The organism is Amorphus coralli DSM 19760, from assembly GCF_000374525.1.
GTDB classification, from domain to species: domain Bacteria; phylum Pseudomonadota; class Alphaproteobacteria; order Rhizobiales; family Amorphaceae; genus Amorphus; species Amorphus coralli.
Genome location: NZ_KB894571.1, coordinates 673,046 through 785,556, shown reverse-complemented (window position 1 = coordinate 785,556; position 112,511 = coordinate 673,046). Strand labels below are relative to the sequence as shown.

106 protein-coding genes and 1 tRNA gene (1 of these 107 cut by a window edge) are annotated in these 112,511 nt (G+C 67.6%); 53 read left to right on the top strand and 54 right to left on the bottom strand.

The window, feature by feature from the left end:
* Positions 1–21: 21 nt before the first annotated feature.
* Positions 22–798 (top strand): vWA domain-containing protein, encoded by a 777-nt coding sequence (locus C507_RS0107810; protein ID WP_018699120.1) that lies wholly within the window; start codon positions 22–24, stop codon positions 796–798.
* 1 nt (position 799) lies between these two features.
* On the top strand, positions 800–1,513 hold the full coding sequence (locus C507_RS23430) for a DnaJ domain-containing protein (RefSeq protein ID WP_018699119.1): 714 nt from the start codon (positions 800–802) through the stop codon (positions 1,511–1,513).
* Between the two features lie 119 nt (positions 1,514–1,632).
* Here the strand turns inward: C507_RS23430 and C507_RS0107800 are convergent, their stop codons facing one another.
* A complete protein-coding gene (locus C507_RS0107800) occupies positions 1,633–2,991 on the bottom strand; it encodes a D-alanyl-D-alanine carboxypeptidase (RefSeq protein ID WP_018699118.1) in 1,359 nt (452 codons plus the stop codon).
* A 304-nt stretch (positions 2,992–3,295) separates the two neighbouring features.
* Between C507_RS0107800 and C507_RS0107795 the strand changes: the two genes are divergently transcribed.
* The 5 genes from C507_RS0107795 to C507_RS0107775 all read left to right on the top strand — a co-directional run bounded on the left by C507_RS0107795 (position 3,296) and on the right by C507_RS0107775 (position 8,139).
* Positions 3,296–3,631, top strand: coding sequence for a phasin family protein (locus C507_RS0107795; RefSeq protein WP_018699117.1), 336 nt, complete (start codon positions 3,296–3,298; stop codon positions 3,629–3,631).
* 421 nt (positions 3,632–4,052) lie between these two features.
* Complete coding sequence (clpS, locus tag C507_RS0107790) at positions 4,053–4,403, top strand: ATP-dependent Clp protease adapter ClpS (RefSeq protein WP_018699116.1); 351 nt, start codon at positions 4,053–4,055, stop codon at positions 4,401–4,403.
* 9 nt (positions 4,404–4,412) lie between these two features.
* Complete coding sequence (clpA, locus tag C507_RS0107785) at positions 4,413–6,887, top strand: ATP-dependent Clp protease ATP-binding subunit ClpA (protein WP_018699115.1); 2,475 nt, start codon at positions 4,413–4,415, stop codon at positions 6,885–6,887.
* A 173-nt stretch (positions 6,888–7,060) separates the two neighbouring features.
* Positions 7,061–7,789 (top strand): AzlC family ABC transporter permease, encoded by a 729-nt coding sequence (locus tag C507_RS0107780; protein WP_018699114.1) that lies wholly within the window; start codon positions 7,061–7,063, stop codon positions 7,787–7,789.
* A complete protein-coding gene (locus C507_RS0107775) occupies positions 7,786–8,139 on the top strand; it encodes an AzlD domain-containing protein (RefSeq protein WP_018699113.1) in 354 nt (117 codons plus the stop codon). The genes C507_RS0107780 and C507_RS0107775 overlap by 4 nt, the downstream gene beginning before the upstream one ends.
* An 18-nt stretch (positions 8,140–8,157) precedes the next feature.
* Here the strand turns inward: C507_RS0107775 and C507_RS0107770 are convergent, their stop codons facing one another.
* The 4 genes from C507_RS0107770 to C507_RS0107755 form a co-directional block, all read right to left on the bottom strand.
* Entirely contained in the window at positions 8,158–8,586 is a 429-nt protein-coding gene (locus tag C507_RS0107770; protein ID WP_018699112.1) for an HIT family protein, read from the bottom strand.
* Between the two features lie 91 nt (positions 8,587–8,677).
* Positions 8,678–9,907, bottom strand: coding sequence for a GNAT family N-acetyltransferase (locus C507_RS0107765; RefSeq protein ID WP_018699111.1), 1,230 nt, complete (start codon positions 9,905–9,907; stop codon positions 8,678–8,680).
* A 102-nt stretch (positions 9,908–10,009) separates the two neighbouring features.
* Complete coding sequence (locus C507_RS0107760) at positions 10,010–10,762, bottom strand: glycerophosphodiester phosphodiesterase family protein (protein ID WP_018699110.1); 753 nt, start codon at positions 10,760–10,762, stop codon at positions 10,010–10,012.
* Between the two features lie 20 nt (positions 10,763–10,782).
* Entirely contained in the window at positions 10,783–11,247 is a 465-nt protein-coding gene (locus C507_RS0107755) for a RidA family protein (protein WP_018699109.1), read from the bottom strand.
* Positions 11,248–11,492: 245 nt separating this feature from the next.
* Here C507_RS0107755 and C507_RS0107750 point away from each other — a divergent pair, with 245 nt between their 5' ends.
* On the top strand, positions 11,493–12,374 hold the full coding sequence (locus C507_RS0107750; RefSeq protein ID WP_169508955.1) for a cell envelope integrity EipB family protein: 882 nt from the start codon (positions 11,493–11,495) through the stop codon (positions 12,372–12,374).
* Positions 12,375–12,376: 2 nt separating this feature from the next.
* On the opposite strand, the gene C507_RS0107745 is transcribed toward C507_RS0107750, so the two are convergent.
* Positions 12,377–13,672, bottom strand: a complete 1,296-nt coding sequence (locus C507_RS0107745) for a DNA polymerase IV (protein ID WP_018699107.1) — start codon at positions 13,670–13,672, stop codon at positions 12,377–12,379.
* 169 nt (positions 13,673–13,841) lie between these two features.
* Here C507_RS0107745 and C507_RS0107740 point away from each other — a divergent pair, with 169 nt between their 5' ends.
* Positions 13,842–14,213, top strand: coding sequence for a response regulator (locus C507_RS0107740; protein WP_026318932.1), 372 nt, complete (start codon positions 13,842–13,844; stop codon positions 14,211–14,213).
* A 159-nt stretch (positions 14,214–14,372) separates the two neighbouring features.
* Here the strand turns inward: C507_RS0107740 and rpmG are convergent, their stop codons facing one another.
* The 6 genes from rpmG to topA form a co-directional block, all read right to left on the bottom strand.
* Entirely contained in the window at positions 14,373–14,540 is a 168-nt protein-coding gene (rpmG, locus tag C507_RS0107735; protein WP_018699105.1) for a 50S ribosomal protein L33, read from the bottom strand.
* A 200-nt stretch (positions 14,541–14,740) separates the two neighbouring features.
* Positions 14,741–15,910 (bottom strand): MFS transporter, encoded by a 1,170-nt coding sequence (locus tag C507_RS0107730; RefSeq protein ID WP_018699104.1) that lies wholly within the window; start codon positions 15,908–15,910, stop codon positions 14,741–14,743.
* Positions 15,911–15,913: 3 nt separating this feature from the next.
* The gene (locus tag C507_RS0107725) at positions 15,914–16,648 is read right to left on the bottom strand and encodes an NUDIX hydrolase (protein WP_018699103.1); all 735 of its coding nucleotides are present in this window, start codon (positions 16,646–16,648) and stop codon (positions 15,914–15,916) included.
* Entirely contained in the window at positions 16,645–17,103 is a 459-nt protein-coding gene (locus C507_RS20735) for a DUF983 domain-containing protein (RefSeq protein ID WP_018699102.1), read from the bottom strand. Before C507_RS20735 ends, C507_RS0107725 begins: the two co-directional genes overlap by 4 nt.
* Positions 17,100–19,403 (bottom strand): ribonuclease R, encoded by a 2,304-nt coding sequence (rnr, locus tag C507_RS0107715; RefSeq protein WP_018699101.1) that lies wholly within the window; start codon positions 19,401–19,403, stop codon positions 17,100–17,102. Before rnr ends, C507_RS20735 begins: the two co-directional genes overlap by 4 nt.
* A gap of 31 nt (positions 19,404–19,434) precedes the next feature.
* Positions 19,435–22,086, bottom strand: coding sequence for a type I DNA topoisomerase (gene topA, locus C507_RS0107710; protein WP_018699100.1), 2,652 nt, complete (start codon positions 22,084–22,086; stop codon positions 19,435–19,437).
* Between the two features lie 289 nt (positions 22,087–22,375).
* On the opposite strand from topA, the gene C507_RS20730 reads away from it, so the two are divergent.
* From C507_RS20730 to C507_RS0107690, 3 genes are all read left to right on the top strand, one after another.
* On the top strand, positions 22,376–22,588 hold the full coding sequence (locus C507_RS20730; RefSeq protein WP_018699099.1) for a hypothetical protein: 213 nt from the start codon (positions 22,376–22,378) through the stop codon (positions 22,586–22,588).
* Positions 22,589–22,768: 180 nt separating this feature from the next.
* Positions 22,769–23,122, top strand: a complete 354-nt coding sequence (locus tag C507_RS20725) for a DUF883 family protein (protein ID WP_018699098.1) — start codon at positions 22,769–22,771, stop codon at positions 23,120–23,122.
* Positions 23,119–23,607 (top strand): hypothetical protein, encoded by a 489-nt coding sequence (locus C507_RS0107690; protein WP_018699097.1) that lies wholly within the window; start codon positions 23,119–23,121, stop codon positions 23,605–23,607. The genes C507_RS20725 and C507_RS0107690 overlap by 4 nt, the downstream gene beginning before the upstream one ends.
* 72 nt (positions 23,608–23,679) lie before the next feature.
* Here the strand turns inward: C507_RS0107690 and pbpC are convergent, their stop codons facing one another.
* Both pbpC and C507_RS20720 read right to left on the bottom strand, forming a co-directional pair.
* Positions 23,680–25,812, bottom strand: coding sequence for a penicillin-binding protein 1C (pbpC, locus tag C507_RS0107685; protein WP_018699096.1), 2,133 nt, complete (start codon positions 25,810–25,812; stop codon positions 23,680–23,682).
* 13 nt (positions 25,813–25,825) lie between these two features.
* Positions 25,826–31,276 carry an alpha-2-macroglobulin family protein gene (locus C507_RS20720; protein ID WP_018699095.1) on the bottom strand — a complete coding sequence of 1,817 codons (5,451 nt, stop codon included), beginning with the start codon at positions 31,274–31,276 and terminating at the stop codon, positions 25,826–25,828.
* A gap of 185 nt (positions 31,277–31,461) precedes the next feature.
* On the opposite strand from C507_RS20720, the gene C507_RS0107675 reads away from it, so the two are divergent.
* Complete coding sequence (locus C507_RS0107675) at positions 31,462–32,304, top strand: ion channel (RefSeq protein ID WP_018699094.1); 843 nt, start codon at positions 31,462–31,464, stop codon at positions 32,302–32,304.
* A gap of 63 nt (positions 32,305–32,367) precedes the next feature.
* On the opposite strand, the gene C507_RS0107670 is transcribed toward C507_RS0107675, so the two are convergent.
* Complete coding sequence (locus C507_RS0107670; RefSeq protein WP_018699093.1) at positions 32,368–32,595, bottom strand: hypothetical protein; 228 nt, start codon at positions 32,593–32,595, stop codon at positions 32,368–32,370.
* A 126-nt stretch (positions 32,596–32,721) separates the two neighbouring features.
* Positions 32,722–33,384 carry a thiol:disulfide interchange protein TlpA gene (gene tlpA, locus C507_RS0107665; protein ID WP_018699092.1) on the bottom strand — a complete coding sequence of 221 codons (663 nt, stop codon included), beginning with the start codon at positions 33,382–33,384 and terminating at the stop codon, positions 32,722–32,724.
* 60 nt (positions 33,385–33,444) lie between these two features.
* Here tlpA and argH point away from each other — a divergent pair, with 60 nt between their 5' ends.
* The 8 genes from argH (at position 33,445) to C507_RS0107625 (ending at position 42,788) form a co-directional block, all read left to right on the top strand.
* Complete coding sequence (argH, locus tag C507_RS0107660; protein ID WP_026318930.1) at positions 33,445–34,854, top strand: argininosuccinate lyase; 1,410 nt, start codon at positions 33,445–33,447, stop codon at positions 34,852–34,854.
* Positions 34,855–34,920: 66 nt separating this feature from the next.
* Positions 34,921–35,109 (top strand): lipoprotein, encoded by a 189-nt coding sequence (locus tag C507_RS23040; protein ID WP_156829192.1) that lies wholly within the window; start codon positions 34,921–34,923, stop codon positions 35,107–35,109.
* Between the two features lie 52 nt (positions 35,110–35,161).
* The gene (gene lysA / locus C507_RS0107650) at positions 35,162–36,430 is read left to right on the top strand and encodes a diaminopimelate decarboxylase (protein WP_018699089.1); all 1,269 of its coding nucleotides are present in this window, start codon (positions 35,162–35,164) and stop codon (positions 36,428–36,430) included.
* Positions 36,431–36,628: 198 nt separating this feature from the next.
* Positions 36,629–39,208: a TIGR02302 family protein gene (locus C507_RS0107645; protein ID WP_018699088.1), complete on the top strand. Its 2,580-nt coding sequence runs from the start codon at positions 36,629–36,631 to the stop codon at positions 39,206–39,208.
* 216 nt (positions 39,209–39,424) lie between these two features.
* Entirely contained in the window at positions 39,425–40,084 is a 660-nt protein-coding gene (ftsE, locus tag C507_RS0107640; RefSeq protein ID WP_018699087.1) for a cell division ATP-binding protein FtsE, read from the top strand.
* Between the two features lie 4 nt (positions 40,085–40,088).
* A complete protein-coding gene (locus C507_RS0107635; protein WP_018699086.1) occupies positions 40,089–41,096 on the top strand; it encodes a cell division protein FtsX in 1,008 nt (335 codons plus the stop codon).
* A 77-nt stretch (positions 41,097–41,173) separates the two neighbouring features.
* Complete coding sequence (locus C507_RS0107630) at positions 41,174–41,890, top strand: YdcF family protein (protein WP_018699085.1); 717 nt, start codon at positions 41,174–41,176, stop codon at positions 41,888–41,890.
* Positions 41,891–42,026: 136 nt separating this feature from the next.
* A complete protein-coding gene (locus C507_RS0107625; RefSeq protein ID WP_018699084.1) occupies positions 42,027–42,788 on the top strand; it encodes a lysophospholipid acyltransferase family protein in 762 nt (253 codons plus the stop codon).
* 9 nt (positions 42,789–42,797) lie between these two features.
* Here the strand turns inward: C507_RS0107625 and C507_RS0107620 are convergent, their stop codons facing one another.
* Entirely contained in the window at positions 42,798–43,331 is a 534-nt protein-coding gene (locus tag C507_RS0107620; protein WP_018699083.1) for a gamma-glutamylcyclotransferase, read from the bottom strand.
* A 308-nt stretch (positions 43,332–43,639) separates the two neighbouring features.
* Between C507_RS0107620 and C507_RS0107615 the strand changes: the two genes are divergently transcribed.
* The gene (locus C507_RS0107615) at positions 43,640–44,695 is read left to right on the top strand and encodes a DUF2125 domain-containing protein (RefSeq protein ID WP_018699082.1); all 1,056 of its coding nucleotides are present in this window, start codon (positions 43,640–43,642) and stop codon (positions 44,693–44,695) included.
* Between the two features lie 69 nt (positions 44,696–44,764).
* Here C507_RS0107615 and C507_RS0107610 read toward each other — a convergent pair whose 3' ends face one another.
* Genes C507_RS0107610 through C507_RS22315 form a run of 3 tightly spaced genes read right to left on the bottom strand, consistent with a single transcriptional unit; the run spans position 44,765 to position 47,629 of the window.
* Positions 44,765–45,688, bottom strand: a complete 924-nt coding sequence (locus C507_RS0107610; protein ID WP_018699081.1) for a prephenate/arogenate dehydrogenase family protein — start codon at positions 45,686–45,688, stop codon at positions 44,765–44,767.
* On the bottom strand, positions 45,681–46,814 hold the full coding sequence (hisC, locus tag C507_RS0107605) for a histidinol-phosphate transaminase (RefSeq protein WP_018699080.1): 1,134 nt from the start codon (positions 46,812–46,814) through the stop codon (positions 45,681–45,683). The genes C507_RS0107610 and hisC overlap by 8 nt, the downstream gene beginning before the upstream one ends.
* On the bottom strand, positions 46,811–47,629 hold the full coding sequence (locus C507_RS22315) for a chorismate mutase (RefSeq protein ID WP_018699079.1): 819 nt from the start codon (positions 47,627–47,629) through the stop codon (positions 46,811–46,813). The genes hisC and C507_RS22315 overlap by 4 nt, the downstream gene beginning before the upstream one ends.
* A 201-nt stretch (positions 47,630–47,830) precedes the next feature.
* Here C507_RS22315 and metX point away from each other — a divergent pair, with 201 nt between their 5' ends.
* Both metX and metW read left to right on the top strand, forming a co-directional pair.
* Positions 47,831–49,036: a homoserine O-acetyltransferase MetX gene (gene metX, locus C507_RS0107595; RefSeq protein ID WP_018699078.1), complete on the top strand. Its 1,206-nt coding sequence runs from the start codon at positions 47,831–47,833 to the stop codon at positions 49,034–49,036.
* Complete coding sequence (gene metW / locus C507_RS0107590; RefSeq protein ID WP_018699077.1) at positions 49,033–49,653, top strand: methionine biosynthesis protein MetW; 621 nt, start codon at positions 49,033–49,035, stop codon at positions 49,651–49,653. Before metX ends, metW begins: the two co-directional genes overlap by 4 nt.
* On the opposite strand, the gene C507_RS0107585 is transcribed toward metW, so the two are convergent.
* Positions 49,589–50,401, bottom strand: coding sequence for a class I SAM-dependent methyltransferase (locus C507_RS0107585; RefSeq protein ID WP_018699076.1), 813 nt, complete (start codon positions 50,399–50,401; stop codon positions 49,589–49,591). The two genes, metW and C507_RS0107585, sit on opposite strands and share 65 nt — an antisense overlap.
* A gap of 100 nt (positions 50,402–50,501) precedes the next feature.
* Between C507_RS0107585 and gloB the strand changes: the two genes are divergently transcribed.
* The 3 genes from gloB to C507_RS0107570 all read left to right on the top strand — a co-directional run bounded on the left by gloB (position 50,502) and on the right by C507_RS0107570 (position 52,895).
* On the top strand, positions 50,502–51,275 hold the full coding sequence (gene gloB / locus C507_RS0107580) for a hydroxyacylglutathione hydrolase (protein ID WP_018699075.1): 774 nt from the start codon (positions 50,502–50,504) through the stop codon (positions 51,273–51,275).
* Between the two features lie 34 nt (positions 51,276–51,309).
* Complete coding sequence (locus tag C507_RS0107575) at positions 51,310–51,747, top strand: cupin domain-containing protein (protein WP_018699074.1); 438 nt, start codon at positions 51,310–51,312, stop codon at positions 51,745–51,747.
* A gap of 179 nt (positions 51,748–51,926) precedes the next feature.
* A complete protein-coding gene (locus C507_RS0107570; protein WP_026318927.1) occupies positions 51,927–52,895 on the top strand; it encodes a calcium/sodium antiporter in 969 nt (322 codons plus the stop codon).
* A gap of 37 nt (positions 52,896–52,932) precedes the next feature.
* Here C507_RS0107570 and C507_RS0107565 read toward each other — a convergent pair whose 3' ends face one another.
* Together C507_RS0107565 and secA are read right to left on the bottom strand one after the other, a co-directional pair.
* On the bottom strand, positions 52,933–54,702 hold the full coding sequence (locus C507_RS0107565; RefSeq protein ID WP_018699072.1) for an SLC13 family permease: 1,770 nt from the start codon (positions 54,700–54,702) through the stop codon (positions 52,933–52,935).
* A 204-nt stretch (positions 54,703–54,906) separates the two neighbouring features.
* Entirely contained in the window at positions 54,907–57,711 is a 2,805-nt protein-coding gene (secA, locus tag C507_RS0107560; protein WP_018699071.1) for a preprotein translocase subunit SecA, read from the bottom strand.
* A gap of 254 nt (positions 57,712–57,965) precedes the next feature.
* Between secA and C507_RS0107550 the strand changes: the two genes are divergently transcribed.
* From C507_RS0107550 to egtD, 10 genes are all read left to right on the top strand, one after another.
* Positions 57,966–58,829: a peptidylprolyl isomerase gene (locus C507_RS0107550; RefSeq protein ID WP_018699069.1), complete on the top strand. Its 864-nt coding sequence runs from the start codon at positions 57,966–57,968 to the stop codon at positions 58,827–58,829.
* Between the two features lie 17 nt (positions 58,830–58,846).
* Positions 58,847–60,079: a bifunctional glutamate N-acetyltransferase/amino-acid acetyltransferase ArgJ gene (gene argJ / locus C507_RS0107545; protein WP_018699068.1), complete on the top strand. Its 1,233-nt coding sequence runs from the start codon at positions 58,847–58,849 to the stop codon at positions 60,077–60,079.
* A 6-nt stretch (positions 60,080–60,085) separates the two neighbouring features.
* Positions 60,086–60,511: a (deoxy)nucleoside triphosphate pyrophosphohydrolase gene (locus tag C507_RS0107540; RefSeq protein ID WP_018699067.1), complete on the top strand. Its 426-nt coding sequence runs from the start codon at positions 60,086–60,088 to the stop codon at positions 60,509–60,511.
* A gap of 195 nt (positions 60,512–60,706) precedes the next feature.
* Positions 60,707–61,066, top strand: a complete 360-nt coding sequence (locus tag C507_RS20710; RefSeq protein ID WP_018699066.1) for a hypothetical protein — start codon at positions 60,707–60,709, stop codon at positions 61,064–61,066.
* Positions 61,067–61,231: 165 nt separating this feature from the next.
* A complete protein-coding gene (locus C507_RS0107530) occupies positions 61,232–61,750 on the top strand; it encodes a prolyl-tRNA synthetase associated domain-containing protein (protein WP_018699065.1) in 519 nt (172 codons plus the stop codon).
* Between the two features lie 193 nt (positions 61,751–61,943).
* Positions 61,944–62,894, top strand: coding sequence for a thioredoxin (gene trxA, locus C507_RS0107525; RefSeq protein WP_018699064.1), 951 nt, complete (start codon positions 61,944–61,946; stop codon positions 62,892–62,894).
* 63 nt (positions 62,895–62,957) lie between these two features.
* A complete protein-coding gene (locus C507_RS0107520; protein ID WP_018699063.1) occupies positions 62,958–63,638 on the top strand; it encodes an LON peptidase substrate-binding domain-containing protein in 681 nt (226 codons plus the stop codon).
* A gap of 40 nt (positions 63,639–63,678) precedes the next feature.
* Complete coding sequence (locus C507_RS0107515) at positions 63,679–63,867, top strand: Trm112 family protein (protein WP_018699062.1); 189 nt, start codon at positions 63,679–63,681, stop codon at positions 63,865–63,867.
* Between the two features lie 124 nt (positions 63,868–63,991).
* Complete coding sequence (gene egtB / locus C507_RS0107510; RefSeq protein WP_245559657.1) at positions 63,992–65,278, top strand: ergothioneine biosynthesis protein EgtB; 1,287 nt, start codon at positions 63,992–63,994, stop codon at positions 65,276–65,278.
* Positions 65,279–65,364: 86 nt separating this feature from the next.
* The gene (gene egtD, locus C507_RS20705) at positions 65,365–66,336 is read left to right on the top strand and encodes an L-histidine N(alpha)-methyltransferase (RefSeq protein WP_018699060.1); all 972 of its coding nucleotides are present in this window, start codon (positions 65,365–65,367) and stop codon (positions 66,334–66,336) included.
* Between the two features lie 195 nt (positions 66,337–66,531).
* Here the strand turns inward: egtD and folD are convergent, their stop codons facing one another.
* The 4 genes from folD to pheT form a co-directional block, all read right to left on the bottom strand.
* Complete coding sequence (gene folD, locus C507_RS0107500; protein WP_018699059.1) at positions 66,532–67,431, bottom strand: bifunctional methylenetetrahydrofolate dehydrogenase/methenyltetrahydrofolate cyclohydrolase FolD; 900 nt, start codon at positions 67,429–67,431, stop codon at positions 66,532–66,534.
* 123 nt (positions 67,432–67,554) lie between these two features.
* A complete protein-coding gene (locus tag C507_RS0107495; protein ID WP_018699058.1) occupies positions 67,555–67,875 on the bottom strand; it encodes a DUF167 family protein in 321 nt (106 codons plus the stop codon).
* A 22-nt stretch (positions 67,876–67,897) separates the two neighbouring features.
* Positions 67,898–68,188, bottom strand: coding sequence for a YggT family protein (locus tag C507_RS0107490; protein ID WP_018699057.1), 291 nt, complete (start codon positions 68,186–68,188; stop codon positions 67,898–67,900).
* Positions 68,189–68,325: 137 nt separating this feature from the next.
* Positions 68,326–70,740, bottom strand: coding sequence for a phenylalanine--tRNA ligase subunit beta (gene pheT / locus C507_RS0107485; RefSeq protein ID WP_018699056.1), 2,415 nt, complete (start codon positions 70,738–70,740; stop codon positions 68,326–68,328).
* Positions 70,741–70,965: 225 nt separating this feature from the next.
* On the opposite strand from pheT, the gene C507_RS0107480 reads away from it, so the two are divergent.
* Both C507_RS0107480 and C507_RS0107475 read left to right on the top strand, forming a co-directional pair.
* Complete coding sequence (locus tag C507_RS0107480; RefSeq protein WP_018699055.1) at positions 70,966–71,745, top strand: sulfite exporter TauE/SafE family protein; 780 nt, start codon at positions 70,966–70,968, stop codon at positions 71,743–71,745.
* A gap of 166 nt (positions 71,746–71,911) precedes the next feature.
* Entirely contained in the window at positions 71,912–72,682 is a 771-nt protein-coding gene (locus C507_RS0107475) for a sulfite exporter TauE/SafE family protein (RefSeq protein WP_018699054.1), read from the top strand.
* Positions 72,683–72,688: 6 nt separating this feature from the next.
* Here C507_RS0107475 and C507_RS0107470 read toward each other — a convergent pair whose 3' ends face one another.
* On the bottom strand, positions 72,689–73,522 hold the full coding sequence (locus C507_RS0107470) for a DUF3108 domain-containing protein (protein ID WP_018699053.1): 834 nt from the start codon (positions 73,520–73,522) through the stop codon (positions 72,689–72,691).
* A 159-nt stretch (positions 73,523–73,681) separates the two neighbouring features.
* Between C507_RS0107470 and C507_RS0107465 the strand changes: the two genes are divergently transcribed.
* Positions 73,682–74,302, top strand: coding sequence for a glutathione S-transferase family protein (locus C507_RS0107465; protein ID WP_018699052.1), 621 nt, complete (start codon positions 73,682–73,684; stop codon positions 74,300–74,302).
* Positions 74,188–75,711 carry an MFS transporter gene (locus C507_RS0107460; RefSeq protein ID WP_210162103.1) on the top strand — a complete coding sequence of 508 codons (1,524 nt, stop codon included), beginning with the start codon at positions 74,188–74,190 and terminating at the stop codon, positions 75,709–75,711. Before C507_RS0107465 ends, C507_RS0107460 begins: the two co-directional genes overlap by 115 nt.
* 12 nt (positions 75,712–75,723) lie before the next feature.
* Here the strand turns inward: C507_RS0107460 and C507_RS0107455 are convergent, their stop codons facing one another.
* A complete protein-coding gene (locus C507_RS0107455; RefSeq protein ID WP_018699050.1) occupies positions 75,724–76,533 on the bottom strand; it encodes a DUF1206 domain-containing protein in 810 nt (269 codons plus the stop codon).
* Between the two features lie 275 nt (positions 76,534–76,808).
* On the opposite strand from C507_RS0107455, the gene C507_RS0107450 reads away from it, so the two are divergent.
* On the top strand, positions 76,809–77,534 hold the full coding sequence (locus C507_RS0107450; RefSeq protein WP_026318925.1) for a carbonic anhydrase: 726 nt from the start codon (positions 76,809–76,811) through the stop codon (positions 77,532–77,534).
* Between the two features lie 80 nt (positions 77,535–77,614).
* On the opposite strand, the gene C507_RS0107445 is transcribed toward C507_RS0107450, so the two are convergent.
* The 3 genes from C507_RS0107445 to C507_RS0107435 all read right to left on the bottom strand — a co-directional run bounded on the left by C507_RS0107445 (position 77,615) and on the right by C507_RS0107435 (position 79,523).
* Positions 77,615–78,319 carry a glutathione S-transferase family protein gene (locus tag C507_RS0107445; RefSeq protein WP_018699048.1) on the bottom strand — a complete coding sequence of 235 codons (705 nt, stop codon included), beginning with the start codon at positions 78,317–78,319 and terminating at the stop codon, positions 77,615–77,617.
* Positions 78,320–78,386: 67 nt separating this feature from the next.
* Entirely contained in the window at positions 78,387–78,950 is a 564-nt protein-coding gene (locus C507_RS0107440; RefSeq protein WP_018699047.1) for a GNAT family N-acetyltransferase, read from the bottom strand.
* Between the two features lie 3 nt (positions 78,951–78,953).
* Entirely contained in the window at positions 78,954–79,523 is a 570-nt protein-coding gene (locus C507_RS0107435) for a helix-turn-helix domain-containing protein (RefSeq protein WP_018699046.1), read from the bottom strand.
* A gap of 128 nt (positions 79,524–79,651) precedes the next feature.
* Here C507_RS0107435 and C507_RS0107430 point away from each other — a divergent pair, with 128 nt between their 5' ends.
* A complete protein-coding gene (locus C507_RS0107430) occupies positions 79,652–80,770 on the top strand; it encodes a linear amide C-N hydrolase (RefSeq protein WP_018699045.1) in 1,119 nt (372 codons plus the stop codon).
* A 211-nt stretch (positions 80,771–80,981) separates the two neighbouring features.
* Positions 80,982–81,917, top strand: coding sequence for a GGDEF domain-containing protein (locus tag C507_RS0107425; protein ID WP_018699044.1), 936 nt, complete (start codon positions 80,982–80,984; stop codon positions 81,915–81,917).
* Positions 81,918–81,928: 11 nt separating this feature from the next.
* On the opposite strand, the gene C507_RS0107420 is transcribed toward C507_RS0107425, so the two are convergent.
* On the bottom strand, positions 81,929–83,152 hold the full coding sequence (locus C507_RS0107420) for a PQQ-dependent sugar dehydrogenase (protein ID WP_018699043.1): 1,224 nt from the start codon (positions 83,150–83,152) through the stop codon (positions 81,929–81,931).
* A gap of 139 nt (positions 83,153–83,291) precedes the next feature.
* Positions 83,292–84,137 (bottom strand): EamA family transporter, encoded by an 846-nt coding sequence (locus tag C507_RS0107415; RefSeq protein ID WP_018699042.1) that lies wholly within the window; start codon positions 84,135–84,137, stop codon positions 83,292–83,294.
* 241 nt (positions 84,138–84,378) lie between these two features.
* Here C507_RS0107415 and C507_RS20700 point away from each other — a divergent pair, with 241 nt between their 5' ends.
* A complete protein-coding gene (locus C507_RS20700) occupies positions 84,379–84,621 on the top strand; it encodes a hypothetical protein (RefSeq protein ID WP_018699041.1) in 243 nt (80 codons plus the stop codon).
* Positions 84,622–84,651: 30 nt separating this feature from the next.
* Here C507_RS20700 and fhuB read toward each other — a convergent pair whose 3' ends face one another.
* The 4 genes from fhuB to C507_RS0107390 are packed head-to-tail and all read right to left on the bottom strand — an operon-like array spanning position 84,652 to position 90,420.
* Complete coding sequence (gene fhuB, locus C507_RS0107405) at positions 84,652–86,625, bottom strand: Fe(3+)-hydroxamate ABC transporter permease FhuB (protein WP_018699040.1); 1,974 nt, start codon at positions 86,623–86,625, stop codon at positions 84,652–84,654.
* The gene (locus tag C507_RS0107400) at positions 86,622–87,518 is read right to left on the bottom strand and encodes an ABC transporter substrate-binding protein (RefSeq protein WP_018699039.1); all 897 of its coding nucleotides are present in this window, start codon (positions 87,516–87,518) and stop codon (positions 86,622–86,624) included. The genes fhuB and C507_RS0107400 overlap by 4 nt, the downstream gene beginning before the upstream one ends.
* Before the next feature lie 17 nt (positions 87,519–87,535).
* Entirely contained in the window at positions 87,536–88,330 is a 795-nt protein-coding gene (locus C507_RS0107395) for an ABC transporter ATP-binding protein (RefSeq protein ID WP_018699038.1), read from the bottom strand.
* Positions 88,331–88,332: 2 nt separating this feature from the next.
* Positions 88,333–90,420, bottom strand: coding sequence for a TonB-dependent siderophore receptor (locus tag C507_RS0107390; RefSeq protein ID WP_018699037.1), 2,088 nt, complete (start codon positions 90,418–90,420; stop codon positions 88,333–88,335).
* A gap of 702 nt (positions 90,421–91,122) precedes the next feature.
* On the opposite strand from C507_RS0107390, the gene C507_RS0107385 reads away from it, so the two are divergent.
* The 3 genes from C507_RS0107385 (at position 91,123) to C507_RS0107375 (ending at position 93,393) form a co-directional block, all read left to right on the top strand.
* Positions 91,123–92,049: a CsgG/HfaB family protein gene (locus tag C507_RS0107385; RefSeq protein ID WP_210162102.1), complete on the top strand. Its 927-nt coding sequence runs from the start codon at positions 91,123–91,125 to the stop codon at positions 92,047–92,049.
* Complete coding sequence (locus C507_RS0107380; RefSeq protein WP_018699035.1) at positions 92,039–92,770, top strand: hypothetical protein; 732 nt, start codon at positions 92,039–92,041, stop codon at positions 92,768–92,770. Before C507_RS0107385 ends, C507_RS0107380 begins: the two co-directional genes overlap by 11 nt.
* Before the next feature lie 191 nt (positions 92,771–92,961).
* On the top strand, positions 92,962–93,393 hold the full coding sequence (locus tag C507_RS0107375; RefSeq protein WP_018699034.1) for a hypothetical protein: 432 nt from the start codon (positions 92,962–92,964) through the stop codon (positions 93,391–93,393).
* Positions 93,394–93,550: 157 nt separating this feature from the next.
* Here the strand turns inward: C507_RS0107375 and C507_RS0107370 are convergent.
* Both C507_RS0107370 and cpdR read right to left on the bottom strand, forming a co-directional pair.
* A tRNA-Val gene (locus C507_RS0107370) sits at positions 93,551–93,625 on the bottom strand.
* Between the two features lie 223 nt (positions 93,626–93,848).
* Positions 93,849–94,208: a cell cycle two-component system response regulator CpdR gene (gene cpdR / locus C507_RS0107365; protein ID WP_018699033.1), complete on the bottom strand. Its 360-nt coding sequence runs from the start codon at positions 94,206–94,208 to the stop codon at positions 93,849–93,851.
* 41 nt (positions 94,209–94,249) lie between these two features.
* On the opposite strand from cpdR, the gene C507_RS0107360 reads away from it, so the two are divergent.
* Positions 94,250–95,371, top strand: a complete 1,122-nt coding sequence (locus tag C507_RS0107360; RefSeq protein ID WP_342662893.1) for an N-formylglutamate amidohydrolase — start codon at positions 94,250–94,252, stop codon at positions 95,369–95,371.
* A 331-nt stretch (positions 95,372–95,702) separates the two neighbouring features.
* Positions 95,703–96,497 (top strand): inositol monophosphatase family protein, encoded by a 795-nt coding sequence (locus C507_RS0107355; RefSeq protein ID WP_210162101.1) that lies wholly within the window; start codon positions 95,703–95,705, stop codon positions 96,495–96,497.
* 52 nt (positions 96,498–96,549) lie between these two features.
* Here C507_RS0107355 and C507_RS0107350 read toward each other — a convergent pair whose 3' ends face one another.
* Genes C507_RS0107350 through C507_RS0107335 form a run of 4 tightly spaced genes read right to left on the bottom strand, consistent with a single transcriptional unit; the run spans position 96,550 to position 99,002 of the window.
* Complete coding sequence (locus C507_RS0107350; protein ID WP_018699030.1) at positions 96,550–97,020, bottom strand: DUF1178 family protein; 471 nt, start codon at positions 97,018–97,020, stop codon at positions 96,550–96,552.
* On the bottom strand, positions 97,017–97,889 hold the full coding sequence (locus C507_RS0107345) for a carbon-nitrogen hydrolase family protein (RefSeq protein WP_018699029.1): 873 nt from the start codon (positions 97,887–97,889) through the stop codon (positions 97,017–97,019). Before C507_RS0107345 ends, C507_RS0107350 begins: the two co-directional genes overlap by 4 nt.
* Positions 97,889–98,152, bottom strand: coding sequence for a glutaredoxin 3 (gene grxC / locus C507_RS0107340; protein ID WP_018699028.1), 264 nt, complete (start codon positions 98,150–98,152; stop codon positions 97,889–97,891). Before grxC ends, C507_RS0107345 begins: the two co-directional genes overlap by 1 nt.
* Before the next feature lie 31 nt (positions 98,153–98,183).
* Positions 98,184–99,002: a ComF family protein gene (locus C507_RS0107335; RefSeq protein WP_018699027.1), complete on the bottom strand. Its 819-nt coding sequence runs from the start codon at positions 99,000–99,002 to the stop codon at positions 98,184–98,186.
* Between the two features lie 74 nt (positions 99,003–99,076).
* Here C507_RS0107335 and C507_RS0107330 point away from each other — a divergent pair, with 74 nt between their 5' ends.
* A complete protein-coding gene (locus tag C507_RS0107330) occupies positions 99,077–100,000 on the top strand; it encodes a methyltransferase domain-containing protein (protein ID WP_018699026.1) in 924 nt (307 codons plus the stop codon).
* Positions 100,001–100,075: 75 nt separating this feature from the next.
* Here C507_RS0107330 and rpe read toward each other — a convergent pair whose 3' ends face one another.
* From rpe to C507_RS20680, 10 genes are all read right to left on the bottom strand, one after another.
* On the bottom strand, positions 100,076–100,762 hold the full coding sequence (gene rpe, locus C507_RS0107325) for a ribulose-phosphate 3-epimerase (RefSeq protein ID WP_018699025.1): 687 nt from the start codon (positions 100,760–100,762) through the stop codon (positions 100,076–100,078).
* 123 nt (positions 100,763–100,885) lie between these two features.
* A complete protein-coding gene (locus C507_RS20695) occupies positions 100,886–101,515 on the bottom strand; it encodes a TetR/AcrR family transcriptional regulator (protein WP_018699024.1) in 630 nt (209 codons plus the stop codon).
* Between the two features lie 132 nt (positions 101,516–101,647).
* Positions 101,648–101,887, bottom strand: a complete 240-nt coding sequence (locus C507_RS20690; protein WP_018699023.1) for a DUF6356 family protein — start codon at positions 101,885–101,887, stop codon at positions 101,648–101,650.
* A gap of 180 nt (positions 101,888–102,067) precedes the next feature.
* Positions 102,068–103,303 carry a benzoate/H(+) symporter BenE family transporter gene (locus C507_RS20685; protein WP_018699022.1) on the bottom strand — a complete coding sequence of 412 codons (1,236 nt, stop codon included), beginning with the start codon at positions 103,301–103,303 and terminating at the stop codon, positions 102,068–102,070.
* Positions 103,304–103,387: 84 nt separating this feature from the next.
* The gene (locus tag C507_RS0107305; RefSeq protein ID WP_018699021.1) at positions 103,388–105,316 is read right to left on the bottom strand and encodes a TRAP transporter permease; all 1,929 of its coding nucleotides are present in this window, start codon (positions 105,314–105,316) and stop codon (positions 103,388–103,390) included.
* Between the two features lie 225 nt (positions 105,317–105,541).
* A complete protein-coding gene (locus C507_RS0107300; protein WP_169508954.1) occupies positions 105,542–106,537 on the bottom strand; it encodes a TAXI family TRAP transporter solute-binding subunit in 996 nt (331 codons plus the stop codon).
* A 225-nt stretch (positions 106,538–106,762) separates the two neighbouring features.
* Positions 106,763–107,185 (bottom strand): PaaI family thioesterase, encoded by a 423-nt coding sequence (locus tag C507_RS0107295; protein WP_018699019.1) that lies wholly within the window; start codon positions 107,183–107,185, stop codon positions 106,763–106,765.
* A gap of 36 nt (positions 107,186–107,221) precedes the next feature.
* Positions 107,222–108,712 carry a class I adenylate-forming enzyme family protein gene (locus C507_RS0107290; protein WP_018699018.1) on the bottom strand — a complete coding sequence of 497 codons (1,491 nt, stop codon included), beginning with the start codon at positions 108,710–108,712 and terminating at the stop codon, positions 107,222–107,224.
* On the bottom strand, positions 108,709–109,716 hold the full coding sequence (locus C507_RS0107285) for a quinone oxidoreductase family protein (protein ID WP_018699017.1): 1,008 nt from the start codon (positions 109,714–109,716) through the stop codon (positions 108,709–108,711). Before C507_RS0107285 ends, C507_RS0107290 begins: the two co-directional genes overlap by 4 nt.
* Positions 109,717–109,731: 15 nt before the next feature.
* Positions 109,732–110,214, bottom strand: coding sequence for a MarR family winged helix-turn-helix transcriptional regulator (locus C507_RS20680; protein ID WP_018699016.1), 483 nt, complete (start codon positions 110,212–110,214; stop codon positions 109,732–109,734).
* Positions 110,215–110,443: 229 nt separating this feature from the next.
* On the opposite strand from C507_RS20680, the gene C507_RS0107275 reads away from it, so the two are divergent.
* Together C507_RS0107275 and C507_RS22310 are read left to right on the top strand one after the other, a co-directional pair.
* A complete protein-coding gene (locus C507_RS0107275) occupies positions 110,444–112,126 on the top strand; it encodes a thiamine pyrophosphate-binding protein (protein ID WP_018699015.1) in 1,683 nt (560 codons plus the stop codon).
* Positions 112,126–112,511, top strand: partial view of a VOC family protein gene (locus C507_RS22310; protein ID WP_018699014.1) — the beginning only. Its footprint extends 556 nt past the window's final position; the window shows 386 of its 942 coding nt (coding positions 1–386); the start codon lies at positions 112,126–112,128; its stop codon lies off the right edge, out of view. Before C507_RS0107275 ends, C507_RS22310 begins: the two co-directional genes overlap by 1 nt.

Genomic DNA, 112,511 nt, shown 5'->3' with positions numbered 1-112,511 from the left:
GGGCTTTCCGATCCGGTCCGGATGCGCCATCTAAAGGGCGTGAGCAAAGACCAGCGACCGACCCGAACCAGCACCAATCGCCCAGCCGCTCCGGCCACCGGGGAGGGCCAGCCGCCGGCTGCGCGCTCCAGCCGCGCCGAGATCGATGCCTTCGTCTCGCGGGCCCGGACGGCGGCGCCGGCCACGGACGGTCGGCGTGGGCGCCTGATGTTCGCGCTCGATGCGACCATGAGCCGCCAGCCGACCTGGGATTCCGCCTGCCGGATCCAGGCGGAAATGTTCGACGAGGCCGGACGGATCGGCGGGCTAGACATCCAGCTCGTCTATTTTCGCGGCTTCGACGAGTGCCGTGCCTCGCGTTGGGTCTCCGAGGCCTCCCGTCTGCGTGACCTGATGACCGGAATTCAGTGCCGGGGCGGCCTGACGCAGATCCGAAAGGTTCTCCGGAGGGCCATCGACGAGACGCGCAAGGAAAAGGTCCAGGCCGTCGTCTACGTGGGCGACGCGATGGAAGAGAACATCGACGAACTCTGCGCCCGGGCAGGCGAGCTCGGCCTGCTCAAGGTCCCGGTCTTCTTGTTCCAGGAGGGAGACAACCCGGAGGCCTCTCGCGCCTTCGCGGAGATCGCCCGGCTGACGGGTGGTGCGCACCTGACCCTGCGCGGCAACGCGGCGGACGAGCTCGGTCGGTTGCTGAGGGCCGTGGCTGTCTACGCCGCCGGCGGCCGCAAGGCGCTTGCCGACATGAGCGCGCGCGGCGAAGAGGGGGCCCGCCTGCTGATCGGAAAGCTCGGCTGATATGATCTGGTTGCTGCTCGGTCTGCTGGCGCTTGCGGCCATCGTGATCGCAAGCCGCAGCTTCACCAACGCCGATCCGGCGGCGCTTGCGCACCGGTTGCGGGTCGCGGGCGGCGTGGTGCTGCTGCTGATTGCCGCCGGTCTCGGCGTGCGTGGCCTCTGGCCGCTGGCCGGCCCGCTCGGGTTTTTCAGCCTCTCTCTGCTGGGCCTCGGCTCGATGCCTGGCCTCGGCCGGGGCGCGCGTGGCGCAAGCCGTTCGGCGGGGCAGGCTTCCGAGGTCACCACCGACTGGCTCCACCTGAAGCTCGATCACGACAGCGGGGCGATTGCGGGGGAGGTGCGGGCCGGGCGCCTTGCCGGCCGGTCGCTGGACAGCCTCTCGGAAGCGGAGCTGTCGGAGCTTTTGAACGAGGTGGCTGCCGACCCCGACAGTGTCGTCCTAGTCGAAGCTTATCTCGACCGCCGGTCGCCCGGTTGGCGTGAAGACGTCCACGAGGACGCGGGTGCGCGGCAGGGCGGTGCGGCGGCTACGGGTCCCCTGAGCGAAGAAGAGGCCTACGAGGTCCTTGGTCTTCAGCCAGGCGCCAGCGAAGGGGAGATCAGGGCTGCGCACCGGCGCCTCATGAAGGGGCTCCATCCGGACCGGGGCGGCAGTACGTTCCTTGCGTCGAAGATCAACGAAGCCAAAGAGCGGCTTCTGCGCGGGCACAACTGACACGTTACTCATCCCCTCGGTGTCCCCCAGTTCACGGTGCGCCGCCGGTCTCGCGGTCGCAGGGTTCGTCGTTCGAGACCTTCCGGATCCGGCCGGCGCCCGAGGCGCCCGGCTGGGTCTCATGAGGCCGGGTTCAAGGCCCAGCACGACATCTTGTGCCGCTTCAGCTGGGTGCAGGCCGCCCAGGCCTCCGACTTCGAGGAGAAGCCGGTGAAGCGGGCGCGGTAGAGGGTCGTGCCGTTGACGTCGACCCTCTCGGTGTAGAGTTGGCGATCGGCGAGAACGGACGCGTTCTTGCGCTGGGCGTCGAGCAGCAGGGAGCGGGCGCCGCTCTCGCTCTCGGTGGCGGCGATCTGGACGTGCCAGCCGCTCGGAATGGCTCCGTTGGGCTCCGGCGCGCCGGCGGTCTCAACCACCGCGGCCGGTGTCTCTTCCACCAGAGCGAGGGCACGAGGCGCGGTGCCCGAGGCGGCGACGTCCACTGCGTCCACGGGATCTTCCGTGTCGCCCTGGGCCGTCACCTCGGCGTTCACCGATGCGGCATAGGCGGCGATGAGCTCCGGCGTCAGCCGCTGCGGTTCGGGTTCGGTCGCACGCTGCGCAACGCCATTGGCGCTGGCCAGCACAACCGGCATTTGCGGCCTCGAAGTGGGAACCGGCACGTTGCGGGCTAGCATCGCCGCGCCACCCTGGGTGGCCTTCGGGATGTACTTCTCGATGAGGCCGGTCATGTACTCGTTGCGGGTCCGGCCGGTGCGGCCGCCCATGACCACCGCCACGATGTAGCGGCCGTCGCGCTTCACCGAGGAAAGCAGATTGAAGCCCGATGCGTTGATGAAGCCGGTCTTGATGCCGTCGACGCCGTCCACACTTCCCAGAAGCCGGTTGTGGTTGCGATAGGCGGTGCCGCGGTAGGTGAAGGAGCGGGTCGAGAAGTAGCTGTAGTAGACCGGGAAATCGCGCTGGACCGCCATGCCGAGCACGGCCTGGTCGCGCGCCGTGGTGGTGTTGTGCGGGCTGTGCGGCAGGCCGTGGGCGTTGTGATACGTCGTCTTCGACATGCCGAGACGGCGGGCCGTCTGGGTCATGCGCTTGGCGAACGCCTTCTCGCTGCCGCTGATCTTTTCGCCGACAGCGGTGGCCACGTCGTTTGCGGACTTGGTCACCATGGCGCGGATGGCATCGCGCACACGGATCGTCTGGCCGGGCTTGAACCCGATCTTCGAGGGCGCCTCTGCGGCAGCGTTTGCCGAAACCGGGATCGGGCTGTCCAGCGTCAGGCGGCCGGCGCGCAGCTCCTCGAACAGGATGTAGAGCGTCATGACCTTGGTCAGCGACGCCGGATAGCGCGTTTCGTTCGCGTGGCTTGAATGCAGGACCTTGCCGGAGGCGCCGTCGACGACAATGGCGGCGAACTTGGGATTGGCGTGGCCCGGATGGATCGACAAAACCAGGCTGGCTACCGCCACGAGAACCATTGCTGCCAGCCGGGCGGTCCATACTGCCCGTCGCGCGTTTGCCGAAACTCGCCCGCTGTGCATCGAAACACCTTTACTGAGTACGCGTGATGCCACCTCGCCCAGCGCCCCTTCTCTGACGGGGTTGCCGGTGCGATGACAAGGCACCCTATGGGGAGACGGTTATCGGGGCGTAAACGCGCGGCCCGCGTTCACGGGAATGTTGCAATGCAACAGAAATCTTGACGTGCCTTGTGCGGCGCGAGAAGGTGGTTGCGAACGCTCCCGAGCGTCCATCCTCCCCAGATCAGACAGCAGGTGACCCATGATCAACGGCTTCGAGCAGATCCAGAAGATGAACCAGGATGGTTTCGAGACCGCGATGAAGTCGTTCGGGACCGTGCAGAACGGCTTCCAGGCGATCGCGTCCGAAATGGCCGATTATTCCAAGCGCAGCATCGAGGAAGGCTCCGCCGCGCTGGAGAAGATGATGGGCGCGCCGAGTGTCGACCAGGCCGTGGAGACCCAGATGTCCTTCGTGAAATCGTCCTACGAAGGCATGATGCAGGAAATGGGCAAGCTCGGCGAGCTCTACTCCGGCCTCGCTCAAGACCTGTACAAGGTCAATGGTGATATCGTCGCGAAGGCGACCGCCAAATAAGGCGGGAGCGACCGGTCGCGACACGCGGCTGTCTGAAGGAATTCCAGGAAGGCCCGGTGCGTCTGCGCCGGGCCTTCTTGTTTTTCGGAGGATATGTGCTCTCCGGAAGACGGCCGCATTGCACCGTCGAGCGAGCGGCTTACAATGTTGCCAACGGCCTCCTACATCACGTGATGAAAGGCACTGCGAAGGAGCCGCAACGGACCAGCCCTTCCGGCGTTGTCTCCAGGCCGGACCGGTCCCCGATGCGGCGAATCTCCACCGGAGCGATGCCGAGCCCGACGCCTGGGCACGCTCCCGACAATGTGACTTCTGACGGACCTTCGTCGAACCCACATTCGAGTGGGGCGGGGATCCCGAAAACGGACGAGCCGACTGTTTGCTGGACCGAATTTCCGACTGTCGCCACGGACCGACCGCCATGCGGACCAGCCCGATTGTGATGGCAGCCTCTGACAACGACGATGGCGACGACCGGTCCGGGACCGTCGTCGTTACGCGCACGCGCCCAAAGACGAAGCGCCCGAGCCTGTACCGCGTTCTGCTCCTCAACGACGATTACACGCCGATGGAGTTCGTGGTTCACGTGCTCGAGCGTTTTTTCCAGAAGACGCGCGACGAGGCGACGCACATCATGCTCCACGTCCATCACCACGGCGTAGGGGAGTGTGGCGTCTACACGTATGAGGTCGCCGAGACCAAGGTGACCCAGGTCATGGATTTCGCGCGCAAGCACCAGCATCCTTTGCAGTGCGTCATGGAGAAGAAGTGAGGAACCCTCGTGCCATCATTCTCCCGTAGCCTCGAAAAAGCGCTGCATCAGGCGCTCTCCTATGCCAACGAACGGCATCAGGAATACGCCACGCTCGAGCACCTGCTGCTCGCCCTGGTGGACGATCAGGATGCCGCGGCCGTCATGCGCGCCTGCAACGTCGACCTTGAGAAGCTCAGGCGCGACCTTGTGGAGTATGTCGATACCGAACTCGACAACCTCGTCACCGATACCGGCGAGGACTCCAAGCCCACCGCCGGTTTCCAGCGCGTGATCCAGCGTGCGGTGATCCACGTCCAGTCCTCAGGGCGCGACGAGGTCACCGGCGCCAACGTGCTGGTGGCGATCTTCGCCGAGCGCGAGAGCCATGCCGCGTACTTCCTGCAGGAGCAGGACATGACGCGCTACGACGCGGTGAACTACATCTCGCACGGCATTGCCAAGCGGGCCGGCATGTCGGAGCCCCGGTCCTCGCGCGGGTCCGACGAGGACCAGGCCACCGTGGAGGGCGGCGAGCGCGCCAAGCGCAAGACCGACGCGCTGGAGGCCTATTGCGTCAATCTCAACGAGAAGGCCGGCAAGGGTAAGATCGACCCGCTGATCGGCCGGGCCAGCGAGATCCGGCGCACCATCCAGGTTCTCTGCCGCCGCCAGAAGAACAACCCGCTCCTGGTGGGCGATCCCGGTGTCGGCAAGACGGCCATCGCGGAAGGCCTTGCCAAGCGCATCGTCGACGAGGACGTGCCGGAGGTGCTGTCCGATGCCACCATCTTCGCGCTCGACATGGGCGCGCTGCTGGCCGGCACCCGCTACAGGGGCGACTTCGAGGAGCGCCTGAAGCAGGTCGTGAAGGAGATCGAGGAGTATCCCGGCGCGATCATGTTCATCGACGAGATCCACACGGTGATCGGCGCCGGCGCCACGTCCGGCGGTGCGATGGATGCGTCGAATCTCCTGAAGCCGGCGCTGGCCTCCGGGTCGATCCGCTGCATCGGGTCGACCACCTACAAGGAGTATCGCCAGTTCTTCGAGAAGGACCGGGCGCTCGTCCGACGTTTCCAGAAGATCGACGTCAGCGAGCCGTCGGTGCCAGACACGGTGGAGATCCTCAAGGGCCTGAAGCCCTATTTCGAGGACTATCATTCGATCCGCTTCACCAACGATGCCATCAAGGCGGCGGTGGAGCTGTCGGCGCGCTACATCAACGACCGCAAGCTGCCGGACAAGGCGATCGACGTGATCGACGAGACCGGTGCGTCGCAGATGCTGCTGCCGGAAGGGCGCCGCCGTAAGACCGTCGGGGTCAAGGAGATCGAGGCGACCATCGCGACAATGGCTCGCATCCCGCCAAAGTCCGTCTCCAAGGACGACGCCGAAACGCTCAGGAATCTCGACGAGAACCTGAAGCGGGTCGTCTATGGCCAGAACGAAGCGATCGACAAGCTGTCCTCGGCGATCAAGCTGGCCCGGGCGGGTCTGCGCGAGCCGAACAAGCCGATCGGCAACTACCTCTTCTCCGGTCCGACTGGCGTCGGCAAGACCGAGGTGGCCCGTCAGCTGTCGTCGACCCTTGGCGTGGAGCTTCTGCGCTTCGACATGTCGGAGTACATGGAGCGGCATACCGTTTCGCGCCTGATCGGCGCGCCTCCCGGCTATGTCGGCTTCGATCAGGGTGGCCTGCTGACGGACGGTGTCGACCAGCATCCGCACTGCGTGCTGCTTCTCGACGAGATCGAGAAGGCGCATCCGGACCTGTTCAACATCCTTCTGCAGGTGATGGATCACGGCAAGCTGACCGACCACAACGGCAAGCAGATCGACTTCCGCAACGTCATCCTGATCATGACGACCAATGCGGGTGCGGCCGACATGGCCAAGCCGCCGATCGGCTTCAACCGGTCAAAGCGCGAGGGCGACGATGCGGAGGCGATCAACCGGCTGTTCACGCCGGAATTCCGCAACCGGCTGGACGCGATCATCCCGTTCGCCAGCCTGCCGACCGAGGTCATCCACCAGGTCGTGACGAAGTTCGTCATCGAATTGGAGGCTCAGCTCGCCGATCGGAACGTGACTTTCGAGCTGTCGGACGCGGCCGTCGCCTGGTTGGCCGAAGAGGGATACGACGAGCGCATGGGCGCCCGGCCGCTCTCGCGCGTCATTCAGGAACACATCAAGCGGCCGCTGGCCGATGAGGTCCTGTTCGGCAAGCTGATGAAGGGCGGAACCGTCAAGGTCGACGTGGCCGTGACCGACGGCAAGAAAGAGCTGACGCTGGAGGCGATCGCCGATGAGACGGCGAAGGCCAAGCCGCCGGCGAAGCCCAAGAAGAAAGCCGCCGCGCCGAAGAAGGGCAGGGGCTCCGGCGGATCGGGCTCGGGTGGGACCGGCGCCGGCCGCACGGGGTCCGGTGGCACCGGGTCGGGTGGCGGCTCCGCCAAGCGCTCCAAGGGGAGTCTCGTTCCTAAGGTGCCGCTGACCCAGTAAGGGCATCGGGTGCGCTGCCGCCGATCCCCATCGACAGGATGGAAACGCCGGTCCGCGAGGGCCGGCGTTTCTTCGTTGCGCCGGCCGATGGCTGCCATGTCAGATGGCTGTAGGGTAAAGCGGCCAACTGTGATAGCGGCTGAAGCACACCACTTCAGTCTGAGAGCACACCGGTGACCGACACCGATCCCGCTGCCGAAACCTCCCTGCGCTGGTTCCTGAAGGGCGTCACCAAGCTTGTCTCCGTGCCGGCTGCGGTCCTGGTCACGGCCCAGATCGGCTTCGTGGCGCTGGCGCGCGACATCGGGTTCAGCCTGCCGGAAATCCTGGTGATCACGCTCTCGGTCTGGGCGTTGCCGGGCCAGGTGGTCTATGTCGGTGCGCTTGCATCGGGGTCCGGCTGGATCGCGACGATGCTGGCGGTCTCGCTGTCGTCCATGCGCTTTCTGCCGATGCTGATGTCGTGGGTGCCCGTGGTGCGGGGCGAACGCTCTACCCGGCTCAAGCTTCTCGGCCTGTCGCACTTCGTGGCGGTGACGTCGTGGGTCTTCACCATGTCCGAAATGCCGTCCACGCCGCGCCAGGTGAGGCTGGCTTATTTTGCCGGCTTCGCACTGGCGCTGGTGGTGGCGAACCTGGTCGCCATCACAGTTGCCTATCAGCTCGTCGGCCATGTCCCCGCCTGGGTGTCCGCCGCGCTTCTGATGCTCACCCCGCTCTACTTTCTGCTGGCACTCGGCGGTGCCGGAAAGGTGATCGACGACTATGTCGCCATGGGGATGGGGCTGCTCCTTGGGCCGGCGCTCTATGCTGCCGGCATCGGGCTTGATCTGCTGTGGACCGGCATCATCGGCGGCACCGTGGCCTATGCCGTGGGGCGGGTGCGGAGACGGAGTACATGATCCCGGCGGAAGACCTCAGTCTGGCCGCGCTTGGCCCCTACCTGACGATCCTTCTGGTCGCCGCGGTCCCAACTCACGTCTGGCGCTGGCTCGGCGTCCTGTTCGCTGGCCGTCTGTCGGAAGACAGCGAAATCTTCCGATGGATCAAGTCGGTGGCGACGGCTCTGGTGTCTGGCCTGATCGCGCAGCTGATCTTCTTTCCAAAAGGGGCGCTGGCGGACGTGCCGCTCAGCTTCCGCCTGGCGTCCGTCCTGCTCGGCATCGCTGCCTATCTTGCGAGCCGGCGCAACCTCGCCGCCGGAATCGTGGCGGCCGAGGCGGCGCTGGTGGCGGCCTGGTTCGTTGGGTGATTTGCTAGAGCCGCCGCCTCAGCCCAGCGCCGCGATGAGCTTCTCCGCCTGGTCCTTCAAGATCTCCTGGTCGGCCATGTCGCCGGTGTGCGGGCGGAGAGCCACGCCCTCATAGCGCGGCAGAATGTGGACATGGGTGTGGAACACCACCTGGCCGCCGGCGCCCTCGCAGAAGTGCTGAACGGTCACGCCGTCCGCCGCGAACGCCTGCTTGGCGGCGCGCGCCAGCTTCTGGGTCGTCGTCATCACGGCGGCGAGGTCGTCGGCGCCGATGTCGAGAATGTTGCGCGAGGGCGCCTTGGGGATCACCAGGCAGTGACCGTCGGAGCGCGGCATGATGTCCATGAAGGCGAACGTCTTGTCGTCCTCGTAGACCTTCATCGCCGGCAGCTCGCCGCGCAGGATCTTCGCGAAAACGTTCTGGTCGTCGTAGGGCTCGGTGCTCATGGCGGCTCCCATCGTCATCGGTTGCGGCACACCATAGGCACAGGCGCGCCGCGCCGGAAGGGTTATCCGGGTTCCGCTTGTGGCTGCCGATTCAGGCGGGGTCGCCACGCCGGTAGGGCGCGTGCTCCGAAAGGATGACGCGATCCTGGTCCACGGCCTGGCGCTCATGCTCCAAATAGTCGGCGATGGCCCGGCGCAGGCCAGGATGCAGGATGTAGTGAGCCGAGCGGGTGACGTGCGGCTCGTATCCCCGCGCCAGCTTGTGCTCCCCCTGGGCGCCGGCCTCCACGCGGGTCAGCCCGTGCGACAGGGCGAAGTCGATGGCCTGATAGTAGCAGATCTCGAAATGGAGGAAGGGGTGGTCCTCGGTGCAGCCCCAGTAGCGGCCGAACAGGGTATCGGAGCCGATCAGGTTCAGGGCGCCCGCTATCGGCTCGCCGTCGCGCCGCGCCAGCACCAGGGCGACCCGGTCGGCCATGCGCTCGCCCAGCGCCGAGAAGAAGGCACGGTTCAGATAGGGCCGGCCCCATTTGCGAGCGCCGGTGTCCATGTAGAAGCCGTAGAATGCGTCCCAGTGGTCCTCGCCGAGGGCGTCGCCGGTGACCCACTCGATCTTGAGGCCGGCCGCCAGCGCGTCACGCCGTTCGCGGCGGATCTGCTTGCGCTTGCGCGACGACAGAGCCGCCAGGAAGCCCTCGAAATCGCCGTAACCCCTGTCCTCCCAGTGGAACTGCACGTCGGTGCGCGGCAGGTAGCCTCGTCCCGCCAGTACCTCCCACTCATCCTCGCGCAGAAAGGTGACGTGGACCGACGAGGCCTCGGCCTGGTGAGCAAACGCGACAAGGCCCTCGGCCAGGTGCTGGCGCAGGTCCGCTGCGTCCTGCCCGGGCCGGACCAGGAGACGCGGTCCCGTCGCCGGCGTGAACGGCACGGAGACCTGGAGTTTGGGATAGTAGTGGCCGCCGGCGCGCTCGAAGGCGTCGGCCCAGCCGTGATCGAAGACGTACTCGCCCTGGGAATGGGTCTTCAGGTAGGCCGGTGCGGCGGCGACAAGCGTGTCGTCGGCGGAACGGATCAGCAGCGGTCGTGCATACCAGCCCGCCTCCGGCCCGACGCAGCCGGTCTCCTCCAGGGCGCAGAGAAAATCGTGATCGACGAACGGGTCGTAGGGATGAGGCGGCGTGCCGTCGGCCAGCAGGCCGCCGTCCTCGCGGCGCCAGCCAGGGTTGGCGAGCCGGTTCCAGTCGTCGGCGTCAACCGCCGAAACGCCTTCGACAGCCTGCAGGACGAGGGCGGACGGATCGGTCGGCTCGGCGGACATGTGCGGGCTCGATACTCGGCTACGGACGGCGGACGGATCGGCTGAAAGACGCTTCGGGAGACCCCTTAGGGTAGGGGCTCGCCGCCGAGGCTCAAGGCCTGGTCAGGCCCGAAAGCCCTCGAAGATGATCTGGTCGGTGCAGCGCGCGGCCTTCTCGCGCTCGGCTCCGGTTCGCACCGTCCACGTCAGAAGCGGCAGCTTGAAGGCATGCCGGAGCACGCTCGTCGCCGCATTGGGCAGGTCGTGGATGTTGTAGGCGACGAAATCGGGGCGGGTGCGCGGCGCGTGGAGGAGGTGCGTCAGCGCAAATCGCTCCATCACCGACAGGTGCGCGAAAGCGCGCGAATTTGCGCAGTCTTGCGCGACGATGCCGTGCGCGCGGTCCGGTGACAGGCGCCGGCAGGCGCTGACCAGTTCCGGGTCGAACGACATCAGCGCGATCGGCCCTGCATAGGCCGCGATCACTTCGGCGGTGCGGCGGGCGAGCAGGGGCTCGCGCTCGCGCCGCCAGTCGGTTTTCAGTTCCAGGAAGAGCGGCGTGCGGCCGGCCGTGACGCGAAGCAGCTCGGCCAGCGTCGGGATGGGCTCGCCGGTGCCGCGCAGGGTGACGGCGCCGAGTGCGTCGGCCGTACGGGCCCGCACCGGCCCCTCCGCATCGGTCATCCGGTCGAGGGTATCGTCGTGGAACACCATCGGCACGCCATCGGCCGACAGCTGCAGGTCGACCTCGACGGCATAGCCGCCATCAAGGGCCGCCTCGACCGACGACAGCGCGTTCTCTGCTGCCCCGGTGTGCGCACCGTGGAGCCCGCGGTGCGCGACCGGCTGCTCCGTCAGCCAGGGGGCTGCGGCCATGACGATGCCTCCCCGTGGGCTCAAGCGAGCTCGAAGATCGCCTCGACCTCGACCGCGACGCCGAAGGGCAGCGAGGCGACGCCGACGGCCGAGCGCGAGTGCTTGCCCTTGTCGCCCATCGCTTCCACGAAGAAGTCGGAGGCGCCGTTGATCACCTTCGGCTGGTCGGTGAAGTCCGGGGTGGAGTTCACGAAGCCGACCAGCTTGACCAGCCGGGCGATGGTCTCCAGGTCGCCCACGGCGGCCTTCGCCTGGGCGAGGATGTTGATGGCGCACAGTTTCGCGGCGGCCTGGGCTTCCGCCACCCCGTAGTCGGCGCCGACCTTGGCGATGTGCTCGAGGCCGCCTGGGCCCATCGGCACCTGGCCGGAGATGAACAAGAGCGACCCGGTCTTCACGAACGGCACATAGTTGGCGGCGGGAACGGACGGCGTCGGCAGGGTGATGCCGAGGCCGGCGAGACGGCTTTCGATCGTGTCGGTCATGGAAGGTCCCCTCGGGTGCGCATGAGCATGTCGTCCCTTCATGTCGGATGGACGGCCGCGCGGCAAGAGCATCGAATCGCATGGCCGGTTGCCCGGATCGGGGCTATCCTTGGGCCCGGCGAGAGGTTTCTCCGGTCCGGTGCGCCATTGCTTCCTTCCGACGCGGCGATCATCGGCCGATCGGGCTTGCATCCCGCAGGCGAGACCGTCCACTCTGCCGCCTTGCCGCCCGTTGGGCGGGCCCCATGACCGGTTTCGCGAGGACCATCGCCATGCGCCTTCTGGCTGCCGCACTGGCATCCGCCCTGCTCGTCCTGCCCACGACGTCCGCCGTGAAGGCTTCCGACGAGACGCTGGACCGCACCGAAGTCGCGAAGGGCCTTCTGGCGCACCGCGCAGTCTACGACATCGCCCTGGAGACTGCCGCGTCCTCGTCCAACGTGCAGTCGGTGTCCGGCCGGCTCGTGTTCGAGGTCACCGGCTCCGTCTGCGAGGGGTTCACGGTGAACAGCCGCTTCGTGACCGAGATCGACGACCAGGATGGCGGGCGCCGCGTCACCGACCTGCGCTCCAGCACCTATGAGAGCGCGGACGCCGACAGCTTCGAGTTCCTCAGCCGCACATTTGCCGACCAGCGGCTTCAGCAGGAGGCCAAGGGCTCCGCAGAGCGGACCGCCGACGGCCTTTCGGTGGAGCTGTCGATGCCCGAGGAGGCGAAGGTCCGCTTCGACAAGGACGTGCTGTTTCCCACCGAGCACCTGGTCAGCCTGATCGCGGCGGCCGAGGAGGACAGGCGCATCGTCGAGGCCGATCTCTACGATGGCTCGGAGGATGGACGGAAGGTCTACACCACCACGGCCATCATCGGCGCGGTCTCCGAGGACCCGGTCGGCGAAGACGACGGCCTGCTCGCCAAGAGCATCGGCACCGACCGTCACTGGCCCGTGAACCTGTCCTATTTCGACCTGTCGAAGGGCGAGACGGGCGAGCTCACGCCGGTCTACACGCTGCGCTTCATGCTGTTCGAAAACGGTGTCAGCCGGGCACTGACACTGGACTACGGCAACTTCTCGCTGACCGGCACGCTCGCGGAGCTCGACCGCCTGCCGCGCTCGACCTGCAAATAGTCCTACTTCGCAGGCTTGCGCCGCTCGCCACCCTCCGGTCTGAAGGTGAGGCCCAGTTCAACGGAGCGGTCGCCGAACTTGCCGCGCAGTCGGTCGACGGCCAGCTCCGCCTGGGCGCGCTTCGCCCTTTCGGGCTCCAGAAGGTCGGCCGGATCGGCGTTGCGCGCGGTTTCCAGCTCCGAGACGCCGATGCCGATCAGACGGAAGGCACGACCGTCGATCTCGCGGGCGAGCAGGTCGGCGCCGGTCCGGTAGATCCGGTCGGCGAGCCGCGTTGCGTCGGGCAACTGACGCGACCGCGTCGTCAGCTTGAACTCCCGGGTCTTGAGCTTCAGGGTGATTGTCCGGCCGGCGATCTCCTGCGCCTTGAGCCGCTTGGACACCTTCTCCGACAGACGTCGCAGGATCGGCAGGAGCGTGGCGGCGTCGCGGATGTCGCTTTCGAAGGTCGTCTCGGCACTGACGCTCTTGCGGCCATCCGAGGGATCCACCCGCCGGGCATCGATGCCGTTGGCGAGGCGTCCCAGGCGCTGGCCCTGGGCCCCGAGCCGACGCATCAGCGTTTCCTCCGACGCCTGCTGCAGGTCGCGCACCAGCCGGAACCCGGCTTCCCGCAGCGTCCTTTCCTGGGCCGGGCCCACGCCGGGAAGCTTGGAGACCGGCTCGTCGGCCAGGCGTTCGACGGCCTCCTCCTGGTCGATGACGACGAAGCCGCGTGGCTTGTCGAAGTCGGAGGCGTACTTGGCCAGAAAGCGGTTGGCCGACAGCCCGACGGAGACGGTGATGCCGATCTCGCGCTCCACGCGGCTGGCAAAGCGAGCCAGCGTCACGGCCGGAGGCGCACCGTGCAGACGCTCGGTGCCGGAGAGGTCGAGAAAGGCCTCGTCGATGGAGATCGGCTGCACCAGCGGCGTCAGCTCCTCCATCAACGAGCGGATCTGTCGCGCGACTGCCGCATATTTGGCCATGTCCGGCCGGATCACGACGGCGTCCGGACAGGCTTCCAGCGCCTTGAACATCGGCATGGCCGATCGGACGCCGGAAATGCGGGCGATGTAGCAGGCGGTGGAGACCACGCCCCGCCGGCCGCCGCCGATGATCACGGGCTTGTCGGCCAGCGACGGGTCGTCGCGCTTCTCCACCGAGGCATAGAAGGCGTCGCAGTCCACGTGCGCGATGGCGAGCGCCTCCAGCGAGCGGTGCACGACGATGCGCGGACTGCCGCAGGCGGGGCAGCGCGCGCGGGCGGCGGCCGCGTCGGCAAAGCTCCTGTGGCAGTCGCGGCAGAGACCCGGCATGCGGGCGCGCTCCGTGCTATCGGTTGCTGGAGAGGGTGTCGGACGGTCGCCGTCGGCCATCCGGTTCACATCCGCGGTGCGGAGACTATCATGCGCCGGTTCGCGGTCGATTCGAAGATCGGATCAGTCCGGCCGCATGGCCGCCACCGCCGCGTCCTTCGGGGGTAGAATGGCGAAACGGGTTCTGATCGTGGAAGACAACGAGCTCAACATGAAGCTCTTCCATGATCTTCTGGAAGCGTCGGGCTACGAGGTCGTGGAAAGCCGCAACGGCACCACGGCGATCGCGCTCGCCCGGTCCGAGCGCCCGGATCTCATCATCATGGATATCCAGCTGCCGGAGGTCTCGGGCCTCGACGTCACCCGCCAGATCAAGCAGGACGACGAACTCAAGGCGATTCCCGTCATCGCCGTGACGGCCTTCGCCATGAAGGGGGACGAGGAGCGCATCCGCCAGGGCGGCTGCGAGGCCTATCTGTCCAAGCCGATCTCGGTGGACAAGTTCCTGGAGACCGTCCGCACGTTCATCGGGGCGGACTGAGCAGGGACGGAGACCCGGCGTCGCCAAGGGCCGATGCGGCGTGGCCGGCACATGCGTGCGTACGGTCGCGACAATCCGGTCGAACGCCCGCGTTCAAACGCAAAAAGCGCCGGACGGCCAGGCCGTTCGGCGCCTCAGGCTCCGCGATGGAACGCGGATTTATTTGATCTTCGACTCGCGGAATTCGACGTGCTTCTTGGCCACCGGGTCGTACTTCCGCTTGACCATCTTCTCGGTCATGGTGCGGGAGTTCTTCTTGGTGACGTAGAAGAAGCCGGTGTCGGCGGTCGACACGAGGCGGATCTTGATGGTCGTGGCCTTGGCCATGTCGGCAGTCCCTGGCGCTTGAGAACTCTGACGGGCGGCAAGCCGGCTGGTGGCCGATGCCGCTCTTCACGCGGATCGATCGAGGCTTCGGTTGCCGTCGGCTCCGCAAGTCTCGGAAATTCGTGAAGCGCGAAACCTAGTCACCGCGCCGCCAAAGTCAAGCGCGGATCGCGCGGAAGCAGGACAGGGCGCTGCCGGCATCAGGTGCCACGCGCCTGGACGAGCCGGACGCCGGCCAGCATCGCGTAGGCCGCGAAGAAGAAGGCGACGGCAAAGGCGAAGCCCTGCGGCGGCCACAGATCGAGGCTCAGCCCGATCAGCGCCGGGCCCACAAGCATGCCGGCGGCGTACATCATGACGAAGGCGGAGTTGGCCGCGGCAAGGTCGGAGCCGGTGAACCGCGCCCCCAGGTGGGTGAGGCCGACGGTATAGAGCCCGCCGGTGACCCCACCCCAGACGAACAGAAGCGCGAACATCACCGCGAGATTGTCTACCGCCAGCGGCATGGCCAGCGCGCCGGCCACCCCGACAAGAGCGCAGATGAGCAGCAGGCGCCGCCGCTCGACCCTGTCGGCCAGGAGTCCGATCGGGATCTGGGTGACGACGTTGCCGAGCGCCACCGCGGAGACCAGCAGCGCGGCAGTCCGCTCCGGGTAGCCCAGTTCCAGCCCGTAGAGGGGCAGCAGCGCGAGACCACCCGATTCGACCGCGCCGAAGGCCATTACGGCGAAGATCGCGGCGGGCGCGATGCGCAGGAAGGTGAGCACGTTGGTCTTCGGACGGGTCAGTCCGCCCGGCGCCTGTCCGCGCGCCAGCGCCATCGGGATCAGCCCGACGCAGAAAATGGCCGTGCCGATCAGGAACGGCGCGACACCCTCCGATCCGACAAGGCCGAGAATCGCGGGTCCTGCGGCAAGGCCGAGCGAGAGAACGGTCGCGTAGATGCCGATGGCCAGGCCACGCCGGCCGTGCGGGGCGAGAGCGTTGATCCAGAATTCGCCGACCGCAAAGGCAACGGTTGCCGCCGCGTAGAAGGCAAAGCGCAGCGGAAACCAGAGCCAGAAGTCGGCGACCAGGTAGAAGAGGGGAAAGAGCGCCGCCATGGCGGCCAGCGCCGCCAGCGCGAGGCGCGCGGTGCCCGTCACGCTCACCAGACGTGGGACGGCGAGCGGCACCAGAAGCGAGGCGATGCCGCCGACGGCGGAGTTGATGCCGATCATCGCCGGCGAGATGCCGCGATCTTCAAGCACCAGCGACAGGAGCGGCATGCCCAGGCTGATGGAGAGGCCGACGGCGGTCATGGAGGCTATGGCCGCGGCAATGGCGCGCCATGAGCCGGGTTCCGCCGTGTCCGCCGCCCCCGTCTCCACGGCCTACACCGTCTCGCGTACGAAGCCGCGTCCGCGCCAGTGATAGAAGGAGACCGGCCCGGCCTCCCTCAGGTCGGGATCCGCGTCGAGCCGGATCAGGAGCTCGTCGATGACGGTCTTGGTCACGGTCGGCATGTCGAGATGCGCGACGTCGCGCAGCGGCACCCATTGCACCTCTTCCAGCTCGCCCGAGGGACCGGTGCCCTCCGGCAGCCGGTCGGCAATGTGCTGGGCGGAGATCGCGAAGAAGCGGGTGTCGAAGCGGCGCGGCCGGCGCGGCGGCGTGATGGCGCGGGCGACGAGGCGGAAGGGCGCGAGGTCCGGCAGCAGCGAGCGCTCGGCGAAGGCCGCCCAGTCGGCGCCGACGAGCTTTTTCGCACTCTGCGCGCCGATGAACAGCCCGACTTCCTCGTAGGTCTCGCGCACCGCCGTGACGGCGAGCGCGCGGGCCCGGGCCGCGGTCTTCGGCGCACGCATCCGGGCCATGACCCGCTGCCGGGTCGTCTCGTCGTAGTCGGAGGCGATGGGCACGCGGGAATCGGTGGGGTCGACGCGACCGCCGGGGAAGACGAACTTGCCCGGCATGAACACGTGGCCCTGATGGCGCTTGCCCATCAGGACGTGAACGTCCTTGCCCTGGCGGTCGAGGATGAGGAGCGTTGCCGCATCCTTCGGCCGCCGGTTTTCGTGGTGCATCACGCGCTCCGCCTCGGTCAGGCGGCGGGCGAAATCCGTCACTGACGGGCCTCGAGCGCCGGGTCCGGCACGGGGCCTTCCGGCGGGGCGTTCGGGTCGAAGCCGTGCATGTAGAGCGCCCACTGGTAGGCCACGAGGGCGCCCTTGATGGGCCTCAGGAGGGCCAGGCTGGAAATCAGCGTCAGCGGCCCCCAGAGCAGCCCGTGCACCCAGAACGGCGGATGAAAGGCCACCTCGACGGAGAGCACCAGGCTGACGATGACGTGGCCCACGATCACGATGGTGAAATAGGGCGGGGCATCGTCGGCGCGGTGGTGATGCAGCGCCTCGCCGCAGGCCGGGCAATGGTCGCGGACGGTCAGGTAGCCCTCGAACAGGGAGCCGATGCCGCACGCCGGGCACTTGGCCTTCGCGCCGCGCAAGACGGCGGGCCAGATCGGGCGGGCGGGCAGATCCTCGGTGACCGTACCGTAGGACGTGGGCGTCGACTGGGTCATGATGCGCGAGCCTTTCGTCGTCCCTTGCCGGCTGTCTGCTTCTTGCCGGATGCCGGCTTCTTGCGGGGCGGCGCGCCCTTTTTCGGCGGACGGGACTTTCCACCTTGATACCGGCCTTCGCCGAGAAGCTCAAACCGAAGAGCGCCCGCAATCGGGGCTGCTTCGACCAGTCGCACCTCGACCCGGTCGCCGAGCCGGTAGCGGACCCGGGTGCGGCTGCCCACCAGCGAGCGGGCGCTCTCGTCGAAATGGAAGTAGTCCGCGCCGATGGTCGAGATCGGAATGAATCCGTCGGCGCCGCTGTCGTCGAGTGCGACGAAGAGCCCCGCCCGGGTCACGCCGACGATGCGGCCGTTGAAGGTCGCGCCAACGTGATCGACCAGCCAGTGGGCGATCAGCCGGTCGACGGTCTCGCGCTCGGCCGCCATGGCGCGGCGCTCGGCCGCGGAGAGTTCCCCGCCCAGCTCCTGCAGGCGTCCCATGTCCTCGTCGGCGAGCCCGTCGGACCCGAGCCGACCGGCACGGATCAGCGCGCGGTGGACCACCAGATCGGCGTAGCGCCGGATCGGCGAGGTGAAGTGGGCGTAGCGGCGCAGGTTCAGACCGAAATGGCCGATATTCTGGGGCGTATACTCGGCCTGCGCCTGGCTGCGCAGCACCACTTCGTTGACCAGGTGATCGTTCTCGGTGCCGGCGACCTTGCGCAGGATGCCGTTGAACTGGGCCGGGCGCAGGTTGCCCACCTTCGGGAACTTCATGTCCACGGTGGTCAGGAAGTCGCGCAGCGCGGCGAGCTTCTCCTGGCTGGGGCTGTCGTGCACCCGGTAGAGGATGTCCAGATCGGCCTTCTGGCAGGTCTCCGCCGCGCAGACGTTGGCCTGGATCATGAACTCCTCGATGAGTTTGTGCGCATCGAGCCGGTCCGGCGTGATCACCCGGTCGACGGTGCCGTCAGGCTTGAGGAGGATCTTGCGTTCCGGCAGGTCGAGATCGAGGGGCTCGCGGGCGTCACGGCCTTTCATCAGGCAGGCATAGCCGTCCCACAGCGGCCTGAGCACGGTGTCGAGCAGGGGGCCGCTCTTGTCGCTGGGATGGCCGTCGATGGCGGCCTGCGCCTCCTGGTAGGAGAGCTTCGCCGCCGAGCGCATCATCACCCGGTGGAAGGAGTGGCTCTTCTTGCGTCCGGTCCTGTCGAAGACCATCCGCACCGCCATGGCGGGCCGGTCCTCGCCCTCGCGCAGCGAGCACAGGTCGGTGGACAGCTGCTCCGGCAACATCGGCACGACGAAGTCGGGGAAGTAGACCGAGTTGCCGCGCTTCTCCGCCTCGATGTCGATGGGCGAGCCGGCGCGCACATAGTGGGCGACGTCGGCGATGGCGACGGTGGCGATGAAGCCGCCCTCGTTGTCGGGGTCGGTGTCCGGCTCCGCGTGGACCGCGTCGTCGTGGTCCTTGGCGTCGGCGGGGTCGATGGTGACGAGCGGCAGTTCGCGCCAGTCTTCCCGCCCGTCGAGCGAGGTCACCGGCTGCGCCTTGTCGGCGGCCTTGAGCACCGCCTTGGGGAACTCGTGCGGGATGCCGTGGGCGTAGATGGCGATCATGGAGATCGCGCGTTCAGACTCCATGGAGCCGATGCGCGAGACCACCTTGGCCTTCGCCGGTCCGTAGCGGCCGGTGCGCTTGACCTCGACCTCGACCAGCTCGCCGTCCTGGGCGTCGCCCATGTCATCGGGCTCAAGCGTCAGCTCGCGCTGCTTCTTGTCGATGGGCGCCAGACGGCCGCCGCGGCCGGTGTCGTAGAGGACGCCGAGGATGCGCGCCGGCTTCTTCTCGATGACCTTGATGATGCGCGCGGTCTGCTGCGCGTCGTCGTCGGAGGCCTCGCTGATCCGGGCGAGCACGCGGTCGCCGACGCCCGGGGCGGGCCCTGGCCGGCCCCGGCCGCGCCCGCGGCGGTCCGTCTGCACGATCACCTTGGGTGCGGCGCCATGCTCGGCCTCGTCCCACTCGGTCGGCTCGCCGATGAGCTCGCCGTCGCTGGAGGTGCCGGACAGGTAGAGGACGGTGACGTTCGGCAGGACGCCCGGACGGTCGAGGCGCTTGCCGCGCCGCTCCACCAGGCCGGTGTCGGAGAGCTCGCGCAGCAGCTTCTTCAGGCCGATGCGCTGGTCTCCGGTGATGTTGAAGGCCCGCGCGATTTCGCGCTTGCCGGTTGCGCCGGGATTCTCGGCGATGAATTTGAGGATTGCCTCGCGTGAGGGGAGATCGTTTGTCGTTTTCTTTGTCTTCTGTCGGGCCACCTGGGCCTCGTCGTTAGCTTGATGTCATGGGTCAGTCCGTTGCCTTGCTGGCCGCGGACTTGCCCGCACCCTTGGCGGCACGGGTCTTCGTTGAAGTGGTGGCTTTCTTCGCCGTTGTCGAGGTCTTGGCTTTCGCCTTCGTCGTCGACCGGCTTTTCGTCGCCTTCTTCGGGGCTCCGGCCTTGGCCTCCAGGAGCGCGACGGCCTCCTCCATGGTGAGCGCCTGCGGATCGCTTCCCTTCGGCAGGGTCGCATTGACCTTGCCGTGGTTCACGTAGGGGCCGTACTTGCCGTCCTTCACGCTCACCGGACCGCCGGCGGTCGGGTGCTCACCGAGCGCCTTGAGCTCGGCGGCGGCGGACCGGCCCTTGCCGCGCTTCTCGCGCTTTTCCGCGATCAGCGTCACGGCCCGGTTCAGGCCGACGGAGAACACCTCCTCGACATTCTCCAGGTTGGCATAGGTGCCTTCCAGGTGAACGAACGGGCCATAGCGGCCGATGCCGGCGGTGATCATCTTGCCGCTTTCGGGATCGGCGCCAACATCGCGCGGCAGAGACAGGAGCTTCAGCGCCCCTTCGAGATCGATGGTCTGGGCGCTCCAGCCGCGCGGAATGGTGGCGCGCTTGGGCTTTTCTCCCTCGGCGGCTTCGCCAAGCTGGATATAGGGGCCGAACCGGCCGGTGCGGACGGTAACCTGCAGGCCGCTCTCCGGGTCGATGCCCAGCACCTTCGGCCCTTCCGCCTCGGCCTCGGCCTCGTCGTTGGACTGGTTGAGCTGACGGGTGAACCGGCACTCGGGATAGTTGGAGCAGCCGATGAAGGCGCCGAACTTGCCGAGCTTCAGCGACAAACGGCCGCTTTCGCAGGTCGGACAGGCGCGCGGATCACCACCGTCGGCGCGCTTGGGGAAGATGTGGTCACCAAGGATCTCGTTGAGCGCCTCCAGGACGTCAGAGACGCGCAGCTCCTTGGTGCCCTCCACGTGGGTAGAGAAGTCCTTCCAGAATTCCCGCAGCACGTCCTGCCAGGCCAGATCGCCGTTGGAGATCTTGTCGAGCTTCTCCTCCAGGCTGGCCGTGAAGTCGAACTCCACGTAGCGGTCGAAGAAGGATTCCAGGAAGGCGGTGACAAGCCGGCCCTTGTCCTCGGGAACGAGGCGGCGCTTGTCGATCTCCACGTAACCGCGGTCGCGCAGCACGGCCATGGTGCTCGCGTAGGTCGACGGCCGGCCGATGCCGAGCTCCTCCATCTTCTTGATGAGGGTCGCCTCGGTGTAGCGCGGCGGCGGCTCGGTGAAGTGCTGGCTGGTCTCGATGGCGGTCTTCTTCGGCGTCTCGCCGCTCTCGATGGGCGGCAGGCGCGAGCCGTTCTCGTCCTCCTCGTCGTCCTTGCCCTCCTGGTAGAGGGTCAGGAAACCGTCGAACTTGATGACCTGGCCGGTGGCGCGCAGGTCGGCCTTGCGGCCGCCGCCCGTGGCCTCGATCTCGACGGTGGTCCGCTCCAGCTCGGCCGATTCCATCTGGCTGGCCACTGCGCGCTTCCAGATCAATTCGTAGAGACGGGCCTGATCGTCGTCGAGCAGACGGCGCAGGTCCTTGGGATGGCGCGAGACTTCGGTGGGACGGATCGCTTCGTGCGCTTCCTGGGCGTTCTTCGCCTTGGTGGCGTAGTTGCGCTGCTTTTCCGGAACGTAGCGCTTGCCGAAGGCGGACTCGATCTCGCGACGAATGCCCTGGATGCCCTCCTGGCTCATCTGGACGGCGTCGGTCCGCATGTAGGTGATCAGACCGACGGTGTCGCCGCCGAGATCGATGCCCTCATAGAGCCGCTGGGCGATCTGCATGGTGCGGGCGGAGGAGAAGCCGAGCTTGCGCGAGGCCTCCTGCTGCAGCGTGGAGGTGGTGAAGGGCGGCTGCGGGTTGCGGCGCGCCGGCTTCGCCTCGACCGATTTCACCCTGTAGGCGGCGTCGTCGAGGAAGGCGCGGATCGCGGTTGCCTCGGCTTCCGTGCCGATGGAAAGCCTCTCGAGACGCTTGCCATCGACGCCCGTCAGGCGGGCATCGAACGGCTCGCCGGCCGCGGTAAGCATCTTCGCCACGATCGTCCAGTATTCCTGGGAAACAAAGCGCTCGATCTCCGCCTCGCGATCGCAGACGAGGCGCAGCGCCACCGACTGCACGCGGCCGGCGGAGCGGGCGCCGGGCAGCTTGCGCCACAGGACCGGCGAGAGCGTGAAGCCGACCAGATAGTCGAGCGCTCGACGCGCCAGGTAGGCATCCACCAGCGGCGTGTCGATGGCGCGCGGATTGCGCATCGCCTCGGTAACGGCCTGTTTGGTGATGGCGTTGAAGACCACGCGCTCGATGCGCTGGTCCTTGAGGACCTTCTTGTCCCGCAGCGCCTGCATCACGTGCCACGAGATGGCTTCGCCTTCGCGATCCGGGTCAGTAGCGAGGATCAGCGCGTCGGCCCCCTTCACCGCCTTGGCGATCTCGTTGATCCGCTTCTGCGCCTTGGCGTCCACCGCCCAGGACATGGCGAAATCCTCGTCCGGCCGCACCGATCCGTCCTTAGCAGGAAGGTCGCGGACGTGACCGTACGAGGCGAGGACATGGTAATCCGAGCCGAGATATTTGTTGATCGTCTTCGCCTTGGCCGGCGACTCCACGACAACGACGTGCATCGATACCTTCGCGATCTTTTACAAAGTGCGTGCAGCTGGAAAAGCAGGGAAACCGCCGAGCGGCGCAACCCCCGCGCCGGTCGACCCGGGCGGGACCTGGAAGCCGACCGAGCGGCGGACAATCCGGAATCCGAGGCGACCTGTCAAATAGGCTGCATTCCGCCACCCGCTACCCCGGAATTCCCGTAGAGCAACTAATGAGAGTATCTTCACGCGATAATGCACGTCATGATATAGGTCGGACCGAGGCTCCGTCGAAGGCCGGAGACCGAGCAGGAGGGCCGCACTCATGGCGCGTACCATGCCGGACGATAAAGGCGCTGACAGCTCCGGGGTCACCCCGGACGATGCGGCACGCTACATCGAGGGCCTGAGCGCCGAACTCTCAATGATGGCGCACCGCAACGGCTTCGCCTTTCTCGCCTATCTTCTCGACGTGGCACGGGAGGAGGCCGCCGCGCGGGCCCTCGAGGCCGACGCCAACCGCGCCCGGCAATCCTGAGCGGGCCGACGCCGACCTTAACCCTGTAGGGCGAAACAGCTTTGCCACCCGAACGGGTTTCGTCACCATCCGGTCGTCGCAGCATGCCATCCTCGGTGGGAACTTCTGGCTGCGGCGGCCGTTTTCTGGGCGAGTGGCTGGGGTCCTCAGCCGTATCCAGGATGAGCGACGGAGACGAACATGTCCGAGACGGAAGCGAAGATGGCCGACGAGCGCGCCAAGGTCGCGAGCGATCGCGCCGGCAAGAAGACCGATGACGTCCAGCGCGATCTGGAAGCCCTTCGGGCGGATATCGCCAGCCTGAGCGAGACGGTGAAGACGCTGGTCGGCGAAGAGGCCGGTGCGTTCCGCGAGCGTCTCGAGGCCCGTGCCGACCAGATGGCGCGCCAGGGCCGCGAGTATCGCGATGCCGCCTACAGCGAGATGAAGTCCTACGAAGCGGAGGCCGAGGCGGCGATCCACCGCAACCCGTTCACCGCCGTGCTCGTGGCTCTCGGCTTCGGCCTGTTCCTCGGCTTCCTCAGCCGCCGATGATCTCGACCATCATCACCGAGCTGACGGCAGGCGTCCGCCTCAACGCGGAGCTGACCGTGCGCCGGATGGTGCGCATGGTCGTCATGTCGTTGGCGGCGCTCATGGCGCTTTTGGGCATGGTCATCTACCTGGCCAACGCCCTGCATCGCGTCATCGCCGAACGCGCCGATCCGATCATCGCGGATCTGTCGCTCGCCGGCGCCTTTCTGGTCCTGCTGCTCATCATCGTGATGGTGCTCAACCGGCCACGCAGGAGGGTGGTCGTTCGGCCCCCTTTAGATGAGCCGTCGGCGGCGCGCGCGTCGTCGGCGGGAAAGCAGCCGGCCGGAGCGTCGGCAGGCCTGTCGCACAATCCCGATGACTTCGATGACGACGACGACGGCGGCGCGATGCTCGATGGCGTCTGGCCGCCGAAAAAGTCTGTCGTCTTCGGTGCAATGGCGGCTGCGGTCGCGATCGGATTCGGCATCGGGCGAAAGAGCTGAACGGCGTGTCCGGGCGGCAAAGGGAGACGGGAAAGGCGGCGTAAGCCGCCTTTTTTGCATCCGCTGCCTGGCCTACTCCACCGTAACGGTAACCGAATCCGATCCCCCGGCCGGGTCGAGAACGGTGATGCGGACATCGCCAAGGCGGGCGATGTCGATCTGCGCCCCGCGTCGATGCGCCGGCACGGCTATTGGCCGTCCGTCGACCAACCAGACCAGTCTTTCGGCCGGTCCCTCGACCTTTACCGCCAGCTTTTGTCGTGAACCGTCCGGTCCGGACAGGGCGACGGTTGCACCGTCCGGCGGGTAGGCGATGGTCAGGCCCGGCCGCGCGGGATCCCGGCCCGGCATACGCGGATCGCGGAAGCGCCGCAGCGGGCGCGGCAGGGTGCCGGTGTCGGCAACGAGCGTCCCCTCGGGTGGCGCGGCCAGAGGCCGGCGGACCGGAGAGACCCGCGCAAACGCATCGAAGAGGAGGGGCGCTGCCGCGGTCCGGCCCGTCAGACCCGGCACCGGCGCGGCATCCGGCCGGCCGACCCAAACGGCCACCACGGTCTTTCCGTCGAACCCGACCGCCCACGCATCCCGGTAGCCGTAGGACGTGCCGGTCTTGTAGGCGATCTCACCGCCGCGAGCGTTCTCCGGCGGGGGCGTGCCACGCAGCACGTCGGCCACCAGCCACGCCGCGCGCCGGTCGAGCAGACGCTCACCGGTCCCGGCGGCCGGGTCGGACGTTTCGTCCATCGCCACCGCGCGCAGTGCGATCGGCTGGCCGCCGCGGGCGAGCGCGGTGTAGAGGCCGGCAAGATCCTCCAGCGTCAGCCCCAGCCCGCCCAGGCCGATGGCGAGCGACGGCGCCTCGATGCGTGGCAGCCGGATCGTGGCGCCGGCCCCCTTGAGGCGCACCGCCAGCCGGTTGGGTCCGATGGCGTCGAGGACGGCGACGGCCGGCACGTTCAGCGAGGCTTCCAGCGCCTCGCGGATGGTGACCGTGCCGTGAAAGGTGTCGTCGAAATTTTCCGGCCTGTAGTCGCCGAAGCGGATCGGCCGGTCCTCGATCAGCGTCTCCGGGTGGGCGATGCCACCCTCGAAGGCGAGCCCGTAGATGAAGGGCTTGAGCGTCGAGCCGGGGGATCGCACGGCCCGGGTCATGTCGATATGGCCCTGGCGGTTCGTGGAGAGGAAATCGGCGGAGCCCACGGTGGCGCGGATCTCGCCGCTCTCCATGTCGGCCACCAGGATTGCCGCGGAGAGGTAAGGGCCGAGCGTTGCGGTCCACTCACCGGCCAGCGTTTCCAGCTCGCGCTGCAGGCGCGCATCGAGCGTGGTTTGGTGAATGGCGACATCGGGTTCGGTGGTCACCAGCCGGCGGGCAAGGTGCGGGGCGTGCATCGGCACCGGGCGGCGCGCGGTGGGCACCCTTTCGCGCTTCGCCTCCTCCGCTTCGTGCCGGGTGATGGCGCCCGCTTCCGCAACCCGGTCGAGGACGCGGTCGCGGGCCGCCCGGGCCCGCTCCGGATGCCGGTCGGGACGCCGGCTTTCCGGCGCCTGGGGCAGGGCCACGAGCAGCGCCGCCTGACCCAACGTCAGGCGCGCCGGTTCGCGCCCGAAATAGGCGAGGCTCGCCGCGCGTACCCCCTCCAGGTTGCCTCCAAACGGGGCAAGCGCCAGGTAGCGGTCAAGGATCTCGTCCTTGGAGAGCCGGCGTTCCAGCTGCACCGCATGCGCCATTTCCACCAGCTTGCGGTCGAGGGTGCGCTCGTGGCGGTCGTCGAGAAGGCGGGCCGTCTGCATGGTCAGCGTCGAGCCGCCGGACACGATCTGGCCCGTGGTAAGAAACTGGCCGGCAGCGCGGATCATCGCCCACGGGTCGACGCCGACATGGTCGTGGAAGCGCTTGTCCTCGTAGGCGAGCAAGAGCTCCAGATAGCGCGGGTCGACATCGTCGCTGGTGACCGGAAGCCGCCAGCGCCCGGCCGGCGTGGTGAACGGACGCAGCAGCGTTCCGGCGCGGTCGACCACCATCACCGAGGAGCGGCCGGACGGCTCCAGCGTCGGCGGGTGGCGGCGGTCCAGCTCCCAGAGCGTCGCGGCGCTCCCGACGGCGATGACGACGACAAGCGCGCCGGCGCCCAGCGCCAGCCGCAGCCAGGAGAAGCGGCGCGGCCGGCCTCCCTTGTCACTCGTGGCCGATCCTCCCGTCACCGTAGGTCGCCTTTCACCGCACAGGGCGAACGGTGACGGAGGCGGGCGCGCCACGGGCGAAACGGCCTGCGCGGTACATGTCCTCCACCTGGGGGGCCGGGTGCGCGAAGGTGCCGGGCGAGACGGCGCGCACCATGTAGGCGACGATCATCGGGTCGCCGCCGTTGCCGGAGCGGCTGAAGGCCGCGACGAACCGGTCGTCGCGGAAGCCGGTATAGGCGGGGGTCTGCTCCGCCTGCAGCCACGGGAAGGCGGCAAGATCGGCGCTGGTCACCAGCGACGGGTTCTCGATCTCGAAACCGGCCGGAAGCAGGTCGGAGATCAGCAACTCGGCCGGCAGGTCTTCCGCTTCCGTGGCGGTGAGCACCACCACCAGCCGCGCGTTCTGCGCCACCTGGCGCGGATCCACCTGCTCGCCGTCGAGGCTGTAGTAGGCGCGCTCGATGGCAAGGCCGCTGGCTGCGGCCGGAAGGGGCAGGCGCGGCGTGCCGGACACGGTGATGGCCACCTCGGCCGTGACCTCGCCCCGGTTCGTCACGGTCAGCGGGTCGCGCTGCAGCGACGGCACGGAAACGGCGCGGTAGAGGGCGCCGCCGTGCGGCAGGCCGTCGACGGAGAGGTCGAGGCCGCTCTCACTGTCGCCGAGCGCGTGGGCGGCCATCAGCTGCCACGCCATCTCCTGGGTGGTGAGGACGTTGCCGTGGGCCTCGTTGGCCACCGTCACGGCACGGGCGAAGGCGGGGACCTCGCCGGCGTCGACGGCGGATTCGGCAACCAGTGTCAGCCCGGCGGCGGCGTCGCGCAGCGGCGAGCCATAGTCGCGCCGTCCGGGGATGTCGTCTGCACCCGATGGTGGCAGGGCACCGGCGGCGGAGGCAAACGCCCGCTCCGCCCGTTGCCGGTCGCCGGAGAAGGCGACGGCGGCGCCGATCTGGGCGCGGGCGAGCGGCGTGCCGAAGTCGTCGAGCCGTTCGTCGATGAAGTAGCGCAGATCGCCGATGGAGGCGCGGCCGTTGCGGGCGAGCACGTAGAGGCCGTAGGCGACGTCGGCGCCTTCGCCGCTCTGGAAGTCCGAGCTGTAGGAAAGCGTGTTCTGGATCGTGTCGAGCGCCATCGAAAGCGGCAGCGCCGGGACCGTGTAGCCCGCCTCCTTGGCCCGCGTCAGGAAGTCGGTGACGTAGGCGTTCAGCCACAGGTCGCCGCCCACCGGTGCCCAGAGACCGAAGGCGCCGGAGGAATCCTGCAGGGCGAGCACTTGCCGGATGGCCTTGTCGACCCGCTCGCGGATGGCGGGATCGGAGGCAATCCCCACCTCCGATGCCACCTCGGCGAGGTAGAGCAGCGGCATGGCCCGGCTGGTGGTCTGTTCCACGCAGCCATAGGGGTAGGTATCCAGCGCCATCAGGATGCCGGGCACGTCGATGGGCGCGCCGGTGGTGACGGAAAGCGTCACCTGGGCATCGTCCGGAAGCAGCGAGGCGGCCATCTCCGGACCCACCGACAGCTGCTGTCCGGGCGCAAGCGCCTGCAGGCGGCGCTCGCGGAGCGGCGGCGCGGCGGGCCGCACCGGAAGGGTGAAGGTCTGCTCGAAGGCGGAGCCGTCCGGGCCGTGCAGGGTCGCGGTGATGGTGCCGGTGCCCGGCGCGTCGGCGGACAGGCCGACCTCAATCGTGGCCGTCTCCTCCGCGTCGAGCGTGAGCGAGGCGCTGCGCTGGTCGAGCACCACCGGACCGGTAGGGGCCAGGGACAGCGCGTAGTCGCCCGCCGGCCCGTCGACATTGTCGAGGTCGAAGCGGATGCGGGTGGCGTCGCCCGGCGCCAGGAAGCGCGGCAAGCTGCCGCTGACCACCACCGGGTCGCGGACCACGAGATCGGCGGCGGCGTCGCCGACCTTCTCGTTCGTCCATGCGATGGCCATCACCTTGAGCGTGCCGTTGAAGGCGGGGATGTCGAAGGCGATCTCGGCGCGCCCGTTCTGTCCGACCGTGACCAGCCCGGAGAAGAGCGACACGGGCGTCTGGGTGGGCGGAGCGGCGGCCAGCGATGTCGGGCCGGCGCCGCCGCCGGAACGGATGCGGCCGCGCACGGCGCCGAGCGAATCGATCAGGTCGCCGTAGAGGTCGCGCATGGCCACGCCCAGCTGGCGCTGGCCGAGATACCATTCTGCCGGGGCGGGCGGCTCGTAGCCGGTCAGGTTGAGGATGCCCACGTCCACCGCCGCAACGGTCAGATAGGCCTGTTCGCCTTCGCCGATGCCGGCGATGGAGACCGGCACGACGGTGGTCTGGCGCGGCTCGGCGACATCGGGCAGCTCGAAGGACACGTCGAGCGTGCGCGCTTCCCGGTCGAGCGACAGCCAGTCGAGGCCGATCGCCCGCGCCGGCATGCGGCCGGCCTCCACGTCCATCGGCCGGAACAGCGTCGCCGTGACGTAGGCGCCCGGCCCCCAGGCCGCGTCGACGGCAAGGTCGATCGAGGTGCCTTCCGCCGGCACGTCGACGGTCTGGGTGTGAAGCAGCCGGTCGGCGACCACGGAGATGACCGCAGTGCCGGCGAAGCGCGGATCGAGCCGCACCCTGGCCGTGTCGCCGGGCGCGTAGTCGGCCCGATCGAGACCCACTTCCAGGACGTCCGGCGTGTCGGCCTGGGCCGACAGGCTGACCCAGCCGGCGGAGAAGCCGACGCTGGTCGCGGTCGCCGCGCTGTCGGGGTCAGTCACCTCCAGCCGGTAGGTCCCCCAGTCCACCGCGGCGGAGATCCGGGCGGTTTCCTGGGTGGCGAAATCGACCGTGCCGCTGGCAACCCGCTCGGTGGAGACGATCGGCTCGTAGCTCCAGGCGGAGCCGTCCCGGTACCACTGGTAGCGGCGGTTGACCTTCAGGAGTTCCCAGCTGGCGCCGGCAAGATCCGTACGGGCGCCGTCCGTATCGATGGCGATGGCCTCGAAGCTCACCGTGGCGCCTTCGCTCACCTGGCCGCCGGAGAAGCCGGGACGGATGCCGATCATCGGGGCGGACGGGGCCACGGCGTGCGTCAGGCTTTCCTCCACGGCGCGACCGGAGGGCTCGCGCACCCGCACCGTCACCTCCGCCTCGAGCGGACGCGTTGTGGCCGGCACGGAGGGCATCGGGGCGGAGATGGTGGCCGTTCCGTCCGGGCCGGTGCGGGGGAGTTCCACCAGCGGTGCACGCTCGGGAGTGAAGGGATCGTCTTCCAGCCCGAACCTGAAGCCCTCGAAGCCGGGAACCGCGCTCGCGGGGCGCACCAGCGTCTCGCCTTCGAGCGCGAGACCAGCGGCCGGCGCGCCGTAGAGGTAGCGGGCGTCCACGTCGATGGCGAGCGTGCCGCCAAGCTCCACGAACCCGTCGGCTGCTTCCAGCGAGACCTCGATGCGCTCGGGAACGAAGTCCTCCACCAGGAAGGTGGCGCCGCCGATGGCCGGGGCCTTCGGATCGACATGGGCGGCAATCCGCCAGGTGCCGGTCATCGCCGTCGACAGGAGGTCGATGTCGGTGGTGAAGCCGCCGGCGTGGTCGCCGGTCAGGACGATGCGGCGCTCCTCCACGCCGTCGGGCCGGGTCACGATCAGCGTCAGCGGCACACCAGTGGTGGCCACGGCGCGGTCGGAGCGCAGAAGGGCGGTGACATGGACCGTCTCGCCGCCGCGATAGATGCCGCGCTCGGGAGTGACGAAGGCATCGAGCGGGCCGGGAGCCGGGCGACCCGTGTCGCCCCGGTCGGTGAGTTCAAAGCCGGCCGCCGTCATGTCGAGGAAGGCGTAGTCGCCGTCCTCGGTTTCGGCCACGAGAAGGGCCGGCGTCATGCCGTCCCCGGCCTGGGGCACGGTGCGGCTGGCCAGGAAGACGTGGCCTTCATCGTCTGTCCGGGCGCTTGCGAGTACCTGATCGTTGCGGGCGATGAGGCGCACCTCGACCCCAGACAGTGCCTCGGCGGAGGCAACAGAACGCACGAAGGCGTCGACCCCCTCGCTGCCGGACATGGCCGCGAGGCCGAGATCGGAAACGATGAACCACTGGGTCGCCAGCTGGCCCCAGCTGGTCGTGTCCTCGATCGGCTTGGCGGTCATCACGTAGACGCCGGGCTCCAGGGCATCGATCGCGTCGGCGACCGGGAAGGCCGTGGTGATCTCCTCGTTGAGGGCCATCTCCACGTCCATGGCGCCTGACCAGATCCGCGCGCCGGTGTTGTCGGCGATGCGCTCGACCTCCCAGGAGGAGAGCTGGCGCTTGAAGTCGCCGTCGCGCACGGTGCCGGCAAGGCCGCGGTCGCCGATCCTCAGGATCTCGATGTCGAGTTCGCGGGTGTTGACGGTGGTGACAGGGATGCCGACGGCGCCGGACTTCGGCAGCACGTAGGCACCACCGGCAAAGCGCGCGGTCGGCGACTGGTCGCGGACGTAGATGGAGAAGGGAGCGGACGCCTCCAGGCTTTCGCCCACCGTCGAGGGAAGGCCGGAGCGGATCGTCACGTGGTAACGCTCGCCGTGCTTCAGCCCGTCGACGCACAGCTGCTTGCCGTCGACGGAGACGATGGGATCGCGGATTTCCTCCACGCCGACATAGTTCGCGATGTCGGCGGGCGCGCCCTGCAGGGTCTCGGAGACCTGCACGCACATGCGCGGGCTCGCCGTATCGGAATCCACCGAGTAGTCGAGGATGCGAAAGCCGTGTTCGGACCTGAGGGCGGCCAGACGATCCTGGTCGCCGGGCGTCTCGACGATGGCGAGGCTCGTCCGCATCGCCTCGATCGCCGGCCGCCACAGCGACTGGCGTTCCAGCGCCCGGGAAAGCACGTCGAGGGCAGCCGCCTGCTGGGCCGGCGAGGTGGCACGCGTCAGGCCAAGATAGGCGGAGGCGGCTGCCTCCTGCGGCAGGAGTTGCTGGCGGCGCCAATCGTCGGTCTGGATGGTCAGCAGGCCGCGCGCTTCTTCCGTCCAGCCGCTGGCGTCCCCGTCGGTCAGCCGGCGGGCATAGTTCGGGTCGAAGCGGCCGATTGTCTGGCCGGTCCGCATGGCCGCGAGGGCCTGGGCGCGCAGCCGGGTGGCGTCGCGCACGGTGTCTTCAGGCAGGAAGGACAGGTCGGGGAGCGGCAGCGGGTCCGCCGCGATCACCTGACCGCGGTCGACCGCGTGGATCTCGCCAGAGATGGCGCCGACATAGCGCTCGCGCGGACCGACCCCTGACTTCAGGAAGCACCATTGGGCGCGCTCATTGTAGGTGAAGGCCTGGCACTGGCGGTCGGCGATGCAGGCGGATTCGCAGACGGCGAGCGGGATTTCCTTGAGGGTCTGGTAGTCGAAGCCGGGCAGGTCGGTGTCGCGGTAGGTGACGATCTCGCGATCTTGCGCGGCCGCCGGGGTTGGGCCGACAAGCGCCCCGCCGCATACCAGCACTCCCGCCGCGAGCGCCGCTGTCACCGACAGGCGAAAACCGAGCCAACCCATTCGTCCCACTCCCCATTCTGCCGCGGACGGCGATGGACGTTCCCTCGTCCACCGATCTTACACCCGGTGGCGCCAGATTTCATGAACGCAGCGGGTGGGGGGAAGGGGCGGGACAGCCCCCGCGGGTGCAGGCCGCTTCAAAACGCGCTATGGGCGGGGGCACGAGCAGGAGGCAAAGGCACCGCGTGAGCGACGAGACATCCACGGCCGACAAGGCGGACGCGCCAGAAGCGGCGGAGACCGAAGACCAGGAGCCCCTGGGCGGGCTGCGGACGCGTTTGCGGGCGCTCTACTACGGCGATTCGCATGCCGCGCAGCGCTTTCGCGTCGGCCTCCTGGTGCTCGACCTGGTGCTGATCGCCTACTTCCTGGTGACGGCCACGCTGGAGCTCGGGCCGGTCTGGCATACGGCCGACTACATCATCGGCACCTTCCTGGTCGCCGATCTGATCGCCCGCGCGATGATCGCCAACCGGCCGCTGCGCTTTCTCTACACGTTCACGGCGATTGCCGACCTGATCGTCATCGCCAGCCTGTTCGCCAGCGCCTTCATCGACAATCTCGGCTTCCTGCGCGTCATCCGGATGCTGCGGCTGCTGCGCTCCTATCACGTGGTGAAGGACCTGCGCCGCTACTCCAAATGGTTCCTGCGCAACGAGGAAGTCATCCAGTCGGCGGTGAACCTGTGCGTGTTCATCTTCGTCGTGACGGCCGTGGTGTTCGTGCTGGAGGACGATCGCAACCCGCAGATCCACACCTATTTCGACGCGCTCTATTTCACCGTCACGACCCTCACCACGACCGGCTACGGCGACATCGTGCTCACCGATACGATCGGCCGTGTGCTGGCGGTGATCATCATGGCGTTCGGGGTGGGGCTGTTCCTGCGCCTGGTCCAGACGATCTTCCGTCCGGCCAAGGTGGTCCACGCATGCCCGGAATGCGGGCTCAACCGTCACGATCCGGATGCGGTCCACTGCAAGCACTGCGGCGAGACGCTCAACATTCCGACCGAAGGCGAATGGTAGGAGAGGGAAGGCGGCCGGGCGTCAGCCTCGCGCGGCCGCTCTCCTCCGCTTCTGCGCGCAGCGCTACTTGACCGGCGGCTCGTGGTCGTTCGGGCCGATGGCCTTGACGCACTGGTAGACCTGGAATCCGTCCTCGTACCGCTTCAGGTCGTCAGCCTCGAGCTTGGACGGGACGGCGGAGGCGATGGCGGCCTCGCAGGCCTCCTTGGTGTCGAACGATCCGGCCTGGGTGACGACCCATGCGCTCGGCGCGGCGAACATCTGCACGACCAGTGCGGTGACAACCCACATCGCAATCTCTCCCTCGACGTCACGCCGGCCGGAACGGCCCGAACCGGATCGCGGCGGAGACTAGAACAAATGCGGCGGAGAACAAATGCGCCGGACGGTCGCTTTCGGCCAGGGGCCGGCGATGGATCAGGTGGCCTGATCGAGCGCCGTGCGCACCAGCCGCACGGCCTCCGGGGCGTCCCATTCCGCCGGCCCGCTGAGGATGCCGGCGGCACACCCCTCGCCATCGACCAGCATCGTCGTGGGCATGCCGTGGGCGAGGCCCTGCTGCTTGAGCGAGGCGAACATCGTCATGGTCGGCTCGATGTAGAAGGCGAGATTGGTGAGCCCGGTCTCGGCGTAGAAGGCCTCGGCGCGGCCGTCGTCCTGGGTGTCCACGGACACGGCGACAACCTGAAAGTCCTCGCCGCCGAGCTTCGCCTCCAGCGCGTCGAGCGACGGCATTTCCGCCCGGCATGGCGGACACCAGGTGGCCCAGAGATTGAAGAGCACCGTGCGGCCTTCAAAATCCGCCATGGTGACTTCATTGCCGTCGCCGTCGCGGAAGGCGAGAGCGGACAGATCGACGGGCTCCTGCAGCGGCCGGAAGCCCGCAACGGTGCCCGTCGCGGCCTCTTCGATCGGTCCGGCAAGCGCGGCGGCCGCCGCGCATTGTCCGCCGCTGCCGTTGCCAGCAAAGCCGCCGGTCACGTATACCGCGCCAGCCCCCACGGCGCCGACGACAACGGCGGCAGCGGCTATCGCCGCGATGCGGCGGGAGCGGGGAGGCTGTCGGGACGGCTCTGACATGGGTTCGGGGTGTCCTTGGCGGTCGGTGATCACAGGCGCGTCGACGAAGGCAGTGCGGACATGAGCAATCGGATGTGGGGCGGTCGGTTCGAAAGCGGCCCCGACGCCATCATGGAGGAGATCAACGCCTCGATCGCCTTCGACAAGGCGCTCTTCGCGCAGGATCTCGCAGGTTCGCGGGCCCACTGCCGGATGCTCGTGGCGCAGTCCATCATCGGCAAGGAAGATGGAGAGGCGATCCTCGAAGGTCTAGATGCCATCGAGGCCGAGATCCGCGACGAATCGTTCACCTTTTCGCGCGCACTCGAAGACATCCACATGAACATCGAGGCCCGGCTGGCCGAGATGATCGGCCCCGCCGCCGGCCGGCTGCACACCGCGCGCTCGCGTAACGACCAGGTGGCCACGGACTTCAGGCTCTGGGTGCGCGACGCCATCGACACCATCGATGCCGCGCTTGCCGACCTGCAGCTGGCCTTTCTCGACAAGGCGGAGGAGCATGCCGCCACCATCATGCCGGGCTTCACCCACCTGCAGACCGCGCAGCCGGTGACCTTCGGCCATCACCTGATGGCCTACGTGGAGATGATCGGGCGCGACCGCGGGCGTTTCGCCGATGCGCGCGAGCGCCTCAACGAGAGCCCGCTGGGGGCGGCGGCCCTTGCCGGTACGGCCTTCCCCATCGACCGTTTCGCCACGGCCGAGGCGCTGGGCTTCGCCCGCCCGACGGCGAATTCGCTCGATTCCGTCTCCGACCGCGACTTCGCACTGGAATCGTTGGCGGCTGCCTCGATCTGCGCGCTGCACCTGTCGCGCCTGGCCGAGGAGATCGTGGTCTGGTGCTCGGCCCCGTTCTCGTTCGTGCAGCTTTCCGACAAGTTCACCACCGGCTCGTCGATCATGCCGCAGAAGCGCAACCCGGACGCCGCCGAACTGGTGCGCGCCAAGGTCGGTCGCATTCTCGGCGCGCTGACGACGCTGGCCACCGTGATGAAGGGGCTGCCGCTGGCCTATTCCAAGGACATGCAGGAGGACAAGGAGCCGGTCTTCGACGCGCTCCCGACCCTGTCGCTCTGCGTGGCGGCCATGACCGGCATGATGCGCGACCTGGTGCCCAACGAGAAAGCCATGCGCCGGGCCGCGGGCCAGGGCTATTCCACCGCAACCGATCTTGCCGACTGGCTGGTGCGCGAGGGTGGGCTGCCGTTCCGCGAGGCGCATCACGTGACGGGGCGCGTCGTAGCGCTGGCATCGGACAGCGGCCGCGCCCTCGACCAACTGACGGTGGAGGAGATGAAGGCCATCGACGACCGCATCGACGAGCGGGTGAAGGGCGTGCTCTCCGTTGCCAAGTCGGTGGCCAGCCGCACCAGCTACGGCGGCACGGCGCCGAAGAACGTGCGCAATCAGGTCAAGCGCTGGCGGCGACGCCTTGACCAGAAGCCCCGCTCCGGCCGATCAAGGGGCTGAGTTTTCGACGGAACGAGCGGGCGGCCGGCGCGCGACGCGTGCGCCGGGTCAGCGGGGAGATCGATCGTGGTTGGAGCGGATCGGCGCGTTGTTGTGATTGGGGCCGTGGCGATGGGCCTGGTGCTCGGCCTGTCGGCGTGCGGCCGGAAAGCGGGGCCGTACGCGCCGCCGCCGCCGGAGCCCGGCACCCAGGCCGAACCGGAGCTCGGTCCGGACGGAAGCCGCAAGTTCATCCTCGATCCGCTGGTTCAGTAGCCGGCTGATCTGCCGGCCCTGCCGCGTCCGGTCCTGATTTTCGGAGCCCCCGGTGCACCATTTCGACTATCGCAACGGCGTGATGCACGCCGAGGACGTTCCGCTGCCGGCGATTGCCGAGCAGGTGGGGACACCCTTCTACGTCTACTCCACCGCCACGCTGACCCGGCACATGACCGTCTTCACCGAGGCGATGGACGGGCTGCCGGCGCTGGTCTGCTACGCCATGAAGGCGAACTCCAACCAGGCCGTGCTGGCGACGCTCGCCCGGCTCGGAGCCGGCATGGACGTCGTGTCGGAGGGCGAGCTGCGCCGGGCGCTGGCGGCGGGCGTGCCGGGCAATCGGATCGTCTTCTCCGGCGTCGGCAAGACCGACCGCGAGATCGCGGCGGCGCTGGATGCCGGCATTCTCTGCTTCAATGCCGAATCGGAACCGGAGCTGGAGCGGATCTCGGCGATCGCCATGGAAAAGGGCCTCGTCGCTCCGGTATCGCTGCGCATCAATCCGGACGTCGATCCGAAGACCCACAGAAAGATCGCCACCGGCCACCGCGAGACCAAGTTCGGCATTCCCTTCGACAAGGCGCGCGAGGCCTATGCCCGGGCGGCGAAGCTGCCGGGCCTGAAGATCACCGGTGTCGATGCCCACATCGGCTCGCAGATTACCAGCCTGGAGCCCTTCGACCAGGCCTTCGACGTGCTCGGCACGCTGGTCGACCAGCTCCGCGAGGACGGGCACGAAATTTTCCACGTCGATCTCGGCGGCGGCCTGGGCGTGCCCTATGACAATTCGGTCGAGGCCCCGCCGCGTCCCGAGGCCTACGCCGACATCATCCGCAAGCACGGCAACCGCTTCGGCTGCACCATCGTGCTGGAGCCGGGCCGGATGATCGCCGGCAACGCGGGCGTCCTCGTCACCAGCGTCATCTACCGCAAGCACGGCGAGGAGAAGGATTTCCTCATCGTCGACGCGGCGATGAATGACCTGATCCGTCCAACCCTCTACGACGCGTTCCACGACATCCGCCCGGTGGATGAGGCGGTGGCGCTGCGCCCGAAGGTCAGGACCGATGTGGTGGGCCAGGTCTGCGAGACGGGAGACTATCTCGCGCTCGACCGCGATCTGCCGGCAGCGGAGCGCGGCGATCTCCTCGCGGTGATGACCGCCGGCGCCTACGGCGCGGTGCAGGCGGGCACCTACAACACGCGGCTCCTTGTGCCGGAGGTACTGGTCAACGGCGACGCCTTCCACGTGGTGCGCCGCCGGCCGGCTTACGAAGATTTGATCGGTCTCGACAGCCTGCCGGACTGGCTCGCCTGAGCGCGCGTACTCTCCGGCAAATGCCCGAACCGTCTGTCCTGGGACGCCTTTTCGGCGGCGCCATTGCGAGCGCCCTGCCTTCAAATCGCCCGGCGGGACGGGTCTTCTGGCTGATGCGCCATAAATGACCTCATGGCACGGGGCATGCTAGCCTCGCGTCATGACCCGGCATTTCCCGGCCTGCGTCCTGGAGTGCGAATGACCGATCCCTACGGTTCAGAAGACCCGATCCCGACGAGCGAGACCGAGCCCGCAGCGGACCCGGTGGCTGAGCGTGTCGACCGGCTGGTGCGCCGGGCGCGGCTGTCGCTTCTCTGGGAAAAGCTGTGGCCGGCGCTGGCGCTGCCGCTCGGGGTCATCGCCCTGTTCCTCGCGCTGTCGTGGCTCGGTCTCTGGCTGACGGCGCCTGCCTGGCTGCGGCTCGGGGCGCTGGTTGTCTTCGGGGCCGGGCTCCTGGCCGCCCTGGTCCCGCTTGCTCGCCTGAAGGTTCCAAGCCGTCGCGAGGCGGTGCACCGGCTCGAACGCCAGTCGGGGGTGCCTCACCGCCCGCTCACCGCCTTCGAGGACGGTCCGGCGGTGGAGACCGGCGATCCCGGCACCCAGGCCCTGTGGGTCGCGCATCGCGCCCGCATGGTGGCGGCGCTGGAGCGGGTTTCCGCGAAGCTTCCCTCGCCGCGGCTCTACCGGCGGGACCCGTACGCGCTGCGGGCGGTGGTGGGTATCCTCCTCTTTCTCGGCATCGCGGCGGGCAGCGGCGAGTACTGGTCGCGCATCAAGGCGGCTTTCGTGGTTCCGCCGGCCGCGACGACCGAGCCGACCCTGCGCCTCGACGCCTGGGTCTCCCCGCCCGCCTACACCGGCCGCGCGCCGCTGTTCCTGACCGGCGCCGCACGCCCCCAGGCCGGGGCGATTTCCGTCCCGGTGGGCAGCGAACTGGTGCTTCGCGTCCAGGGCGCAGCGGACGTCACCGTCGGCATGGTGTCCGGCGATACCGTCACCGAGGTCGCGACCGCTCCCGTCGGCGAGGTCGCCGATTCCGAGGCCGCGCCAGACGGGCCGCGCGAGGCGAAGGTCGTCCTGGAGGAAACCGCGCGCATCGAGGTGAAGAGCGAGGGAACCGTCATCGAGAGCTGGCCCTTCGCCGTCGTTGCCGATACGCCGCCAACGATCCGGTTCACCGGCGATCCGACCGCGACCGCGCGGGGCGCGCTGGAGCTGCACTACGAGACCGCCGACGATTACGGTGTCGGCGAGGCCCGCGCCGAGTTCAGCCTCGTCGAGCCGCCGTCGGCCGTGTCGTCCACTGCCGACCCGCGCCCCCTGATCGAGGCCCTGGGCTTCGCGCTGGCCCTGCCGTCGCGCCGCGATGGTGCCGGGGCGGCGCGCACCACCAAGGATCTTTCCGGCCATCCCTGGGCCGGGGCCGAGGTCGAGGCGACGCTCGTGGCCGTCGACGAGATCGGCCAGGAGGCCAGAAGCGAGCCGAAGCGATTCGTTCTGCCCGCGCGGACTTTCTACCAGCCGGTCGCCCGGGCGATGATCGAGCAGCGGCGCATCCTCGCCTACGACGCCAACGCGCAGCCTGTCGTCATTGATGCCATCTCCTCGCTGATGCTGTTCCCGCAGGCGATCTTCGTTTCCGACGGTCACTATCTGGCGGTGGATTCCGTCTATCGCGAATTGGTGGCGGCGGAAGCCGACGAGGAGCTCAAGGAGGTTCTCGACGCGCTCTGGAACGTCGCGGTTATGATCGAGGACGGCGAGCTGTCTGACGCGGAACGGGCGCTGAAGGCTGCCCAGGAGGCGCTGCGTCAGGCGATCCAGAACGGCGCGTCCGACGAGGAGATCGCCCGGCTCACCCAGGAGCTGCGCCAGGCAATGAATCGCTACATGCGGGAGCTGGCCCAGCAGGCCATGCGCAACCCGCAGCAGGGCCAGCAGATGGATCCGAACGCGCAGATGCTGTCGCAGCGCGATCTCGACCAGATGCTGTCGCAGATCGAGGAACTGGCAAAGTCCGGTGCACGGGAGCAGGCGGAACAGCTGCTCTCCGAGATGCAGCGGATGATGGAGAACCTCCAGGCCGGTCAGCAGCAGATGATGCCCCAGGGCGGCATGGGCGAGATGGAGCAGATGCTCGATCAGCTGGGCAAAATGATCCAGCGCCAGCAGGAGCTGATGAACGAGACACACCGGCTCGACCGGCAGCGCCGCAACGGCGGTCAGCCCGGCCAGCGCCAGCCCGGCGAGAACGGTCAGCAGGACGGGCAGGGCATGAGCCCGCAGGAGCTTGCCGAGCAACTCCGCCAGTTGCAGGAAAGCCAGGGACAGCTTGGTCAGAGCCTGCAGGAGCTGATGGACCAACTCATGGACCAAGGCCTGCAGCCCAACGGTCAGCTCGGCGAAGCCGGCGACGCCATGGGCCGCGCGGAAAACCAGCTTGGCCAGTCCCGTCCCGGCGATGCGGTCGGTGACCAGGGCGAGGCGCTCGACCGGTTGCGCGAGGGCGCCCAGTCGCTGGCCCAGCAGATGGCCGGAGACGGCAATCAGCCCGGCGGAAATCAGCCTGGCCAGACGGCGCAGGGCCAGGAGCGCGACCCCCTCGGCCGGTTCCGCCGCAACCAGGGCTCCGACATGACCAGCCGGGTCCAGATCCCCGACGAGATCGACGTTCAGCGCGCCCGCCGGATCCTGGAAGAGCTGCGCAACCGGCTCAGCGACCCGCAGCGGCCGATGATCGAGCTCGATTATCTGGAGCGCCTCCTTCCCGGAAACTGACAGGCATCGCCGGTGGCCCGGCTGCTGCGCCAGGCCCGTCGGGCAGCCTGCCGCCTGTCACCTTGATTTGAAGGGCCGGCGTCCACAGGATTGGAAGGCTGGCGCCGGCGCTGATTCGCCCCGGTGCCGCCATGCCGACGCCGGGGCTGGACGAAGGATGCCTTTCGTGTTTCCGCTTCGTCGACCGCCTGCCCGGGAACCGCTCCAGGAGCCGATGTGATCCGCTTCGAGAATGTCGGACTGCGCTACGGGGTCGGGCCGGAAGTCCTCAAGGACGTCAGCTTTCACATTCCGCCGCGGTCCTTCCAGTTCCTCACCGGGCCGTCCGGCGCAGGCAAGACCTCGCTGATCCGGCTGATGTTCCTGTCGCTGAAGCCGACACGCGGCTTCATGAGCGCCTTCGGCAAGGACGTGACCCGCATCTCGCCCTCGGAGATGCCGGCGCTGCGGCGGCGCATCGGCGTCGTGTTTCAGGACTTCCGGCTGCTCGACCACCTGACCACCTTCGAGAACGTCGCCCTGCCGTTGCGCGTGGCCGGCAAGGAAGAGAGCGACTACCGCACGGACGTGGTCGAACTCCTGCGCTGGGTGGGGCTGGGCCACCGCATGCACGCCTTTCCGCCCGTGCTCTCCGGCGGCGAGAAGCAACGCGCCGCCATTGCCCGCGCCCTGATCACCCAGCCGGAAATGCTGCTTGCCGACGAGCCCACCGGCAACGTCGATCCGCCCCTCGCCCGGCGCCTGCTGCGGCTGTTCCTGGAGCTCAACAGGCTCGGCACCTCCGTCGTCATCGCCACCCATGATATCGGCCTGATGGACCAGGTCGACGCTCGCCGGCTGATCCTGTTCGAGGGACGGCTGGAGATCTCAGAGTAGGGCGATGGTGCGCTTCTTCCGCCGCAAGCCCGCCGATGACGAGGACGACGTGTTCGCGGGAGCGGATGCCCGCGGCCGCGGCGACGAGCCCGGTCAGATCGGCTTCGACAGCTCCTCCGGGCCGAGCCCGATCGTGCCGTCGCGATCGGTGGCCGGCCGGGCGCTGGTCTTCGTCGTGGCGATCATGACGTTCCTGTCCTGCCTGACGGTGGGCGCGGTGACCATCGTGTCGGCCGCCGCCGGCGACTGGCAGTCGGACATCGCACGCGAGATCACCATCCAGATCAGGCCGGTGGACGGGCAGGACATGCTGGCGCGGCTGGACGCGGCCGTGCGCGTCGCCGAGGCCCAGCGTGGCGTGGAAAACGCCCGCGCGCTGTCGGTGGCCGACACCAACGCGCTTCTGGAGCCGTGGCTGGGTTCCGATCTCGAACTCGACGAGCTGCCGGTGCCGAGGCTCGTCGTCGTCACGCTTGGGGATCCGGCACTGCTCGATGTAGACGCCCTGCGCGCCACGCTGGCCGCCGAGGTGCCGGGCGCGAGCCTCGACGACCATTCGACCTGGTCCGGCCAGCTGGCGTCGGTCGCCCGCAGCGTGGTCGTCGGCGGGTTCGGCATCGTCGGGCTGATGCTCCTGGCGTTGGCCCTGACCATCGTCTTCGCCACGCGCGCCGCCATCTCCTCCAATCTCCAGGTGATCGAGGTGCTGCACTTCGTCGGCGCGGAAAACGGTTTCGTGGCACGGGAATTCCAGAAGCACTTCCTGCTCAAGGGGCTGGTCGGCGGCCTGTCCGGCGGCGTTGCCGCCGTTCTGGTCTTCGTGGTGATCGAAGTGTTCGCGGGCGGTTTTCGCAGCTCGGCCACCGTTGTGCAGGCCCAGACATTGCTCGGCCCGCTGACCATCGGCCTGCCTGGCTATATCGCCGCACTCGCCATCGTATTCGCCGTGGCAATCCTCACCGCGTTGACCTCGCGGGTGGCCGTCCATCGGCATTTGACCCGTCTCGACTGACCCGTACCGGTTCACAACAGCCATGTGCGCGGAAGAATTGCCTTTTCTCGGCCGCATTCGGCGATAATCTCTAGTTCATGACGGACTGGATGCTGGACGACGTCACACACGCGGAAGCGCAATCTGGAAAGCGGGCCCAAGCGGCGCGCCGAACCCGTGCGCTCGCCTTGCCGCGTCTGGCGCTCTTCACGGCCGGGGTTCTGGGAGCCTTCGTCGTGGCCGGCTTTCTCTGGTTTGCCGATCAGGTGTCGGCGGCCAAGCAGCCGCTCGATCCCCACGGCGACGGGATCGTGGTGTTGACGGGCGGTGCGCAGCGCATCAACGGCGCCATCGCGCTGCTGGAGGAGGGCAGGGCCACCCGGCTTCTGATCACCGGGGTGAACCCGGCCACCACCGAAGACCAGATCGCGCGGGCCATCTCCGTCCGTCACGACATCTTCGACTGCTGCGTCGACATCGACCGCGAGGCACTCGACACGATCGAGAATGCCCGGCAGACGAAGAACTGGGCCCTGCCGCGCGGCTTCGACAGCCTGATCGTCGTCACCAGCGCCTATCACATGCCGCGCACTCTCGCGGAGCTGCGCCGGGAACTGCCCGACAGCACCCTGATCCCTTTCCCGGTGGTTCACGAGGACCTGGAGCTGAATCACTGGTATCGCGACCGTGAGGCCATGCGGGTGATGGTGCGCGAATACGCCAAGTTCGCCCTGGCCCGTCTCCGCCTCAGCCTGGAGGCCAGTGAGCCGACCCGGCAGCTCATGCGGATGGCCTCTCTTCGCCGCGATCTCTGAGGCGCCGGCTGGCTCGGTGTTGCGGCAATTGCCGTTGCGGCTTCCCTTCCCGACCTGCATCCGTCATGGGTAGTTCCCGTTCCCGCCGCCGGTGGTTTTCGTCGACCGGCTTTCAACGCCCGTGGACCCAGCCTCGATGGTTCTTGCCCGTTCGATCCTGTTCCAGATCGCGTTCTTCCTGAATGTCGCGCTGATCACGCTTGTCTTCCTGCCGCTGTTCGTCCTGCCGCGGAAAGCCGGCATCTGGCCGATGAAGCTGTGGGCCCGGATCAATCTGGTGCTGCTCAGGGTGATCTGCGGGACAAGGATGGAGGTGAGAGGACGTGAGAACATCCCGACCGAAGGCGCGCTGATCGCCGCCAAGCACCAGGCGGCGTGGGAGACCTTCGCGCTGATGCCGCTGCTGCCGGATCCAGCCTACATCCTGAAGAAGGAGCTGTTCCTGCTGCCGCTCTTCGGCTGGTACGCGCGCAAGTTCCAGATGATCGGCATCGACCGCAGCGCCGGCACCAAGGCACTCGCCGATATCGGCGTGAAGGGGCAGGCCGCCATTGACGAGGGCCGACAGGTCATCATCTTTCCCGAGGGCACGCGCACGCTGCCGGGTGCGGAGCCGGCCTACAAGAACGGCACGGCCCACCTCTATCACCGGCTGGAGCGGCCGGTCGTGCCGGTGGCGCTCAATTCCGGACTGTTCTGGCCGCGCGGGACGATCAAGCGCTATCCAGGCACCATCGTGGTGGAGTTCCTTCCCGCCATCCCGCCGGGACTGGGGCTGAAGGCGTTTCGCAACCGGCTGGTGGACGAGATCGAGACGGCGTCGGACCGGCTTTATGTCGAAGGCTGCCGCGAGCGCGGAGTCGAGCCTGTTCAGCGCGCCGGGCAGACGTTGGCCTGAGAACGGCGATCAGGCTTTGCTCGCCAGTTGCTCCGACAGCCAGTGCAGCATGGCATCGCGCATGCCGATCTCATCGAGATGCGCCACCGTTGCGTGGATGTAGTCCGGGTTCGGGCCGGAGCGGCCCTCGGCGTCCCGGACGATCTCCAGCAGAGTTTCGCGCGGCAGCAGGCCCGCATATTGCTGGTGGTTCCGGTCAACGACATAGGTCAGCGCATCCACCTCCCGGTCGCTTCCGTCCTCCAGGCGGACCCGCAGCGTCTTTTCCAGATAGACGGCGGTAACCTGCTCGCGCTCCCGCAGATAGGCAATCGTCGCCTCGCGGTCCTCCGCCGCCACCCGGAACACCCGGCCGAGGCAGGAGCCGCCGCGGTCCAGCCCGAGAACGAGACCCGGCCGCTCCTGCGTGCCGCGGTGCACCCAGGAATAGACGCAGAGCCGGCGATGCCGCCCCTTCAGGCGCGCATGGGCGGCCTCCGTAAAAGGAAATCCCGGCCGCCACATGAGCGACCCGTACCCGAATACCCACAAGTCGTCGTTCATCGCGATCAGCCGATCGGCTCCGTGAAAGGGTCTGGTCTGACGGGTGCCTGCCTATCACCATTGCGTTGAAAGGGAACCGTCAATCGGGGCATGGACGTTGGCGGTCGGGGCTGTCTCCGGTTCCGGCGCGCCGCGGCAAAAGGGCGCTCAACGCCGTCTAGACGCCCGCGGGACCGAGCCTGCTGACATGGGGGCGGGGCTGCGCCACTGTGTCGTCCCGTCGGCGCCTTGTGGCTCTGCTATCGATTTCCATCCCGCGTCCGGCCATCCTCCGCCGGGCCGTGGCGCGTTCGCAAAGGAGTCTGCTTGTGGCGAAAGACGACCAGACAGCCGCGAAAACCGCACCGCCGCGCACAAGGCGGCGCTTCCTGCTGCTCGGCATTGCCGTGGTGGCGGTGGTGATGGCCTGGTCGGTCTTCTGGTTCATCGCGGCCGCCTATGCGGAGCGAACCTTCGACAAGGTGGTGGACGATGCGGTCGCCGACGGAGTGGCGCTGGACTGCGTCAACCGCCGCATCGAGGGCTTTCCCTTCCGCATCGAACTGCATTGCGCTGAGGGCACCAGCCTGACGCTGCCGGACGCCAAGGTGACCCTGTCCGGCCTTTCGGCCGTCGCGCTGATCTACAATCCCCGGCACGTCATTGCCGGCTTCGGCTCGCCCGCCGTCATCAGCAACACCGATTTCCCCGAGACGCAGGTGGAATGGGAGCGCGCCCGGGCGAGCGTGGCCTATTCCGGGGCCGGGCTCGAGCGCTTCTCGCTGTCCATCGACAACCCAGCCGTGGCGCCGGAGGGCCTGCCGCCAGTGACGGCGACGCTGGCGGAGATGCACCTGCGGACCGATCCGAAGACCGGCGATGCGGTCGACGTGGCACTCAGGCTCGACGGGGCGGAAGCAGTTCCCGGCCAGCCGGCGGTGGACTTCCGCACGGTTGCCGTCGTGCGCAACGCGCCGCTGCTGGTGGCCGCGCTGCAGGGCGTTCCGATGCTGGGACAGGCCGCCGTCGCGGGGCTTCCGATCGACCTTACCCAGCTGTCGCTGGCAGCTGGCGGCACGAAGCTGTCGGCGGCGGGCGACCTCACCGTGCGCCCCGACGGAGCACTCGACGGTGCCGTCGACCTGGCGGTGACGACAGGGGAGGACGGGCTGCCCTATCTCGATGTCTTCCTGCCGCCGGACCAGGCGGACGCACTACGGGGCATCGTGCAGTCGGTGCTGAACTTCGGCAGGAAGACCCAGCTCGACGGCGAGCCGGCCCGCGCCTTCCCGCTGTCCATCTCGTCGGGTCGCGTGTCGGCCGGCCTGTTCCCGATCGGACGCATTCCGCCGATCCCGCTTGGACCGGGCCTTGGGATGCCGTGAGCGGCGCCGGCCGGCTTTAAAGACGCGGTTCCGGATGGCGAACCGGTTGTCGGCTCGCCCAGAAGAGCTCTAGCCCTTCGAGACGCGGCGCCCGAAATCCGGTGCGTCGGTTTCCTGGCCGGCGTCGATGATGCCGCGGCGAATGGCCCGGGTGCGGCTGAAGGTGGAATGGAGCATGTCGCCCTCGCCCCAGCGGATGGCCCGCTGCAGCGCAGCGAGGTCCTCCGAGAAGCGTCCGAGCGCCTCCAGCACCGCCTCGCGATTGTGCAGGAACACGTCGCGCCACATGGTCGGGTCCGATGCCGCCAGGCGGGTGAAGTCGCGGAAGCCGCCGGCGGAGAACTTGATCACCTCCGACTGGGTGACCTCTTCCAGATCGTCCGCCGTGCCGACGATGTTGTAGGCGATCAGGTGCGGCAGGTGGCTGGTGATGGCGAGCACCAGGTCATGGTGCTCGGCCGTCATCGTTTCCACGTCGGAGCCGAGCAGGCGCCAGAACTCCGCCACCTGGTCGAGGGCGCGCAGGTCCGTCTGCTCGGTCGGCGTGAGGATGCACCACCGGTTCTCGAACAGATCCGCGAAGCCAGCCGACGGTCCGGAATTCTCGGTGCCGGCGACGGGATGGGCAGGCACCAGGCACTCGGGATGCGGCAGCCGCGGCAGCATCTGCTTCACGACGCTGGCCTTCACCGAGCCGGTGTCGGTGATCAGCGTGTCGGACGTCAGCGCCGGTGCGATGGCATCGGCGATCGATCCGGCAGCGCCAACCGGCACGCAGGACACCACCAGCGCCGCGCCGGCCGCGGCTTCCGCCGGGTCGGTGGTGTAGCCGTCTCCGAGGCCGAGTTCTTCGGCTTCGGCAAGTGCCGCCTCGCTGTGATCGGCAATGGCAATGTGGCGCGCGACACCATCCGCCCGAACCTTGCGGGCGATCGACGAGCCGAGCAGACCGATGCCGACGATGGCGATCCGGTCGAAGAGCGGCTCAGACATCTGCCGTCTGCCCCGCCGCCCGGGCCATGAACTCCGTCAGCGCGGCAACGGTGGCCTTGTTGGCGGCTTCGGTGCCGATGGACATGCGCAGCGCATTGGGCAGGCCGTAGGGCTCCAGGCGGCGCAGCACGATACCCTCGTCGAGCAGGTACCGGTCGGCGGCCTCCGCGCTGACGCCCGGACGCTCCGGGAAGTTCAGGAGCAGGAAGTTGCCCTGGCTTGGCGTGACGTCGATGCCGAGCGCGGTGAATGCCTCCGTCAGCCACGGCAGCCAGGTGGCGTTGTGGTCGACGGCGGCTTCCATGAAGGCCCGGTCGCGGATTGCGGCGGCCGCAGCGGCGAGCCCCGGCGCGTTGACGTTGAACGGGCCGCGAATGCGGTTCAGGGCATCGACGATGTGGTCGGGCGCGTAGAGCCAGCCGACACGCAGCGCGGCGAGGCCGTGGATCTTGGAGAAGGTGCGCGTCATCACGACGTTCTCGCTGGCACCCACCAGCTCGATGCCGGCCTCGTAGTCGTTGCGGCGGACATATTCCGCATAGGCCGCGTCGAGCACGAGCAGGACGTGCGGCGGGAGCGCCGCGTGCAGGCGCCGGACCTCCGACTGCGGCAGGTAGGTGCCGGTCGGGTTGTTCGGGTTGGCCAGGAAGACCACCCGGGTGCGCTCCGTCACAGCCGCCAGGATGCGGTCGACGTCGGCGGTCTTGTCGGTCTCGGGCACCACCACCGGCACGCCGCCGGAGGCGAGGGTCACGATCCGGTAGACCAGGAACCCGTGCTCGGTGAAGATCGCCTCGTCGCCGGGGCCGATATAGGCGTGGGCGATCATCCCGAGGAGATCGTCGGAGCCGTTGCCGCAGACGATGCGGTTCGGATTAAGGCCCAACGTTTCGGCCAGGGCCTCGCGCAGCGCGGTCGCCGCACCGTCCGGATAGAGCTCGAGCGACGACGCAACAGCCGAATAGGCTTCGATCGCCTTCGGGCTGGCGCCGAGGGGCGTCTCGTTGGAGGAGAGCTTGTGATACTCGCGGACCTGCGCGCCCTTCGACTTGCCGGGCACGTAGGCGTGGATCGCCATCACGCCGGGACGGGGGACGGGACGGGAAGCGAGTGTGCCCTCACTCATGACGTGGGCTCCTTCTGGGTCGTCTGACTGACGAATGCGGCGGTCCCGACCAGCGCCGGATCGTACTGACCGACCGGGTCGAGCGACGGCGAGCCGATGAGGCCAGCCGCCTGCAGGGATTGGATGAGGGCCTCGGGAGGCGCAGCCGAGGCGATCAGGGCGTGGGTGGTCCCGCCATCGATGGCGCTGGCCAGGCCTTCCACGCCGTCCAGGATCGGAAGCGTGGCGTTGCCCTGCACGGTCAGCGAGTAGACGGTCACGGCGCCGCCTGCCGGGCCGACCTTGGCGCCCGCGATCAGCAGCACGTCGTGCGCTTCACCCTCGGGTGCCGCGAACCGGGCCACCACGTGGGCGCCGTCGGACGACAGCGCCTGCCACCATGCGCCCGGCTGTGACAGCGAAACCAGGGCAAGGTCGCCGCCGTGGTCAGCCAGCCCCTTTAGGGCAGCGGCGCCGTCGGCGGCATCGACGAGAGCCGGGGCAAACCCGAACCAGAAGCGGGCGAGGTCGCGCATCGCTCCGGAGGCGCCGGAGAGGCCCGCGACATGGACGCGGAAGGGGCGCTGGAGATCGCAGAAGGCGGAAATCACCGAGCGCCAGACATGGGTGACGATTGTCGGCGGCAGCAGGCCCTCGTGGGCGTCGAGCCTGCGCGTCAGCACGGCGCCTTCACGCGCCGGCTGGATCACGATCGCCGAGGGGGATGGCCCCTTCGCCGCGACGATGTCCGAGACGGTCCGCGCCCGTTCCATGAGAAGGGCGTGCATTTCGGCATCGATCTGGTCGATGCGGTTCCTGAGCGAGTCGAGCGTCACCGGGGCTGGATCCGATGACCCCCGGGAGGCCGAGTGTGACATGAGGAACACCACGAAGGGCGCGCGTCGACGGTGCCGCGCGCGAGCCGACATCCTTAGAAGAGCAGCGGAACGAAATCAAAGAAAACATTGACACCCGGGGAGGCCATTTCCTAGCTACCCGCGCCCTCCGCGGTACCGAACCACCTGTCGGGAACCGGAATGACCCATCTTCCAGACCACGACGACGCCGTGGCATCCGCCCGGCTCCGAGAGGTCGATTCGCCATCCAGCCCGGTCGAGTATTTCGGGCCGGACCAGCCGCTTGCCCTCGACGCCGGCAGTGCGCTTGCCCCTTGGCAGATCGCCTATACGACCCACGGAACGCTGAACGCGGATCGCTCGAACGCTGTCCTCGTCTGCCATGCTCTGACCGGCGACCAGTATGCGGCGTCGACCCATCCCATCACCGGCAAGCGCGGCTGGTGGAGCATGATGGTCGGGCCCGGCCGGCCCATCGACACCGATCGCTTCTTCGTCATCTGCGCCAACGTCATCGGCGGCTGCGCGGGCACGACCGGCCCGGCATCGGTCGATCCCGACACCGGCAAGCGCTATGGGCTGAGGCTGCCGCTCGTGACGATCGCCGACATGGTGCGCGCCCAGGCCATGCTGATCGACCGGCTCGGCATCGACATGCTGTTCGCCGTCGTCGGCGGGTCCATGGGTGGCATGCAGGTGCTGGAGTGGGCGGCGAGCTATCCCGACCGGGTGTTTGCGGCGTTGCCGATCGCCGCCGGCGCACGGCATTCCTCGCAGAACATCGCCTTCCATGAAGTGGGTCGCCAAGCGATCATGGCCGATCCGGCCTGGCAGGGGGGGCGCTATCTGGAGGGTGGGGCGATCCCCAAGAAGGGGCTGTCGGTGGCGCGGATGGCCGCGCACATCACCTACGTCTCCGAGCCGGCGCTGCACTCCAAGTTCGGCCGCAACCTGCAGGATCGCGAGGCCATCACCTATGGCTTCGACGCGGACTTCCAGATCGAGAGCTACCTGCGTCACCAGGGATCGACCTTCGTCGACCGGTTCGACGCCAACTCCTATCTCTACGTCACCCGGGCGATGGATTATTTCGACATGGCGGCCGATCACGGCGGTCTGCTGGCCAATGCCTTCCGCCGCTCGCCGACCCGGTTCTGCGTGATCTCCTTCACCAGCGACTGGCTGTTCCCGACCAAGGAAAGCCGGGCTGTCGTGCACGCGCTGAACGCCGCCGGCGCCAACGTCTCCTTCGTGGAGATCGAGAGCGACCGCGGCCACGATTCCTTCCTGCTGGACGAGCCCGAGCTGTTCCGGGTGACCCGCGGCTTCCTCACCGGTGCCGCCTCCGTGCGGGGCATCGATCCGCCCGCCCCGGTTCCGGCATGAACGACGTGGCGCTGAAGCGCGGCCGCTTCGACCTCGATGTCGTCGCCGACCTGGTGGAACCCGGCTCGCGGGTCCTCGATGTCGGCTGTGGCGACGGCGGGCTGATGGAACTCCTGTCCACCCGAAAGGGCGTCGATGCGCGCGGCATCGAGCTGTCCCAGACGGGGGTGAACGAGTGCGTGGCGCGGGGCCTGTCGGTGATCCAGGGGGACGCCGATGCCGATCTGTCCGGCTATCTCGACGATTCCTTCGACTACGTGATCCTCAGCCAGACGCTGCAGGCGACCCATGATCCGAAGACCGTGCTGCAGAATCTTCTGCGGATCGGCTCCCGGGCGATCATCTCCTTCCCGAATTTCGGCCACTGGCGGATGCGCCGCCAGCTCCTGCTGGAGGGTCGAATGCCGATCACGCCGCACCTGCCGGAGCCGTGGTACGCCACGCCGAACATCCACTTCTGCACGATCCGGGACTTCGTGACCCTGTGCGAGGAGCTGGACGCGACGGTCATCGAGGCGATGGCGCTGAACGGGACGGGCGGGCGGATCCCGATCAACGCGCCGTGGTGGTTCTGGAACCTGTTCGGCGAGCAGGCGGTGTTTCTCCTGCGCCGCTAGTTTCGGAAACGCGGAGCGATGCGCGGGCGCTGGGGGCGGGAGCAAGTCCCGGCACGAATGCGGGCACCCGGCGCTTGCGGCCGGAGACGATGGGCTGGGCCATCCGCTTCTCCGCCTCAATTAGCACGACGCCGGCAAGCTTCGGCCAGAAGCGTCCGCCCATCCGCTCCCAGCCCCGCGCCGAGCCCAGGACCGACCGGGTCGTGGAGGGCGGAACGAACAGGGCGTTCTCCACCCGGCCGGTGGCGAACGAGAGCTCTTCCATCTGCCGGGTGATCTGGCTTCGGCTGAAGGGCTGGCCGACGCCGAACGGTGTCGTTTCGATGCGCGACCACAGACCGGTCCGGTTGGCGACCACCACCAGGGCCCGGCCACCGGGGGGCAGCACGCGCCAGACGTCCCGCAGGAGCGTCTTCGGCTGGGTGGTGTTCTCCAGCGCGTGGACGACAAGGACGCGTTCGACGCTCGCGTCCGGCAGCGGCAGGCTGTCGTCGACGACCAGTGCGGTGGTGGAGGGGCCTTCCGGCGGCCAGCAGAACACGCCGTGCTGGGCGGGCATGAAGGCCATCACCCGCTCCGCCTCACCTTTGAACGGACGCAGGAACGGCGTGGCGTGGCCGAGGCCCACAAGCCGCTGTCCGGTCACGTCGGGCCAGATCTCGCGGATCTGCGCGGACAGGATCTGCCGTACGATCCGGCCGCGCGGCGAGAGATAGAAATTTCGGATCTCCACCGCGTCGAGATGCATCGAGATGCTGCTCCTCGGGATACCGGGCTTCGCAATTTCCCGACCCTGACATTAAGTCGGGATGATAGGACAGTTTCGCAACGAATAGCGGGAGACAGACATGGCCAACGCCGACATTCGCCTCATTCCGTGCCGTTCGGACAACTACGCCGTTCTGCTCCACGATCCTGACGGCGGAACGACGGTGCTCGTCGACGCCCCGGAGGCGGCGCCGATCGCCGCGGTTCTGGACGAGACCGGCTGGTCGCTGAGCCACATCCTCATCACCCACCACCATCCCGACCATGTCGAGGGCATCGCCGAACTGAAGGCGCGCGACGGCGCCACCGTCATCGGTCCGCACAACGAGGCGAGCCGGATCGACGGGCTCGACGAGCTCCTGAGCGATGGCGACAGCGCCACCATCGGAGCGTGGGGCGTGCGCGCCATCGAAACGCCGGGCCACACCTCGGGCCCGCTGTCCTACTGGTTCCCCGACCTCGGTGTGGCCTTCACCGGAGATACGCTGTTCGCCCTGGGCTGCGGCCGCCTCTTCGAGGGCGATGCCGCAACCATGTGGGCCTCGCTCGCAACCCTGCGCCAGGTGCTGCCGGACGACACGCGCATCTACTGCGGCCACGAATACACCCAGAAGAACGCCGAGTTCGCCACCAGCGTCGATCCCGACAACCGGGTGCTCGCCGATCGCCGCTCCGCGGTCGAGGCGGCGCGCTCGCGCGGAGAGCCGACGGTGCCGTCGACCATGGCGGAGGAAAAAGCCACCAACCCGTTCCTGCGTGCCGACGATCCGGCGCTTGCCGCGCAGATTGGCCTGGACGGCGAGCCGCCGGAAGCGGTGTTCAAGGAACTGCGTGCGCGCCGCGACACGTTCTGAGGGGCCTGCAGGCGCGTATGCAAAGGGGAACAAGATGCCAGACCTGACGGCGGACGAGATCGTCCGCATGCTCGACATGAAACCGCACCCGGAAGGCGGCTTCTTCTGCGAGACCTACCGCGACCCAAACGGCCACGAGGGACGGGCGCACTCTACGGCCATCTATTATCTGCTGGCGGCGGGCGACCTGTCCGCCTGGCACCGGGTGGATGCAACAGAGGTCTGGCACTGGTACGCGGGTGCGCCGCTGGCGCTCACCATCTCCGAGAATGGCCACGATGCCGCCAGCCACCGGCTCGGCCAGAATCTGGCAGCGGGTGAGCGGCCCCAGGTGGTGGTGCCGCCGCACGCCTGGCAGACGGCGGAATCGCTTGGACACTGGACGCTCATCGGCTGCACCGTCGCGCCGGGCTTTCTCTTCGAGAGCTTCGAAATGGCGCCGCCGGACTGGAAGCCGGTCCCGCGCGGCTGATTGCGGCCCGGCCCGGGTCGTGCGCCGGAAAAGCATGCGTTCGCACCTTTCATATCGGGCCCGGCGATCCAATTTAAGAGAGCGTTCGCCGGCTCGCGAGACAGCTCCCTGGAACCTTCGCGGTCCCGGGGCGCTTTTTGTGCGCCTTCACCGCCTGCCTCAAACCGTTCCGGATCTGCATGCTTTTCCTTGAAATCGCGATCGGCGTTGTCGGCCTTCTCGCCGGCGGCGAACTCCTGGTCAGGGGAGCCTCGCGACTGGCCGTCAAACTCGGCATGTCGCCCCTGGTCGTGGGCGTTACGATCGTTGGTTTCGGAACCTCGGTGCCAGAGCTCGTGACCTGTCTGGAGGCGGCGTGGCGCGGCGCGCCGGGCATTGCCATCGGCAACATCGTCGGCTCCAACATCGCGAACATTCTGCTGATCCTCGGTGTCGCGGCGGCGATCCGGCCGTTCGTCTGTTCGCGGGCGGCGGTGGTGCGCGATGGCGGCCTGGTGATTGGCACCGCCATTCTCTTCACGCTCTTCGCCATGACCGGCGAACTCGAGCGATGGATGGGCGGCCTCTTCGTGACGGGCCTGGTGGTCTATCTCGCCTGGCTTTATCGCAGCGAACGCGCCGGTGCGTGCGAGCACGTCGACGCCGGCGGGGCCATGGCCATCGGCGACGAAGACGAGGCAACCCAGAATGGCGGCCGTTCGCTGCGCGATATCGGCCTCGTGGTGGTCGGCATCGGTCTGGTCATCGGCGGCGCCAACTTCCTGGTCGACGGATCCGTCGAGCTGGCCCGCATGTTCGATATCTCGGAGGACGTGATCGGCCTGTCTCTGGTGGCGCTCGGCACCTCGCTGCCGGAGCTTGCGACCTCGATGATCGCCGCCTTCCGCAAGCACTCCGAGATCGCGCTCGGCAATGTGCTCGGCTCCAACGTCTACAACGTGCTCGGCATCGGCGGCATCACCGCCCTGGTTCACCCGATCCCCGTCTCCCAGGACATGTTGCGGGTGGACTTTCCGATCATGGTGGCAGTGTCCGTCGCTATGGTGCTGATGGCGCGCAGCCGCGGCCGCCTGTCCCGGACGGAGGGCTTCCTGCTCCTCGGCGCCTACGTGGTCTATATCGGGATGCTCTATCGCGGCGTGGCCTGACGCGGCGGCCTCCTGCCTGCCGGTTGGCCGGTCCGGGCTACAGCGGCCAGACGAGGAGGATCATCGGCACGCCGACGGCGATGATGAGGATCTCCAGCGGCAGCCCCATGCGCCAGTAGTCGCCGAACGAGTAGCCGCCGGGGCCCAGCACGAGCGTGTTGTTCTTGTGTCCGATGGGCGTGAGGAAGGCGCAGGACGCGGCCACGGCCACCGCCATCAGAAAGGGATCGGGAGACACGCCGAGCTGGGCGGCGATCTCGTAGCCGGTCGGCGCGGCGACCACCGCCGTCGCCGTGTTGTTGAGCACGTCGGAGAGCGTCATCGTCACCAGCATGACGACGGTAAGGATCACCGCGGCCGGTAGCCCCGCCGTGCCGGCGACGATCCAGTCCGCGATGAGCGCCGTCCCGCCGGCCTCCTCCAGTGCCGCCCCGAGCGGGATCATGGAACCCAGCAGGACCACCACGGGCCATTCGATGTGATCGTAGACCTCGCGGATCGGCACGATGTCGAGCGCCACGTAGAGCGCGGCCACGGCGGCCAGCGCGATGGCAAGGTCGATGATACCGACGCTCGCGGCGCCGACCGCCACGGCGAACAGGCCCGCGGCGAGCCAGGCCCGGTGGCCCTGCGTCACGTTCAGGCCCCGGGCGGCCAGCGGCAGGGCGCCCAGCCAGGCGATGACGTCGTCCATGCGCTCCGCCGGTCCGTAGAGAAGCAGGATGTCGCCGGCGCGCAGTGTCAGGCCCGGAACGCGTCCATTGATGCGCTTGCCCTGCCGGGAAACGCCCAGCAGGCTGACGCCATGATGGCGCAAGAGCCCGATCTGCTTCACCGAGCGCCCGTCGATCCGGCTCTCGCGGGTGACGACGGCCTCGGTGAGTGTCATGTCGCTGCCGCCAAGTTCTTCGATCTGGCTTGAGCCGACCACCGACAACTCGTACTCGCTGCGCACCCGGTCGAGGGCGGAGGGGGCGCCTTCCACCAGGATGAGATCGCCCTCCCGCAGTTCGGCCGCCAGCGCCCGTCCGGGCAGGTGCTTGCCGCCGCGCACGAGGCCGAGAATCTCGACATCCATTTCGCGGGTCTTGGAGCGCAGGTCCTGCACCCGGCGTCCGATCGACTTGGAGCCTTCCGGGACCTCCAGCTCGGCCACGTAGTCCTTCACTGCGGCGAGGGCGTCGGGAAGCGCTCCCTCGCGCTGCGGAACCAGCCGCCAGCCGATCGTCGCGATGAAGGCCAGCCCGGCCAGGGCGCAGGCCAGCCCCACCGGGGCGAAGTCGAACATTGAGAAGGGGGCGCCCTCCACCTGGCCGCGATACTGCGCCACGATGATGTTCGGCGGCGTGCCGATCATGGTGACGAGCCCGCCGAGGATGGTGGCGAAGGAGAGTGCCATCAGCGTGGCGCCCACCGGGCGTCCGGCGCGTTTCGCCGCCTCGATGTCGACCGGCATGAGGAGAGCGAGCGCTGCGACGTTGTTGATGAAGGCGGACAGCGCGGCGCCGATGCCGCCGATGGTAACGACATGCCGGGGGATGCTCTCGCCGGTCCTGCGGACCGCGCGGGCCAGAACGCCGATGGCGCCCGCGTTGACGAGCCCGCGGGAAACCACCAGCACCAGCGCCACGATCAGGGTCGCGGGATGTCCGAAGCCGGTAAACGCGAGATCGTTGGGAACGGCGCCGATGATGACGCCGATGATCAGCGCCGCGAAGGCCACCAGATCGTAGCGGAATCTGCCCCAGATCAGGAAGGCGAAGACGACGGCGAACAGGCCGAAGAGCGCAATCTGCTGGTAGGTCATCGGCTTCGGCGGCCCCCTCGGGATGGATCGGGTCGCGGTCGGACCGTCTTGGGATCAGAGCGCCGGACGCAAGCCCTCGTCAACGCGCAACCCCGGGTCTAAAGGCAAGGCCGCCGGATCCTGCCGGCGCGATGCGCTGCGGTGGCGTGCGGCATGCCCCGTGGGCGCGTTGCCGCGTCCACGCGAGCGATGCTGTCCGCCGCCTCAGCCGAACTGGCCGTGGCAGTGCTTGTATTTCTTGCCGGAGCCGCACGGGCAAAGTTCGTTGCGGCCAACCTTGCCCCAGGTCTTCGGATCGTTGGGATCGCGCGCCGGGGCCGCGGATGCCGAGCCGGCGGGCCGTGTGGCAGTGGCCGTGCCGCCGGCGTAGGCAAGCTCGGCGTCGGCCATTTCCATCTCGTCTTCCCCGGTGGTGGGGTTTTCGTGATGGGCGTGCATTTCCGGCAGGTCGGCGTCGGTGGGCGGCGGCGGCGCCTGCTGCAACTCGATGCGCGAGAGCTGCGCCGTGGTCATCTCGCGAAGCGTCGCGAGCATGCCCTCGAACAGGGAGAAGGCCTCGGTCTTGTATTCCTGCAGCGGATCGCGCTGGGCGTACCCGCGGAAACCGACCACCGACCGCAAATGGTCGAGGGTGGCAAGGTGCTCGCGCCAGAGATGGTCGAGGATCTGCAGGATTACCGACTTCTCGACCTGGCGCCAGAGTTCCGGACCGTACTTCGCGACCTTGCGGGCCGCAGCCTCGTCGGCAGCGGCGGTCAGGCGCTCCTTCACCTCCTCGTCGGCGATACCCTCTTCCTTTGCCCATTCGTCGACGGGCAGGTCGAGGTTGAGGGTAGTGCGGACCGCTTCCTTCAGGCCGGCCGTGTCCCACTGTTCGGGATAGGCCTTCTCCGGAATGTGCTTGGCAACGAGGCCCTCGACCACGTCGTAGCGCATGTCCGTGACGGTCTCCTGGACCGTGTCGCCGGACATCAGTTCCAGCCGCTGTTCGAACACGACCTTGCGCTGGTCGTTCATGACGTCGTCGTATTTGAGGACGTTCTTGCGCTGGTCGAAGTTGCGGGCCTCGACCTTCGACTGCGCCTTTTCCAGCGCCCGGTTGATCCAGGGGTGGACGATCGCCTCACCCTCCTGGAGGCCCAGCCGCTGCAGCATGCCGTCCATCCGGTCGGATCCGAAGATCCGCATCAGGTCGTCCTGGAGCGACAGGTAGAAGCGGGAGTGGCCCGGATCGCCCTGGCGGCCCGACCGGCCACGCAGCTGGTTGTCGATGCGCCGGCTTTCATGGCGTTCGGTGCCGACCACGTAGAGACCGCCGGCGGCGAGGGCGCGTTCCTTGAGCTTCACCACGTCGGCGCGGATCTGCTCCTCGCGCGCCGTCCGCTCCGGGCCCTCCGGCATATCGGCCAGCTCCTGCTCGATCCGGAGATCGGCATTGCCGCCGAGCTGGATGTCGGTGCCTCGGCCAGCCATGTTCGTCGCGATCGTCACCGCGCCGGGAATGCCAGCCTGGGCGATGATGTGGGCTTCCTGCTCGTGGTAGCGGGCGTTGAGCACCTGGAAGACCTTGGCCGCGGTCTTGCGGTTCGGGTCGTAGAGGGCGGAGAAGTCGCGCTGGCGGTAGCCGGCCTTCTTCAGATTCTCAGCGAGCAGCTCCGACTTCTCGATGGAGGTCGTGCCGACGAGGATCGGCTGGCCGCGCTCGTGGCAGTCGTCGATCAGAGCGACGATGGCCGCGTATTTCTCGGCCGCCGTGCGATAGACCTCGTCGTCGTCGTCGATACGCGAAACCGGCAGGTTGGTCGGGATTTCGACCACCTCGAGCCGGTAGATGTCCATGAACTCTTCCGCCTCGGTCGACGCCGTGCCTGTCATGCCGGCCAGCTTGTCGTACATGCGGAAATAGTTCTGGAAGGTGATCGACGCGATCGTCTGGTTTTCCGGCTGGATCGCGACCTTTTCCTTCGCCTCCAGCGCCTGGTGAAGTCCGTCGCCGTAGCGGCGGCCGGGCATCATGCGGCCGGTGAATTCGTCGATGATGACGACTTCGCCGTCCTTGACGATGTAATCCCGGTCGCGCTGGAACAGCTTGTGGGCGCGCAGCGACTGCTGGAGGTGGTGGACGATGGAGACGTTCTCGACGTCGTAGAGCGACTCGCCCTTCAGATGCCCCGCCTCGCCGAGGATCTGCTCCAGCCGCTCGTTGCCGGCCTCGGTAAAGGATGCCGAGCGCATCTTCTCGTCGAGCTCGTAGTCCTCCTCGTCCAGTTGCGGGACGAACATGTCCATCGCGGTGTAGAACTCGGAGCGGTCCTCCAGCGGGCCGGAGATGATCAGCGGCGTGCGCGCCTCGTCGATCAGGATGGAGTCCACCTCGTCGACGATCGCGAAGGCATGACCGCGCTGGGTCATGGTCGCCGCCTCGTATTTGAGGTTGTCGCGCAGATAGTCGAAGCCGAACTCGTTGTTCGTGCCGTAGGTGATGTCGCAGGCATAGGCTTCGCGCCGCTGCTCGTCCGACATGCCGTGGACGATCTTGCCGACGCTCAGGCCGAGGAACCGGTAGACGCGGCCCATCCAGTCGGCGTCGCGGGTGGCCAGGTAGTCGTTCACCGTGACGACGTGAACGCCCTTGCCGGTCAGCGCGTTGAGATAGGTGGGCAGGGTCGCGACGAGCGTCTTGCCCTCGCCGGTCTTCATTTCGGCGATGCCGCTCTCGTGCAGCACCATGCCGCCGATCAGCTGCACGTCGAAATGACGCTGGCCGAGAACGCGCCTTGCGGCCTCGCGCACTGTCGCGAACGCGGGGACAAGCAACTCGTCCACCGACTTGCCCGCCGCGATCTCTTCGCGGAAGGCGTCGGTCCGGGCCCTGAGCGCGTCGTCGTCGAGCGCCTGCAGCTCCGGTTCGAGTGCGTTGATCTTCTCCACGCGGCCGGTGAAGCTCTTCAGCTTCCGGTCGTTCGCGGTGCCGAAAATCTTTCGGGTCAATCCGCCGAGCCCGATCATGGCCGCTCTAACCTCCGAGGGGACATTGCAATTCTTTGCCGGCTGGGTGCCTCGCCGGAAGCCCCGGAGGTCGACCTCATCGACCGATATGGGAAAGCTCTTGCCGGACGGGGCGGACCTGGCGCTCGCAAGCGTGGGATCCGAGGCGGCAGCCGAGACATAAGAGGGGGCCTGATGGTTGTCAACGTGACCGCTTTCCGACAGTGTGCCGGCGCTTCGTATGGGGGCACCCGCATTTTGAAAGGCAGTTTTTGATGCTTATCAGCCAATTCGCCCGGTCCTGCGCGCTTGCCGCGGCCATCGCCCTGCCGGCAGCCGCGACCGCGCTGGCCCAGGATGACGTGGTCGTGCGCGTCGGCGACGCGACCATTACGAATGCCGATGTCTCCCGCGCGACCGACATGCTCGGCCCCCGCCTGACGCAGGTTCCGGAGGAGCAGCGCCGCGAAGTGGTCATCCAGGCCCTGATCGATCTCCAGGTCATGGCGAACGCCGCGCGCGCTGCCGGGATCGACGAGAGCGCGGACTTCAAGGCCGAGTTGTCCTTCCTGGAGTCCCAGGCCCTGCGCGACATCTACTTCGAGCAGGAAATCGAGGGTTCGGTCGGCGAGGACGAGGTTCGCGCCCGCTACGAGGAAGAGATCGCCAAGCTCGACCCGCAGGAAGAGATCCAGGCGCGTCACATCCTGGTCGAGACCGCCGAGGAAGCGGACGAGCTGATCGACGAGCTCGACAACGGCGCCGATTTCGCCGAGCTCGCGCAGCAGCATTCCACCGGCCCGTCCGGTCCGAAGGGCGGCGACCTGGGCTACTTCAGCAAGGGCCAGATGGTGCCGGAGTTCGAGGCCGCCGCCTTCGCGCTTGAGCCGGGCGCCTATACCGAGGAGCCGGTGAAGACCCAGTTCGGCTTCCACATCATCAAGGTCGAGGACAAGCGCGAGCAGCAGCCGCCGGCTTTTGCCGACGTCGAGGAGCAGCTCAGGGAGGCCATGGTGCGCGAACTCCTGACGCAGCGCCTCGCCGAGCTCAAGGACGCGACCACGGTGGAGCGTCTCGACGCGCCGGCCGATGCCGCTCCGGAGAGCGACGCGGCCACGACCTCCGGCGGCAACCAGTAAGGTCCGGAGAGCGGTCCATGTCGAGCGGCGTGTCTCCTTTCGCTCCGGCCCGGTTTCCCGAGCTGCCGGCCATCCGCGGGGTGCGGATGGCCACGGCCCAGGCGGGTATCAAATATGCCGGTCGCACCGACGTTCTGCTGATGGCCTTTGACGAGGGGACCGCCGTCGCCGGCGTGTTCACCCGGTCGAAGTGTCCTTCGGCCGCCGTCGACTGGTGCCGGGACAATGTCGGCGGGGGAGCGGCCCGGGCCCTGCTCGTCAACTCCGGCAACGCCAACGCCTTCACCGGCCAGAAGGGCCGGGAGGCGGTGACCGTCTCTGGAGATCTGGTCGGCGAGGCCCTCGGCGTGTCGACCGATTCCGTCTTTCTTGCCTCCACCGGCGTGATCGGCGAACCGCTCGATCCGTCCAAGTTCGGTGCCGTGCTGGGCGGTTGCGTCGCGCAGTTGGGCAGCGACGGCTGGGAAGCGGCCGGCCGGGCCATCATGACCACCGACACCTACCCGAAGGGCGCGACCCAGACGGTGGACATCGGCGGCACGACCGTCACCATCAACGGCATCGCCAAGGGCGCCGGCATGATCGCGCCCGACATGGCGACCATGCTCTCCTTCATCGCGACAGACGCGGCAATTGCGCCGGGTGTGCTGGAGCGGATGCTGAAGGCCGGGGTGCGCGACACCTTCAACGCCATCACCATCGATTCCGACACCTCCACGTCCGACACGGTGCTCTTGTTCGCCACCGGTGCCGCTGGCAACGTACCCATCGAGAGCACCACGTCGTCCGCCGCCCGGCGGTTCCGCACGGCGCTCAACGACGTGCTGCGCGATCTCGCCCATCAGGTGGTCAAGGACGGCGAGGGCGCCCGCAAGTTCGTGACCGTCACCGTGGAGGGCGCGCAGTCGGCCGGCTCGGCACGCGCCATCGCCCGCTCCATCGCCAACTCGCCGCTGGTGAAGACGGCGATCGCCGGCGAAGACGCCAACTGGGGCCGGGTGGTGATGGCCGTCGGCAAGGCCGGCGAGCCAGCCGAGCGCGACCGGCTGGCCATCTGGTTCGGCGACATCCGGGTCGCCGTCAACGGTGAGCGCGACCCGGACTATTCCGAGGCCGCGGCGTCCCAGGTGATGAAGCAGCCGGAGATCGCCATCCGCGTCGATCTGGGCATCGGACGCGGCACCGGCACCGTCTGGACGTGCGACCTGACCAAGGAATACGTCGCCATCAACGGTGACTACCGGAGCTAGGGCGGGATGCCGGCCGAAGAGGGCGCCTCCGTACGCATGGTTCTCGTGGTTGCCTGCGCCCTGGTGGACGTGGACGGGCGAGTGCTCATGGCTCAGCGCCCCGAGGGCAAGGCGCTGGCGGGGCTCTGGGAGTTCCCCGGCGGCAAGGTGGAGGCCGGCGAGCGGCCGGAGGACACATTGGTGCGCGAGCTTGCCGAGGAACTCGGCATCACCGTCACCCCGCCGTGCCTCGCGCCGCTCACCTTCGCCAGCCACGGCTACGACGACTTCCACCTCCTCATGCCGCTCTATGTCTGCCGGCGCTGGGAGGGGAACCCGCAAGGACTGGAAGGGCAGCCGCTGCGCTGGGTCTATCCCAAGCGTATGCGCGAGCTGCCGCTGCCGCCGGCCGACGAGCCGCTGGTCGCCCACCTCATCGATCTGCTCGGCTGATCCCCTCTTTCCTCCCGCCGCACGGAGCGCCAGGGCGGAAATCGCCCATTTTGCGTGACGTCCGTCACCAACGCGCACGGTTCTGCCGAGGCTGACCGGCCATCGTGACGGGCGTCACTTCGTCGCGGCCGCCTCGTCCCCATTCTCCACTCATCGGCAGGGAAGACCCCCGCCGGAAACGGAGAGGAGAGAGCCATGTTTGCGAAGAAGACGATCATCCTGGTTGCCACGACGCTCGCCATCGCCGGCGGGGCTCTCGGCGCCAACGCCGCCCCGCTGAACGGCGCGAGCTTCGCCACCAACATCGAAAGCCGCACCGTCGAGGTGAAGAAGAGGCACGGTCACGGCGGGCGTCACCATGCCCATCGCGGTCCCGGCCGGCACGGTCACCACGGTCATCGCGGCCCGCATCGCCGTCCCGGCCTGCACGCCTGGGGCCCGGGCTACGTGGGCTACTATCCGCCGCGGCGCTGTCGCATCGAGCGGGTGAAGGTCTACGACCCCTATATCGGTCGCCGGGTCTGGGTCCGTGAGCGGGTCTGCTTCCGCCGCTGACACGCCACGACCATGACGAAGATCCCACAGCGACGACCTCCGGGACTCCAAATCCCGGGGGCGTCGTGCGTCTGTGCCATCTGCCCGACGGGGCACGGGTAGCGATGGGGGCGGTTTGCCGGATAAGAGGGAATGCGAAGCCCGCTCCACCCGCCAAGGATGCCCATGCCCCTGACCCGCGCCGCCCTGCTCGACCGCCTCGCCGCCCGCGGCATCGAGGCCCCGACCACCGACCATCCGGCCGTCTTCACGGTCGGGGAGTCCGAAGACCTTCACGACCGTATCCCCGGCGGCCACTCCAAAAACCTGTTCCTGAAGGACAAGAAGGACAGGGTCTTCCTGGTGTCCGTTCTGGCTGACGCCACGGTGGACCTGAAGCGGATCCACACGCTTATCGGTGCCCAGGGCCGCGTCAGTTTCGGCAAGCCCGAACTGCTGATGGAGTTGCTTGGCGTGGCGCCCGGCTCGGTCACGCCGTTCGGCATCGTCAACGATGGCGACGGCCGGGTGACGGTCATTCTCGACGCCGGGCTTATGGCCCACGACGTCGTCAACTTCCATCCGCTCGAGAACACCGCGACCACGTCCATCGGCCGGGACGATCTCATCCGCTTCCTCACCGAGGAGGGGCATCCCCCACAGGTGCTTGCCGTGACGGACGAGGCGATCGCCGCCGGTTTGTAATCTCCGCGCGAAATGCCCATTTCAGGCACAACAACGGTGTCGGTATGCGCCTTTCCGGCTGCTATCGGCGCTTGAGAGGGGCGATCGCCGGTGCATGGCCGTTCGCCGCGGCGTGACAGGCGGCGTGCGAACGTGGTGTAAGTCGCGTCGAACGGACGACACATCGAGCGCTCGGTAGAAACAGGATCCATCCATGAGTGAGACGCCGATCATTCTCGGAAGCGACGGCCAGCAGGTCCGCAGTGCGCAAGCCGCACCGGCAGCGGCCGACGGCGCGCTCATCAGCGACGCCACCACAGCAACCTTCGCCAGGGACGTGCTCGAGGCGTCGCGCTCGGTGCCGGTGCTGGTCGACTTCTGGGCGCCGTGGTGCGGCCCCTGCAAGCAGCTCACGCCGGTTCTCGAAAAGGCCGTGCAGGACGCGAAGGGAGCCGTGCGGCTGGTCAAGCTGAACATCGACGAAGATCCGCAGATCGCCCAGCAGCTCGGCATCCAGTCGATCCCGGCCGTCATCGCCTTCCAGGACGGACAGCCGGTGGACGGGTTCATGGGTGCGCTGCCGGAAGGCCAGGTGAAGCAGTTCATCGAGCGAGTTGCGGGACCGGCCGGTGCCGGTGCTGGCTCCGCCGAGGCGATTGCCCAGGCCGATGCGCTGCGCCGCTCCGGTGACCTTCAGGGCGCAGCCGATCTCTACGTCGCCGTCCTGCAGCAGGATCCGGAGGCGCTGGAGGCGGTTGCCGGCCTCGCGCTCTGCCAGATCGATGCGGGTCAGGTGGACGAGGCCCGACAGACGCTTGAAATGGTTCCGGCCGACCGGTTGGGCGAGCCGGCCATTGCGGCGGCCTACGCTGCCATCGCCCTTGCCGACGAGGCGGCGGAGGCCGGCGATGTCGGGACCCTGGAGGCCCAAGTGCGCGCCGATCCGGCCGACCATCAGGCGCGGTTCGACCTGGCCGTGGCGCTCGCCGGTCGCAACCGGCGTGACGAGGCCGTCGACCAGCTTCTGGAGATCCTCAAGGTCGACCGGGAGTGGAACGAGGGCGCGGCGCGCACCAAGCTGGTGTCGTTGTTCGATACGTGGGGACCTCAGGATCCGGCCAGCGTCAGAGGGCGGCGCAGGATGTCGTCGCTGCTCTTCTCCTGACCTATATGCGCAGGAACAACCGACGGTTCGGGGGGGACCCGTTCGTCGAGAAGGTCTGAAGCAATGGAAGCAGGCAACAAGAGCTACGGGCGGCCGGCCGACGTGCCGGTCGTCATTCCGGTCTTTCCGCTGGAGGGCGCGCTCCTCCTCCCGGGCGTGCAGATGCCGCTCAACATCTTCGAGCCGCGCTACGTGGCGATGATCGACGCCGCGCTGCGTGCCGATCGGGTCATCGGCATGGTGCAGCCGCGCTTTGACGGTGACGGCAACCTTGGCGGCGACACGCCACCCCTGTGCGAGGTCGGATGCCTCGGCCGGCTCACCGCCTTCCAGGAGAGCGGCGACGGTCGGTATCTGGTGACCCTCTCGGGCATCACGCGGTTCCGCATCGAGGAAGAGATGTCGACCACGACGCCGTTCCGCATGTGCCGGGTCTCCGTCGATGACTATGCCGCCGACCTGGGTGTGCCGCGCGGCGAGGAGGAGGTCGATCGTGATGCCGTCATCAAGGCGTTCCGCGACTATCTTTCCGCCAACGACCTGCAGGCCGACTGGAAGAGCGTCCGCGAGGCGTCGAACGAAACGCTGGTCAACACGCTTTCCATGATGAGCCCCTATGGTCCGGCCGAGAAGCAGGCGCTTCTGGAGGCGCCGAACCTGAAGGCGCGGGCGGAGACGCTGGTCGCGATCACCGAGATCGAGCTGGCGCGCGCCGGCGGAGACGACAACCAAACCATCAATTGAGGCCGTGTCCGCGGTGGGCGGCGCAACGCTGGAGCGATCGATGAACGAAGCGAAGCAGAAGGTCGACCCGAAGCTTCTGGAAATGCTCGTCTGTCCCGTCACCAAGACGACGCTAGAATATGATGCCGAGCGCCAGGAACTGGTTTCCCGGGCCGCCAAGCTCGCCTATCCGATCCGCGACGGCATCCCGATCATGCTGGCCGACGAGGCGCGCCCGCTGGACGCATGACGTTTCGCACTTTTGTTCCCGTCCCGATCAACTTTCTTTTTGGCCGCCATTCCCTCGACAACCCCGATCGAGGTCCCATCTTGACCTGATCGGCTGACCGGCAATCAGGCAACGGAGGGGACCCGTGGGCGGATCGACAGCCAATCGGAAAGTGGTTGAACGGGCGATCAGCGGGTCGGGCGACCTGTTCGCCAAAACGCGGGCCCGGACGCTCGCGCTGGTGGATGGTCTTTCGCCCGAGGATCTGGTCGTCCAGTCCATGGAGGACGCCAGCCCGGCCAAGTGGCATCTGGCCCACACCAGCTGGTTCTTCGAGCAGTTCGTTCTCGGCCAGTACGTGCCGGGTTACCGCTTCTTCGACGAGCGCTACCTCCACCTTTTCAATTCATACTATGTGCAGGCCGGCACGCGTTTCGCGCGGCCTCGGCGCGGCCTCGTGACGCGGCCATCGGCGAGCGAGGTTCTCGACTATCGCCATGCGGTCGACCGGGCGGTGTCCCACCTTCTGGCGAGCCCGCCGAAGGATGCCGCCGTGGAGATAGCGCGGCTTGTCGAGCTCGGCTGTCACCACGAGATGCAGCACCAGGAGCTTCTGCTCACCGATCTCCTGCACGCCTTCTCCTTCAATCCTGAGATGCCGGCCTACCGCGCGCCCGAGCCGCTCGCCGTTACCGCAGGTCGCGAGCCGGAGATTACGTGGCAGGCCTTCGACGGCGGTCTCGTGGAGATTGGGCACGACGGCAAAGGGTTTGCCTTCGACAACGAGGGACCACGCCACAAGGTGTGGCTGGAGCCGTTCGAGCTGGCGGATCGCCTGGCCACCAACCGCGAGTGGCAGGACTTCATCGCCGACGGTGGTTACGAGACGCAGACGCTGTGGCTGTCCGACGGCTGGGCGGTGCGCGAACAGGAGGGCTGGACGACGCCGCTCTACTGGTTCGAGAAGGACGGCGTCTGGTGGAGCTTCGGTCTGCGCGGTGCCCAGCCGGTCGATCCGGACGCCCCGGTGACCCACATCAGCTATTACGAGGCCGAAGCCTTTGCCCGCTGGGCCGGAGCCCGGCTGCCGCGCGAGGCGGAGTGGGAGCACGCTGCGTCGACCGTTCCGGTGGATGGCCACTTCGTCGAGGGCGGCCATTTCCGACCGCGCCCCGCAACCGGCCCGGGCCTGACACAGATGTACGGCGATGTCTGGCAGTGGACCCAGTCGGCCTATTCCCCCTATCCCGGCTTCGTGCCGCCGGAGGGCGCCATAGGCGAGTACAACGGCAAGTTCATGGTGAACCAGTGGGTGCTGCGCGGCGCGTCCTGCGCCACGTCGCGAGCGCATGCCCGCGCGACCTACCGCAACTTCTTCCATCCGCATCAGCGTTGGCAGTTCTCAGGCCTGCGCCTTGCGCGTGATCGCTGATACCCGTTCACGACCGGGCGGCTCCCGCGCCGCTCCACCCGCCGGCCGCCGGCCGTCACGCAACACGACTTCTGGAGGATAGGCCGATGGCGCCTGGCGCAAACGCCGCCCGCACAGAGGAGGACGAGGGGACGACTCTCGATCTCGACTTTGCACAGTCCGTGCTCGCCGGTCTTTCCGCTGCTCCGAAGACGCTGGAGCCAAAATGGCTCTATGACGCGCTCGGCGCCAAGATCTTCGAAGCCATCTGCGAGCTGGATACCTACTACCCGACCCGGATGGAAATGAGCCTCCTTGCCGCCCGGGCACCGGAGATCGCCGAGAGCCTCGGCAAGGACCTGATCCTGATCGAGCCGGGGAGCGGCGAGGGCGTCAAGGTCCGGCTTCTGCTCGATGCGTTGGCGGAGCGGGTGGCTGTTTACGTGCCCGTAGATATCGCCGCGGAGCAGCTCGTCTTCCTGGCCCAGTCGATCAGCGCCGCCTATCCGGACATGCTTGTCGCGCCTGTCGTCGCCGACTTCACCGGCGCTTTCGTGCTTCCCTCAGACCTGCCGGACGGCGAGCGCGTGCTGTTCTTCCCTGGCTCGACCATCGGCAATTTCGAGCCGGACGAGGCGATTGCGCTGCTCGCCCGGCTGCGCGAGGAGAGCCAGGCCGACGACCTGATCATCGGAATTGACACGTGCAAGGATCCCGAGCGGCTGGTGGCGGCCTATGACGATCCGGTCGGGGTCACCGCGTCGTTCAACAAGAACCTGCTCAACCGGATCAACCGGGAGCTCGGTGGGACCTTCGACCTCGCTGCCTTCCGGCACGAGGCCCGCTTCAACGCGGAAAAGAGCCGCGTGGAGATGCATCTGGTCTCGCTCGCCGAGCAGACGGTGACCGTGCTGGGGCAGCCCATCGCGTTCGCCGAAGGTGAGACCATCCACACGGAAAGCTCGCACAAATACGCGCCTGAGGACTTCCAGGCGCTCGCCGTTCGCGCCGGCTGGACGCCCGACCGCTACTGGATCGACGACGAGGGCCTGTTCAGCCTGCACGTGGTCCGGGCCTGAGCAAAGCCAGGCGAAGTGGGCACCGGTTCGCCGTCCGGCTTTGCGATCAAAAGAATCCCCTCACGCCGAGCTCGCTTCGCTCAACGGCTCCGGGTGGGCGCCCTGACCGGGCGGCGCGCGGTCGCGCGCTGGCTCTGCAATCGAAGGCGAAGTGGGCACCGGTTCGCCGGCCGCGATTGCGATCTGGAAGGATGCTCAGTCCAGCTTGGGCTCGGGCAGTCCGCGCCGGCGGCAGGCCGCCATCACCGTGTTCACCAGCAGGAAGCCGATGGTCATCGGCCCGACACCGCCAGGCACCGGGGTGATGGCTCCGGCCATTTCCTTCGCCGGCTCAGTATCAACGTCGCCGACGATACGCGTCTTGCCCTCGCCGCGCTCCGGGGCCGGGATGCGGTTGATGCCGACGTCGATGATGGTGGCGCCCGGCTTGATCCAGTCCGCCTTCACGTAGGCCGGCCGGCCAACGGCGGCCACGATGATGTCTGCGCGCCGGCAGATGTCGGCGAGGTCCTTCGTGCGCGAATGCGCCATGGTGACCGTGCAGTTCTCGTTCTGCAGCAGGAGTGAGACTGGCTTTCCCACCAGGATGGATCGGCCGATTACCACCGCGTCGAGGCCCGAGAGATCGCCGCCACGCGCCTGCTTGGCGAGATCCACGCAGCCCTGCGGCGTGCAGGCGACGAGGGCGGAGCGGCCCAGCACCAGCAGGCCGGCGTTCATCGGGTGCAGCCCGTCCACGTCCTTGGCCGGGTCGATGGTCATCACCACCCGGTCGCTGTCGATGTGCTTGGGCAGCGGCATCTGGACGAGGATGCCGTCCACCTCGGGGTCGGCGTTGAGGCTTTCCACCAGCGCGATGAGCGTGTCCTCGCCGGTGTCGGCGGGAAGCCGGTGCTCGATGGAGCGCATGCCGGTGGCTTCGGTGCGGCGCACCTTGTTCGACACGTAGATGTCGCTGGCCGGATCGTCGCCGACCAGCACGACCGCGAGGCCCGCCGTCAGGCCGTGATCGGCTTTCAGGCCGGCGACGATGTCGGTGACCTTGGCGTCGAGGGCGGCGGCGCGGCTCTTGCCGTCGATGATCGTGGCGGTCATGCGGTGCTCCGGTCGGAGAAGGAAAATCGAACCCTTCCTAGACCATGCCGGCGACCGGGGAAACGACCGGGCGCGACATCACGATCTTCGATCCGCGCCATCAGGCACGCGGATCGACCGGGTTCAGAGCGCTGGAAGATCTGAGAGGATCTGTGCCACCTTGTCGGGCGCCGCATCGAACCGCACGGTCTTGATTCGTGCGGTGTGGCCGGCCTTGAGCGCAACGGCCGATTTCGGCAGCCCGAACGCCTTGGCCAGGAGCCCCTCGAGGGCGGCGTTCGCCTTGCCCTTGTCGGGGATGGCGCGCACGCGTGCCGCGACCACTTCCGTTCCGTCTGAAAGTTTGCGGATACCGTCCAGCGCGTCGCGGTCCGCCTTCGGCGTCAGCCGGATCCGCACGAGAACGCCGTCGCCGTCCGGCGTCAGAACGGCCGCAACCGACATGGCCCGGCCTGCCGTTCGCGCGTCAGATCACCAGCGGCGCAAGATTGTTGATGATGAGCTGCTGCAGGAAGAACAGGAGCAGCAGGAGCACGATCGGCGAGATGTCGATGCCGCCCAGATCCGGCAGGATGTTGCGGATCGGCCGCAGCACCGGTTCGGTCATCTTGTAAAGGGCATTGCCCACCATGCCGATGAACTGGTTGCGCGGGTTCACGACGTTGAAGGCGTAGAGCCAGGAGAAGATGGCCGCCGCGATGATGATCCAGGTGTAGATCTTGATCGCGAGCAGAAGGACCTGAATGAGCGACAGCATGCTGGCTCCGCAGCCGGTGTGATCGTGGAGGCTCGCGGCGCCGGACGCCGCCGCGGAGCGTGCGGTAACTGATCGTCACATAGCGGTCGCATCCGTCCGCCGCAAGGTGCGGACGGAGCGTGCCGTGGCCGTCGCGCTCAGCCGCGCAGCGTGCCGCCGGTGGCCTTGGCCACGGCCGCGACCACCTTCTCGCCGACCTTGTCGATCTCCTCGTCGGTCAGCGTCTGCTGGCGCGGCTGCAGGGTGACCTCGATGGCGACGGACTTCTTGCCGGGCTCAATGCCGGTGCCGCGGTAGACATCGAACACGTCGACGCCGGCGATCAGGGTCTTCTCCGCACCGCGCGCGGCGCGCAGCAGGTCCGCCGCCTCGATCGCCTCGTCGACCACGAAGGCGAAGTCGCGGGAAACCGGCATCAGGTCGCTTGCGGCAAGTGCCGGCTTGACCTTGGTCGGCTTCTGCTTGGCGGGCGGCACCGCGTCGAGATGCAGCTCGAAGGCCACCACCGGGCCATCGGCGTCCAGCAGGTCCAGGACCTTCGGATGCAGTTCGCCGAAATGGCCGAGCACGATCGGGCCGAGGCGCAGGGTGCCGGAGCGGCCGGGATGCATCCAGGACGGCGCGTCTCGGCTGACCTGCACACGCTCCGCCGGCGTGCCCACGGCGGCCAGCACCGCCAGCGCATCGGCCTTGGCGTCGAACACGTCGACGGCGCCGGAATTGCCCGACCAGTGGCGGCCGGTGCCGGCCGGCTTGGCGGTGCCACGGCGGATGCCCGTGGCGGCCGTCTTCTGGTCCTGCGGGCCGTCGCCGAGGAAGACCTGACCCACCTCGAATATCGGCTGGTCCGGCATGCCGCGATCGGCGTTCTTCTGCAGGGCGCGGACAAGGCCGGGCACCTGGCTCGGGCGCATGTCGGACAGGTCGCTGGCGATCGGATTGGCCAGCGCCAGCTCGGGCTGACCGCCACCGAAGGCCTCCGCGTGGGGCTTCGACACGAACGACCAGGTTAGCGCTTCCACGAAGCCGCGCGCGGCCAGGGTGCGCCGGGCACTGCGGGTGCGCACCTGCATCGGCGTCAGAACCTTGCGCGAGACCGGCGTCAGGCGGGGCATCGGCTGCGACGGAATTTCGTCCACGCCGACGATGCGCACCACCTCTTCGACCAGGTCGGCCTTGCCCTCGACGTCGCCGCGCCAGGTCGGCGCCGTCACGTCGAGCACGTCGCCGGAGCCGGCGACCTCGAAGCCGAGCACGGTGAGGATCTCCACGATCCGCGCGTGCGGCACCTCGATGCCAGAGAGGCGCGCCACTTCGGAAACCGGGAAGGCGATTGTGCGGCGCTCCGCCGGGATCTCGCCGACCAGCAGCACCTCAGACGCCGTCCCGCCGCACAGCTCCAGCACCAGCTTCGTGGCGAGCTCGATGCCGGGCAGGGTGAAGGCCGGGTCGACGCCGCGCTCGAAGCGGAAGCGCGCGTCGGACACGACGTTTAGGGCGCGGCCGGTACGGGCGATCGACAGCGGATCCCACAGCGCCGATTCGATCAGCACGTCGGTGGTTTCTTCCGAGCAGCCGGTTTCCTCGCCGCCCATCACGCCGCCGATGGACTCCACTCCCGCCTCGTCGGCGATGACGCACATGGTCTCGTCGAAGGTGTAGGTGCGGCCGTCCAGCGCCAGCAGCGTCTCGCCGGCATTCGCGCGGCGCACGGTCAGATCGCCGTTGACCTTCCCCGCGTCGAACACGTGCAGCGGCCGGTTCTGGTCGTAGGTGAGGAAATTGGTGATGTCGACGAGGGCGTTGATCGGGCGCAGGCCGATGGCGATGAGGCGCTGGCGAAGCCACTCCGGCGACGGGCCGTTCTTCACGCCGCTGACCTTGCGCAGGGCAAAGGCCGGGCAGATCGGGTCGCCTTCGGGGAAGGACAGGGTGACGCCCACCGGGCAGGGGCCGTCGCCCGTCACCGGGGCGATCGCGGTTTCCTTCAGCCGGCCGATGCCGGCGGCCGCGAGATCACGCGCCACGCCGAAGACGCCCAGGCAGTCGGCGCGGTTCGGGGTGATGGCGATCTCGATCATCGGATCGTCGAGACCCGCCCAGGCCGCGTAGGCGGTGCCCACCGGCGCGTCGTCGGGCAGGTCGATGATGCCGGAATGTTCGTCCGACAGACCCAGCTCGCGCTCCGACAGAAGCATGCCGCGGCTCTCCACGCCGCGGATCTCGCCGACCTTCAGGTCCACGCCTGTGCCGGGCACATGGGTGCCGGGCGGCGCGAAGACGCCGGTCATGCCGGTGCGTGCGTTCGGGGCACCGCAAACCACCTGGATCGGAGTGCCGTCGCCGGCATCGACCATGCAGACGCGCAGCCGGTCGGCGTTGGGGTGCTGCTCGGCGGACACCACCTTGGCGACCACGAACGGCGCCAGCGCGGCGGCAGCGTCGGTGATCTCCTCGACCTCCAGGCCGATCATGGTCAGCGCCGTGGAGATCTCGTCGAGGGAAGCCTTGGTCTCGAGGTGGTCCTTCAGCCAGGACAGGGTGAACTTCATGATGGGAGCACTTCGGCGATGGGAACGGGGCGGCCCTCTTCGGGCCCGATCGTGAGCAATCCGATTGGGGCCTGATCTAGAGCATTTTTGCTTCGTGTGTCACCCGGCGATAAGAATTGCCGCCCGGCCGCGCGTCCTGCGACGGTCGGTTCGCGCGAAAGTCCGTCCCATGTGTTCCGTGAACCCGCTCCCTTCGACCCGGTGCACCGATCAGGCCGGCCGGCCATGATCGGAGAGCTGGCGCTGCTGGACGCGAACGGCGGGCTGCAGGCGGGCATCGTCCTGTGGATCGCGGGCGTGTTCCTCCTGGCCGGTGGCATCAAGGGTATCGTCGGCGTCGGTCTGCCGACGGTGGCAATCGTCCTTCTGGCACCGACCCTCGGGCTGCCGGCGGCCATCGCGCTGCTCACCATTCCGACGCTCGTCACCAACATCTGGCAGGCGCTGGCGGGCGGCGGAGCGGCGACCACTTTCCGGCGCATCTGGCCGTTCCTGGCGGCGGCCGCGCTCACCGTGTGGATCGGCGCAGGCGCGTTGACACGGGTGAATCTCAGCTATCTCACGGCGCTTCTCGGCCTGGTCCTCATCACCTATTCGACGATCAGCATGCTCGGCCTCCGCTTTGCGCTCGCGCCCGGCAGGGAGCGCGTGGTGGGCATCGCCGCCGGTCTCGTCAACGGTGTCGTCACCGGCATGACCGGCTCCTTCGTGATGCCGGGCGTGATCTATCTGCAATCGCTCGGACTGACGCGCACGCAGCTTATCCAGGCGCTCGGAATGCTGTTCTCGTCATCCTCGGTGACCCTGTCGCTGGCTCTGGCCGACCGGGGTATCATGACGGCCTCGCTCGGCATCGGCTCCCTTATCGGTCTCCTTCCGGCACTGGTCGGCGTCGCCCTCGGTCAGCGGCTCCGCAACCGCCTGCCGGAAGCGGTCTTCCGGCGCGCCTTTTTCGGGGCACTGTTTGCCGCAGGCGCGCTGATCCTCGTGCGCTCGGTCGTCTGAGCCGGCCGCCGGCTGCTGCTGACCTGTGAATCCCGCAATGCTGGATTGTCGAGCGGATGCTTGATCCGGGTCGGACGACGGGCGACAAGAGTTCGCTCAGCCGAGCCGAGAAGAACCGGCTGCCCGGCATCGGTCCTGTCCGGCCACGGTGAGAAGAAGGTGCCCGATGGGTCTGGATCCCTACTACACGTGGCCGGTGATCGGGGCTCTGCTCGGGCTTTACCTCCTGGGCGGCTTCGTGAAGGGGGCGGCCGCCTTCGGCCAGCCGCTGGTGACGGTTTCCCTCGCCGCGATGTTCATGCCGGTGCCGATCGCCATCGGGATCTCCGTCATTCCGTCCATCTTGGTCAACCTGATCCAGGGCTACGCGTCGCGTCAGGCCGCGCCGCGGCTGCCGCGCTACTGGCCGTTCTACCTGGCCCTCATCATCGGCATCCTGATCGGGCTCAGGATCTTCTCCATGCTGGACCAGGGGGCGCTGCAGGTCATCATCGGCTGCCTGCTCATCGTCTTTTCCGCGGTTCAGTTGTCCGGCCTGACGCCGCCATTGAGCCCGCCGCCGCGGGCTCCCGTGCTCGCGGCGACCGGGCTGGTGTCCGGCCTGCTGGCCGGCACAACCTCCTTCGTCGCCTTCCCGTCGTTGCCGGTGTTCATCGCCTACGGTCTGGACCGCAGGCTCTTCGCGCTGGTCACCTCGGTGATGTTCACCATCACGCTGCTGATGGTTGGCGGCGGGCTGACGGTCCTCGGTCTGATCGGGCGCAGCGAACTCGTCATGGGGCTGGTCTGCTGTATCCCGTCCTATCTGGGCCAGCGGGTTGGTCTGGCGGTCCGCGAGCGGATGTCGGTCTCTGCGCTCAGCATCCTGGTGAACATCATACTGGCGCTCATCGGCGTGACCTTCCTCGTGCGCAATTTCGCGAAAATGCTGTTCTGAGCCTGCTCAGGGCTCCACGCTGAGGCGGTCCATCGCGATCTGCAGAAGGCCGAACCGGGTCGGGATGCGGATGTCCACCGGCACCAGGAAAACGCTGTCGGAGCCCGGATCGGGAAGCGGCGCCAGCCACACCTCCATGCGGGAATTCTCCTTCAACTCCCGGATCTCGCGCTTGCCTTCCCGGTGACCGGCGACGGGCGTGTAGTCGATCCGGCAGACGATCACCGGCCCCTGGTAGGCCTTGCTGCCGCCGTCGAACCGGTCGCGGCGCTTGTAGGTGAGGCGGACGTCGTAGCGCTGCTCGCCATCGAAGATCGGCACCGTGCGGTCGCAGGAGTGAGAGCCGGCTGGCGCCTTTACCTGCCATACGAGTGCGGAGACGGGATCTGTGATGCCGCGCTTGTGGGCGTCGGTCAGCACGACCCGGTCCGGTTCGGGATCCTTCTGTTCCGGCTCCGGCTCCACCGTGAGGCCGGTGACGGTGTTGCCGCGGATCGCCATGTCCAGCCGGGAGCTGTTGTCGCCTTCCCGGTAGGTGTAGCCGAACGACGCCGGGACCGGCCGGTCGTTGGCCATCCGCCCGGAGGCAGTCGCCGTGCCGCGCGCATCGGTGATCAACCGGCTCAGGCCGCTCGCCTTGCCTTCGCCGGAGAGCGTGTAGGCGGTGTCGGTTACTTCGGCGGTCACGCTCGATTCGCCGATCTTGTAGCCGGCTATGGATATGTCGTAGCGGCTCTTGAACGTCGCAGCGTCGGCCGACGCAGCCGTGAGCGCGGTAACCCACAGGCCCGCAAACACGGCGCGCGACAGGGTGGCGAGGCGGATCGGTCGGTTCGTCATGGGACGGGAATGCACTCCTCGGTGGTCCGCCTTCATCTAAGTCGCCCCGGCGAGAGATCCAGTTCCGAAGCAAGGATCGGGCGTCTGGCCGCATCCATGCGAATGTCGCATCATTGCTGCAGGCTTTCGCCGTCTCGTCCTCGTGGAGCGCTCCCCATCATGCTGACGCTTTTTTTCTCGCCGGGTACCTGCGCACTCGCCACCCACATCGCACTGGAAGAGGTGGGCGCGGATTACACGCTCAGTCGCATCGACTTCGGCAAGGATCAGCAAAACGCGCCCGAGTTCCTGAAGTTGAATCCGAAGGGCCGCGTGCCGGCGCTGGTGACGGACGCCGGCGTCCTGACCGAAACGCCGGCGCTGCTCGCATGGGTCGCCCAGACCTGGCCTGAGGCCGGGCTGGCGCCCCTCCACGACCCGTTTGCGTTTGCCCGGGTCCAAGCGGTGAACTCCTATCTCTGCTCGACGGTGCATGTGGCGCATGCTCATGGCCGGCGCGGCTATCGCTGGGCCGACGATCCGGCCGCCCACGAGGCCATGCGCGAGAAGCTGCCCGCCTCCATGAGCGCGTGCTTCCAGATCATCGAGGACAGCATGCTGGAAGGACCCTGGATGTTCGGGGACACCTACACGATCGCCGACCCCTACCTGTTCACCATCGCCCGTTGGCTGGACATGGACGGGGTCGACATGGCCGGCTTCCCGAAGGTGGCGGCACACTTCGAGGCCATGCAGGAGCGTCCCGCCGTCGCTGCCGCCCTGAAGGGCCAGGGGCTCTGATACCCGGGCGACAGTCGGCGCGAGGCGGAAAGGCGGTCGACCGGGCGGCCCCCAGGCGTCCGGGGCTGGTTCTTGCCACGCTCTGCGGCGCAGTTCTCATCGCCCAGATCGACGTCAACATTGTCAATCTGGCCGCCCACCCGATCGGCGCCTATTTCGACGTCCGCGTCGGCACGCTGCAGTGGGTCGTGGACAGCTACAACGTCTTCTACGCGGTGTTGCTGATCACGGGCGGCCTGCTCGGCGACATGTACGGCCGCCGCCGGGTGTTCATGAGCGGGGTGGCGCTTTTCGTGTCGGCTTCGATCGTCTGCGCCGCGGCGCCGACGGTGGAGGTGCTGATCGTCGGACGGGCCCTCACCGGCGTGGCCGCCGCGCTGCTGGTACCGTCGTCGTTGTCCATCCTCAGCGTGGCCTGGCCCGATCCGGCGGCCCGCTCGCGCGCGCTGGGGATCTGGGCGGCCTGCAACGGCCTCTCTATCGCGATAGGCCCAACCCTCGGCGGCTTCCTTCTGGGCGCGTTCGGCTGGCGTAGCATCTTTCTCGTGGTGGTGCCCATCGGCCTCGTCGTGCTGCCGCTGGCGGCGATTGTGCTGACGGAATTGTCGGATCCCAAGAACCGCCGGTTCGATCTGGGCGGCCAGATCCTGGGCGCGATCGCGCTTGGAGCGCTCGCCATCGCGACGATCGAGGTCCACCGCAACGCGGAAGTCGCGCTTGCCGGTGCCTCGGTCTTCCTCGTCGCGCTGATCCTGTTCCTGCGCCGGCAAGCGCGGCTCGGGGCCGAAGGGCTGGTGCCACCGGACATCCTCGCAAGCCTGGAATTTCGCGGGGCGGCCGCCGCGGCTTCGGCCATGACGTTTGGCATGTACGGGCTTTATTTCGTCCTGCTTCTCACCTGGCAGAGCCTCGACCATTTCGGCCCGGTGGCGTCCGGAATGGCGCTGATCCCGATGGCGCTGGCCTTCGTTATCGTCGCGTCCTTTTCCGGCTTCCTCTCGGGGCGCCTGGGAAAGCGGCTCATGCTATCCGGGGGCATCGCCACGATTGCGGTTGGAACGGCCATCGTGGCGGCGCTGGCGACGGTCTCGATGCCCGCGACGCAGATTGGCCTGGTGCTCGCCGGCGTGGGCATGGGAATGGTGATGGGCCCCATGGCGGCTGTGGTGGTCGAGGCCGTTCCAGCCGCCCGTGTAGGCACGGCCTCGGCGCTGCTCAACGTGGCGCGCATCGTCGGGGCGACGCTCGGCGTGGCGGCAATGGGGACCTTGTACGTCTTCGGCGGTTCGGGCGAGTCCGGTCTGCAACTGGCGCTGGGTGCGGCCGTGGCGCTCCAGCTCGGATGCGCGGCGATCGCCTGGGCATGCCTCGCCGATACCGGCGCGGCGAAGCCGCGTCGGCCCAAGTGAGATCGGAGGCGCCTAGAGGCTCGCGTCCTCCACGCCGATCCGGCGATAGGCGGCCTCGACGAAGGCGTACAGGGCGAAGGCCACGAGACCCAGTGCGATGGCCAGCAGCGCAAGCCAGCCCATGGGCAGGTCCTGGATCCACCGCAGCGCATCTTCCAGGCCAGGGGCGTCCTGGGCGTCGTAGATGCCGCCGCCGTAGAAGGCGAGGATACCGATGACGATGAAAATGACGCCGCGCGCGATCAGGCCGAAGGCGCAGATCGGCTTGACGACGCCCAGCTTGTTGTAGTCGGGGTCGAAATATTTCTCGAAGCCGGCCGTCCAGCCCTTCTTGATGTGGGCGATGCCGATGCCGACCGGGATGAGCGCAAGCGCCAGCGCCACGTACCGGCCCCAGGTATGGCCGAACAGCGAGGACAGCCAGCCGCTGGTGGGATCGCCGCCACCCCCACCTCCGCCCGACTGGCCGAGCTGGAAAACGAGGCTTGCTGCGAAGATGGCCAGACCGACGTGAATGAGGCCGCTGGCGAACATGGCGAAGCGGATGACGATGCCCTTGGCATCGGTCCCGTGATTGTCCGGATCGCCGATCGCCTGGATGAAGCGCCAGCCGGCGAAAGCGACGAGGCCGACGCCCACCAGGCCGAGAAGCACGCCCCCGAACGGCTGATGCAGCAGCGAGCGCAGGGCGCCTTGCGTGTCCTCCGTACTGCCTGAACCGATCGCCGCCAGGATCGCGAAGAAGCCAACCACGAGATAGACGACCCCGCGCGCCGCGTAGCCGCCGCGCGCTGCCCAGTTCAAGCCATTCGACACGCCCATCAAGCAACCCCTGGTGTTCGGAAAGGACACGCGACCAACGCCCCCGGGGGAAGTCGGTTCCTCCCCGTGCTGGCGGCGCGAGGTGTCGTGACGCGGCTTCCGCAGTCGTCGTCAAGCCGTTGCCGAAGTCGTGCAGACCGACAAGCACTGTCTTGCAACGATTTCGGTAGCTGGGCGGTCTGGCTGGTGCCAATGTTCCGGCGGGGGACGGATGGGCCACCTGGCCTCTCCGTCAGGGATGCACAGGCGCCGTCAGGCGAGGGAAGGGGAATTGAATGTGTAACGATCACAGCACGGGGCTGACGCGTCGGGGGCTTCTTGGGGCCGGGGCTCTTGCCGCATCGGCGGCGCTTGCCGGGGGATTCGTGAGGCCTGCGGTGGCGCAGTCGTCGGAGATGAAGGCGGCGCCCAACGACATTGCGCCCGACGAGGCCATGCGCCGCCTGATGGACGGCAACGCCCGCTACGTAGAGAATCTCACCCAGAACCGCGACATGGCCGCCGGTCGCGAGGCCCGGGCCGCGGCGCAATATCCTTTCGCCGGCATCCTTTCCTGCGCCGATTCCCGCGTTGCGCCGGAACTGGCCTTCGACCAGGGGCCGGGCGAGCTGTTCGTGGTGCGTGTGGCGGGCAATTTCGTCGACACCAACGGGCTCGCCAGCATGGAATTCGGCGTTGCCGTCCTCGGCATCCCGTTCCTCATGGTGCTCGGCCATTCCAGCTGCGGAGCGATCTCGGCAACCATCGACGTGATCGAGAACGGCACCGAGCTGCCCGGTCACCTGCCGTCGCTGACCGATGCGCTGAAGCCGGGTGTAGAGAAGGCGCTGGCCACCAAGCCCGCCGACCCGCTGGTTGCTGCGACGGAAGAGAACGTCCGCTACAACGTGGAGAAGCTGAAGACCGCGACGCCCATCGTCGCCGAGGCCGTTTCCGCCGGCAAGCTCAAGATCGTCGGCGGCGTCTACGACATTGCCACCGGCAAGGTCGAACTCGTCTAGCCGGCGCCACCGCCCGCACCTATTGCGGGCATGGACTGAAATCGGGGGGCGGGCCGCGTGCGGCCCGCCCCCTTTTCGCGTCAGCCGCGCGGCGGGATCGCCAAGCCGCGCTCGACCGCCGGACGCGCCAGGCAGCGGTCCAGCCACTCAGGCACGCGGCTGAGCCGGTCATAGCCGACAAGGTCGCCGGCCTCGTAGAAGTCCACGAGACTGCGAACCCAGCCCATCATCGAGATGTCGGCGATGGTGTAGGCGTCGCCCATGATCCAGGCGCGATCCTCAAGGCGGGTCTCCATGACGCCGAGCAGACGGCTGGCCTCGTTGACGTAGCGCTCCAGCGGCCGCTTGTCCTCGATCTCCTTGCCGGCGAACTTGTGGAAGAAGCCGAGCTGGCCGAACATCGGGCCGATGTGGCCCATCTGGAAGAAGACCCACTGGATGGTCTCGTAGCGGGCCGCCGGGTCGGCCGGGATGAGCTGGCCGGTCTTCTCGGCGAGATAGACGAGGATCGCGCCGGATTCGAACAGCGCCATCGGCTTGCCGCCCGGTCCGTCGGGATCGATGATTGCGGGGATCTTGCCGTTCGGATTGAGCGCAAGGAACTCGGGCGTCCAGGTCTCGTCCTTGCCGATGGCGACGGTGTGGGCCTCGTAGGGAAGGCCGGTTTCCTCCAGCGCGATGGAGACTTTCACGCCGTTCGGCGTCGGGAAGGAATAGAGCTGCAGCCGCTCGGGATGCTGCGCCGGCCAGCGGCCGGCGATCGGGAAGGCGGACAGGTCGGACATGGTCGGCTCCGGTGGGATGCGCGGTGGCGGGCGGAGCCGGCCTGCGGCCCCGGGTCGCCGCACCCTATCAGAGCGACGCGGCTCCCGCCGAGGGGGCACGGATCGTCTTGTACATGATGGTCGTGGCGTCGAGCCGCGTGCGGGCCGGGTCGATGCAGTAGTCGGGGATGGTGCCGATGGCGACGTAGCCCAGCGAGGCATAGAGCGGTTCGGCGAAGTCGCCGGTGCGGGTGTCCAAAGTGATCAGCGAGCGCTCCAGCGCGGCCGCCCGGTCCTCCAGGGCCGCCATCAGCGCCCTTGCGATCCCCCGGCGGCGTGCCTCCGGGTGCACCAGGAGTTTCGTCACCTCCGCCCGGTGGGGCTGGTTCGGCGGCGTGTCCACGTCCAGCTGTACGGTCCCGACGACACGGCCGTCGATTTCCGCTATCCATAGGGTGCGGGTGCCGGCGGCGATCGCCGGCAGGACTTTTCGGGCAAAGAAGAGCTCTGCCTCCGCCTGCGTAAACGGCCAGACGAAGTTGACGCTGGCGCCCGCCGCGACGCAGGCGTGGAGAAGCGCGCCCAGTTCGGACAGACGCGCTTCGGCCTCCGCTGCGGTCAGGCTCGACAGGACAGGCGGGTGCGCGGACATTGATTACACCATGAACAGGACATAGCGGGCGCCGGTGTCGGCCGGCGTTTCGAACAGGCTCGGGCCGTAAAGCTGGTAGCGCAGGCAGTCGCCCGGCCGGAGCGCATGGACGCGGCCCTCGATGGTGACGGTCACCGTTCCCTCTATCAGCATCAAATGGTGCTCCAGGCCGGGCCGGGGCGGCGCCTCGTAGGCGAGCCGCGCGGCGGCGGGCAGCTTGCCTTCCAGCACTTCGCCGGCCAGCGTTTGCGAGGGCGGCGAAACGGAGCGACGGCGAAATCCGGTGTCCGGATCCACCCAGACCGGCTGCGCCTCGCGCAGCACCACCGACTCGAAATCGCCCTCCACCAGATGCATCAGCCGCGACAGGGTGAGCCCGTGAGCCGCGCAGAGCTTGCCGAGCACGCTCGCCGTCGGACTGACTTCGCCGTTCTCCAGGCGCGACAGCGTCGCGCGGCTCACCCCGGTGCGGTGGGCAAGCTGATCCAGCGACCAGCCGCGCTCTGCCCGCAGCGCGCGCAGTCTCTCGGCGATCCGGCGGTCCGCTGCATCTTTTGTGAGAGAATCTTCCATATATGAGAAAGTGCGCCGTTCATGACGGATTGTCAACGCGGCGCATTCAAATACGAAGATACCCTGACTGCTGGCGTCGCCATGGTGGCGGGCGCCGTTACAGAATTCGCTTCACAGAGGCATTCGAGATGATCACGAAGACGATGAGGACCGCGTCCACCGGGCTGCGGCTTCTGGCTGGGGCGCTCGCATTCACACTGGCCGCCACCCCGGTCGCCCAGGCCTGCACGGGCATCACGCTCACTGCCCAGGACGGCACCGTCGTGCGCGCCCGCACGATGGAGTTCAACGTCAACCTGGAATCGAACGTGATCCTGGTGCCGCGCGGCTACGCCCGCACCGGCTCCACACCCGACGGCAAGGCCGGCCTGGAGTGGAAGGCCAAGTATGCCTCGGTCGGCACCAACCCGATGGGCCTGCCGCTCATCGTCGACGGGTTGAACGAGAAGGGGCTTTCCGTCGGGCTCTTCTACTTCGCCCAGTCGGCCGGCTATCAGCCCTACACCGCCGACGATGCCGCGCGGACCATCGCGCCGCAGGAGCTCGGCTCCTTCATGCTCGACAGCTTCGCCACCGTGGCGGAGGTCAAGTCGGCGATCCCGGACGTTCTGGTCGCGCCTGTGATCTTCGAGAAGTTCAACATGGTCCTGCCGGTCCACTACATCGTGACGGACCCGACGGGCGCCTCGATCGTCATCGAGTATGTCGACGGCAAGCTGAACATCCACGACAACGGCATCGGGATCATCACCAACAATCCGCCGTTCGACTGGCACATGACCAACCTGCAGAACTACGTGAATCTGGGCCTGGAAAATGCGCCGCCGCAGAAGCTGGGTGACGTGACCATCGAGGGGCTCGGCCAGGGCACCGGCCTGCTCGGCCTGCCCGGCGACTTCACGTCCCCGTCGCGCTTCGTGCGGGCCGCGATCTTCGCCCACGGCATCGATCCGACAACCACCAGCGAGCACGGCGTGTTTCAGGCCTTTCACATCCTGAACAACTTCGACATCCCGAAGGGCGTGGCCCGGGAAGACGAGAAGGACAAGGAGGGCAACATCGTCTCCGACTACACCCAGTGGACGAGCGCCAACGATCTGGCCAACAAGCGCTTCTACTTCCGTACCTACGAGAACAGCGACATCCGCGTCGTCGACCTGACCAAGCAGGAACTCGATGCGAGCGACATCCAGACCTGGTCCATGGGCGGCTTCGAGGTTGCCCACGAGCTCGGCGCACCGGAGTAGGCGCAGCGGGGGGCGGTGCGGGCCGGTTCCGCCCCTTCTTCCCTCTCCGGAGGCGATGATCGTGAAGGCGGCCAGCCACGGGCAAGCTGCGGTTGCTACCCGAACCGGTGTTTGAGGCGGGGGAGGGACCCTGCTACTTCTTGCACTATGGCCGGATGGCGGACGCTTCGGCGCGACCGCAGGCCCTACCCATGACGATCAGGCACGGTCGATGGACGACCTCCTCGAGAGACTTCTGGACCTCTACGAGCACACGCCGGTGCTGGTCGCCGCCTACGACGGTTTCGACCGGCTCCGCTACGCCAACCGCGCTTTTCGCGCGGCATTCTTCGTCGGTCCGGACGAGCAGCCCTCCTGGTCGGAAATCATCCGGCGCAATCACCGCGAAGGCCGTGGAACCGTCATCCGCAATCCCGACCTGGAAGCCTGGCTGACCAGCACCCAATCCCGGCGGGGAAAGGTCGGCTACCGAGCCTTCGAGACCGACATGGTGGACGGCAGCTGGCTCTACATGACGGAAACGGTCCAGCCCAATGGCTGGATGCTCTGCATCGCGTCCGATGTGACCCGTCTCAGGCCGGACGAACGGTCGGTGCGCCAGGATCTCGACTTCGCCATCAAGGCGTCGAACACCGATGAGCTCACCGGCGTGGCCAACCGCCGTTACACCATGGCGCGCGCAGCAGAGATGCTGCAGGCCCGGGACGAGGCACGGTCCGGGAACGGCGCGTTCGCGCTTCTCGATCTCGACCATTTCAAGTCGATCAACGACCGGTTCGGCCATCAGACCGGAGACCGGATCCTGGAGGATTTCGTCAAGCGGTTACAGCCGCTGGTCAGGCGGGCCGACTGTTTCGGCCGTGTTGGTGGCGAGGAGTTCGCGCTTGTCCTGCCGAAAACTCCGGTCGAGGAAGCGGTGCTCATCGTCGAGAAGATGCTGTCGATGATCCGCATGAACCGGCCGCTGCCCGAGCGGCCGGACTTCGCCTACACCTTCTCTGCGGGTGTGGCCGCGATTGCGCCGGCCGACACCTTGACCGACCTCTACGGTCGCGCGGACAAGGCGCTCTATCTCGCCAAGGTCAGCGGCCGGAACCGCATCGAGGTCAACATCAGCCAGCGCAACCGGTCCAGCGCGACGCTCTGAACCGGACCGGCCTAGGCGTCCGGCGCAATGCGCACGATGCTGCTGCCCGAGCCGCGGGTTTCCGTCACCGCGTAGACGGCACCGTCCGGGCCGACCTTCACGTCACGAACCCGGGCGTCGAGCGGCAGCCACTCTTCTGCCGAGACCCGGTCGCCATCCATGTGCAGGATCACCACGCCACGGCTCTGCAGGCCGCCGACCAGAAAGGCGCCGTTCCATTCGGGGATCAGGTCGGCATCATAATAATCCATGCCCGACGGGGCGATCACCGGATCCCAGTAGTAGATCGGCTGCTCCATGCCGTCCTTGGCAGTGATCCCCTGGCCCACCGGCGAGCCGCCGTAGGTAAGGCCGTAAGTGATGACCGGCCAGCCATAATTCTTGCCGGCCTCAGGCCTGTTCAACTCGTCGCCGCCGCGCGGGCCGTGCTCCACGGTCCACAGTTGGCCGTCCGGGCCGATGGTTGCCGATTGCAGGTTGCGGTGGCCGTAGGACCAGATTTCCGGCAACGCCTCGCCGCTTTTCGCATAGGGGTTTCCGTCGGGAACGGATCCGTCGGGATTGATCCGGAAGACCTTGCCGAGGCCCGAGCCGAGGTCCTGGGCCTGGTCGCGGATCGGTGTGTCGGAGCGTTCGCCAACGGTCACGAACAGCGTTCCGTCCGGCGCGAAAGCCAGTCGCGATCCGAAATGCTTGCTGCCGGCATAGGCCGGCGTCTGTTGGAAGATGACCTCCGTCCCGCTGAGGCTGCCGCCGCCATTGCCATCTCGGTCGAGACGGGCACGGGCGACACTGGTGGCGTTTTCGCCGCCACCGCGGGGTTCCGCGTAGGAGAAGTAGATTATGCCGCTGTCGGCGTAATCGGGGGCAAGCGCGACATCGAGAAGGCCGCCCTGGCCGTCGGCATCCACCTCCGGAACACCCTGGATCTCGGGGCCGGCGGCCCCGTCGCGGCTCACGATGTGCATCGTTCCGCGCTTGGCGGTAATGAGCGCGCCGCCTTCCGGAAGAATTTCCAGGCCCCAGACCTGCGGCAGACCCGTGGCGACCTTTTCCGCGCTGACATTGGCGTTCTGCGCCGGCTGCGGAGCGCGGGTCTGCCCCTGGAAGGCCGGGGACTGATCGGGGGCATTCGGCGCTCCGGTCTGGACCGGCGGTCGGGCGTCGGTCGACTGGGCGAACGCGGGGCCGGCGAAGGCGAGGACGGCGGCGACCGGCAGGGCAAGAGAACGCATGAAGACCTCTCCGTCGGTGCGGGGTGGGTGCAGACCGACAACCGTGTGTGCCGGTTCGAAGTTCCCGGGAAGGTGGGGCAGGGTCCAAGCTCAACAACCCGTACGGGCCGATCTTGAACCGGTTGTGAACGCGGACGCTTCAGCCGAGGCGGGTGAGCACGATGCCGCTGACAATGACCACGGCAGCCAGCATGCGGACGCGCGTCAGCGGTTCGCGCAGGATCAAGACCGAGATGGCGGCGGCAAACAGCACGCTGGTTTCGCGCAGCGCGGCGACGAGCGGGATCGGCGCCTGGGTCATGGCCCAGATGGCCGTCCAGTAGGCGGCGAACGACATGGCCCCGCCGGCCATGCCGCTTTTCCAGTAGGGGCGGAGCGCGCGAAGGCCGGCAAGCCCGCGTGCCACCAGTAGCACGATCAGCATCGCCAGTCCGTCGAAGAAGAACAGCCAGACGGCGTAGCTGTGGGCGGAGCCGTTGGCGCGGGCGCCGAGACCGTCGGTGATGGTGTAGGCGGCGATGAAAGCGGATGTGGCCAGCGCGAAGACGACGGCCGAGCGCTCCAGTCGGGCGATGTCGCGACCGCCCCGCATGGACATCAGCGCCACGCCTGCCGCCAGGATGAGGATGCCGGTTGTCTGCAGCGCTGTCAGCGCTTCGCCCACGAGCGTGAGCGAGACGAGAGAGACCAGCAGTGGCGCCGCGCCCCGGGCGATCGGGTAGACCTGTCCCAGGTCGCCGGTCCGGTAGGCCTGCACGAGGAACAGGTTGTAGCCGATGTGGAAGGCCACCGAGGCGGCCAGGAAGGGCCACGCTTCGATTACCGGAATGGCGACGAAGGGCAGCGGCACCAGCGAGGCGATCCCTGCTGAGATCGCGATCAGGCACACCGACAAGAACCGGTCGAGCCCGACCTTGACGATGGCATTCCAGCCCGCGTGACAGGCGGCTGCGACCAGAACCGCGAAGAAGACCGTAATGCTCATGGGTCTCGCGTGTCCGCCGGAAATGGCGTTGGGAAGCGCTGGATTCCGCGCCTGGAGCTGACGCGGGCCCGGCATCGGGCGATCCCCCCGGAGTGCCCGTGGATTGGGGCAGAAGCGGGTACGGGAGCAGGCGCGACATTAACCCTTTACGACATGCCGCGCCCGTTTGCGCGCCAAGGTGTTAGAATTGGGCAACCGATGCGATCCCTCACGGGATCCGCGTAATCAGAATGAGGGTTGCATGAGCGAACAGAAACCGGAACGGAGACAGGGTGCCGTGGCGCGGCGGGAGAAGGCTGCGGAAACTGATCGCGTGGCGCGCGAATTCATCGAAACCGAGCGGCTTGCCCGGGAGAAGAAGACGGAGAAGCTGGAGCAGCTTCGCCTGGCGCGCGATGCCGCCGAGGCAAAGGAAGCCGCCAAGGCGGCCAAGGCCACGGCCGCCGCGAAACCAGCTCGCTCCCGCAAGCGTCCTGCCGGCTGAGCCCCGCCGGGCCGGACGACGGTCCGGCCCCTAGCGCCGTTTCAACAGCAGAAGCATCAGGAACGGCGCGCCCACCAGCGCCGAGAGCAGTCCGGCCGGCAGTTGGTAGGGGAAGTGGGCGTTGCGGCCGATGAAGTCGGCGATGACCATCAGCGCCGCGCCGCAGAGGGCCGCGCCGAGGAGCTGTGGCAAGGCCCGCTTCAGGCCCAGCTCGCGGGCGATGTGCGGCGCCATCAGTCCCACGAAGGACAGCGGTCCCACCACCAGCGTTGCGGCGGCAGTCAGCCCCACGGCGGCGGTGAAGAGCAGACCGCGCGTCCGCTTCACCGCGATACCGAGACTCTGCGAGGTGGCCGTACCGAGCGGCAGGATGTCGAGCCAGCGCATGGTCAGGCAGGCCAGCGCGACAAGCCCCACCGAGAGGCCGAAGGCGGTCAGCGCGGGAGTGAGCTCGATGCCGTAGGTGGAGCCGGCCATCCAGTTGAGGAGCCTGAGCGCGCGCGGGTCGCCGGCGGCGGCGAACAGGCCGACGAAGGCGTCCAGCATGGCATTCAGCGCAATGCCGGCGAGCACGATGCGTTCGGGCGCGAAGCCCGAGCGTCCGGCCACCAGGAAAATGAGCGCCAGCACAAGCGCCGCGCCGGTGAACGAGAAGCCGAGCTGCATGGCGACGCTCGGTGCTGCCACCAGGACCAGCGATACCGCCAGGCCCATGGTGGCGCCGGCGCTGACCCCGATCACTTCGGGGCTGGCCATGTCGTTGGCGGTGAGCCGCTGCAGGATCACGCCCGCCGCCGCCAGCATGGCTCCCGCCGACAGCGCGGCGAGAACGCGCGGCAGGCGCCAGTCGAGCACATAGGGCAGGATCGACGCCGTCACCGCGTCCCAGCCGCCGTCCGTGGCCCGGCCCACCAGGACCGCGGCGACCGCCAGCCCGACGAGACCTGCGGCGAGCGCGGCAAGCACCAACGGCGTGTTCACCCGACGGACCGTCCGCACCGTCCGGTCGGCCGGGGGGCGGCGGTCGACCACCCGAAGGCGCGGCAACAGCAGGAACAGGAGCGGCGAGCCGAAGACCGCGGTGATGGCGCCGGTAGGCACGAAGCTCGCCAGCGGGCCGGACAGCACCGTCACCGCGGCATCGGTGAACCAGAGAAGCAGCGCGCCGATGAGAGGCGACCAGGCCAGGCGCGCCGCGAAGGTCCGGGCGCCGGCGATGCGCGCAACCGTCGGGGCGATCAGGCCGATGAAGCCGATGACGCCCACGGCCGCCGTCACCACGGCCGCCAGCGCCAGCGCGATCGCCGCGCCGCCCCAGCGTACGGTCGCCGTGTTCAGGCCCAGCCCGCGGGTGTTCTCGTCGGGCAAGGCGAGCAGCGTCAGCGGCCGTGCCAGCAGGACGGCGATCACCGCGAGCACCGCCACCCGGGGCGCCAGGCTGAGCGGCACGCTCCAGTCCTGCTGCTGCAGCGAGCCGGAGCCCCAGATGAACAGGCTGGCGAGATAGCGGTCGTTGAGGAGGGTCAGCAGCGACGCCAGCGCGCCGCAGTAAAGGCCCACCACCAGGCCGCCGAGCACCAGCGTGATGGGCGAGAAGCCCCGCCGGGCCGAGAGGCCCAGCACCAGCAGCCCGGCCACGAGGCTGCCGGCGAGCGCGACGGGATCGCGGCCAAACATGTAGAGACCCGGCGCGTAGAGCGTCGCCAGAGCCAGCGCGAGGTTGGCGCCCGCCGACAGGCCCAGCGTGGTCGGCGAGGCGAGCGGGTTGCGCAGAACCTGCTGCAGCAGCGTGCCGGAAAGGCCCAGCGCCGCGCCGGCCACCAGCGCCGTCGTCAGCCGCGGGAGGTCGGAGTAGAGCAGCAGCATTCGGGCGGGATCGAAGCCGCCGGCCGGCGCCCCGAGCGCTGCCAGTCCCGGCGCCAGCACCAGGTAGGTAAGCGCCGCGGCCGGACCGGCGAGCGCCAGCGCGAGCAGCGGCAGCGAGAGGGATCGGAGCGCGCTCATCGGCGCCCCTCCGGGTCGACATGGTCGGTGAACAGCTGGGCGAAGCGCAGCGCGGCCGGAACGGTGCCGAAGGTGAGCACCGACGGCAGCACGGCATAGCGACCCTCCGCAATCGGCGGCAGTTGCGTCCACAGCGGGCTTTGCGCCAGGGTCGGTTCCACGTCCCCCGGGATGGGTTCGAAGGCGATGATGGTGGTGTCCGGCCCTGCCTTCGTGGCGAGCTGTTCCAGTCCGATGGTCTGGAAGCCCCAGTAGGTCGTCGGACCGTCCCAGGCGTTGGTCACGCCGATCCGGTCGAGCACGTCCTGGTAGAGGCCCTGTGCGCCGTAGACCCGGGCGTGGCGGGAATCCATGAAGTTGATCAAAAGCGCCGGACCCGGCTTCGCCCGCGCGACCCGCGCGGCGCAGTCGGCCAGGAAGGCGTCCGCCTCGTCGAGGAATTGCCGCGCCTCGCGCTCGCGTCCGAGCCGCTCGCCCAGGCTGCGCGCCGCGGCGTAGGAGCGTTCCAGCGGATTGCCGTCCGGGGTGTAGATGGCCAGCGACAGGACCGGGGCGATGTCCTCCAGCCGGCTTCTCAGGGCCTGCACGTAGGGCGTGGCGAGGATCAGCTCCGGCCGCAGCGAGGCGAGCAGCTCCAGATTGACCTCGCGGTCGCGGCCGATGTCGACGACGCTTCGAGGCAGGGGCGGCTCCACCACCCAGTCCTTCCAGTGGGCGGCGGCGGCCAGCCCCACCGGCGTCACGCCCAGCGCCATGGCGGTGTTGGCGAGGCCGTAGTCCAGGGAGGCGATGCGGGGAGCGTCGCCTGGCCCGGCGGCAAGCGCCGGCGCCGTCGCCAGCGCGGCGCACCCGGCCAGAAAGCCCCGGCGGGAGAGAAGGTCGGTTGGGGTCATGGCGGCCGAGCGTCCTCTCACCCCGGGCACGCTACGGGCGTGCCGAGGGTCGGGTGCGCCATCACCTGCATGGCGATGCCGGTGATCTCGGCCAGGCACGCGGGCGTCATGATCGCCGCGGGCGCGCCGGAAGCCACCAGCCGTCCGCCTTTCAGCGCGTGGATGTTGTCGCAGAAGCGCGCCGCCATGTTCACGTCGTGCAGCACCACGACGCCCGTCATGCCCTTCTCCCGGCAAAGCCGCTGGATGAGGCCGAGCACCTCGATCTGGTGGGCGATGTCGAGCGCCGAAGTGGGCTCGTCGAGGAGCAGGCAGCCCGTGTCCTGGGCCAGCGTCATGGCGATCCAGGCGCGCTGGCGCTCGCCGCCCGACAGTGTGTCGACGATGCGTTCGGCGAAGGGCTCCAGCCCGCACCGCGCGATGGCATCCGACACCTTGGCGTGGTCGGTGGGGCCAAAGCGGCCGAGCGGGCCATGCCACGGGTAGCGACCGAGGCCGACCAGTTCGCGTACCGTCAGCCCGACGGTCGCGCCGGTCTCCTGTGGCAGGTAGGCGACGGAGCGTGCGAAGGCGCGCTCGCCCCATGTCCGCACCTCGGTTCCGGCGAAGGACACCGACCCGGACGTTGGCGTGAGCTGCCGGCCGAGGAGGCGGACCAGCGTCGACTTGCCCGACCCGTTGTGGCCGATGAGGCCGGTCACGCTGCCAGGCTCGATCGTGAGATCGAGCCCGGACAGAATGCTGGCACCGTCGATGGTGTAGCTCAGGCCGCGGACTTCGAAGCCCGCGGCGCTGATGTCGGGAGTTGCCATCGCTAGAAGCGGTAGCGCAGGCTGCCGATGATGGTCCGGCCCTGGTCCTTGTAGCAGAAGCCGTCGGCGCAGATCTGCTCCTGCGCATCGAGCAGGTTCGTGGCGTTGATCTGGAACCGCACGCCGTCGAGCTTCGGGTTGTGGGCGCCGAAGTCGTAGTGGACCACCGCGTCGAGGAACGTCCGGGCGTCGTTCTCAAGGATGTTGTAGTCGTCGCCGTAGCTTTCGCCGATGTAGCGAATGCCGGCACCGAAACCGAGGCCCTCGGCGAGACCCTGCTGGATGGTGTAGTCGGCGAAGATCGACGCCTGGTGCGTCGGAATGCCGTTCAGCGTGTTGCCGGCCGTGTTTCGGGCGCCCGACTGGATCTCCACGTCGGTGTAGGCGTAGGAGGCGACCACGCTCAGCCCGTTGGTCAGCGAGGCCTGGCCCTCGATCTCGAAGCCGCGCGAGATCATGTCCTGCTGGACCTGCTCGTTGATGCCGGTGGAGGCGTCGAACACAACGCCGTCCTTCATGTCGATCTGGAACACCGAGGCCGTGATCAGGGCGTTGTGGCCCGGCACGGCGTACTTCACGCCGCCCTCGATCTGGTTCGCGGTGGTGGGGGCGGCCGGCTCGCCGGTGATCAGCGTGCCCACGTTCGGGGTGAAGGTGGTGCCGTAGCTGACATAGGGAACGAAGCCCCAGGGCGTGCGGTAGGAGAGGGCGGCCCGGTAGGTCCACTTCTCATCGTCCTGGGTTACCGGGCTCGCCGCGGCGGTGTTCGTTTCCGCATGCAGCCAGTCGTAGCGGGTGCCGAGGTTGATGATGAAGTTGTCGATCTCGATCTGGTCGTTGGCGTAGAGGCCGAACTGCTGCTGGGTCTGGCTCTGGTTCCAGGTCGCGACCGGCGGGAAACCGTCGCGCGGCAGGGTCCCGACACCCTGATAATCGTCATAGTCGACCCAGTTGTAGGCCGCGCCGGCGATGAAGGTGTGCTTCACCGGGCCGGTGTCGAACTCCGCCTTGCCGAAATTGTCCGTGACGAAGGTGTTCACCTTGTCCTGCACGAGGCCGGCATAATAGGACTGGGTCACTGGATCCAGCAGGCCGGAATACTCCTCATTCATGTCGACGTTGGCGTAACGGCTGTTGGAGAAAACCGAGAAGGTCTCGTTGAAACGGTGCTCGAACTCGTAGCCGATGCGCCACTGATCCTGGCTGAACTCGTTGTAGGAGGGGTCCGGCAACGGGATATCGGTCACGCCATTGGCATCGTTGTAATAGAAGGTACTGCCGCCGGTGGTGGCGTGCATGTACTCGCCAAGCACCGTCAGCGTGGTGTCATTGGTCGGCTTGAAGGTGATCGCCGGCGCGATATACACGCGGTCGTCCGGGACGGCATCCATCATCGTTCCGGAATCGCGCAGCACACCGGTCATCCGGTAGAGGACCGTCCCCGCTTCGTTGAGCGGGCCTGACAGGTCCATGTTCCCCTGGAACCGGTCGTGACTTCCGGCTTCGATCATCACCTCGCGGAAAGGCTGCTCTGTCGGCTTCTTGGTCACCAGGTTGACGATGCCGCCAGGGCTGGAGGCGCCATACATCGTGCCGGACGGGCCCTTGAGCACCTCGATGGCCTCAAGTCCGTAGGGTTCGGTGCGGAACTGGCCGGAGGGCGCCGCGAACTGGCGCAGGCCGTCACGATAGAGGCCGTTGTAGGTGACGTTGAAGCCGCGGAGGAAGAAGGAGTCGAAGCGGGGTTCGAAACCATAAGCGTTCGCCGTGACGCCCGGCACGTAGGAAACGGCCTCTTCCACCGACTGCGGGTTGAGGTCTTCCAGCTGCTTCTGGGTGACGATCGAGATCGACTGGGGAATGTCGACGATCGGCGTCTCCGACTTGGCGCCGATGCGGCCGGAGATCGGCACGTAGCCATCCTGGACGAGGCCCTGGTTGCTCTGCGCCTGGACGTCGATGGTCTCGAGCACGACGCCTTCGGATGACGCGAGAACCGCGGCGTCCTGGGCCTGGGCGGCGGCGGGAATCGGCAGGGCCAGGGCGAGGAGCGCGAGGCGCCGGGAAGCAAGCTTGGTGCGGGGGGGCATGGACGGTCTTTCTGCTCTGGACGGAGAGGGGCGATCGGCCCGCTCCGCAACGCGAGGCGAAGGTTCTGCAAAGGTCGGTGCTTTCCCGGGGCTCGATGCTGGTGCTTGCCGGTCGGACATGGCACTGTCGCCTCGATCTCGCACCCGCGAAAATCCTGACTCTGATAGTCAGGATTCATTTCGCCGGTCAAGGCGTCCCGTGCTGCGGTCGGGCCTCAAAGGTCTCCACTTCTCTTGAAAGCCGGGCTTAGCCAGCCCCAGACAGGCCCGAGGCTCCCCCGAATTCGGAGGGTTTTGGGCTGGGTGTGGCGCGTTTGCTACAACGCCCGAAGAGTCGTAAGTCCATATTGGAACAAGTAAAATTCGACCGGGGAAACCGCACGGAGCCCGTGCAGTTCGGGCGCGGCCCCGGTGACGACTGTGTCGCGCTGGCGATGCCGAAGTCTGCTCGAACACGGGGCAGCACCCCTGCTGGGCTATCCGTTTGAACACGTCTTCCTGATCCAATTGTGCGGATTTGTCCGTTCCGCATCGCGATCCCTCACCTTCCGTTTCGAATGCGCGCAACCGGGCGCCCCGGCTGTGCCATCGCCGCCGCCCGGTGTGCGGTGCTGCGGGTAACGTTCCCTCATCGCTTACGTCGATCCAGCACTGCTTCCCGAGGCTGAAAGGCACGGGGGGCATGGACTGAGGGGAAAAGTCATGGGTGCCAACGCCCGGCAACGATCAAATGGACTGAAGCCCGTTTTGGGGCGTGCATGCCGGTCGCTGGACAGCGTCCGCGCTTCTTCAAGCCTATGGCGGTCCGCGCTTCTGGTCCTTGGTGTTTCCATGGTGGGCGCCTGTGGCACCGCTTACACCGCGGAAACCTACGTGAAGCCGCTGTACGGATCTCCGGTTCAGACGAATCTGACGCCGTATAGCGCCTGCTTGGAAGCGCTCGCTCAGCGCAAGACGTCCCGACAGCCGGTGGTGAGCGTCGGGCAGATTTCCGACAAGACCGGGCAGCGTACCTACAGCAAGTACAACGACAGTTCCGAGCTGACGCAGGGCGTCTCGGAAATGGTTATCAGCGCCTTTTACAAGACCGGCCAGGTATCCCTGACCGAGCGTCTGGATGTGCGCGTCGCGCTTGCCGAGCAGCAGCTGGTCGAAAGCAAAGCGATCACCGCAACGGTCAAGACGCTTGATGTCCTTCCGGCCAACTTCGTTGTTCTCGGAGCGCTCACCGAGCTCAACTACAACATCGTGAGCGGCGGCATCCGCGGTTTTGTCGGGGGTGTCGGCGGAGGGGTCCGGAAGGCCGTCATCAATGTCGGCCTCGACCTCCGGCTCGTCGATGTCCGGACCTTCCGCACTCTGTATGTCACCAGTCTCCAGAAGCAGATCGTCGGCTACGAGGTCGAAGGGTCCGTCTACCGCTTCTTCGGAGACCAGCTTGTCGAATTCGACGCCGGCGCTGTGAAAAACGAACCGCTGCAGCTCGGCGTGCGATCGGTGGTGGAACTGGCAACCTACCAGATCATCACTGAAGGCCTTGGTTTTCCTGCGGCAGACAGCCCGCAGTGCCAACCCGGCCAATCAACCAACAAAGCGGTCGACACCCTGGAGAATGACGATGACGCTTAAGCACTATGCAACCCTCTCGCTCGCCTGCGCTGGTCTTGCCTTTGCCAGTTCCGCGCATGCCTTCGACAGCGTGAACTGGATCTGGGACGCGACCGTGACAACGACCGTCGATACGTCGGCGACCGCCGTCACCGATGTGGTGCCCACCGGTCTCGAGCAGGTCGAGAACGAGCAGCAGACTCTCGGCAGCATGTCGTCGTTGAGTGCCGTGACGGCCATCGACAGTGCGCTCCTGTCGGGCCTGACAGGCGCGTCGCCGATCACCGATCTCGCCGCTGTTTCCTCCAGTGCCACGTCGATGGGCAACAGCGCGAGCATGGAATCGGATGTCTCGGTCAACTTCGACAGCGTGCAGACGTTCGGCGGCGTTGACGTCTCGCTCGGCGCCCCGCTGGTGGGCGATATCGTCGATCTGTCGGTGCCTGGCCTGATCGATTCGACCTCCAGCGTCATCGGCGCGCTCAACACTTCGGTCGATAGCTCTGCGACCGGCGTGGCGAACAACATGACCATGGCCCTCACGACGACGTCGGATCAGGACGCGTTCGCGATCGGAAACAATGTCCAGACGGCGCTTGCCACCATGGTGTCCGCGTCAACGGTCGACGCAGTGAGCTTCGGTGGTTTCGCGGACATGGGGACGCTCGACACGCCCGTGGTCGACTCCTCCGCCATGGCCGTCGGGAACAACTTCAGCGTCTCGGTGGACGGTATCAACTGAGACAACGCATCCCGGTGAGACCCGATCACCGGAGCCGGGCGGCAGTCGCGCATCCCCCTCCGCGACTGCCGCCCGGCAGCTCTCGGCCACCATTTTGGTGCCAGTCCGAATTCGCAGACACCAAGCAGACGTCAGGCCCTCAGCCGCGGATTGCATCGGAAACGTCTTTACACTCTCGAAGAGGTCGCATCATGACTCGATCGCTGACGAATTTTTCCCGACTGGCCGCAATTGGCGCGCTCCTGGGCGCTGCCTGTTCTCTTTCGCCGGCCGCGATGGCCGGCAACCGGGAGGTTCTCGTCGGACCGCATCCTTGGGATTTTCCGGACCGCAACCGCTATACCTCTTTCGCCTTCCAGAATGCTCGTGACAACAGGACGGATGAAGGCCTCGCCGGTGCGGCGGCGATCGGCGCGGGGGCCGGCATGCCGATGATCGTGAACTCCTACTCCACCGCTGTGGGGAATTGGCAGCAGATCGAGATGACGCTTGCGGAAGGTGCAGAGGGCCTGATCATGACGGAAAACCATCAGGACAATCAGGGCCAGGCCGTATCGATATCCGACGTCATGGGCGGATCCGAGACGGGGGTCGCGACCGACGAGGCCATCGTCGGAAACTGAGCTGGAGAGAGCCGATCCCATGAAGAGGATCGCTGATCCGCCGCGTTCGTGACGGAAGTCGCCGACCCTGATAATCGCGTACGCGTCCCGATCGATGCGTGCGGCACTACATTAAGCGCGATTCCGCGCGTGTGTAGGACGTCTGAACGCTGAGTGATGGTGGGCGGTACTGGGATTGAACCAGTGACCTCTACCGTGTCAAGGTAGCGCTCTCCCGCTGAGCTAACCGCCCGAACGCGCCTGCGACACCGGGATGTGGCAGCACCGATTCCCGTAAGAACCCTGTGGCAACCGATCGTGTCGGGGCGAGGATCCGCGGTGCCGGTCGGCACGCGATCCGTCGAGATCCGTGCGTATAGCGGGGATCGAACCGCGTCGCAAGAATGATGACGGGATTTTTCGCTTCCGTTCGCCGCTTTCCACCGTGCGTTTCGTGGAAGCTTTCGTCGTCGCGGTCAGGCCGCTTCGAGCATGCGGCCGACTTCGCGCACCAGTTCGCGCAGGTGAAACGGCTTCGACAGGACCTTGGCCGGGCGCGGCGTGTGCGATTCCTCGTTGAGGGCGACGGCGGCAAAGCCGGTGATGAACATCACCTTCAGGTCGGGATCGAGGCGGGTGGCCCGGCGTGCCAGTTCGATGCCGTCCATTTCCGGCATGACGATGTCCGTGAGGAGCAGAGAGAAGGGCTCTTCGCGCAGGCGCTCGTAGGCGGAGAGCCCGTTGTCGAATGCCGTGACATTGTATCCGGCCCGCTCCAGCGCCTTCGCCAGGAACGCCCGCATGTCGTGATCGTCTTCTGCCAGAAGGATGCGCAAGGCTGCGTGCCCCCGTGTCTTGTCCGAAGCGTCGCAACGTCTTGGCGCGCTGCGTACGTCCTTCTCATGCCCCCTTGCGCGTAAAAGCGGCGTCAAAAAACAAGGTTTCCGGAAAGTTGAGGCGACGGTCGGCCGTGGGCGATGGACAGACCTGCCGTTCCGGCGTCACATTGGCCGTCGACGGTGGTCCGGGCAACGATGACATCCCGGTCAGCGGACGGCGCGCGGTGGCGCGCGATGCCCGGCAAACCGGCTTTCCGGCCAAGGCAGGACGAATGCGAACAGTCGACGGCTTCGAGACATTTCCGGCGTTCGAGATTCTCGAGCCCTCCGTGCAGCGCTGGCCGTTCCTGTTCAACTCGCCGCACAGCGGCGCGGCCTATCCAAGGGCCTTCCTCAGAAGCGCGCGTCTCGACGCCTCGGCCATTCGCCGCTCCGAAGACACGTTCGTCGACGATCTCTTCGCCGGCGTGGTCGAACTGGGGGCGCCTCTCATGCGCGCGCATTTCCCGCGCGCCTTCCTGGATGTGAACCGCGAACCGTACGAGCTCGATCCGACGATGTTCGTCGGCCAGCTGCCAGCCTTCATCAACGCCCGCTCCATCCGGGTGGCGGGCGGCTTGGGGACGATCGCCCGCGTCGTTGCCGATTCGGAAGAGATCTATCGCGACCGACTGACGGTGGAAGAAGGCCTCGGTCGTATCGAGGCGCTCTACAAGCCGTACCACGCGGCGTTGCGGGGGCGCCTCGCCGCGACGCTCGATCGCTTCCGATATGCGGTGCTGATCGACTGTCACTCCATGCCGTCCACGGCACGCGGGCTGGAAACCCGGGTGCGCCCCGATTTCGTGATCGGCGACCGGTTCGGAACGAGCTGTTCGGAGGCTTTGACCGATGCCGCGGTGGAGATTCTGCGCGATCTCGGCTACCGGGTGGTGCGCAACAGGCCATATGCCGGTGGCTACATCACCGAGCACTACGGCCGCCCGCACAACGGCATTCACGCGCTTCAGATAGAAGCCAACCGTGGTCTCTACATGGATGAGCAGCGCTACCGGCGTGGTGCCGGCTTCGCCGGTCTGGCAGGGGATCTGACGACCTTCTGCGACCGGCTGATGCGGATCGATTTCATCGACGAACCGTTGGCCGACGCGGCGGAATAGGCGGCTGGTCCGGGGGCCTGTCGGCACGGGAGGCCTGACAAGAAAAAAGGGCCGCTTCAGCTGAAGCGGCCCAAGTCTAGGGAGGAAACGCCCAAGGAGGGCTGCGATACGACAGCGTCATATCGCACTGCAATAATTCGCCATTGCACCGCAAAAAGTCAAGTGCGCGCCGTGCAAAATTCTTAGGCAGCTTGGCGCGCGGCTCTTTTTCAACACCAGCTCGCAGGCGGGTTTGGAAAACGGGCTTTGTCTATCAGTATGATTTAGAAGGGTATTCCAGTGAACCGGGAAAAAGCGAAGCGCCTGTTTCAGGGCGCACGCGAGGCAGCGCATGGCTGATATGCGCGACATGCAGCAGGCTGTATCGCTCATGCACAGGCTGGGAGATGCGGCTTCTGAGGCCATCCTGCCGCACTTTCGCAAGCTGGAAGCGGTGGAATCGAAGCTGGAGGACGGGTTCGATCCCGTGACCGTGGCCGATCGCGGTGCAGAGGCGGTCATGCGGAGCCTCATCGAGGAAGTCTTTCCGGACGACGGCATCATCGGTGAGGAGTACGGGATCGAGCGGGCGGAGGCCGACCGCGTCTGGGTTCTAGATCCGGTGGATGGGACCCGCGCGTTCGTCGCCGGTCTGCCCACCTGGGGCACGCTGATCGCCTGCATGGAGGGTGGCGTGCCACGCGCCGGCATGATGGTGCAGCCTTATATCGGGGAGCGGTTCTGGTCCGACGGGACGGTCTCGCGCTGGTCGCGCGGCGATGAGGGCGGCGTCCTGGAAACGCGGGTCTGTCGCGATCTTGCCGATGCCACGCTGTTCGCCACGGCGCCGTCGATGTTCACGGGCGCGCAGAAAGACGCGTTCGAGGCGCTGGCTGACCGGGTAAAGACCGTGCGTTTCGGCACCGACTGCTACGGCTACGCCATGGTTGCGGCTGGTCATGGCGACATCGTTCTGGAAGCCGCCGTGCAGATCTACGACGTTGCCCCCTTCGTGGCGATCCTGGACGCCGCTGGAGGAAAGCTGACATCCTGGAGCGGCGGTCCGGCAGCTTCCGACCATACGGCGCTCGCCGTCGGCGATCCGGCACTCTACGAAACGGTCCAGGCCATCCTGTCCGGGGTGTAGATCTTGCTGCGCTGCAGCAAAATTTGAAGCCGAACGACCGGCGCGCGGTCGGTCAGTTCCGGTCCTCGGGGAATGCGGGCAGGGGAAGCACCTCGACGCCCTCTTCCACCAGCGCCGCGGCATCCTCCGCCGTGGCCTTGCCGTAAATCCCGCGCGGCTCGCTCTCGCCGTAGTGGATCTTGCGGGCTTCCTCCGGGAAGCGCTCACCGACATCGTCGGCGCTGGCGGCGACGCGGTCGCGCAGCTCCTTCAGGGCGGCGATCATCTCCGCGACCTTCGGGTCGGGCGCCATAACCGCCTTTTGCGGCGCCTCGCTCTCGGCAGGCAGCGTCTGTTCCGTGGCCACGGACGCATCGCCACCCTTGGCCACGGCAGGCGCCATCAGGGCTCGGTCGATTTCCTGGGAGCCGCACATCGGGCAGGCCAGGGTGCCGTCGGTCAGCTGGGTGTCGCAATCCTCGGAGGAGCGGAACCAGGCCTCGAAGGCGTGCCGCTGGTCGCAGGCGAGCCGGTATCGGATCACGCGTGCGGCTCCAGCGGTCGAACCGGTTCCGGCGTGGCGAAGGCCCGTGCATTGGTGAGCGCGGGGATGCGCCGGCGTGCCGCCGCCACCTTCGACAGGTCGAGATCGGCGACCACCACGCAGGGATCCTCGCCGCCCTCGGCGATCACCCGGCCCCACGGGTCGATGATGATGGCGTGGCCAAAGCTGTCGCGGCCGTCCTCGTGGTGGCCGCCCTGCGTGGAGGCGACGAGGAAGGAGCCGGTCTCGATGGCCCGCGAACGGGTGAGGACGTGCCAGTGGGCCTCGCCGGTCTGTTTGGTGAAGCAGGCGGGCACGGTGAGGATCTCCGCACCGGCCACCGCAAGCGACCGATAGAGGGCGGGAAAGCGCACGTCGTAGCAGATCGAAAGGCCGAGCGCGGCGAAGGGCAGATCGACCAGAACGGCGCGCTCACCCGGCCGGTAGGTCCGCGACTCCCGCCAGGATTCGCCATCCGGCAGGTCGACGTCGAACATGTGGATCTTGTCGTAGCGCGCCAGGATCGTGCCGTCCGGTCCGATCACGAAGCCGCGGTTCACGGCGGTGTCGCCCTCGGACAGCGCCAGCGATCCGAGGTGGAGATGAATGCCGAGTTCGCTCGCCAGCGCGCGCATGTGCGCAAGCATCGGGTCGTCGGCTTCACTGCGCATTTCTGCGCGCATTCGCGCACCATCGCGCTCCACGAGATTGGAGATCTCCGGCGTCTGGACGTAGGCCGCGCCCTGGCGGGCAGCCTCGCATACCAGCCGGTCGGCCTCCTCGATGTTGCGGGCGATATCGCGCGTGCCGCGCATCTGGATGGCGGCAACGCGCACGCCCGCGCGGTCTTCGAGATCGGGTCCGGCCATCAGGCAGCCCCGGCCAGGAGGCCGTCGAGCTTGCCGGAGCGCTCCAGCGCATAGAGTTCGTCGCAGCCGCCGACATGAGTCTCGCCGACGAAGATCTGGGGGAAGGTGTTGCCGCCATTGGCGCGCTGCACCATCTCCTGGCGGCGACCCGGCTCAGAGGAGATGTCGACTTCCTCGAAGGCGGCGCCCTTCTGCTCCAGAAGCCGCTTGGCGGCAACGCAGAAGCCGCAGAACTGACGCGTGTAGATCGTGACGCTCGCCATGGGTCTCACTGTCTCAATAGGTGGACGCTCGTTATATGGGCTCGCCCAATTTGCCGACAACCCGGGCGAAAACAAGCACATCCACGCGGCCCGCGCCACCGCGACGGAGCGCACGGGTTGCGGCTGCGACGGTTGCGCCGGAGGTGAACACGTCGTCGACGAGCAGCACCGAACGCCCCTCGATCTCGAGCCGGGCTTCCGGGCGCACGCGGAAGGCCCCGCGAACATTCGTTTCGCGCTCCGTCGCGCCCAGCCCCACCTGGTGACGGGTGGCGCGGGTGCGCAGCAGGGCGTCGAACGACAAGGGCCGGCCGCACTCGTGCGCGATGACGCGCGCCAGGGCGGCGGACTGGTTGAACCCGCGCAGCAGCAGCCGGGTGCGGTGAAGGGGGACCGGCACGATCAGGTCGGCGGAACCGGTCAGCTCCCGCCCTGCGCGGGCCATCATGCGACCCATCACGATGGCGATTTCCTGTCGGTCGCGGTATTTGAGAGCGCGGACCAGCCGACCCGCGATGTCGTCATAACGAGCGACGGCACGGGCCCGGTCGAAGGGCGGGGGGTGCGCGATGGCTTCGGCGGACAGTGCTCCGGGACCGAGATCATAGGCGAACGGGACGCCGAGGCGCTCGCAGTAAGGTCGTTCGATCAGCGCCAGCGCATGCCAGCAGTCGCTGCACAGGCCGCTCTGGTTGGCAACCGGCCTGCGGCAGGAGGCACAGGCTGGGGGCAGCACGAGATCGAGCATCGCGCGGCCGCTGCGCCGGGCGAGACCGGCGAGGGCTGCGACCGTTGGCGCTGCCCATCCGGTCGGGCCGGGGGCGGCAAGATCTGCGTCGCGATCCCACATGAACCCAGTGTAGCGCTTGCCCGGCGAGGCGGCGAAACGATTTGATCGGACGAGAAGAGGGACACGGACCACAGATGAGCCGCCCGGACAGACTGTTCGACCGCGCCCTTCTTGCCCGGCGTCGGAACCGCGCGCTTTCCGGCGGGCGACGCGGCGCGGATTTCCTCATGAAGATCGCGGTGGAGGACACCCTCGATCGGCTTTCCGCCATCAAGCGCACGTTTGACGTCGCGATCGACCTGGGCGGGCACGGCGGGCTCCTGGCGGCCAGTTTGCGCACCACACCCGCCGTCGGCTCCGTGGTGCGGGCCGACAGCCTCGTTGCCGACCCCTCGGCCGGCGGCCCGGATCTGGTCGTGGACGAGGAAGCGCTGCCGTTCGCCGATGGCTCAGCCGATCTCGTCATCTCCCTTCTGCAAGCGCAGGCAGTGAACGACCTGCCCGGCCTCTTCGTGCAGGTGAACCGGGTTCTCCGGCCTGATGGCCTGTTCCTCGCGGTGATGGCTGGAGGAGATACGCTGCACGAACTGAAGGGCGCGCTGACGGCGGCGGAAGCCGAACTGATCGGGGGCGCCAGTCCGCGCTGCCATCCGAGCCTTGATCTGCAGGACACCGCGGCGCTCCTCCAGAGGGCGGGGATGGCAATACCGGTTGCCGACGTGGATCGCTATACGGTGCGCTATTCCGTGCTGGGCGATCTGGTGGCTGACCTCAGGGCGATGGGTGCAACCAACGTCCTGGCCGGCCGCGACCGGCGGCCATTGCCCCGGTCCGTTCTTGCCCGTGCCGAGGAGATTTACCGGGACCTCCACGCCGACCCGGACGGCCGGCTACGCGCCACGTTCGATCTGATTGCGCTGTCGGGCTGGCGGCCGCACGAGAGCCAGCAGAAACCGCTCAAGCCCGGGTCGGCAAAGACGCGGCTGGCGGACGCGCTGGGCGCGACCGAACAGCCGGCCGGCGAGAAGGCGCCGGGGCGGGATCCGTCGAAGACGTAGCGACTTGCCTGAGCGAGCCGGGGCTCTTTCCCGAACGGCTTCGGGGCAGTCGGCTCCGCGGCCGGCGCTGGCTGCTCAGGCGTTGCGGCGGGCAGCACCGGCCTCGGCCGCCGCACGGATGTCGGCAATGGCGCTGGCATAGGTGTCGGGTCCATTCTTGAACACCGCAGATCCGGCCACCAGAACGGTCGCCCCCGCCTCGGCGACAGGGCCCGCCGTTTCAGGCGTGACACCACCGTCCACCTCGATCTCGATGTCCCGGTCGCCAATCATTTCCGCCACCCGGCGGATCTTATCGGTCACGGACGGGATGAAGGCCTGGCCGCCGAACCCCGGGTTGACGGTCATCAGCAGGACGAGATCAAGTCGATCCAGCACATATTCGATGACGCTTTCGGGCGTCGAGGGGTTGAGCGATACGCCGGCCTTCTTGCCCAGCGCCCGGATCGCCTGCAACGACCGGTCCAGGTGGGGCCCGGCTTCGGCGTGGACAGTGATGATATCGGAGCCAGCCTTGGCGAAGTCAGCCAGGAAGGGATCACACGGCGCGATCATCAGGTGGCAGTCGAAGACCTTGGGCGACGCCTTGCGAATGGCGGAGACGACCGGTGCGCCGAACGTGATGTTGGGCACGAAGTGCCCGTCCATCACGTCGAGATGGATGTAGTCGGCGCCTGCCGCGTCGATCGCCGCAACCTCCTCGCCGAGGCGGGAGAAGTCGGAGGACAGGATGGACGGGGCAATGCGGATCGGGCCGGGCATGGACGGGTCTCGGGCTGGGAGCTTGGGAATGGCCGGCAAAATGGCACCGCAGGCGCATCATCGCAATGCGGGAGGTCTGCTCTTCCACGCTGCACGCCATTGCCGGGGAGTGTCAGATCGAGATCAGGACGAGCGGAGGAGGTAGGGCGGGGACGTGTCCCGCTCGGTAAACGCTGCCGGGTCGGCAAGCAACAAGTCGGCCATCATCTGGATGCTGCGGTCGACGCGTGCCCCGCCGCTGCGCAACTGGTTGCGCATGGCGATGCCGTCGAAGGCCATGAAGACGATGTAGGCGAGATCGCTTTCGTCACATGTTGCGCGCCGATGCGGCGGCAGGGACTTGCGGATCATGCGACTCAGTCGTTCCAGCATCCGATCAAGAAGCGTGCGGTCGTAAGGCTCGTCCGGCATGGCCGTGGAGAGCGCCTGCATGACATTGTTGGCAAAGCCGTTGTCCGCGGTCGGCAGCTCGCGCCAGAACATGTCCAGCACCCGCACCAAGCGTTCGCGGTGCGTCGGCAGCGCCTCGATCTCCTCCTCCAGCCCGACGAGACGCTCCTCGAGCCACGGTTCGTAGATGGCGAAGAGGATATCGAGCTTGGAGTAGAAATAGACGTAGATGTTGGATGTGGAAGTGTGGGCGGTCCGGGCGATCTCGGCCATGGACGTGCGGCTGTAGCCACGCTCGCGGAAGAGGGTGGTCGCGGCCTCCAGGATGGCCTCGGCCACTGCCTGCTTCTTGATCTGAGCCATAGACCGTCCCCGTTCCTTCCTTCTGGAAGAAACAGGATCGGCCGAACGAATGCAACCGGAGCCGCGAAACGGCTCCGGCGCCGCAGCACCGTCGATGGATCTCCGAACGGCCGGAGGTGAAGCGTTGCCCGATCAGACTTCCGAGGGCTGGGGCGTCGTAACGGGTGTCCGGCGACGATGAGCCACCATCCGGTCGTGCAGCTCGGTCACGGCGCGGCTGCCCGTGGTCGTGAACATGAACGGGAAGATGCCGTGGAGGAGACAGGCGACGCCGGCTCCAAGCATCTTCGTGCCGAACGAGAAGGCCACGCCCATGTGCTCGGTGTAGGTCTCGCCGACCGAATCGGGATGCTCGGTGAACAAGCTGCGCATGGATGCCTCCGTTCGTCGCGTCACTTCATTCGAGACGCTCAATGTAAGGCGAGGCGGCTAGGCGCAGTTTGCAAAGTTTCCACGATCTTCGGTCACGATTGGACGCTGGTTCTCCGTTTATGGAATTGGCTGGGAGCTGATGCTTCTGATCTGTCGTTGCTGGAAATGCGAACTGCGGTGTCAGACGACGGATCCGTCGTCTGGAGTCGGGCGGTCCATCGTCCAGACGATCGTAAGCCCCGCACAGAGCGCCCAGAAGGCCGAAGACAGGCCGAACGGCGCGATCCCCGATGCGGAGACCAGAAATGTGATGAGAGCGGCGAACCGGTGACCGCCGGCAAAGACACGGCTGAACGCGTCCTCAAGTACACCGAGCAGTGCGAGACCGGCCAGCGTGGCGGTGAGGGCCCCGGGCAGGATCAGGGCGAGGTCGGCAACGGTCGGGGCGAATATGCCGAGAAGGATCGCGTAACAGCCGAACAGCAGCGCCGCGACGAATCGGTTCGCCTTGGGACCCGCCGCAGAGAACAGGGCGGTGTGAATGGTGGCGACGGCGGCCGGGATTCCACCGAACAGCGCGTTCACGGCGCTGACGCCGCCGATCCAAGTCGTGGCTGCGTTGACGGGAGGAGCGAAGCCGCGGGCCCGCAGGATGCCGAACGACTGGGCATTGTGGATCGCGATGACGGTGAGAAGCATCGCCGGCGCCAGCGACAGGATTGCCTCGACGCTGAAGGCGGGTGCCACCAGGATCGGATGCGCGAGGCGCGCGCCCGGCAGTGCGCTCGTGTCGATCGGAGCGAACAGCGCCACCGCGGCGAGGCCGGCAACGAGGGCGGCGAGGATTGGCGGGCAGCGCCGGGCAATCGACGGCCACGCCATGACGGCGAGGAAGGCCACCACCATAGGGCCGGCGATTTCCGGCTCCGCTCCAACGCTTTTCACCATGTTGGTCCCGAACGGCAGGAACACCCCAAGCAGCATGCCGAGTGCCACCGGCAGGGGGATCAGGGCGGTCAGCCGCTGCATGGATCCGGACAGGCCCAGGATGACCAGGGCCGCTGCCGTGACAAGGCAGGCGCCCATGGCCTCCGCGAAACTCATGTGGGTGAGTGCGGCCGGCAGAAGCGTCGCGCCGGCAATGGTCCAAAGGACTGTGATGGGCTGGCGGTAGACGAGCGAGAGGATGATGGTCGCGATGCCGCCCAGGCTGTAGATCACCGCTGCCAGCGACCCGATCAGGGCAGCCGAAAGACCGGCTTCGCGGCCGATGGTGAGCAGGATGGCGAAGGTGCCCGTCGCCGACAGAATCATGGCGATGGCGGCGACCGACAGCGTTTCGGCGGTCAGGCCCGCGCGCAGATCGCGCAGTCGGGGAAGCGGATGCACGATCGGTTCGATGGGAAAACGGCGCATGAGGAGGGAAACTCGTGCGGACACGGAAGGACGCGGCGGACTATAGCGCCGCCGCGTCGATCGGGCATCGTCGGTGGTTCAGTGTCAGGATCGGGATGCCGCGATGTCGGGTGTCTGCTTTCGTCCGTACCACAGCCAGGCGATGAACAAAGAGATCAGCCCCAGCGAGACCAGAGAAATGGTTGGGTTGGGCGCGATGGACATCACACCCAGCGCGAACGCCACCGCGCGTTCCAGTGGACGCAGGTCGCGGAACAGCCAGCCGACGATGGCCGGGGCGAAGGCGATGAAGCCGAACAGCAGCGAGATGATCCCGATCAGGGTGTCTATCGGACTGTCGATGAGCAAGAGCCCAGGGTGCAGCACGAAGCTGTAGGGGATCAGGAAGCCGGGCAGCGCCAGCTTCACGGCCGTCCAGCCGGTCTGGGAGGCAGAGGCGCCGGAAATGGTTGCCGCCGCGTAGGACGAAAGGGCAACCGGCGGCGTGAGCATCGACAAAATGGCGAAGTAGAAGGCGAAGAAGTGCGCGGTCATGGGGGCGAGCCCCAGACGGATCAGCGCCGGCGCGATGAGAATCGCTCCCATGATGTAGGCGGAGCTCGTCGGCATGCCGGCGCCGAGGATGATGGTCGCCACCATGGCGAAGATCAGGATCAGCGCGAGGTAGCCGCCGGAGAGTTCCACCACCAGCGAGGTGAACTTGGTGCCCAGACCGGTGAAGGCGATCACGGAGATGATGACGCCGGCCAGTGCGCACGGCAGGGCAACCGAAAGAGCCCGTTCGGAACACCGCGCGAGGGCCTGGATGATCTCCAGCGGGCCCTTGCGTGTGGCCGGGTTGAGCGATCCGATCAACACGGTGAGGGCGATGGCCTCGATGGAGGCGTACGTCACGTTCTGGCCGGACACGATGCGGTAGCCCAGCCAGCCGAGCGGGATGATCATGATGCCGCGCTTACGCACGGTCTCGCCGATGGTCGGAACGTCGCCCTTCTCGATCAGCGGCAGTTGCTTGCGGCGCGCCTCCAGATCAACGCAGAGAAGCACGGCGAAGAAGTAGAAGAAGGCCGGCAGGATGGCAGCCAGAACGATGTCGGAATAAGGCACGCGCAGGAAGTCGGCCATGATGAAGGCCGCAGCGCCCATCACCGGGGGCATGATCTGTCCGCCGGTGGAGGCAACGGCTTCGACCGCGCCAGCGAAGCGCGCCGAATATTTCACGCGCATCATCAGCGGAATGGTGAAAATGCCGGTGCTCATCACGTTGGCGACGGCGCTGCCCGACACCGATCCCATCATGCCGGAGGCGATGACGGCGGTCTTGGCCGGCCCGCCACGGGTGCGGCCGGCAATCGCGAGCGCCAGATCGATGATGAGCCGGCCGCCACCGAAGATCTCGAATACGGCGGCGAACAGGATGAAGTAGTAGACCACGTCCACCGAGACCCCGATCGGGATGCCGAGGAGGCCATCGGCGGAGAGGATCTGGACCTCGACGAAGCCGAACAGGTCGGTGGAGCGATGCGCGAGTAGCCCGGGCCACCAGTCACCGGTGAAATAGTAGACCACGAAGAAGGCGCCGAGCAGCGTCATGCCCAGGCCCAGAAGCCGGCGCGCGCACTCGAACAGCAGGACGAGGAAGACGAAGCAGGAGAAATAGTCGGCGGCCGCGAGCGGATCGATGCCGGGAAAGCGGTCGAGGGTGCGCTCCAGGTTCCACCACATGACGAGGGGCGGCGTCAGCGCCAGGAGGGCGAGCGCCTCATTGCCGCGCTTCCACCAGGTCGGGCCGTTCCGCGACGTGAGAAGCAGCGCGAGCGCCAGCGCGAACGACAGATGGGCCCCGCGCTTGACGAGGGTGTCCATGTACGGCGTGAAAGCGATGATGCCTTGAAACAGTGCCCAGGCCACGGCGACGACGGCGGCGGGGGAGAGAAGGTCGCGCCAACGTTCGAACGCGAAGCGGGCGGGAGCCTCGTCGGCAGTCGCTTCGGGGGAGGAGCCAGTCGTCACGTGTTAATCTCCGCGAGGGTCCATCATCCGGACCTCTGACGAGGGCCGGTCCGGGCCGGGATGGTTCGGTCGGATCCGGGGCGGCTGGCGCCGGATCAACATGATGCCGGATCGAGTTCGGAGCCTCGACCTTCTTGACAGTCACTGTCCGCAAGGCGCGCGGCCGTGCGGTCCTCCCGAAGTGAAACGCGGCCCCCGGCGAGCACCGGGAGCCGCGCGCGGCGATTACATGAAGCCAGCTTCCTTGAAGTAGCGCTCGGCGCCCGGATGCAGCGGGATCACGTTGTTCGCCGGCTTCCAGGCCTCCTCACAGGAGAAGTCGCTCAGTGCCTTGTGCACCGACTGGAAATCGGCCGTGTTCTCGCAGATCGTCTTGGTGATGGTGTAGGCGAGGTCGTCGGAGAAATCCTCGCGCACGAACAGAATGGTGGTCGTGCCCGGAACCTTCACGTCATTGTCCTGACCCTCGAAGGTGCCTTTCGGCATCGTCACGGGCGTCCAGCCGTACTTGGTTTCCAGCTCGGAGAGGGCGGCCTCGGAGGGCTGCGGGAACGACATGTCGGTGGTGGTCGTCACCTCGGTCATGGCCGGATGGCCGCGCGTCACGGTATGGATCCAGAGATCGGCCTGGCCGCTGACCAGGGCGTCCTTGACGATGCCGAAGGAGCGCACGCGATCGATCGAGCCGCCGTCCGCCTCGATCTTCTCCGGCGAATAGCCGGACGCGGTCAGGAGCTGGATGCCGCCTTCACCGCCCGAGCTGCCTTTCTGGCGCAGCACGACGCGGACCTTCGGGTTGTCCTTCAGGTAGGCGTCGAGGGTGTCCGGCTGGTCCGAGCCGGTAACGGTGACCGGGAGATAATACTGGTCGAGACCGCCCACCAGCGAGCGCAGGTTGGTGATCGGCTCCTTGTAGACGACTTCGCCGGCTTCAGCCCACTTGGTCACCGACGCCATGCCGAAGGCCATGTTGAACTTGCCCTGGCTGACGAGCAGCGCATTGGCCGTTCCACCGCCCTCCGGCGGCGTGTCGATGACGGAGCCTTCCGGCAGCACCTTGCGGAGCATCTCGCCCAGGCCGACGGCGTAGGCATACCAGCTCGACGACTGGCTGAAAGACGCAATGTTCAGATCGACCGCGTCCTGAGCCTGGCTCGGGGTGGCGGCGACAACGGCGGTAGCAAGTGCCGCTGCGGCAACTCCGTTTCGGATGATCGACATGGTCATGTCTTCCCCTCTGGTTCTGACGGAGAAAGCGTCCGTCACGCTAGTCGATGAAGCGACCCGACGGCTTCGGATCCCTGCCCGATGCACCGCCGTTCCGTAGCTCCGTCGATGCCACCCCCGGGGTCTCCGGGGGCGGCAAGTCCTGGCAAGCCTAGTCGGCACCACGCGCGGCGCAAGGGACGCGCGCTCCTCCGGTGCCATTCAGGCCGGCCTATCGTTTCATTTCTTGGCGATGGCCGAGAAATACGTTCCTCGCCCGGAGGCGAGCAGCTTGCCATTCTCGTCCGCGACGGTCGCCTCGACGGTGGCGAACTGGCCGCCGGCACGGATGATCTTGCCGGTCACCGTCAGGTCGCCCGGCATGGCGGCACGGTGATAGTCGACGCGCAGGTCGATGGTCGGAACCGGCTTGCCGAGCGCGGCGGCCAGCGCATAGTCCGCCACCACGTCGATCAGCGTGGCCAGGATGCCACCATGGGTGTAGCGGCCCTCGGGGTTGACCACGAATTCCTCGCGCCAGCGCGACGTTACGACGATGTGGTCGTCGGCGACGTCCTGAACCTCGAGGCCGAGCCACTGGTGGAAAGGCGCGCGCGTGATGAGGGTCTGGAGCTGCTCTTTGGTGAGCCGTTCGTCAGCCACGTAATTCTCCTTGACTGTGTTTCAGGTTGGTCGGGATCAGCCGGAGGCCAGAGCCTTCAGCCGCTCCTTGTCCACCTTGTTGGTTCCCGTGAGCGGGATTTCGGGGACGACGAAGACCCGCCGGGGATGGGCGTAGGCCGGGCCGTTGTCGATGGTGTAGGTCTTCAGCTCGTCTTCCGAGGGCGTTGCGCCGGGGGCCGCAACGACGAAGGCGTAGGGCACCATGCCCTTCATCTCGTGGGAGAAGGGAAGGACCGTCGCCTGGGCGACCGAGGGATGGCGCTCCAGCAGTGTCTCCACTTCCTGCGGATAGACGTTTTCGCCGCCGACCACGAACATGTCGTCCGTCCGTCCGACGAAGTAGAACCAGCCGTCCTCGCCGTGACGCAGGACGTCGCCGGTGCGATACCAGCCGTCGATGAAGCGCTCGGCCGTCTTCTCAGCCATACCATAATAGCCGAGCGCGACGCCTGGATTCTTCACCCAGAGTTCGCCCTCGCGCGGGTTCGGTCCATCCACCAGCTTGAAGGCGCAGCCGGCAATGGGCCAGCCGACGCTGGTGGCCGGCTGAGTCTGCCCGTCCGGGCCGTACCAGCCCATCATGATGGGCCCACCCTCGGTGGTGCCGTAGTTCATGTGGACCTCGGCCGCCGGGAACGCCTTGCCGATGTCGGCGAGCAGCGAGTCGGAGGCGGGCGCTGAGCCCATGGAGATCACCCGGACGCCGGACGTGTCGACGCCGTCCAGGAGCTCACGGCGCTGCAGCAGCATCGCCATCATGGTGGGCACGCCGGTCAGCATGGTGGCGCCATGGTCGCGAACTGCGGCGACGGTGGCGGAGATATCGAACTTCGGCAGCACCAGCAGGGTGGATCCGATGAACAGGCCGGTCTTGATCGCGACAATCGCGTTCTTGTGGAAGAAGGGCGCGGAGAGGAGCGCGCGGTCTTCGGCCTGCAGGCGCCGGTGTTCCGTGAGTGTCTTCGCCGCCCACAACTGGCCGGAATGGGTCAGCAACACGCCCTTCGGCGCGCCCGTCGTCCCGGACGTGTAGAGCTGCATCGACACCTGGTCCGGTTTCGGCACGATGGCTTCGAACGGACCCTCGTCCTTGAAGGTGGCGAGATCGGTGTCGATGTCGACGAGAACCCGGCCGGGCCCGTCGGCGGCTTCGCGGAAGGCGGCTTCGGTGAACACCACCCGCACGCCGGCATCGTCCAGCACGGAGGCGAGGCGATCGCGCGGCAGCTTGATGTTGACCGGAACCGGCACGGCGCCGAGGCGCAGCGCGCCGAACAGGATCTCGAAGAACTCCGTTCGATTGAGGCAGAGGACGCCAACGCGGTCTCCCGCGGCGACGCCGGCGTTGGCCAGGCCACGTGCGACGGCGTCGCACGCGGCATCCAGTTCGCCGTAGGTGATGGCGCGCCCACCCGAGCCGGGAGCGATGTCGATCGCCGCCAGGCGGTCGGGCGGAACGTGGGAAAACAGCCGTCCGAGATTGGGGTGGGTCGCGCTCGTCATCATGGGGTGACGATCACCTTGCCGATCACCTTGCGGTCCTCGATGAGACCGAGGGCTTCCTGCGACTTGTCCAGCGGCAGCTCGCGGTCGATCACCGGATCCATCTTGCCTTCCTCGATGTAGCCGAGCAGGGCCTCCAGGTCCTCGCGGGCCCAGGAGTTGGAGCCGCAGACCTTGAGCTCGAAGGTCCACACGAAGCGCAGGTCGGTCTTCGGATCGAAGCCGGCCGTAGCACCGCAGGTGAGCAGCCGGCCGCCGCGCTTCAGCGAGCGCAGGGAGGGAACCCAGGTCTCGCCGCCGGTGAAGTTCACCACCACGTCGACGCCGCCGTCGAACGAGCGGCGATGGGGCTTGCCATAAAGCTCGTAGACCTTCTTGTGGAACTCTTCCTTGGAGTAGTCCACGACCTCGTCGGCGCCGAGCTCCTTGAGGCGGGCCAGCTTCTCTTCCGAGGAACCCGCGGCCAGCACTTCCATGCCGACCATCTTGGCCAGGAGCAGGGCGCCGGTGCCGACGCCGCCTGAGGCGCCGAGGATCAGGGCCTTCTCGCCGGCCTTGGCGCCGCCGTTGGTGAACATCATCCGGTGGGCGGTGCCGTATGCCACCGGCAGCGACGCCGCCTGGGCGAAGGTCACGCCGTCCGGGATGCGGACGAGCTGATGCGCGCGGGTCTTGCAGTATTCCGCGAGGCCGCCGTTGTAGGTCTCGCCCTGCAGACCACCCTCGACACGGTTGAGCGGGTCGACCAGAACGCGGTCGCCAACCTTCCAGTCGGTCACGTCGGGGCCGACCTCGGCGATTTCGCCGGCCACGTCGAGGCCCGGGATCACCGGAAGGGCGAGCTTGATGCCCGGCATCCCGCGACGGGTGAAGATGTCGTGGTAGTTCAGGGAGCAGGCCTTGACCCGCAGGACCACGTCACCCGGACCCGGCTGCGGGTCCTCGTAGTCGGTGTGGTAGACCAGAAATTCCGGCCCGCCGTGCTCGTGAACTGCAACAGCTTTCATGGGGCTTTTCGCTCCTCAGGTCGTTTCGAGGTGGGGTGACCCGACGCCGGCGGCATCGGGCTCGAGATTGGCAATCATCGTGTCGAGCGTGGCGACCAGCTTGGTCACCTCCTTATCGCTCAACGTGGCAACCGCCTGATCGTTGACGGCCTGAATGCCCGACTTCACCATCGGCTGGACGGCGCGGCCGCGATCGGTCAGCCAGTGCCGGACGAGGCGGCCATCGGTCGGGCAGGGCTGGCGGTCGATCAGCCCGTCCCGTTGCATCCGCTTGAGCGTATGCGCGATGGTGGACTGCTCGATGCGAACGCGCTCGACGAGTTCCTTCTGGGTGAGGCCGTCGGTCCGCCAGAGGGCCGCAAGAAGGGGGTATTGGCCGGGCAGGACGCCCGCGTCGCCTGTATGCGTCTTCAGCGCCTGTGCCATCAGCCGCGCCAACAGGTTGATGCGGTAGCCGATCGTGTCCTGGGCTTCGATGGAAGACGGCTTGTCGGTCACCGGTCAAAGGCCTCTGGGAAGACGGGGCTCGGTCGTGGCCCCTGGTTTTATATCGCATGCCATATTGATTTCCTGATCCGCCGTGCGTCAAGATATGGCATGCAATATTTTTTTGCAGGGGTTGCCTGTGTCCTGCAATCATGGTCCTGCGATAGGGCGGTTTGCCTGACGAGGGCGCGAGGGAAGAGGTGAGAGCGGGATGACGGAAGGTGGAAAGACTGGCAATCGGATGACGGGCGCAGAGGCCATGGTCCGGTTGCTGGAGGCGCACGGGGTGGACACGGTCTTCGGCCTGTGCGGTGACACCAGCCTGCCCTTCTACGACGCGCTCTACCGGATCGGCGGATCGATCCGGCACGTGCTCACCCGCGACGAGCGGTCCGCCGGCTATATGGCCGACGTCTACGCGCGCGTGACCAACAAGATCGGTGTCTGCGAAGGGCCGAGCGGCGGCGGCGCCACCTACATCCTTCCGGCGCTCGTGGAGGCAGGTGAATCCTCGATTCCCATCATGGCGATCACCACCGACATCGGCGTTGCCGGCCGCGGTCGCTACACGCTGACCGAGCTCGACCAGCGGGCCCTCTACAAGCCGCTGACCACCTACAACGAGGTGATCGATACGGCGGAGATGCTGCCGCGCGTGGTGCGCCGCGCCTTCCGCGAGGCCACGTCCGGTCGCTGCGGCTCCACCCATCTGGGCCTGCCGTTCGATGTCCAGAAGCAAGCGGTTGAAGAAAGCGACGTCTGGGGCGATCCCCGCTACGGCCAGTTCCCGGCGACCCGGTCCGGCCCGGATCCGGCCGAGGTCGAGACGGCGGCGCGCCTCATCGTCGACGCCAGGAACCCCGTGTTCATCTGCGGTGGCGGTGTCGTGATTTCCGGCGCCGAGGCCGCTCTCGCCGCCGTGGCCGAGGCGCTGGATGCGCCGGTGGCGACGACCATCTCCGGCCAGGGCTCCATTGCCGACGACCATCCGCTTGCAGTCGGCGTAGTCGGGTCGAATGGCGGCACCGTGGAAACCCGCGAATGCATCGCGGCGGCCGACCTCGTGGTGTTCGTCTCCTGCCGGGCCGGATCGGTCACCACCGAGCGGTGGCGCTACCCCACCACCGGCGTGAAGGTCGTCCACATCGATGCCGATCCCGCTGTCATCGGCGCCAACTATCCCACCGATGCTGCGCTGGTGGGTGACGCGAGGCTGGCGCTGGAGGCTCTTCTTGCCGCGCTTCCCGAGCGTCCCGCCGATCCCGAGCGGGCCCGCTCCGTCCGCGCCGCGCTGGCCGATGCCCGTGCCCGCAAGCGCGAGCGCTTCATGGCGCTGGCGACCAGCAACGAAACCCCTATCCGGCCGGAACGGGTGATCGCCAGCCTCTACGCCAACACCGATCCCGACACGATCATCGTTGCCGATCCCGGCACGCCGTGCCCTTACTTCTCCGCCTACTACGACATGCGGACCACCGGCCGGACCTTCATCTCCAACCGTGCCCACGGGGCTCTGGGCTTCGCGTTGCCGGCCTCCATGGGGGCGGCGGTCGGCCGGCCTGACGTGAAGACCATCGCGGTGAGTGGCGACGGCTCATTCGCCATGGGCTGTGGCGAGCTGGAGACGGCAGTCCGGCTGAACCTGCCGGTGACCTTCATCACCATCTCCAACGCGGTGTTCGGCTGGATCAAGGCCGGCCAGAAGACCGGCTTCAACGAGCGCTACTACTCGGTGGATTTCTCCCGCACCGACCATGCGGCCGTTGCCGCCGGATTCGGCCTGAAGACGTTCCGCGTGACCGATCCGGCCGAGCTAGACGCCACGCTGAAGGCGGCGATCGAGCATGACGGGCCGACCCTGGTCGACGTCATCTGCCAGCCGCTGCAGGAGGCGGCCGCGCCGGTGAGCGAGTGGGTGGCCTGATGGCGGCTCCCCGCATCGGCGCAAGCCGACAGCTGCCGGAGGAGATCGGCGAGATCTACCTCGATCATGTCGGTCATTTCGTTCCCGACCACGACGCGGCGGCAAAGGCGCTTGAGGCCCTCGGCTTCGCGCCGACGGGCTGGACGGTTCAGACCAATCCGGATCCGGAGGGCGGTCCGCCGACGCTGACGGGCACCGGCAACCGCTGCGTCATGTTCCGCAGCGGCTATGTCGAAGTGCTCGCCAAGACGGCCGACACGCCGTTGTCGCGCCAGTTCGACCAGGCGAGCGCCCGTTACGTCGGGCTGCACCTGATCGCCTTTGCCACACGCGATGCCGTCAACGAGCGCGCCCGGTTGTCGGGCGCGGGCTTTGCGGTGCAGCC

Excerpts from the sequence above, each read along its gene's own strand:
- C507_RS0107810 (WP_018699120.1), top strand. The coding sequence starts at position 22 with ATGCGCCATCTAAAGGGCGTGAGCAAAGACCAGCGACCGACCCGAACC.
- C507_RS23430 (WP_018699119.1), top strand. The coding sequence starts at position 800 with ATGATCTGGTTGCTGCTCGGTCTGCTGGCGCTTGCGGCCATCGTGATC.
- C507_RS0107800 (WP_018699118.1), bottom strand. The coding sequence starts at position 2,991 with ATGGTTCTCGTGGCGGTAGCCAGCCTGGTTTTGTCGATCCATCCGGGC.
- C507_RS0107795 (WP_018699117.1), top strand. The coding sequence starts at position 3,296 with ATGATCAACGGCTTCGAGCAGATCCAGAAGATGAACCAGGATGGTTTC.
- clpS (WP_018699116.1), top strand. The coding sequence starts at position 4,053 with ATGCGGACCAGCCCGATTGTGATGGCAGCCTCTGACAACGACGATGGC.
- C507_RS0107775 (WP_018699113.1), top strand. The coding sequence starts at position 7,786 with ATGATCCCGGCGGAAGACCTCAGTCTGGCCGCGCTTGGCCCCTACCTG.
- C507_RS0107770 (WP_018699112.1), bottom strand. The coding sequence starts at position 8,586 with ATGAGCACCGAGCCCTACGACGACCAGAACGTTTTCGCGAAGATCCTG.
- C507_RS0107765 (WP_018699111.1), bottom strand. The coding sequence starts at position 9,907 with ATGTCCGCCGAGCCGACCGATCCGTCCGCCCTCGTCCTGCAGGCTGTC.
- C507_RS0107760 (WP_018699110.1), bottom strand. The coding sequence starts at position 10,762 with ATGGCCGCAGCCCCCTGGCTGACGGAGCAGCCGGTCGCGCACCGCGGG.
- C507_RS0107755 (WP_018699109.1), bottom strand. The coding sequence starts at position 11,247 with ATGACCGACACGATCGAAAGCCGTCTCGCCGGCCTCGGCATCACCCTG.
- C507_RS0107750 (WP_169508955.1), top strand. The coding sequence starts at position 11,493 with ATGACCGGTTTCGCGAGGACCATCGCCATGCGCCTTCTGGCTGCCGCA.
- C507_RS0107745 (WP_018699107.1), bottom strand. The coding sequence starts at position 13,672 with ATGCCGGGTCTCTGCCGCGACTGCCACAGGAGCTTTGCCGACGCGGCC.
- C507_RS0107740 (WP_026318932.1), top strand. The coding sequence starts at position 13,842 with ATGGCGAAACGGGTTCTGATCGTGGAAGACAACGAGCTCAACATGAAG.
- rpmG (WP_018699105.1), bottom strand. The coding sequence starts at position 14,540 with ATGGCCAAGGCCACGACCATCAAGATCCGCCTCGTGTCGACCGCCGAC.
- C507_RS20735 (WP_018699102.1), bottom strand. The coding sequence starts at position 17,103 with ATGACCCAGTCGACGCCCACGTCCTACGGTACGGTCACCGAGGATCTG.
- topA (WP_018699100.1), bottom strand. The coding sequence starts at position 22,086 with ATGCACGTCGTTGTCGTGGAGTCGCCGGCCAAGGCGAAGACGATCAAC.
- C507_RS20730 (WP_018699099.1), top strand. The coding sequence starts at position 22,376 with ATGGCGCGTACCATGCCGGACGATAAAGGCGCTGACAGCTCCGGGGTC.
- C507_RS20725 (WP_018699098.1), top strand. The coding sequence starts at position 22,769 with ATGTCCGAGACGGAAGCGAAGATGGCCGACGAGCGCGCCAAGGTCGCG.
- C507_RS0107690 (WP_018699097.1), top strand. The coding sequence starts at position 23,119 with ATGATCTCGACCATCATCACCGAGCTGACGGCAGGCGTCCGCCTCAAC.
- C507_RS20720 (WP_018699095.1), bottom strand. The coding sequence starts at position 31,276 with ATGGGTTGGCTCGGTTTTCGCCTGTCGGTGACAGCGGCGCTCGCGGCG.
- C507_RS0107670 (WP_018699093.1), bottom strand. The coding sequence starts at position 32,595 with ATGTGGGTTGTCACCGCACTGGTCGTGCAGATGTTCGCCGCGCCGAGC.
- tlpA (WP_018699092.1), bottom strand. The coding sequence starts at position 33,384 with ATGTCAGAGCCGTCCCGACAGCCTCCCCGCTCCCGCCGCATCGCGGCG.
- argH (WP_026318930.1), top strand. The coding sequence starts at position 33,445 with ATGAGCAATCGGATGTGGGGCGGTCGGTTCGAAAGCGGCCCCGACGCC.
- C507_RS0107645 (WP_018699088.1), top strand. The coding sequence starts at position 36,629 with ATGACCGATCCCTACGGTTCAGAAGACCCGATCCCGACGAGCGAGACC.
- C507_RS0107635 (WP_018699086.1), top strand. The coding sequence starts at position 40,089 with ATGGTGCGCTTCTTCCGCCGCAAGCCCGCCGATGACGAGGACGACGTG.
- C507_RS0107630 (WP_018699085.1), top strand. The coding sequence starts at position 41,174 with ATGACGGACTGGATGCTGGACGACGTCACACACGCGGAAGCGCAATCT.
- C507_RS0107625 (WP_018699084.1), top strand. The coding sequence starts at position 42,027 with ATGGTTCTTGCCCGTTCGATCCTGTTCCAGATCGCGTTCTTCCTGAAT.
- C507_RS0107620 (WP_018699083.1), bottom strand. The coding sequence starts at position 43,331 with ATGAACGACGACTTGTGGGTATTCGGGTACGGGTCGCTCATGTGGCGG.
- C507_RS0107610 (WP_018699081.1), bottom strand. The coding sequence starts at position 45,688 with ATGTCTGAGCCGCTCTTCGACCGGATCGCCATCGTCGGCATCGGTCTG.
- hisC (WP_018699080.1), bottom strand. The coding sequence starts at position 46,814 with ATGAGTGAGGGCACACTCGCTTCCCGTCCCGTCCCCCGTCCCGGCGTG.
- metX (WP_018699078.1), top strand. The coding sequence starts at position 47,831 with ATGACCCATCTTCCAGACCACGACGACGCCGTGGCATCCGCCCGGCTC.
- metW (WP_018699077.1), top strand. The coding sequence starts at position 49,033 with ATGAACGACGTGGCGCTGAAGCGCGGCCGCTTCGACCTCGATGTCGTC.
- C507_RS0107585 (WP_018699076.1), bottom strand. The coding sequence starts at position 50,401 with ATGCATCTCGACGCGGTGGAGATCCGAAATTTCTATCTCTCGCCGCGC.
- gloB (WP_018699075.1), top strand. The coding sequence starts at position 50,502 with ATGGCCAACGCCGACATTCGCCTCATTCCGTGCCGTTCGGACAACTAC.
- C507_RS0107575 (WP_018699074.1), top strand. The coding sequence starts at position 51,310 with ATGCCAGACCTGACGGCGGACGAGATCGTCCGCATGCTCGACATGAAA.
- C507_RS0107570 (WP_026318927.1), top strand. The coding sequence starts at position 51,927 with ATGCTTTTCCTTGAAATCGCGATCGGCGTTGTCGGCCTTCTCGCCGGC.
- C507_RS0107565 (WP_018699072.1), bottom strand. The coding sequence starts at position 54,702 with ATGACCTACCAGCAGATTGCGCTCTTCGGCCTGTTCGCCGTCGTCTTC.
- secA (WP_018699071.1), bottom strand. The coding sequence starts at position 57,711 with ATGATCGGGCTCGGCGGATTGACCCGAAAGATTTTCGGCACCGCGAAC.
- C507_RS0107550 (WP_018699069.1), top strand. The coding sequence starts at position 57,966 with ATGCTTATCAGCCAATTCGCCCGGTCCTGCGCGCTTGCCGCGGCCATC.
- argJ (WP_018699068.1), top strand. The coding sequence starts at position 58,847 with ATGTCGAGCGGCGTGTCTCCTTTCGCTCCGGCCCGGTTTCCCGAGCTG.
- C507_RS0107540 (WP_018699067.1), top strand. The coding sequence starts at position 60,086 with ATGCCGGCCGAAGAGGGCGCCTCCGTACGCATGGTTCTCGTGGTTGCC.
- C507_RS20710 (WP_018699066.1), top strand. The coding sequence starts at position 60,707 with ATGTTTGCGAAGAAGACGATCATCCTGGTTGCCACGACGCTCGCCATC.
- C507_RS0107530 (WP_018699065.1), top strand. The coding sequence starts at position 61,232 with ATGCCCCTGACCCGCGCCGCCCTGCTCGACCGCCTCGCCGCCCGCGGC.
- trxA (WP_018699064.1), top strand. The coding sequence starts at position 61,944 with ATGAGTGAGACGCCGATCATTCTCGGAAGCGACGGCCAGCAGGTCCGC.
- C507_RS0107520 (WP_018699063.1), top strand. The coding sequence starts at position 62,958 with ATGGAAGCAGGCAACAAGAGCTACGGGCGGCCGGCCGACGTGCCGGTC.
- C507_RS0107515 (WP_018699062.1), top strand. The coding sequence starts at position 63,679 with ATGAACGAAGCGAAGCAGAAGGTCGACCCGAAGCTTCTGGAAATGCTC.
- egtD (WP_018699060.1), top strand. The coding sequence starts at position 65,365 with ATGGCGCCTGGCGCAAACGCCGCCCGCACAGAGGAGGACGAGGGGACG.
- folD (WP_018699059.1), bottom strand. The coding sequence starts at position 67,431 with ATGACCGCCACGATCATCGACGGCAAGAGCCGCGCCGCCGCCCTCGAC.
- C507_RS0107495 (WP_018699058.1), bottom strand. The coding sequence starts at position 67,875 with ATGTCGGTTGCGGCCGTTCTGACGCCGGACGGCGACGGCGTTCTCGTG.
- C507_RS0107490 (WP_018699057.1), bottom strand. The coding sequence starts at position 68,188 with ATGCTGTCGCTCATTCAGGTCCTTCTGCTCGCGATCAAGATCTACACC.
- pheT (WP_018699056.1), bottom strand. The coding sequence starts at position 70,740 with ATGAAGTTCACCCTGTCCTGGCTGAAGGACCACCTCGAGACCAAGGCT.
- C507_RS0107480 (WP_018699055.1), top strand. The coding sequence starts at position 70,966 with ATGATCGGAGAGCTGGCGCTGCTGGACGCGAACGGCGGGCTGCAGGCG.
- C507_RS0107475 (WP_018699054.1), top strand. The coding sequence starts at position 71,912 with ATGGGTCTGGATCCCTACTACACGTGGCCGGTGATCGGGGCTCTGCTC.
- C507_RS0107470 (WP_018699053.1), bottom strand. The coding sequence starts at position 73,522 with ATGACGAACCGACCGATCCGCCTCGCCACCCTGTCGCGCGCCGTGTTT.
- C507_RS0107465 (WP_018699052.1), top strand. The coding sequence starts at position 73,682 with ATGCTGACGCTTTTTTTCTCGCCGGGTACCTGCGCACTCGCCACCCAC.
- C507_RS0107455 (WP_018699050.1), bottom strand. The coding sequence starts at position 76,533 with ATGGGCGTGTCGAATGGCTTGAACTGGGCAGCGCGCGGCGGCTACGCG.
- C507_RS0107450 (WP_026318925.1), top strand. The coding sequence starts at position 76,809 with ATGTGTAACGATCACAGCACGGGGCTGACGCGTCGGGGGCTTCTTGGG.
- C507_RS0107445 (WP_018699048.1), bottom strand. The coding sequence starts at position 78,319 with ATGTCCGACCTGTCCGCCTTCCCGATCGCCGGCCGCTGGCCGGCGCAG.
- C507_RS0107440 (WP_018699047.1), bottom strand. The coding sequence starts at position 78,950 with ATGTCCGCGCACCCGCCTGTCCTGTCGAGCCTGACCGCAGCGGAGGCC.
- C507_RS0107435 (WP_018699046.1), bottom strand. The coding sequence starts at position 79,523 with ATGGAAGATTCTCTCACAAAAGATGCAGCGGACCGCCGGATCGCCGAG.
- C507_RS0107430 (WP_018699045.1), top strand. The coding sequence starts at position 79,652 with ATGATCACGAAGACGATGAGGACCGCGTCCACCGGGCTGCGGCTTCTG.
- C507_RS0107425 (WP_018699044.1), top strand. The coding sequence starts at position 80,982 with ATGGACGACCTCCTCGAGAGACTTCTGGACCTCTACGAGCACACGCCG.
- C507_RS0107420 (WP_018699043.1), bottom strand. The coding sequence starts at position 83,152 with ATGCGTTCTCTTGCCCTGCCGGTCGCCGCCGTCCTCGCCTTCGCCGGC.
- C507_RS0107415 (WP_018699042.1), bottom strand. The coding sequence starts at position 84,137 with ATGAGCATTACGGTCTTCTTCGCGGTTCTGGTCGCAGCCGCCTGTCAC.
- C507_RS20700 (WP_018699041.1), top strand. The coding sequence starts at position 84,379 with ATGAGCGAACAGAAACCGGAACGGAGACAGGGTGCCGTGGCGCGGCGG.
- fhuB (WP_018699040.1), bottom strand. The coding sequence starts at position 86,625 with ATGAGCGCGCTCCGATCCCTCTCGCTGCCGCTGCTCGCGCTGGCGCTC.
- C507_RS0107400 (WP_018699039.1), bottom strand. The coding sequence starts at position 87,518 with ATGACCCCAACCGACCTTCTCTCCCGCCGGGGCTTTCTGGCCGGGTGC.
- C507_RS0107395 (WP_018699038.1), bottom strand. The coding sequence starts at position 88,330 with ATGGCAACTCCCGACATCAGCGCCGCGGGCTTCGAAGTCCGCGGCCTG.
- C507_RS0107390 (WP_018699037.1), bottom strand. The coding sequence starts at position 90,420 with ATGCCCCCCCGCACCAAGCTTGCTTCCCGGCGCCTCGCGCTCCTCGCC.
- C507_RS0107385 (WP_210162102.1), top strand. The coding sequence starts at position 91,123 with ATGGGTGCCAACGCCCGGCAACGATCAAATGGACTGAAGCCCGTTTTG.
- C507_RS0107380 (WP_018699035.1), top strand. The coding sequence starts at position 92,039 with ATGACGCTTAAGCACTATGCAACCCTCTCGCTCGCCTGCGCTGGTCTT.
- C507_RS0107375 (WP_018699034.1), top strand. The coding sequence starts at position 92,962 with ATGACTCGATCGCTGACGAATTTTTCCCGACTGGCCGCAATTGGCGCG.
- C507_RS0107355 (WP_210162101.1), top strand. The coding sequence starts at position 95,703 with ATGGCTGATATGCGCGACATGCAGCAGGCTGTATCGCTCATGCACAGG.
- C507_RS0107345 (WP_018699029.1), bottom strand. The coding sequence starts at position 97,889 with ATGGCCGGACCCGATCTCGAAGACCGCGCGGGCGTGCGCGTTGCCGCC.
- grxC (WP_018699028.1), bottom strand. The coding sequence starts at position 98,152 with ATGGCGAGCGTCACGATCTACACGCGTCAGTTCTGCGGCTTCTGCGTT.
- C507_RS0107335 (WP_018699027.1), bottom strand. The coding sequence starts at position 99,002 with ATGTGGGATCGCGACGCAGATCTTGCCGCCCCCGGCCCGACCGGATGG.
- C507_RS0107330 (WP_018699026.1), top strand. The coding sequence starts at position 99,077 with ATGAGCCGCCCGGACAGACTGTTCGACCGCGCCCTTCTTGCCCGGCGT.
- rpe (WP_018699025.1), bottom strand. The coding sequence starts at position 100,762 with ATGCCCGGCCCGATCCGCATTGCCCCGTCCATCCTGTCCTCCGACTTC.
- C507_RS20695 (WP_018699024.1), bottom strand. The coding sequence starts at position 101,515 with ATGGCTCAGATCAAGAAGCAGGCAGTGGCCGAGGCCATCCTGGAGGCC.
- C507_RS20690 (WP_018699023.1), bottom strand. The coding sequence starts at position 101,887 with ATGCGCAGCTTGTTCACCGAGCATCCCGATTCGGTCGGCGAGACCTAC.
- C507_RS20685 (WP_018699022.1), bottom strand. The coding sequence starts at position 103,303 with ATGCGCCGTTTTCCCATCGAACCGATCGTGCATCCGCTTCCCCGACTG.
- C507_RS0107300 (WP_169508954.1), bottom strand. The coding sequence starts at position 106,537 with ATGTCGATCATCCGAAACGGAGTTGCCGCAGCGGCACTTGCTACCGCC.
- C507_RS0107290 (WP_018699018.1), bottom strand. The coding sequence starts at position 108,712 with ATGATGACGAGCGCGACCCACCCCAATCTCGGACGGCTGTTTTCCCAC.
- C507_RS0107285 (WP_018699017.1), bottom strand. The coding sequence starts at position 109,716 with ATGAAAGCTGTTGCAGTTCACGAGCACGGCGGGCCGGAATTTCTGGTC.
- C507_RS0107275 (WP_018699015.1), top strand. The coding sequence starts at position 110,444 with ATGACGGGCGCAGAGGCCATGGTCCGGTTGCTGGAGGCGCACGGGGTG.